Source organism: Streptomyces sp. NBC_00878 (assembly GCF_026341515.1).
Classification (GTDB): domain Bacteria; phylum Actinomycetota; class Actinomycetes; order Streptomycetales; family Streptomycetaceae; genus Streptomyces.
Window position 1 is genome coordinate 5,105,608 of record NZ_JAPEOK010000001.1, and the last position, 111,597, is coordinate 5,217,204.

General features: G+C 70.0%; 111 protein-coding genes, 7 tRNA genes, 1 other RNA gene and 4 pseudogenes (2 of these 123 cut by a window edge). 59 read left to right on the forward strand and 64 right to left on the reverse strand.

Annotated features, from left to right (window positions below):
* The 6 genes from OHA11_RS21745 to OHA11_RS21770 all read right to left on the reverse strand — a co-directional run.
* Positions 1–699, reverse strand: the 5' portion of a protein-coding gene (locus tag OHA11_RS21745; RefSeq protein ID WP_266507352.1) for an ABC transporter permease. 426 nt of this gene lie to the left of the window's left edge; the window shows 699 of its 1,125 coding nt (coding positions 1–699); it begins with the start codon at positions 697–699; the stop codon falls past the left edge of the window.
* Between the two features lie 287 nt (positions 700–986).
* Positions 987–1,679, reverse strand: a complete 693-nt coding sequence (locus tag OHA11_RS21750) for an ABC transporter ATP-binding protein (RefSeq protein WP_266507353.1) — start codon at positions 1,677–1,679, stop codon at positions 987–989.
* Positions 1,680–1,744: 65 nt separating this feature from the next.
* On the reverse strand, positions 1,745–3,034 hold the full coding sequence (locus OHA11_RS21755) for a peptidoglycan-binding protein (RefSeq protein WP_266507354.1): 1,290 nt from the start codon (positions 3,032–3,034) through the stop codon (positions 1,745–1,747).
* Positions 3,027–3,293, reverse strand: coding sequence for a hypothetical protein (locus OHA11_RS21760; protein ID WP_266498812.1), 267 nt, complete (start codon positions 3,291–3,293; stop codon positions 3,027–3,029). Before OHA11_RS21760 ends, OHA11_RS21755 begins: the two co-directional genes overlap by 8 nt.
* Positions 3,280–3,933 (reverse strand): hypothetical protein, encoded by a 654-nt coding sequence (locus OHA11_RS21765; protein ID WP_266498815.1) that lies wholly within the window; start codon positions 3,931–3,933, stop codon positions 3,280–3,282. Before OHA11_RS21765 ends, OHA11_RS21760 begins: the two co-directional genes overlap by 14 nt.
* Before the next feature lie 275 nt (positions 3,934–4,208).
* Positions 4,209–4,835, reverse strand: coding sequence for a hypothetical protein (locus OHA11_RS21770; protein ID WP_266498817.1), 627 nt, complete (start codon positions 4,833–4,835; stop codon positions 4,209–4,211).
* Between the two features lie 192 nt (positions 4,836–5,027).
* Between OHA11_RS21770 and OHA11_RS21775 the strand changes: the two genes are divergently transcribed.
* The 7 genes from OHA11_RS21775 (at position 5,028) to OHA11_RS21805 (ending at position 13,018) form a co-directional block, all read left to right on the forward strand.
* Positions 5,028–5,759, forward strand: coding sequence for a response regulator transcription factor (locus tag OHA11_RS21775; protein ID WP_266498818.1), 732 nt, complete (start codon positions 5,028–5,030; stop codon positions 5,757–5,759).
* Positions 5,749–7,635, forward strand: coding sequence for a HAMP domain-containing sensor histidine kinase (locus OHA11_RS21780; RefSeq protein ID WP_323186607.1), 1,887 nt, complete (start codon positions 5,749–5,751; stop codon positions 7,633–7,635). Before OHA11_RS21775 ends, OHA11_RS21780 begins: the two co-directional genes overlap by 11 nt.
* Before the next feature lie 274 nt (positions 7,636–7,909).
* Positions 7,910–7,984 (forward strand) — tRNA-Asp (locus OHA11_RS21785).
* Positions 7,985–8,007: 23 nt separating this feature from the next.
* Positions 8,008–8,081, forward strand: a tRNA-Phe gene (locus OHA11_RS21790).
* A 210-nt stretch (positions 8,082–8,291) separates the two neighbouring features.
* Positions 8,292–12,296, forward strand: a complete 4,005-nt coding sequence (gene hrpA / locus OHA11_RS21795) for an ATP-dependent RNA helicase HrpA (protein ID WP_266498819.1) — start codon at positions 8,292–8,294, stop codon at positions 12,294–12,296.
* Between the two features lie 93 nt (positions 12,297–12,389).
* Positions 12,390–12,464, forward strand: a tRNA-Asp gene (locus tag OHA11_RS21800).
* A 362-nt stretch (positions 12,465–12,826) separates the two neighbouring features.
* On the forward strand, positions 12,827–13,018 hold the full coding sequence (locus OHA11_RS21805; RefSeq protein WP_266498820.1) for a DUF6274 family protein: 192 nt from the start codon (positions 12,827–12,829) through the stop codon (positions 13,016–13,018).
* A 539-nt stretch (positions 13,019–13,557) separates the two neighbouring features.
* Here the strand turns inward: OHA11_RS21805 and bldC are convergent.
* Positions 13,558–13,764 carry a developmental transcriptional regulator BldC gene (gene bldC, locus OHA11_RS21810; RefSeq protein WP_003949541.1) on the reverse strand — a complete coding sequence of 69 codons (207 nt, stop codon included), beginning with the start codon at positions 13,762–13,764 and terminating at the stop codon, positions 13,558–13,560.
* A 641-nt stretch (positions 13,765–14,405) separates the two neighbouring features.
* Positions 14,406–15,272 carry a hypothetical protein gene (locus OHA11_RS21815; RefSeq protein ID WP_266498821.1) on the reverse strand — a complete coding sequence of 289 codons (867 nt, stop codon included), beginning with the start codon at positions 15,270–15,272 and terminating at the stop codon, positions 14,406–14,408.
* A 233-nt stretch (positions 15,273–15,505) separates the two neighbouring features.
* On the opposite strand from OHA11_RS21815, the gene OHA11_RS21820 reads away from it, so the two are divergent.
* Entirely contained in the window at positions 15,506–16,603 is a 1,098-nt protein-coding gene (locus OHA11_RS21820) for a Glu/Leu/Phe/Val dehydrogenase dimerization domain-containing protein (protein ID WP_266498823.1), read from the forward strand.
* Positions 16,604–16,905: 302 nt separating this feature from the next.
* The gene (locus tag OHA11_RS21825) at positions 16,906–17,157 is read left to right on the forward strand and encodes a DUF3073 domain-containing protein (RefSeq protein ID WP_055613827.1); all 252 of its coding nucleotides are present in this window, start codon (positions 16,906–16,908) and stop codon (positions 17,155–17,157) included.
* Between the two features lie 196 nt (positions 17,158–17,353).
* On the opposite strand, the gene purM is transcribed toward OHA11_RS21825, so the two are convergent.
* The 7 genes from purM to purS form a co-directional block, all read right to left on the reverse strand.
* Complete coding sequence (purM, locus tag OHA11_RS21830) at positions 17,354–18,436, reverse strand: phosphoribosylformylglycinamidine cyclo-ligase (protein ID WP_266498825.1); 1,083 nt, start codon at positions 18,434–18,436, stop codon at positions 17,354–17,356.
* 45 nt (positions 18,437–18,481) lie between these two features.
* Positions 18,482–20,011, reverse strand: a complete 1,530-nt coding sequence (gene purF, locus OHA11_RS21835; protein ID WP_266498826.1) for an amidophosphoribosyltransferase — start codon at positions 20,009–20,011, stop codon at positions 18,482–18,484.
* A gap of 72 nt (positions 20,012–20,083) precedes the next feature.
* Positions 20,084–20,986, reverse strand: coding sequence for an META domain-containing protein (locus OHA11_RS21840; RefSeq protein ID WP_266498827.1), 903 nt, complete (start codon positions 20,984–20,986; stop codon positions 20,084–20,086).
* A 107-nt stretch (positions 20,987–21,093) separates the two neighbouring features.
* A complete protein-coding gene (locus tag OHA11_RS21845) occupies positions 21,094–21,891 on the reverse strand; it encodes a maleylpyruvate isomerase family mycothiol-dependent enzyme (protein WP_266498828.1) in 798 nt (265 codons plus the stop codon).
* A 561-nt stretch (positions 21,892–22,452) separates the two neighbouring features.
* Entirely contained in the window at positions 22,453–24,711 is a 2,259-nt protein-coding gene (purL, locus tag OHA11_RS21850; protein ID WP_266498829.1) for a phosphoribosylformylglycinamidine synthase subunit PurL, read from the reverse strand.
* A complete protein-coding gene (gene purQ, locus OHA11_RS21855) occupies positions 24,708–25,412 on the reverse strand; it encodes a phosphoribosylformylglycinamidine synthase subunit PurQ (protein WP_266498830.1) in 705 nt (234 codons plus the stop codon). Before purQ ends, purL begins: the two co-directional genes overlap by 4 nt.
* Complete coding sequence (gene purS, locus OHA11_RS21860; RefSeq protein WP_055613836.1) at positions 25,409–25,672, reverse strand: phosphoribosylformylglycinamidine synthase subunit PurS; 264 nt, start codon at positions 25,670–25,672, stop codon at positions 25,409–25,411. Before purS ends, purQ begins: the two co-directional genes overlap by 4 nt.
* Positions 25,673–26,042: 370 nt before the next feature.
* Here purS and OHA11_RS21865 point away from each other — a divergent pair, with 370 nt between their 5' ends.
* From OHA11_RS21865 to OHA11_RS21900, 8 genes are all read left to right on the forward strand, one after another.
* On the forward strand, positions 26,043–26,360 hold the full coding sequence (locus tag OHA11_RS21865; protein WP_266498832.1) for an Lsr2 family protein: 318 nt from the start codon (positions 26,043–26,045) through the stop codon (positions 26,358–26,360).
* Between the two features lie 256 nt (positions 26,361–26,616).
* A tRNA-Gly gene (locus OHA11_RS21870) sits at positions 26,617–26,688 on the forward strand.
* An 81-nt stretch (positions 26,689–26,769) separates the two neighbouring features.
* A tRNA-Gly gene (locus tag OHA11_RS21875) sits at positions 26,770–26,845 on the forward strand.
* Positions 26,846–27,064: 219 nt separating this feature from the next.
* Positions 27,065–28,039 carry an ABC transporter ATP-binding protein gene (locus tag OHA11_RS21880; protein ID WP_266498834.1) on the forward strand — a complete coding sequence of 325 codons (975 nt, stop codon included), beginning with the start codon at positions 27,065–27,067 and terminating at the stop codon, positions 28,037–28,039.
* On the forward strand, positions 28,036–28,842 hold the full coding sequence (locus tag OHA11_RS21885; protein ID WP_266498835.1) for an ABC transporter permease: 807 nt from the start codon (positions 28,036–28,038) through the stop codon (positions 28,840–28,842). The genes OHA11_RS21880 and OHA11_RS21885 overlap by 4 nt, the downstream gene beginning before the upstream one ends.
* Before the next feature lie 47 nt (positions 28,843–28,889).
* Positions 28,890–30,191, forward strand: coding sequence for a sensor histidine kinase (locus OHA11_RS21890; RefSeq protein WP_266498836.1), 1,302 nt, complete (start codon positions 28,890–28,892; stop codon positions 30,189–30,191).
* The gene (locus tag OHA11_RS21895; protein WP_266498837.1) at positions 30,188–30,808 is read left to right on the forward strand and encodes a response regulator transcription factor; all 621 of its coding nucleotides are present in this window, start codon (positions 30,188–30,190) and stop codon (positions 30,806–30,808) included. Before OHA11_RS21890 ends, OHA11_RS21895 begins: the two co-directional genes overlap by 4 nt.
* A gap of 23 nt (positions 30,809–30,831) precedes the next feature.
* Positions 30,832–30,904 (forward strand) — tRNA-Gly (locus OHA11_RS21900).
* A 60-nt stretch (positions 30,905–30,964) separates the two neighbouring features.
* Here the strand turns inward: OHA11_RS21900 and OHA11_RS21905 are convergent.
* From OHA11_RS21905 to ffs, 6 genes are all read right to left on the reverse strand, one after another.
* Positions 30,965–31,864 (reverse strand): phosphoribosylaminoimidazolesuccinocarboxamide synthase, encoded by a 900-nt coding sequence (locus tag OHA11_RS21905; protein ID WP_266498838.1) that lies wholly within the window; start codon positions 31,862–31,864, stop codon positions 30,965–30,967.
* 148 nt (positions 31,865–32,012) lie between these two features.
* Positions 32,013–33,545 (reverse strand): N,N-dimethylformamidase beta subunit family domain-containing protein, encoded by a 1,533-nt coding sequence (locus OHA11_RS21910; RefSeq protein ID WP_266498839.1) that lies wholly within the window; start codon positions 33,543–33,545, stop codon positions 32,013–32,015.
* 523 nt (positions 33,546–34,068) lie between these two features.
* Positions 34,069–35,919, reverse strand: a complete 1,851-nt coding sequence (locus OHA11_RS21915; RefSeq protein ID WP_266507356.1) for a hypothetical protein — start codon at positions 35,917–35,919, stop codon at positions 34,069–34,071.
* A gap of 336 nt (positions 35,920–36,255) precedes the next feature.
* Positions 36,256–37,515 (reverse strand): phosphoribosylamine--glycine ligase, encoded by a 1,260-nt coding sequence (gene purD, locus OHA11_RS21920; RefSeq protein ID WP_266498842.1) that lies wholly within the window; start codon positions 37,513–37,515, stop codon positions 36,256–36,258.
* 442 nt (positions 37,516–37,957) lie between these two features.
* Positions 37,958–40,420 (reverse strand): DNA polymerase III subunit gamma and tau, encoded by a 2,463-nt coding sequence (locus tag OHA11_RS21925; protein WP_266498844.1) that lies wholly within the window; start codon positions 40,418–40,420, stop codon positions 37,958–37,960.
* Between the two features lie 222 nt (positions 40,421–40,642).
* Positions 40,643–40,741: signal recognition particle sRNA small type (ffs, locus tag OHA11_RS21930), an RNA gene on the reverse strand.
* A gap of 71 nt (positions 40,742–40,812) precedes the next feature.
* Here ffs and OHA11_RS21935 point away from each other — a divergent pair.
* Positions 40,813–40,900 (forward strand) — tRNA-Ser (locus OHA11_RS21935).
* A gap of 62 nt (positions 40,901–40,962) precedes the next feature.
* Here the strand turns inward: OHA11_RS21935 and OHA11_RS21940 are convergent.
* The 14 genes from OHA11_RS21940 to OHA11_RS22005 all read right to left on the reverse strand — a co-directional run bounded on the left by OHA11_RS21940 (position 40,963) and on the right by OHA11_RS22005 (position 51,536).
* Positions 40,963–42,246: a site-specific integrase gene (locus tag OHA11_RS21940; protein WP_266498845.1), complete on the reverse strand. Its 1,284-nt coding sequence runs from the start codon at positions 42,244–42,246 to the stop codon at positions 40,963–40,965.
* An 84-nt stretch (positions 42,247–42,330) separates the two neighbouring features.
* Positions 42,331–42,558 (reverse strand): excisionase family DNA-binding protein, encoded by a 228-nt coding sequence (locus OHA11_RS21945; RefSeq protein ID WP_266498849.1) that lies wholly within the window; start codon positions 42,556–42,558, stop codon positions 42,331–42,333.
* 330 nt (positions 42,559–42,888) lie between these two features.
* Entirely contained in the window at positions 42,889–44,436 is a 1,548-nt protein-coding gene (locus tag OHA11_RS21950) for a YfjI family protein (protein WP_266507357.1), read from the reverse strand.
* Positions 44,437–44,447: 11 nt separating this feature from the next.
* The gene (locus tag OHA11_RS21955; protein ID WP_266498851.1) at positions 44,448–44,771 is read right to left on the reverse strand and encodes a hypothetical protein; all 324 of its coding nucleotides are present in this window, start codon (positions 44,769–44,771) and stop codon (positions 44,448–44,450) included.
* The gene (locus tag OHA11_RS21960; RefSeq protein WP_266498853.1) at positions 44,768–45,685 is read right to left on the reverse strand and encodes a DNA primase; all 918 of its coding nucleotides are present in this window, start codon (positions 45,683–45,685) and stop codon (positions 44,768–44,770) included. The genes OHA11_RS21955 and OHA11_RS21960 overlap by 4 nt, the downstream gene beginning before the upstream one ends.
* Positions 45,686–45,776: 91 nt before the next feature.
* Positions 45,777–46,235, reverse strand: coding sequence for a hypothetical protein (locus OHA11_RS21965; protein ID WP_266498854.1), 459 nt, complete (start codon positions 46,233–46,235; stop codon positions 45,777–45,779).
* A 16-nt stretch (positions 46,236–46,251) separates the two neighbouring features.
* Positions 46,252–46,446, reverse strand: coding sequence for a hypothetical protein (locus tag OHA11_RS21970; RefSeq protein ID WP_266498856.1), 195 nt, complete (start codon positions 46,444–46,446; stop codon positions 46,252–46,254).
* 14 nt (positions 46,447–46,460) lie between these two features.
* Complete coding sequence (locus tag OHA11_RS21975) at positions 46,461–46,712, reverse strand: hypothetical protein (protein WP_266498858.1); 252 nt, start codon at positions 46,710–46,712, stop codon at positions 46,461–46,463.
* Between the two features lie 26 nt (positions 46,713–46,738).
* Positions 46,739–46,990 carry a hypothetical protein gene (locus tag OHA11_RS21980; RefSeq protein ID WP_266498859.1) on the reverse strand — a complete coding sequence of 84 codons (252 nt, stop codon included), beginning with the start codon at positions 46,988–46,990 and terminating at the stop codon, positions 46,739–46,741.
* A gap of 141 nt (positions 46,991–47,131) precedes the next feature.
* Positions 47,132–49,366 carry a cell division protein FtsK gene (locus OHA11_RS21985; protein WP_266498860.1) on the reverse strand — a complete coding sequence of 745 codons (2,235 nt, stop codon included), beginning with the start codon at positions 49,364–49,366 and terminating at the stop codon, positions 47,132–47,134.
* 79 nt (positions 49,367–49,445) lie between these two features.
* Positions 49,446–49,829 (reverse strand): RRQRL motif-containing zinc-binding protein, encoded by a 384-nt coding sequence (locus tag OHA11_RS21990; protein WP_266498861.1) that lies wholly within the window; start codon positions 49,827–49,829, stop codon positions 49,446–49,448.
* Positions 49,826–50,965, reverse strand: coding sequence for a conjugal transfer protein (locus OHA11_RS21995; protein WP_266498863.1), 1,140 nt, complete (start codon positions 50,963–50,965; stop codon positions 49,826–49,828). Before OHA11_RS21995 ends, OHA11_RS21990 begins: the two co-directional genes overlap by 4 nt.
* Positions 50,962–51,249 (reverse strand): DUF6303 family protein, encoded by a 288-nt coding sequence (locus OHA11_RS22000; RefSeq protein WP_266498864.1) that lies wholly within the window; start codon positions 51,247–51,249, stop codon positions 50,962–50,964. The genes OHA11_RS21995 and OHA11_RS22000 overlap by 4 nt, the downstream gene beginning before the upstream one ends.
* Entirely contained in the window at positions 51,246–51,536 is a 291-nt protein-coding gene (locus OHA11_RS22005; protein WP_266507358.1) for a hypothetical protein, read from the reverse strand. Before OHA11_RS22005 ends, OHA11_RS22000 begins: the two co-directional genes overlap by 4 nt.
* 515 nt (positions 51,537–52,051) lie before the next feature.
* On the opposite strand from OHA11_RS22005, the gene OHA11_RS22010 reads away from it, so the two are divergent.
* Both OHA11_RS22010 and OHA11_RS22015 read left to right on the forward strand, forming a co-directional pair.
* The gene (locus OHA11_RS22010; protein WP_266498865.1) at positions 52,052–52,819 is read left to right on the forward strand and encodes a helix-turn-helix domain-containing protein; all 768 of its coding nucleotides are present in this window, start codon (positions 52,052–52,054) and stop codon (positions 52,817–52,819) included.
* Positions 52,819–53,292, forward strand: a complete 474-nt coding sequence (locus tag OHA11_RS22015; protein WP_266498867.1) for an NUDIX domain-containing protein — start codon at positions 52,819–52,821, stop codon at positions 53,290–53,292. The genes OHA11_RS22010 and OHA11_RS22015 overlap by 1 nt, the downstream gene beginning before the upstream one ends.
* Here OHA11_RS22015 and OHA11_RS22020 read toward each other — a convergent pair.
* From OHA11_RS22020 to OHA11_RS22040, 5 genes are all read right to left on the reverse strand, one after another.
* On the reverse strand, positions 53,280–53,849 hold the full coding sequence (locus tag OHA11_RS22020; RefSeq protein ID WP_266498869.1) for an HD domain-containing protein: 570 nt from the start codon (positions 53,847–53,849) through the stop codon (positions 53,280–53,282). The genes OHA11_RS22015 and OHA11_RS22020 overlap by 13 nt on opposite strands.
* Before the next feature lie 11 nt (positions 53,850–53,860).
* Complete coding sequence (locus tag OHA11_RS22025; RefSeq protein ID WP_266498872.1) at positions 53,861–54,307, reverse strand: GntR family transcriptional regulator; 447 nt, start codon at positions 54,305–54,307, stop codon at positions 53,861–53,863.
* A gap of 261 nt (positions 54,308–54,568) precedes the next feature.
* Positions 54,569–55,813, reverse strand: coding sequence for a PIN-like domain-containing protein (locus tag OHA11_RS22030; RefSeq protein WP_266498874.1), 1,245 nt, complete (start codon positions 55,811–55,813; stop codon positions 54,569–54,571).
* Positions 55,814–56,196: 383 nt separating this feature from the next.
* Positions 56,197–57,465, reverse strand: coding sequence for an MFS transporter (locus tag OHA11_RS22035; protein WP_266498876.1), 1,269 nt, complete (start codon positions 57,463–57,465; stop codon positions 56,197–56,199).
* Positions 57,462–58,820 carry a rhodanese-like domain-containing protein gene (locus tag OHA11_RS22040; RefSeq protein WP_266498878.1) on the reverse strand — a complete coding sequence of 453 codons (1,359 nt, stop codon included), beginning with the start codon at positions 58,818–58,820 and terminating at the stop codon, positions 57,462–57,464. Before OHA11_RS22040 ends, OHA11_RS22035 begins: the two co-directional genes overlap by 4 nt.
* An 86-nt stretch (positions 58,821–58,906) precedes the next feature.
* Here OHA11_RS22040 and OHA11_RS22045 point away from each other — a divergent pair, with 86 nt between their 5' ends.
* The 5 genes from OHA11_RS22045 to OHA11_RS22065 all read left to right on the forward strand — a co-directional run bounded on the left by OHA11_RS22045 (position 58,907) and on the right by OHA11_RS22065 (position 61,241).
* Positions 58,907–59,575 carry a metalloregulator ArsR/SmtB family transcription factor gene (locus OHA11_RS22045; protein WP_266498880.1) on the forward strand — a complete coding sequence of 223 codons (669 nt, stop codon included), beginning with the start codon at positions 58,907–58,909 and terminating at the stop codon, positions 59,573–59,575.
* On the forward strand, positions 59,572–59,877 hold the full coding sequence (locus OHA11_RS22050; protein WP_266507359.1) for an aminotransferase class V-fold PLP-dependent enzyme: 306 nt from the start codon (positions 59,572–59,574) through the stop codon (positions 59,875–59,877). Before OHA11_RS22045 ends, OHA11_RS22050 begins: the two co-directional genes overlap by 4 nt.
* Positions 59,847–60,737 (forward strand): cysteine desulfurase family protein, encoded by an 891-nt coding sequence (locus tag OHA11_RS22055; RefSeq protein WP_266507360.1) that lies wholly within the window; start codon positions 59,847–59,849, stop codon positions 60,735–60,737. The genes OHA11_RS22050 and OHA11_RS22055 overlap by 31 nt, the downstream gene beginning before the upstream one ends.
* Before the next feature lie 64 nt (positions 60,738–60,801).
* The gene (locus OHA11_RS22060) at positions 60,802–60,939 is read left to right on the forward strand and encodes a hypothetical protein (RefSeq protein ID WP_266498881.1); all 138 of its coding nucleotides are present in this window, start codon (positions 60,802–60,804) and stop codon (positions 60,937–60,939) included.
* Positions 60,936–61,241, forward strand: coding sequence for a sulfurtransferase TusA family protein (locus OHA11_RS22065; RefSeq protein ID WP_266498884.1), 306 nt, complete (start codon positions 60,936–60,938; stop codon positions 61,239–61,241). Before OHA11_RS22060 ends, OHA11_RS22065 begins: the two co-directional genes overlap by 4 nt.
* An 84-nt stretch (positions 61,242–61,325) precedes the next feature.
* Here OHA11_RS22065 and OHA11_RS22070 read toward each other — a convergent pair whose 3' ends face one another.
* Complete coding sequence (locus OHA11_RS22070) at positions 61,326–61,766, reverse strand: MarR family winged helix-turn-helix transcriptional regulator (RefSeq protein ID WP_266498886.1); 441 nt, start codon at positions 61,764–61,766, stop codon at positions 61,326–61,328.
* Positions 61,767–61,850: 84 nt separating this feature from the next.
* Here OHA11_RS22070 and OHA11_RS22075 point away from each other — a divergent pair, with 84 nt between their 5' ends.
* Positions 61,851–62,534 (forward strand): class I SAM-dependent methyltransferase, encoded by a 684-nt coding sequence (locus OHA11_RS22075; protein WP_266498889.1) that lies wholly within the window; start codon positions 61,851–61,853, stop codon positions 62,532–62,534.
* 228 nt (positions 62,535–62,762) lie between these two features.
* Positions 62,763–63,404 carry a hypothetical protein gene (locus tag OHA11_RS22080; protein ID WP_266498892.1) on the forward strand — a complete coding sequence of 214 codons (642 nt, stop codon included), beginning with the start codon at positions 62,763–62,765 and terminating at the stop codon, positions 63,402–63,404.
* Here OHA11_RS22080 and OHA11_RS22085 read toward each other — a convergent pair.
* Both OHA11_RS22085 and OHA11_RS22090 read right to left on the reverse strand, forming a co-directional pair.
* Complete coding sequence (locus tag OHA11_RS22085; RefSeq protein WP_266498893.1) at positions 63,343–64,779, reverse strand: cell wall metabolism sensor histidine kinase WalK; 1,437 nt, start codon at positions 64,777–64,779, stop codon at positions 63,343–63,345. The two genes, OHA11_RS22080 and OHA11_RS22085, sit on opposite strands and share 62 nt — an antisense overlap.
* A complete protein-coding gene (locus OHA11_RS22090) occupies positions 64,769–65,464 on the reverse strand; it encodes a response regulator transcription factor (RefSeq protein WP_266498896.1) in 696 nt (231 codons plus the stop codon). The genes OHA11_RS22085 and OHA11_RS22090 overlap by 11 nt, the downstream gene beginning before the upstream one ends.
* Before the next feature lie 188 nt (positions 65,465–65,652).
* On the opposite strand from OHA11_RS22090, the gene OHA11_RS22095 reads away from it, so the two are divergent.
* From OHA11_RS22095 to OHA11_RS22125, 7 genes are all read left to right on the forward strand, one after another.
* Positions 65,653–66,339: a DUF2202 domain-containing protein gene (locus OHA11_RS22095; protein ID WP_266498897.1), complete on the forward strand. Its 687-nt coding sequence runs from the start codon at positions 65,653–65,655 to the stop codon at positions 66,337–66,339.
* Positions 66,340–66,464: 125 nt separating this feature from the next.
* Positions 66,465–66,791, forward strand: coding sequence for a rhodanese-like domain-containing protein (locus OHA11_RS22100; RefSeq protein WP_266498899.1), 327 nt, complete (start codon positions 66,465–66,467; stop codon positions 66,789–66,791).
* 86 nt (positions 66,792–66,877) lie between these two features.
* The gene (locus OHA11_RS22105; protein ID WP_266498902.1) at positions 66,878–68,092 is read left to right on the forward strand and encodes an FAD/NAD(P)-binding oxidoreductase; all 1,215 of its coding nucleotides are present in this window, start codon (positions 66,878–66,880) and stop codon (positions 68,090–68,092) included.
* A gap of 124 nt (positions 68,093–68,216) precedes the next feature.
* Positions 68,217–69,602, forward strand: coding sequence for a rhodanese-like domain-containing protein (locus tag OHA11_RS22110; protein WP_266498904.1), 1,386 nt, complete (start codon positions 68,217–68,219; stop codon positions 69,600–69,602).
* 118 nt (positions 69,603–69,720) lie between these two features.
* Complete coding sequence (locus OHA11_RS22115; RefSeq protein ID WP_266498905.1) at positions 69,721–70,314, forward strand: rhodanese-like domain-containing protein; 594 nt, start codon at positions 69,721–69,723, stop codon at positions 70,312–70,314.
* A complete protein-coding gene (locus OHA11_RS22120; protein ID WP_266498907.1) occupies positions 70,311–71,195 on the forward strand; it encodes a sulfite exporter TauE/SafE family protein in 885 nt (294 codons plus the stop codon). Before OHA11_RS22115 ends, OHA11_RS22120 begins: the two co-directional genes overlap by 4 nt.
* Positions 71,196–71,254: 59 nt before the next feature.
* On the forward strand, positions 71,255–71,518 hold the full coding sequence (locus OHA11_RS22125) for a metal-sensitive transcriptional regulator (protein ID WP_266498916.1): 264 nt from the start codon (positions 71,255–71,257) through the stop codon (positions 71,516–71,518).
* A 318-nt stretch (positions 71,519–71,836) separates the two neighbouring features.
* Here the strand turns inward: OHA11_RS22125 and OHA11_RS22130 are convergent.
* A pseudogene (locus tag OHA11_RS22130) lies at positions 71,837–72,202 on the reverse strand (TSUP family transporter); the annotation flags it as partial.
* Between the two features lie 318 nt (positions 72,203–72,520).
* Here OHA11_RS22130 and OHA11_RS22135 point away from each other — a divergent pair.
* On the forward strand, positions 72,521–72,790 hold the full coding sequence (locus OHA11_RS22135) for a metal-sensitive transcriptional regulator (protein WP_323186609.1): 270 nt from the start codon (positions 72,521–72,523) through the stop codon (positions 72,788–72,790).
* A 192-nt stretch (positions 72,791–72,982) separates the two neighbouring features.
* Entirely contained in the window at positions 72,983–73,234 is a 252-nt protein-coding gene (locus tag OHA11_RS22140; protein WP_266498922.1) for a hypothetical protein, read from the forward strand.
* A 20-nt stretch (positions 73,235–73,254) separates the two neighbouring features.
* On the opposite strand, the pseudogene OHA11_RS22145 reads toward OHA11_RS22140, so the two are convergent.
* The 5 genes and pseudogenes from OHA11_RS22145 to OHA11_RS22165 form a co-directional block, all read right to left on the reverse strand.
* Positions 73,255–73,935: pseudogene (locus tag OHA11_RS22145) on the reverse strand (PIG-L family deacetylase).
* On the reverse strand, positions 73,932–74,405 hold the full coding sequence (locus tag OHA11_RS22150) for a DsrE/DsrF/DrsH-like family protein (RefSeq protein ID WP_266498925.1): 474 nt from the start codon (positions 74,403–74,405) through the stop codon (positions 73,932–73,934). The pseudogene OHA11_RS22145 and the gene OHA11_RS22150 overlap by 4 nt, the downstream one beginning before the upstream one ends.
* 37 nt (positions 74,406–74,442) lie before the next feature.
* Positions 74,443–74,760: a TusE/DsrC/DsvC family sulfur relay protein gene (locus OHA11_RS22155; protein ID WP_266498926.1), complete on the reverse strand. Its 318-nt coding sequence runs from the start codon at positions 74,758–74,760 to the stop codon at positions 74,443–74,445.
* Positions 74,761–74,797: 37 nt separating this feature from the next.
* Positions 74,798–76,075, reverse strand: coding sequence for an NAD(P)/FAD-dependent oxidoreductase (locus OHA11_RS22160; RefSeq protein ID WP_266498927.1), 1,278 nt, complete (start codon positions 76,073–76,075; stop codon positions 74,798–74,800).
* 53 nt (positions 76,076–76,128) lie between these two features.
* On the reverse strand, positions 76,129–76,800 hold the full coding sequence (locus tag OHA11_RS22165; protein WP_266498929.1) for a peroxiredoxin: 672 nt from the start codon (positions 76,798–76,800) through the stop codon (positions 76,129–76,131).
* 172 nt (positions 76,801–76,972) lie between these two features.
* On the opposite strand from OHA11_RS22165, the gene OHA11_RS22170 reads away from it, so the two are divergent.
* Positions 76,973–77,425: an OsmC family protein gene (locus tag OHA11_RS22170; protein WP_266498930.1), complete on the forward strand. Its 453-nt coding sequence runs from the start codon at positions 76,973–76,975 to the stop codon at positions 77,423–77,425.
* 2 nt (positions 77,426–77,427) lie between these two features.
* Complete coding sequence (locus OHA11_RS22175; protein ID WP_266498932.1) at positions 77,428–78,138, forward strand: hypothetical protein; 711 nt, start codon at positions 77,428–77,430, stop codon at positions 78,136–78,138.
* Here OHA11_RS22175 and OHA11_RS22180 read toward each other — a convergent pair.
* From OHA11_RS22180 to OHA11_RS22190, 3 genes are all read right to left on the reverse strand, one after another.
* Positions 78,051–78,452 (reverse strand): DNA-binding protein, encoded by a 402-nt coding sequence (locus OHA11_RS22180; RefSeq protein WP_266498933.1) that lies wholly within the window; start codon positions 78,450–78,452, stop codon positions 78,051–78,053. The two genes, OHA11_RS22175 and OHA11_RS22180, sit on opposite strands and share 88 nt — an antisense overlap.
* Positions 78,449–78,697: a hypothetical protein gene (locus OHA11_RS22185; RefSeq protein WP_266498935.1), complete on the reverse strand. Its 249-nt coding sequence runs from the start codon at positions 78,695–78,697 to the stop codon at positions 78,449–78,451. The genes OHA11_RS22180 and OHA11_RS22185 overlap by 4 nt, the downstream gene beginning before the upstream one ends.
* A gap of 129 nt (positions 78,698–78,826) precedes the next feature.
* Positions 78,827–79,138: a calcium-binding protein gene (locus OHA11_RS22190; RefSeq protein ID WP_266498936.1), complete on the reverse strand. Its 312-nt coding sequence runs from the start codon at positions 79,136–79,138 to the stop codon at positions 78,827–78,829.
* A gap of 264 nt (positions 79,139–79,402) precedes the next feature.
* Between OHA11_RS22190 and OHA11_RS22195 the strand changes: the two genes are divergently transcribed.
* Together OHA11_RS22195 and OHA11_RS22200 are read left to right on the forward strand one after the other, a co-directional pair.
* Complete coding sequence (locus tag OHA11_RS22195; protein ID WP_266507362.1) at positions 79,403–82,249, forward strand: DEAD/DEAH box helicase; 2,847 nt, start codon at positions 79,403–79,405, stop codon at positions 82,247–82,249.
* The gene (locus OHA11_RS22200) at positions 82,246–83,481 is read left to right on the forward strand and encodes an SWIM zinc finger family protein (protein WP_266498937.1); all 1,236 of its coding nucleotides are present in this window, start codon (positions 82,246–82,248) and stop codon (positions 83,479–83,481) included. The genes OHA11_RS22195 and OHA11_RS22200 overlap by 4 nt, the downstream gene beginning before the upstream one ends.
* Positions 83,482–83,802: 321 nt before the next feature.
* Here the strand turns inward: OHA11_RS22200 and OHA11_RS22205 are convergent.
* Positions 83,803–83,973 (reverse strand): annotated as a pseudogene (locus OHA11_RS22205) (site-specific integrase); the annotation flags it as partial.
* Between the two features lie 182 nt (positions 83,974–84,155).
* On the opposite strand from OHA11_RS22205, the gene OHA11_RS22210 reads away from it, so the two are divergent.
* Positions 84,156–84,956 (forward strand): FkbM family methyltransferase, encoded by an 801-nt coding sequence (locus OHA11_RS22210; RefSeq protein ID WP_266498942.1) that lies wholly within the window; start codon positions 84,156–84,158, stop codon positions 84,954–84,956.
* Between the two features lie 301 nt (positions 84,957–85,257).
* Here the strand turns inward: OHA11_RS22210 and OHA11_RS22215 are convergent, their stop codons facing one another.
* The 4 genes from OHA11_RS22215 to OHA11_RS22230 form a co-directional block, all read right to left on the reverse strand.
* Positions 85,258–85,632, reverse strand: coding sequence for an SH3 domain-containing protein (locus tag OHA11_RS22215; protein WP_266498949.1), 375 nt, complete (start codon positions 85,630–85,632; stop codon positions 85,258–85,260).
* Between the two features lie 180 nt (positions 85,633–85,812).
* The gene (locus OHA11_RS22220) at positions 85,813–86,718 is read right to left on the reverse strand and encodes a septum formation family protein (RefSeq protein ID WP_266498950.1); all 906 of its coding nucleotides are present in this window, start codon (positions 86,716–86,718) and stop codon (positions 85,813–85,815) included.
* Positions 86,719–87,683: 965 nt separating this feature from the next.
* Entirely contained in the window at positions 87,684–88,985 is a 1,302-nt protein-coding gene (locus OHA11_RS22225) for a HAMP domain-containing sensor histidine kinase (protein WP_323186774.1), read from the reverse strand.
* A gap of 463 nt (positions 88,986–89,448) precedes the next feature.
* On the reverse strand, positions 89,449–90,171 hold the full coding sequence (locus tag OHA11_RS22230; RefSeq protein WP_266498952.1) for a response regulator transcription factor: 723 nt from the start codon (positions 90,169–90,171) through the stop codon (positions 89,449–89,451).
* A gap of 187 nt (positions 90,172–90,358) precedes the next feature.
* On the opposite strand from OHA11_RS22230, the gene OHA11_RS22235 reads away from it, so the two are divergent.
* From OHA11_RS22235 to OHA11_RS22265, 7 genes are all read left to right on the forward strand, one after another.
* Positions 90,359–90,484: a hypothetical protein gene (locus tag OHA11_RS22235; protein ID WP_266498954.1), complete on the forward strand. Its 126-nt coding sequence runs from the start codon at positions 90,359–90,361 to the stop codon at positions 90,482–90,484.
* Positions 90,481–91,842, forward strand: coding sequence for a peptidoglycan-binding protein (locus OHA11_RS22240; protein WP_266498957.1), 1,362 nt, complete (start codon positions 90,481–90,483; stop codon positions 91,840–91,842). The genes OHA11_RS22235 and OHA11_RS22240 overlap by 4 nt, the downstream gene beginning before the upstream one ends.
* Entirely contained in the window at positions 91,839–92,621 is a 783-nt protein-coding gene (locus OHA11_RS22245) for an ABC transporter ATP-binding protein (RefSeq protein WP_266498958.1), read from the forward strand. The genes OHA11_RS22240 and OHA11_RS22245 overlap by 4 nt, the downstream gene beginning before the upstream one ends.
* The gene (locus OHA11_RS22250; protein WP_266498960.1) at positions 92,618–93,898 is read left to right on the forward strand and encodes an ABC transporter permease; all 1,281 of its coding nucleotides are present in this window, start codon (positions 92,618–92,620) and stop codon (positions 93,896–93,898) included. Before OHA11_RS22245 ends, OHA11_RS22250 begins: the two co-directional genes overlap by 4 nt.
* Positions 93,899–93,961: 63 nt before the next feature.
* Positions 93,962–94,552 (forward strand): hypothetical protein, encoded by a 591-nt coding sequence (locus tag OHA11_RS22255; RefSeq protein ID WP_266498962.1) that lies wholly within the window; start codon positions 93,962–93,964, stop codon positions 94,550–94,552.
* Between the two features lie 178 nt (positions 94,553–94,730).
* Complete coding sequence (locus OHA11_RS22260) at positions 94,731–95,639, forward strand: phosphorothioated DNA-binding restriction endonuclease (protein WP_266498964.1); 909 nt, start codon at positions 94,731–94,733, stop codon at positions 95,637–95,639.
* A gap of 116 nt (positions 95,640–95,755) precedes the next feature.
* A complete protein-coding gene (locus tag OHA11_RS22265; RefSeq protein WP_266498965.1) occupies positions 95,756–97,273 on the forward strand; it encodes a DUF2079 domain-containing protein in 1,518 nt (505 codons plus the stop codon).
* A gap of 74 nt (positions 97,274–97,347) precedes the next feature.
* Here the strand turns inward: OHA11_RS22265 and OHA11_RS22270 are convergent, their stop codons facing one another.
* From OHA11_RS22270 to OHA11_RS22280, 3 genes are all read right to left on the reverse strand, one after another.
* A complete protein-coding gene (locus OHA11_RS22270; protein WP_266498966.1) occupies positions 97,348–99,378 on the reverse strand; it encodes a copper resistance CopC/CopD family protein in 2,031 nt (676 codons plus the stop codon).
* Between the two features lie 179 nt (positions 99,379–99,557).
* Positions 99,558–100,448 carry an SDR family NAD(P)-dependent oxidoreductase gene (locus tag OHA11_RS22275; RefSeq protein WP_266498967.1) on the reverse strand — a complete coding sequence of 297 codons (891 nt, stop codon included), beginning with the start codon at positions 100,446–100,448 and terminating at the stop codon, positions 99,558–99,560.
* Positions 100,445–100,924: a cupin domain-containing protein gene (locus OHA11_RS22280; protein ID WP_266507364.1), complete on the reverse strand. Its 480-nt coding sequence runs from the start codon at positions 100,922–100,924 to the stop codon at positions 100,445–100,447. Before OHA11_RS22280 ends, OHA11_RS22275 begins: the two co-directional genes overlap by 4 nt.
* Positions 100,925–101,012: 88 nt before the next feature.
* On the opposite strand from OHA11_RS22280, the pseudogene OHA11_RS22285 reads away from it, so the two are divergent.
* From OHA11_RS22285 to OHA11_RS22295, 3 genes and pseudogenes are all read left to right on the forward strand, one after another.
* Positions 101,013–101,270: pseudogene (locus OHA11_RS22285) on the forward strand (SIP domain-containing protein); the annotation flags it as partial.
* A 7-nt stretch (positions 101,271–101,277) separates the two neighbouring features.
* Positions 101,278–101,889 (forward strand): HhH-GPD-type base excision DNA repair protein, encoded by a 612-nt coding sequence (locus OHA11_RS22290; protein ID WP_266498968.1) that lies wholly within the window; start codon positions 101,278–101,280, stop codon positions 101,887–101,889.
* 132 nt (positions 101,890–102,021) lie between these two features.
* On the forward strand, positions 102,022–102,720 hold the full coding sequence (locus tag OHA11_RS22295; protein ID WP_266498970.1) for an HdeD family acid-resistance protein: 699 nt from the start codon (positions 102,022–102,024) through the stop codon (positions 102,718–102,720).
* A gap of 15 nt (positions 102,721–102,735) precedes the next feature.
* Here the strand turns inward: OHA11_RS22295 and OHA11_RS22300 are convergent, their stop codons facing one another.
* Together OHA11_RS22300 and OHA11_RS22305 are read right to left on the reverse strand one after the other, a co-directional pair.
* Positions 102,736–103,185: an SRPBCC family protein gene (locus tag OHA11_RS22300; protein WP_266498971.1), complete on the reverse strand. Its 450-nt coding sequence runs from the start codon at positions 103,183–103,185 to the stop codon at positions 102,736–102,738.
* 77 nt (positions 103,186–103,262) lie between these two features.
* The gene (locus OHA11_RS22305; RefSeq protein WP_266498973.1) at positions 103,263–104,279 is read right to left on the reverse strand and encodes an aldo/keto reductase; all 1,017 of its coding nucleotides are present in this window, start codon (positions 104,277–104,279) and stop codon (positions 103,263–103,265) included.
* A gap of 163 nt (positions 104,280–104,442) precedes the next feature.
* Between OHA11_RS22305 and OHA11_RS22310 the strand changes: the two genes are divergently transcribed.
* The 3 genes from OHA11_RS22310 to OHA11_RS22320 all read left to right on the forward strand — a co-directional run bounded on the left by OHA11_RS22310 (position 104,443) and on the right by OHA11_RS22320 (position 106,220).
* A complete protein-coding gene (locus OHA11_RS22310; RefSeq protein WP_266498974.1) occupies positions 104,443–105,417 on the forward strand; it encodes a LysR substrate-binding domain-containing protein in 975 nt (324 codons plus the stop codon).
* 225 nt (positions 105,418–105,642) lie between these two features.
* Entirely contained in the window at positions 105,643–106,014 is a 372-nt protein-coding gene (locus OHA11_RS22315; protein WP_266498976.1) for a hypothetical protein, read from the forward strand.
* 56 nt (positions 106,015–106,070) lie between these two features.
* Positions 106,071–106,220, forward strand: coding sequence for a hypothetical protein (locus OHA11_RS22320; RefSeq protein WP_266498977.1), 150 nt, complete (start codon positions 106,071–106,073; stop codon positions 106,218–106,220).
* Between the two features lie 99 nt (positions 106,221–106,319).
* Here the strand turns inward: OHA11_RS22320 and OHA11_RS22325 are convergent, their stop codons facing one another.
* Positions 106,320–107,942: a helicase HerA-like domain-containing protein gene (locus OHA11_RS22325; RefSeq protein ID WP_266498978.1), complete on the reverse strand. Its 1,623-nt coding sequence runs from the start codon at positions 107,940–107,942 to the stop codon at positions 106,320–106,322.
* 173 nt (positions 107,943–108,115) lie between these two features.
* Here OHA11_RS22325 and OHA11_RS22330 point away from each other — a divergent pair, with 173 nt between their 5' ends.
* Both OHA11_RS22330 and OHA11_RS22335 read left to right on the forward strand, forming a co-directional pair.
* A complete protein-coding gene (locus OHA11_RS22330; RefSeq protein ID WP_003999914.1) occupies positions 108,116–108,412 on the forward strand; it encodes a type II toxin-antitoxin system VapB family antitoxin in 297 nt (98 codons plus the stop codon).
* Positions 108,413–108,681: 269 nt separating this feature from the next.
* On the forward strand, positions 108,682–109,323 hold the full coding sequence (locus OHA11_RS22335) for a LytR C-terminal domain-containing protein (RefSeq protein ID WP_266498980.1): 642 nt from the start codon (positions 108,682–108,684) through the stop codon (positions 109,321–109,323).
* Positions 109,324–109,456: 133 nt separating this feature from the next.
* Here OHA11_RS22335 and upp read toward each other — a convergent pair whose 3' ends face one another.
* Entirely contained in the window at positions 109,457–110,092 is a 636-nt protein-coding gene (gene upp, locus OHA11_RS22340; protein WP_266498983.1) for a uracil phosphoribosyltransferase, read from the reverse strand.
* Positions 110,093–110,255: 163 nt separating this feature from the next.
* Between upp and OHA11_RS22345 the strand changes: the two genes are divergently transcribed.
* The 3 genes from OHA11_RS22345 to tadA form a co-directional block, all read left to right on the forward strand.
* Positions 110,256–110,465: a hypothetical protein gene (locus OHA11_RS22345; protein WP_266498984.1), complete on the forward strand. Its 210-nt coding sequence runs from the start codon at positions 110,256–110,258 to the stop codon at positions 110,463–110,465.
* A gap of 347 nt (positions 110,466–110,812) precedes the next feature.
* Positions 110,813–111,367: a hypothetical protein gene (locus tag OHA11_RS22350; RefSeq protein WP_266507366.1), complete on the forward strand. Its 555-nt coding sequence runs from the start codon at positions 110,813–110,815 to the stop codon at positions 111,365–111,367.
* A 56-nt stretch (positions 111,368–111,423) separates the two neighbouring features.
* Positions 111,424–111,597: the 5' end (the start) of a tRNA adenosine(34) deaminase TadA gene (gene tadA, locus OHA11_RS22355; protein WP_266498986.1), read on the forward strand. It continues 258 nt past the right edge of the window; 174 of the gene's 432 nt are visible here — the first part of the coding sequence; its start codon is at positions 111,424–111,426; its stop codon lies beyond the right edge, outside the window.

Consider the following 111,597-nt stretch of genomic DNA (forward strand, 5'->3'; position numbering starts at 1 on the left):
GCGGCTGATGCTGACCAGGCCGGGCAGTTGGGGGTAGACGGTCGCGGGGAGGACGGACCGCACGTCCTCGATGGCGTTTTCCCTGGCTTTGACGTAGACCACGGTGGGATGGCCGTCGAAGCCCAGGTACGTGCGTGCGGCGTCCCAGCCGACCAGGACGGACTGTTCGAGGTCGGAGGTGAGCGGCATCGGATCCAGGATGCCGATCACGGTGAACCAGCGGTTGTCGATGTAGACCTGGGGAGCGGTACCGCCCGGACGGATCGTGCCGAAGCCGAGCCAGGCGGCGGCCTGATGGCCCAGGACGACAGTGGGGAAGCGCGCGGTCGAGGCACTGAGGAAACGGCCGGAGGCGACACTGCCGTTGATCGAGGCCAGCAGGTTGTTCTGGGCCGCGAGCACACTGATACCGGCGCTGGCGTTGGGATCCGACCTGTCCGTGCGCTGAACGGTGGTGTGGGTGTTGGCGATGGCGCTCGCCCGGGTCACCGGCCCGATACGGCGGGCCATGGCCGCCGCGTCGGGGGGCAGCAGTACGGGCGGGTCCTGGTTGGGCTGCGGCTGCGCCTTGAGCATGTTGGTGCCGAGCGCGGTCAGCTCGGCGAGCACCGCCTTCTGACTGGACGCCGGAATCCCGGTCACCACGATCATGGTGGCGATGCCGATCGAGATACCCAGGGCAGACAGTGCCGCGCGCATCTTACGGATCCGTACGCCGATCCAGCCCAGCCGCAGGATGTCGCCCGGGGAGAGCCGGACCGAAGCCGTGAGCTGGCCGGCGGCCGCCCCGGTGGCCGCCACGGCGGTGCCCCGTCGGCGGGTGCCCCGGCGGCGGGTGCCCCGGCGGCGGGTGCCCCGGCGGCAAATGCCGCGCCTGTCACCTTTGCGGTACCTGCCGGGAGCTTCGGGGATTTCATGGACTTCGGGGACTTCGAGGGTGTCGGTCTTATCGTCCCCTCGGTACGCGGGGGTGGGGCGGGCGTCGTTCATGTTCGCGTCCTCGGGTGGGCGTCGGCCACGATCCGGCCGTCGCGGATCTCCACCCGGCGGGGCAACCGGGCCGCGATGTCGCGGTCGTGGGTGATGATGGCGATGGTGGTTCCCTCTTGGTTGAGCTTCACCAGCAGCTCCAGTACCGCCCGCCCGTTGACGGTGTCCAGGGCGCCGGTGGGCTCGTCCGCCAGGACGAGGGCCGGGCTGTTGACCAGTGCGCGGGCGATCGCGACGCGTTGGCGTTCACCGCCGGACAGCTGGTGCGGGGCGTGGCCGGTGCGGTGGGCCAGGCCGACCCGGGCGAGGGCCTCGCGGGCCAGCGGCAGCCGACGGCGGCGGGGTACCCCGGCGTACAGCAGCCCGGTGGCGACGTTCTCGGCGGCGCTGAGCCCCTCGGTGAGGTGGAACTGCTGGAAGACGAACCCCAGCCAACGGCCCCTGAGCACCGACAGCCGCCGGTCGGACAGCCCCGCGACGTCCTGGCCCGCGACCTCGACGGTGCCGCTGGAGGGCAGATCCAGGGTGCCCATGATGTTCAGCAGCGTCGACTTGCCCGAACCCGACGGCCCGAGGATGGCCAGCAGTTCCCCCTGCCCGATCGTCAGCGACACATCGTCCAGGGCGGTCACTCCGCCCGGGTAGGACTTGGTCGCCCGCTCCACCCGCAGCACCGGCCCGCCCGGCAGGGACGGCGACGGGAGCGGAAGCGTCGACGGGACCAAGGACGGGAGCGGGGGCGAGGACGGGCCGTTCACGAGGCGGTCTCCACCCGCAGGCCGGGCGTGACACCGGTGCCGCTGACCTCGACCATGCCGTCGGCGAACAGACCGGTCTTCACCTCCAGCAGAGTGCCGTTCGGACGCTGCACCGCGTAGCCTCCCCCGCGCAGCGCCACCAGCGCCGTGACCGGGACCGCCAGCACCCCGCGACGGGTCGCCGTCGCGAAACGGACCTGCACCGGGGCGGAGTCCAGCTTCGCCACGTCGCCGGGACGCACCGGCGTGACGGTGACGTTCAGCTTCGGCGGTTCCTCGTTACCGGTCGGCTGCTCCGCGGTCTCCTGCACGGTCTGGCTGATCGCTGTGACGGTGGCCGGGATCTCCTTGGCGTCGGGCAGCTCGACCGTCACCCGGGCACCCGAGGTGATTCCCCCCACGTCCGTGGCGTTCACCGAGACCGTGATCGCCTTGCCGGTCGAGGTCACCGACATCAGCGGCTCCGCGACCGGGTCGCCCAGCCGCGCCTGGACCGCGTTGACCCGGACCCGCCCGGGCAGCACCACGATCTGCTCGGCGCCGAGGGTCCCGGTCGCCTTCATTCCGACGTACCTCTGCCAGCGCTTCACGGCCGCGGCCAGCGTCGGCGTGTACACAGAGCCCGCCGAGGAGGACGGCACGGCACCGACGTCGTAGCCCAGCGCCCGCAGATTGTCCGCGACGACGGTCACATCCCGTCCCCGGGGCCCGTTCACAGACCGCCGCTGCCCACCGTCATCAGTCGGCACGGCCGCCTTGTCAGGAACGGCAGGACTGCCCGAGGCGGCAGGACTGCCCGAGGCGGCCGAGTCGGCAGGAGCGGTCCGGTCGGCACCAGCCTTCGAGTCGGCAGGGCCGGCAGGGTCGGCAGAACCAGTCGGGCCGGTCGGACCGGTCGAGGCCGGCACCCGCAACGTACGGAACATCGGGGTGTCCCCGTAGAACACCACCACCGGCTGGTCGTCCGCCCGGTACAGCACATGCCCACGGGCCACGGTGGTGCCCACGGCGGGCAGTTTGGTGACCACTGCCTCCGCCGTTCCCTTCACCGGCGTCTGTACGCCGAAACCCAGCGTGCCCTGCAGTGTCTGGCTGTCCGACAGATCGGTCTTGGTCACCGTCGTGGTACTCACCCTGACCTTCGCGGCCTTGTCCACGGCCGGCTTCGACGTATGCCCGCCGAACACCAACACCCCGGACAGCGCACCCGTGGCGGTCAGGGCCGCCACGACGGCCGCGATCCACTTACGGTTCCTGCCCCGGGGGGCATCCTCGGCGCTACCCATCGTTGTCACCGTGAGTTTTCTCCTTGCAGTTCTTCTCGATCAGCATCATTTCGGTGGCGCTCATGTCGGACCCGCCGGTATAGGTCCAACCCCCGCCGGAGGCGGCCCGCACCGTGATGCCACGGTCGGCCAGACACGCCCGCCACGCCTTCGCGCCGTCGTCGCCGTCGTCTCCGTCACGGCCGCTGCCGGACCCGCAGGCACCGAGGCTGACCGCGCAGGCCAGCGCGACCAGCGCGGCGCCGCTACTTCTTGCCACCGAAGGCCGCCAGCTCGCAGTCGCGTACGATCTTGGGCTGCTGGTCGTCGGGGACACCTGAGCCCGAATCGTCGTCGTAGGTCCAGGTGAGCCCGTTTCTGCCGGCGCTGTTGTCCTCGGTGAGATGCACCCGCATCCCGTGATCCCGAAGACACTTCACGTTGGCAACCCAGTCGTCCCGGTAGTGCGGGTTCCGCTCCGGATCCAGTTCCGGTGCCCCGAGCGGCAGTTTGTTCCTGCACGCCTTCGCCGCCGACTGCGGTATCGGATCGGCCACGCCCGGCCGCCAGCCGGGCTTCTTGGGTCCCTCCCGTTCGACGGGCTTGGTGTAGTGGGCACCGTGCTTGACCAGGCACGCGTTCCACGCGTAAATCAGCACCTGACGCTCCTGGTCGGTCATGTCCAGCCGCATCTGAGGGCGGCCCGAGGACGTCTCGGCCTCATCCGAACCGCCGCCACCCTTCGACGCCGACGCCGACGCGGAAGGAGCCCCGGAACTCGGCAGCGAGGCCACCTCCTTCGTGCCGGATGCCGTCTCGTCTCCACCACTGCCGCCGCACGCGGTGAGTACCAGCAGACAGACCACTGGCGCGGCCCGGGCGGCAGAGACTCCCCAGGAGATGGTGCGATGTGCTGACATATCGGGTCCTCGAATCGTCGATGGTCGCTGATCGGCCGACCGCCGGGCATGGCTTTCCACGCGACGACGTACGTGACGGCGTATGGGTGGCCTATGCAGTGGCGTACGTGACTGCCTGCGCGATGGCCTGGTTACGGAGGTGCCGGTGAGGTCAGTGGCCGACGGCGGCGCCGGGCGAGGCCATGTCGGGGGAGGCCGTGTCGGGTGCTACCACCGGACCAGCGCCCGGATCACCCGGTGACTTGATCGCCGCGGCACCGCCCGTGCCCGCGCTGTCATTTCCCCTTGAACGCTTCCAGCTCACACGCCTTGGCGATCTGCTCGTCGCCGTCGCCCACCGTCTTCTCCGAGCCGTCGTAGTTCCAACTGAGGCCATTGGCGTGCACGCTGGTGTCGGCCACGAGGCGCACGTGCATGCCGCGCTTTTTCATGCACCGCAGCTGGGCGAGCATGTCGTCCCGGTACTTCGGATTCCTGGAGGGGTCCAGTTCGGGCGGCCCGAGCGGCAGCCTGCCCGTGCACGCGTTCTTCGCCGACTGGGGCACCGGATCTTCCACGCTTCGCAGAGGCCCCTTGGGGCCTGTCTTCGACCAGTTCTCCAGGGTCGCCTTCGACCACCGGGCCCCGTGCCGCGCCAGGCACTCGTTCCAGGCGTTGATGAGCGCCTTCCGCCTGGCCGGGGTGTCGTCGAGACGCATCTGGGGGCGATTCGCCCGATCCGCGTCGGCGTTCCTGCCGCCGGCGTTCGTGGCGCTCTCGCCACCTGCGTCCGTACCGCTCGTGCCGCCTGTGGCGGGGGCCGAAGCGTTGTGCGTCGGGATCGAGGCGACCTGCGGCTTCGCCGCATCGCCACCGCCGCACGCGGTGAGCGTGAGGAGGGCGGCGGCCGCCAAGGCGGCCAATGCCGCTCCACGTACCCCACGCACCCCACGTACAGCCGGACCTGACGTCCGGCGTGTGGAAGAAGTCATGGCGCGGACACTAGGAAAGGAATGTCGGAAAACTATCGGGAAGTTGTGGGGAAGCTGCTCCTTCGGCCTCAGAGGACTCCGCGCACGGTACGGCGAGGCTCGGGACTGCTTAGTCTCGTCGTCATGTGCGCACACATACTGGTGGCGGAGGACGACGTACTGCAGGCCGCCCTGGTCCGCCGTTGTCTCGAAAGCGAGAACCACCGCGTCGTGATCGTCACGGACGGCAGAGCCGCGATCGAGGCGGCCCGCCAGGATCCGCCCGACCTTCTCGTCCTCGACGTGATGATGCCCAGGATCGACGGCCTCGACGTGTGCCGCGTACTGCGCGCCGAGTCCGATCTGCCGATGCTGATGCTGACGGCCCGTGCCGCCGAGGACGATCTGCTGCTCGGCCTCGACCTGGGCGCGGACGACTACATGACCAAGCCGTTCAGCCCTCCCGAGCTGATGGCACGCGTCCGCACGCTGCTGCGCAGGGCGGGCAGGACGGCCACCCCGCCCGATCCGGTCCTGAGGGTCGGTGCGCTCGCGGTCGATCCGGAACGGCACGAGGTCACCGTCGACGGCCTCCTCGTCGACTGCACGCCCGGAGAGTTCCAGCTGCTCGCCCTGCTGGCCGCCGAGCCGGGAAGGGTGTTCTCCCGCCAGCAGATCATCAGCCGTCAGTACGGCATCGACGGGAGCCTCACCGCCCGCGCGGTGGACGGGCACGTGATGAACCTGCGCCGGAAGATCGAGCCTGTCCCACGCCGCCCGGTCAGGCTGATCACGGTGTACGGCGTCGGATACAAACTCGTGAACGGCGAGGCCGCCGCGCGCAGGCAGGACAGGGACGGGTCACGTGAAGAGTGACGTGCCCCTGCGCAGCAGTCTTCTGCTGAAGCTGATGGCACTGTCCATGCTGGTCACGGCATGCTCGATCATCGCCACCGCCTGGCTGACGGTCCACAGCACGGCCGTCGCCATCCGGCAGGAACAGGGGCAGGTGCTCGACGGCGAGCACAAGATCTACGACACCCTGCTCGGATACGCCGCGACCCATCACGACTGGCGCGGCGCCGGTCCTCTGGTCAAGCGCCTGGCCGAGCAGAACGGGCAGCGCATCACCCTCACCGACACCAGCCGCAGACCCCTTGTCGACTCGGCTCCCGCCGCCGAGGCCAAGGAACAACCGCTGCCCGCCGAGGCGTCCACGACCGTCGACCCGCTCGCCGTCGACAAGGTCCCGGGCACCGGCAGGACCGCGAAGGCAGCGGCGGACGTTCCCTGCACATCAGCAGAATCGGCTGAACCGGGCCTCGGGTGCAGGACCGCCAACGGCTCGCCGCCAGCGCCGGCAACCGGCTCCATCGATCCTCGCGCCGTCGGCCCGTTCCTCCTGAAACGGGACGAGCGAAGGATTCAGAACATACGGGTGGCCAAAGCCGCCAACTGCCTGCGCGAGGAAGGGTGGAACGTGGGCATCACGGAACGCCCCACCGGCCGGTCGGTCATCGAGATCCCGGCGCCCGAGATACCCCTGCCGGACATGTGCGGCGTCAAGATGGTGGACCTGCCGCTGCCGACCGAGGCAGACGCGCTCAAGCAACTCGACAAGCTGGTGGCTGCCTGCCTGACCCGTCAGGGCGCGCCCGCCGTCTCGATGAACCTCGACATGTCCTGGTCCCAGAAGACCAAGAAGGTCGGGCCCGCGAACTACCAGACGGTCTCCTCCTGCGTGGACACCGGCCGCAAGGAGCAGCTCCTGCCCTACGTGACCGTTCCCGCGCTGCTGTTCCTCGGCCGTCCCGCACAGACCACGTCGACGTTCCTCGACCTGTCGCCCACCAACCGCGCCCGGATCGCCGGCGTCACGGCCCTGGTGCTGCTGGTCACCACCCTGTTCACCGCCGTGGCCGGCCTCAGGATGGTCAGACCGCTGCGGGCGCTGGTGACGGCCACGCGCCGGATGACGGCCGGAGATCTGTCGACCCGCGTCAGGATCGGGGCCAACGACGAGATCGGCAGCGTGGCCACGGCGTTCAACGCGATGTCCGAACAGCGCGAGCGGTCGGAGAAGTTGCGCAGGTCGATGGTGAGTGACGTCGCTCACGAGCTGCGTACGCCCCTGAGCAACATCCGCGGCTGGCTGGAAGCGGCCGAGCACGGTATCGCGGTGCCCGACCAGGCACTGCTGTCGGCCCTGGTGGGCGAGGCGGTCGTGCTCCAGCACATCATCGACGATCTGCGGGACCTGTCCGCGGCCGACGCCGGCGAGCTGCGTCTCATGAGGGAACGCGTGGACATCGCCGACCTGCTCGACCAGGTCGCCACCGCGCACCAGGGGAACGCGAAGGAGGCGGGCCTTCGCCTGGAGACCCGGTGCGTGGACTACCCGGAGGCGGTGGCCGACCCGGTGCGGCTGCGACAGGCCATCGGCAATCTCGTGTCCAACGCGGTCCGGTACTCGCGGCCCGGCGGGCACGTCACCCTGTCGGCCCGTACCGAGGACGGGCAGGTGGTCGTCGAGGTGGCCGACACCGGGGACGGCATCGCGCCGGAGGACGTGCCCCGGCTGTTCGACCGCTTCTGGCGGGCCGAGGGATCACGCAGCCGGCAGACCGGCGGCAGCGGACTCGGCCTGTCCATCGTCCGCAAGCTGGCCGAGGCGCACGGCGGAACGGCGACGGCCAGGAGCACCCTGGGCGTCGGCTCCGTCTTCACCCTGCGCATTCCCGTCGAACCGTGACGTGCGAACCCCCTGCCCAGGGGGCTGCGGGCCGCTCGTCGGGTGCGCTGAGCACGCCCCGTGGTCTGATACGCTTTTCCAGCGACATCGGCCCGCAAGAAAGCCTCAAACCGGCCACTGGGAACCACCAGTCCGGCGGCGGCGAGGCAGTCCGACTGTCGCAGTGAGCGTCAGCTCACGACGGGATGAAGACTTCGCGGGACGTTCTGCGACGATAAGAATCCCGTTGGGAGCACGCAATCCCGTGTGCAAGACTGTTCGCACACAACAGCTTGGTCCTGTGGAGCAGTTTGGAGTGCTCGCCACCCTGTCAAGGTGGAGGCCGCGGGTTCAAATCCCGTCAGGACCGCTGAGATTCCTCGCGAATCTCGCGGCTGGGTAGCTCAGTTGGTACGAGCGACCGCCTGAAAAGCGGTAGGTCGCCGGTTCGACCCCGGCCCCAGCCACAGCACAGGCCCCGATCCCCGGATCGGGGCCTTGTTGTATGCCACGCACGCCCCGGCCGTACGCCGCGTCGCCCGGCGCCGTATGCCGTTTCGTTCGCCGCTTCGCATGCCACGTTGCCCGTCGCGGTGTGCACCGCGGTGCACACCGCGTTGCACACCGCGCAAAAGCGTTCGCCCCTCGTTTCTCCGAGGTGAGATCCTGGGGAGCGTATGTCTACGCATCCTGCCCCCGCCCTCGGCGATCTCGCCCCCCGTCTGGCCGAGCTGTCACTGCGCGACGCGCACCGGCTCGGGCGCAGGCTCGAAGGCGCGCGCCGGATCCGCAAGCCCGAGGCCCGGGCCGCCGTCACCGCCGAGATCGAGGCGGAGGTCACCAAGGCCGCGATCCGCATGGCCGAGCGGCGCACCCGTGTGCCCGCGATCACCTACCCCGAGCAGCTCCCGGTCAGCCAGAAGAAGGACGACATCGCGGCGGCCATCCGTGATCACCAGGTCGTCATCGTCGCCGGCGAGACCGGTTCCGGTAAGACGACCCAGATCCCCAAGATCTGTATGGAACTCGGCCGTGGCGTCCGCGGCATGATCGGCCACACCCAGCCCCGCCGTATCGCCGCCCGGACCGTCGCCGAGCGCGTCGCGGACGAGCTCGACGTCCCGCTCGGCGAGGCCGTCGGCTGGAAGGTGCGCTTCACCGACCAGGTGAACCCGGACGGCACCTTCGTGAAGCTGATGACGGACGGCATCCTGCTGGCCGAGATCCAGACGGACCGCGAACTGCTCGCGTACGACACGATCATCATCGACGAGGCCCACGAGCGGTCCCTGAACATCGACTTCCTGCTGGGCTACCTCGCCCAGCTGCTGCCCAAGCGGCCGGACCTCAAGGTCGTCATCACTTCCGCGACCATCGATCCCGAACGCTTCTCCCGCCACTTCGGGGACGCCCCGATCGTCGAGGTCAGCGGCCGTACGTACCCCGTCGAGGTCCGCTACCGCCCGCTCCTCGAAGAGGAGGGCGACGACTCCGACCGCGACCAGATCACCGCGATCTGCGACGCCGTCGAGGAGCTCCAGGGCGAGGGCAAGGGCGACATCCTGGTCTTCCTCTCGGGCGAGCGCGAGATCCGCGACACGGCGGACGCGCTGACGAAGAAGAACTACCGCTTCACGGAGGTCCTCCCCCTCTACGCGCGCCTCTCGCACGCCGAGCAGCACCGCGCCTTCCAGCCGCACACCGGCCGCAGGATCGTTCTCGCGACCAACGTCGCCGAGACCTCCCTCACCGTCCCGGGCATCAAGTACGTGATCGACCCGGGCACGGCCCGTATCTCCAGATACAGCCACCGTACGAAGGTCCAGCGGCTCCCGATCGAGCCGGTCTCGCAGGCCAGCGCCAACCAGCGCAAGGGCCGCTGCGGCCGGACCAGCGACGGCATCTGCGTCCGCCTCTACTCCGAGGACGACTTCCTCGCCCGCCCGGAGTTCACCGACGCCGAGATCCTCCGTACGAACCTGGCGTCCGTCATCCTCCAGATGACCGCGGCCGGTCTCGGCGACATCGAGAAGTTCCCGTTCATCGACCCGCCGGACCACCGCAACATCCGCGACGGCGTCCAACTCCTCCAGGAACTGGGCGCGTTGGACCCGGCCCAGAAGGACGTACGCAAGCGGCTCACGGACAGCGGCCGCAAGCTCGCCCAGCTGCCCGTGGACCCGCGCCTGGCCCGGATGGTCCTGGAGGCCGACAAGAACGGCTGCGTACGCGAGGTCATGGTGATCGCGGCCGCGCTGTCCATCCAGGACCCGCGCGAGCGCCCGGCGGAAAAACAGGCGCAGGCGGACCAGCAGCACGCCCGCTTCAAGGACGAGACGTCCGACTTCCTCGCGTATCTCAACCTCTGGCGGTACGTGCGCGAGCAGCAGAAGGAGCGCGGCTCGTCGTCCTTCCGCCGCATGTGCAAGCAGGAGTACCTGAACTTCCTGCGGATCCGCGAGTGGCAGGACATCTACACGCAGCTGCGGACCGTCGCCAAGCAGATGGGCATCCATCCGGAGGAGCCTCCGGCGGGTACTGCCGCCCCCGAGCAGCAGGTCCATCTCTCCCTGCTCGCCGGCCTGCTCTCCCACATCGGCATGAAGGACGTGAAGGAGGCAGGGGGCGAGGGCGGGAGGAACACCGGGAAGAACGAGTATCTGGGCGCGCGCAACGCCAAGTTCGCGATCTTCCCCGGCTCGGCCCTCTTCAAGAAGCCCCCGCGCTTCGTGATGTCCGCCGAGCTCGTCGAGACCTCCCGCCTCTGGGCCCGGGTCAACGCGAAGATCGAGCCCGAGTGGGTCGAACCGCTCGCGGAACACCTGCTGAAGCGCACGTACAGCGAACCGCACTGGGAGAAGGACCAGGCCGCGGTGATGGCGTACGAGAAGGTCACGTTGTACGGCGTGCCGATCGTCGCCCAGCGGAAGGTCAACTACGGGCGGATCGATCCGGAGGCCAGCCGCGAGCTTTTCATTCGCAACGCCCTGGTCGAGGGCGACTGGCGTACGCACCACAAGTTCTTCGCGGACAACCGCAAACTCCTCACCGAGGTCGAGGAGTTGGAGCACCGCGCCCGGCGCCGCGACATTCTCGTGGACGACGAGACGCTGTTCGACTTCTACGACCAGCGGGTGCCCGAGCACGTCGTGTCGGGCGCGCACTTCGACTCCTGGTGGAAGCACAAGCGCCACGAAGAGCCAGAACTGCTCGACTTCGAGCGGTCGATGCTCATCAACGAACGGGCCGGGGATGTCAGCAAGGACGACTATCCGGACACGTGGCGCCAGGGCCCGCTGAAGTTCCGGGTGACCTATCAATTCGAGCCAGGTGCGGACGCGGACGGCGTGACCGTCCACGTCCCGCTCCAGGTGCTGAACCAGGTCACGGACGAGGGCTTCGACTGGCAGATCCCGGGGCTGCGGGACCAGGTCGTGACGGAGCTGATCCGTTCCCTCCCGAAGCCGATCCGGCGGAACTACGTCCCCGCCCCCGACTTCGCGCAACGGTTCCTGGACCGGGCGGTGCCCCTCCAAGAGCCGCTGTCCACGACGATGGCGCGCGAGCTGAAGCGCATGGTCGGGGTGGAGCTGACGGCCGACGACTTCGACTGGTCCCGGATCCCCGACCACCTGAAGATCACGTTCCGGATCGTCGACGAGCGGCGGCGCAAGCTGGCCGAGGACAAGGACCTGGAGGCCCTGAAGCTGCGCCTGCGGCCGAAGGCGCGCCAGGCCATCTCGCAGGCCGCGGCGGCCACGGCCGAGCGGCAGGGCGGCGAGTCCCTGGAACGCAAGGGCCTCACGGACTGGTCCATCGGCTCCCTCACCCGCGTCTTCGAGACGCGTCGGGCCGGCCAGCCGGTGAAGGCGTATCCGGCCCTGGTCGACGACGGAGCGACGGCGACCGGACCGACGACGGCCACCGTGTCCGTACGCCTCTTCGACACCGAGGCCGAGCAGCAGCAGGCCATGTGGAAGGGCACGCGGCGGCTCATCCTGCTGGGCATCCCGGTGAACCCGGCGAAGTTCGCCTCGGACAAGCTCACGAACGCGCACAAGCTGGCCCTGTCCGCGAACCCGCACGGCTCGGTCCAGGCCCTCTTCGACGACTGCGCGACGGCCGCCGCCGACAAGCTGATCGCCGACTTCGGCGGCCCGGCCTGGGACGAGGAGTCGTACCGCAAGCTGTACGAGAAGGTGCGCGCGGAGATCGTCGACACCACGGTCCGTACGGTCGACCAGGTCCAGCAGGTCCTGGCGGCCTGGCAGGCCTGTGAGCGCCGCCTGAAGGGCGTACGGAGTCCGGTGCTGCTCGCGAACCTCACGGACGTACGCAAGCAGCTGGACGCCCTCGTGAAGCCCGGCTTCGTGACGGAGACGGGTCTGCGGCGGCTGCCGGACCTGATGCGCTACCTGGTGGCCGCGGACCGCCGGCTCCAGCAGATGCCGACGAACGTCCAGCGGGACACCAGCCGCATGGAGAAGGTCCACGAGATGCAGGACGAGTACGCCTGGCTCCTGGAGCAGATGCCGCAGGGGCGTCCCGTCCCGTCCTCGGTCCTGGACATCCGCTGGATGATCGAGGAGCTGCGCGTCAGCTACTTCGCGCACGCTCTGGGCACGGCGTACCCCGTCTCCGACAAGCGCATCGTGAAGGCCATCGACGCCGCTGTCCCGTAACGGCGCCCGCACAGTGGGTGAGTTCGCTCCCGGGGCTCACCCTCCTGTACAGTTTCGTCTCGCAGCGCAACGCAAGATCGCACTGCGAAACATGGTCCTGTGGAGCAGCTTGGAGTGCTCGCCACCCTGTCAAGGTGGAGGCCGCGGGTTCAAATCCCGTCAGGACCGCATCAGATGAGTGGGCCCGCATCCGAATCCGGATGCGGGCCCACTGTCGTTGCTGCGACGACCGGGGCGCAGCTCCGTCGCCAGGGGCGCGGGGCGGTGACACTATGCGGCTCCGCCGCGATGGGGGTCCCCCCGCTCGAGCGAAGCCGAGAGTGGGGGAGCGACAAGCCCCCACCGGCGTGCAGCCGCGCACGGCACCGCAAGCCCTTCCCCTTGGGCGCACCCCCAAGAAACGCCCCGCATCCGGCAACAGAGCGCCACACCAGCCCCACAGGCCCCGCGGAGCGCATCCTGGGCTTGACGCCGTCACATTCCGCCAGTACCTAGAAATCAGGGTCCACGACACCCCACCGGAGGTGACCATGGCGGCGTCCGTTCGGCATGAGACGCGAGCCCTGCTCCGCGCCCACCTGTCGGCCGCCTCCGAGTACCGCCATCGGACGAGGCACTGCCCCATCTGCCACCGACTCCTCCGGCTGGCCTCCGAGAGCGCTCCCTTCGACCAGGAGAGCCTCGAAAACCCTCACGAGGACGAGAGTCCCTCCCCGGCGTGAGCGGACCGCACGACGCGCCCCGCACCCCAACTGCCCCTCGGACGACGCGAGATGCGCGCCGCCTCCTTTAGCGCAGGTACGCCGCCCACAACAAGGACCATGACGTGTGACGGGTGTCACCGCATAAGTTTTCAAACTCGCGGAACTTAGCCCCCACCTACAACTGGTCAATTTAATATGTGCAATTGCACCCCGCTTCGGGGCCACGCACAGCTGATCCGACAGGTCCCCCCAGACTGCGGCCAGGCCGCTCACAGACCGGCCCCGCACTCTGTGCGCGCGCCATGACCAGCGCGTCATCGGCGCATCAGCAGCCCATGACCAGGTGCCATCGGGCACCGCCCGGCACCCCCGGCGCACAAAAAGATCGCGCTGGACCCGGCGGAGTCCAGCGCGATCTACGACGCACCCTTGTTGCTGTTTGGTTGTTGCTCGGGCGTGGACCCCGTTGGGGCGGGATCCGCGTCGCTTGGAGCTTGGGTTCGGGCAGTCCGGCAAGTTGGGGGAACTACCGAAATGCCCTGCTATGCAGTTGTTGTTCAGGCTTCGCTGCGCTGCTGCGGGATGCCCGCGAGCAGGGCGCGGACCTCCGCTTCGCGGTAACGGCGATGGCCGCCGAGCGTGCGAATCGAAGTGAGCTTGCCGGCCTTCGCCCACCGCGTGACCGTCTTAGGGTCCACGCGGAACATCGTGGCGACCTCAGCCGGGGTCAGCAGCGGCTCGGCATCAGGGGTGCGAGCGGTCATGAGCGGCCTCCTCGGGAGAACCGAACCTTCTCGGTTCATTCCTCTAAATTCTGCACCTTGACCCGCGTTGCCCGAAATGGCGGATGCGGGTCGAGTCGGTTATAGGACGAACGGCTTGTCCTCGGCACTACAACTACACCATCTGTCCAACCGCGTCGGCCAAACCGATGGAATTGCCCTCCCAGGTGTCCATCGGCGACGGAAGCCAATGGACCATGCCATAGCGGACAGTCACGCCGCTGTGACGATCAGTCACAGGGCGATCAGGAGCCATCAGACCCCCCATAGCGCACAATGCCGAGATTCCACCCATAGGCGGGCAGAAGGAGCCCTCCCCGGACTCCTTGTCCTATTTTGGCACGAGGAGGGGCGTTAGGCGCAAGGTCCGCGTAAGTGCCGTCCGTCACGCTTACCCCGTAAGACCCGGATAGGGACTTACGTCCTGTCAGATGCCGTGACGCATAGAAACCATCGGCCCCACAGGTGCCCTGCCGCCCCGCCGTCCGAACCATCGGCGCCGGTATGCGAACTCAGTATGCCGACCCCTCGAACAACCTGTCGGCCGACCCCTCGAACGGTTCGCCGGCCGGCCTGTCGGCTTCTCGACCCTCCGGCGCTCCGGCGCTCCGGCTCCCCGGCCCTCAGTTCGCCGAGCGGCGGTCCCGGACCGAGCGCCACCGCTCCACGAGCCGACCGTACGCCTCCCCGGCCGCGGGCCCGTCTCCGGTACGCAGCGCCTCGATGCCCGCCGCGACGTCCGCCGCCGAATGGTCGCCGTCGAGCTCCCCGGCGGGCAGGACGTGCACCAGGCCGCCGTAGTCGAGCTCCACCAGCGAGCGCGGATGGAACTCCTCCAGCCACCGCCCCACGTCCACCAGACCGTCGATGAGCGGCCCCTCGTCGAGGGCGTCCCGCAGCGTCCGCAGGCCCCGCGCCACCCGCCGCCGGGCCTGCACCATCGGCGTCCGGTAGCGCAGGACGGGCGGGTCCTCCGCCGCCCCCGGGGCGCCCCCTGAGCCGGTTCCCTTGTCGTACTCGCGCTCCTCGTCCGACACCAGGACGAACCAGTTCAGCGGGACCTGCCAGGTCGACGTGCGGATCCACGGCCGGGCGTCGGGATTGCGGGTCAGCCAGCGCTCGTAGTCCTGGGTCGCCTGATGGCGTACGACCGCCGGGAGCACCGCCTCCAGGACCGGCGCCGGCAGCTCCTCGGCCAGGTCGCCCAGGGCCTGCCAGCCACGCAGCCGGGTCCGCCAGGGGCACACGCACAGCACGCCGTCCACGTCCGCGACGAACGCGTCGCCGCTCTCCTGCACCGGCACCGGGACCGGCGGGATGGGCAGCAAGTCGGCCAGCGACCGGCGCAGTTCATCCTGGTAGGAGGGCCGGTCGGGCCGGCGCGCATAGCGGGCCCAGTGGCCGCGCTCCGGCTCCGGAAAAGCCGCCAGCGGTTCGTACACGCGCAGATAGGACGCGTACGGGACGATCAACGAGGACACCTTGGGCACGCTTGCTCCCTCCCCCGCCGACCCGACGGAAAACCCGCGAAACCCGCTCACAGGAGTGCGGGAAACCACAGCAAATCGTCCCACGCCCCATCGTGACCGTACTCCGCGAGAGGGTGATCCTGACCACTGCGCGGATGGCGGTCGCATCCAGGCTCTAATCTCATGCCACACAGACCTCCGCCACCCGTACGGAGGCCGCCCCAACCGCCGCTTCTTCACTGGGAGTCACCACCGTGACCGACGTAACCGGCGCGCCTGCTGATGTACTGCACACCCTGTTCCACTCGGATCAGGGCGGCCATGAGCAAGTCGTGCTCTGCCAGGACCGAGCCAGTGGCCTCAAGGCCGTCATCGCCATCCACTCGACCGCCCTGGGCCCCGCCCTCGGCGGCACGCGCTTCTACCCGTACGCGAGCGAGGCGGAGGCCGTCGCCGACGCGCTGAACCTCGCCCGCGGGATGTCGTACAAGAACGCCATGGCCGGGCTCGACCACGGCGGCGGCAAAGCGGTGATCATCGGTGATCCCGAGCGGATCAAGACAGAGGCGCTGCTCCTCGCGTACGGCCGGTTCGTGGCCTCGCTCGGCGGCCGGTACGTCACCGCCTGTGACGTCGGTACGTACGTGGCCGACATGGACGTCGTGGCGCGCGAGTGCCGCTGGACGACCGGGCGCTCCCCCGAGAACGGCGGCGCGGGCGACTCGTCCGTCCTGACGGCCTTCGGCGTCTTCCAGGGCATGCGGGCCTCCGCCCAGCACCTGTGGGGCGACCCGTCGCTGCGCGGCCGCAGGGTCGGCGTCGCGGGCGTGGGCAAGGTCGGACACCACCTCGTGGAGCATCTGCTGGAGGACGGCGCCGAGGTCGTGATCACGGACGTACGGGCGGAGTCCGTACGGCGAATTCTGGACAGGCACCCGTCCGGCGGCGTGACGGCCGTCGCGGACACAGACGCGCTCATCCGGGTCGAGGGACTGGACATCTACGCCCCCTGCGCGCTGGGCGGCGCCCTGAGCGACGACTCCGTACCGGTGCTCACCGCGAAGATCGTCTGCGGCGCGGCCAACAACCAGCTGGCGCACACGGGCGTCGAGAAGGACCTCGCCGACCGCGGGATCCTCTACGCGCCGGACTACGTGGTGAACGCCGGCGGGGTCATCCAGGTCGCCGACGAACTCCACGGATTCGACTTCGAGCGGTGCAAAGCGAAAGCCGCGAAGATCTTCGACACCACGCTGGCCATATTCGCACGTGCGAAGGAGGACGGGATTCCGCCGGCCGCTGCGGCCGACCGGATCGCCGAGCACCGCATGGCGGAAGCACGCCGTCCGTAGGGTCCGGGAGACCTGTCCCGGGCGTCTGGCGGGTACCCGTCGGCGGGTGTTGGAGAGAACTCTCACGTTCGTCGGCGGGTCGTTCGCCAAGAAGAGGTTAAAATCGCGGTTGACCAGCGAGGACAGGGCACCTCGCGGGTTCTGGGCACAGGCGCGTCCTGCGGGCGACGTACCGTATGGGCGCGGGCTCAGGTACCGTGGAAGCCCTACGGACCGGTCTCTCCACGGAGAGCCCGTTCCAGATCATGAACGCGTGTCAAGACTCTGGGGCCGTCGAGCCCCGTATCCGAGGGGGTCGAGCCATGGGGCGCGGCCGGGCAAAGGCCAAGCAGACGAAGGTCGCCCGCCAGCTGAAGTACAGCAGCGGCGGGACTGACCTCTCGCGTCTGGCCAATGAGCTGGGCGCTTCGACTTCGCAACAGCCGCCGAATGGCGAGCCGTTCGAGGACGACGACGAGGAAGACGACCCGTACGCCCAGTACGCGGATCTCTACAACGACGACGAGGACGAGGACGACGAGTCCGGTCCCACGTCGCAACGCCGCGGCGCTTGACGCTCCAGTTGAGCTTGTCGTTCTAGCTGCGCTTCACCCGGTCCGGAGGGGTTACCGCCGGACCGGGTTTTGTGCGTGGGCGCTCCGCTGGGTTAGCGGGGTAACTACGGCGCGTTGTGATCTGCGGGTGATCGTGGGCTGGTCGCGCAGTTCCCCGCGCCCCTAAAGGGGCGCCTCTCCAGCCCAGGCGTGTTGATCAGATCGCGTAGTCGTTGATCAGGGCCGCGCCCGTCTCGTGGTTGCCGCGGTCGGCGATCTCGCCTGCTACCCAGGCCTCCACGCCTCGGTCGGCGAGTGTGGCGAGGGCCACATCCGTCGACTCCTCGGGGACGATCGCGATCATGCCGACGCCCATGTTGAGGGTCTTTTCCAGCTCCAGGCGGTCTACCTGGCCGGTGGTGCCGACGAGGTCGAAGACCGGGGCCGGGGTCCAGGTGGCGCGGTCGACGATCGCGTGGAGGCCGTCCGGGATCACGCGGGCCAGGTTGGCCGCGAGACCGCCGCCCGTGATGTGCGAGAAGGCGTGTACGTCGGTCGTGCGGGTCAGCGCCAGACAGTCCAGCGAGTAGATCTTGGTGGGCTCCAGGAGCTCCTCGCCGAGCGTGCGGCCGAACTCCGCGACATGCTGGTCGAGCTTCAGCTTGGCGCGGTCGAAGAGGACGTGCCGGACGAGTGAGTACCCGTTCGAGTGAAGCCCGGAGGCCGCCATGGCGATCACCGTGTCACCCGTACGGATACGATCCGCGCCCAGGAGGCGGTCCGCCTCCACGACGCCCGTACCGGCGCCCGCGACGTCGAAGTCGTCCGGGCCCAGGAGTCCCGGGTGTTCGGCCGTCTCGCCGCCCACCAGGGCGCAGCCGGCGAGGACGCAGCCCTCGGCGATGCCCTTCACGATGGCGGCCACGCGCTCGGGGTGGACCTTGCCGACGCAGATGTAGTCGGTCATGAAGAGCGGTTCGGCGCCGCACACCACGATGTCGTCCATGACCATCGCGACCAGGTCGTGGCCGATGGTGTCGTACACGCCGAGCCGGCGGGCGAGGTCGACCTTCGTGCCCACGCCGTCCGTGGCGGAGGCGAGCAGCGGTCGCTCGTACCGCTTGAGGGCGGAGGCGTCGAAGAGGCCGGCGAAGCCGCCGAGGCCGCCGAGGACCTCGGGGCGCTGCGTCTTCTTCACCCACTCCTTCATGAGCTCTACGGCGCGGTCGCCCGCCTCGATGTCGACACCTGCTGTTTTGTAGGACGCCGTTGCGTAGCTGGCACCAGTTGTCTCAGACATGACGGTGAGAACTTTCGTGTCGTACAGCGGTGTTGCTGCGAGGGCTTACGGGCGACGGATCGCGTCGGTCGCGGCGGTTGCCGCCGGGCCTGCCGCCAGCTCGGTCTCCAGGAGCTGCTTGCCGAGCAGTTCGGGGTCCGGAAGGTCCATCGGGTACTCGCCGTCGAAGCAGGCGCGGCAGAGGTTCGGCTTGTCGATGGTCGTGGCCTCGATCATGCCGTCGATGGAGATGTACGAGAGGGAGTCGGCGCCGAGCGAGGTGCCGATCTCGTCGATGGTCATGCCGTTGGCGATCAGCTCGGCGCGGGTGGCGAAATCTATGCCGAAGAAGCAGGGCCACTTCACGGGGGGCGAGGAGATCCGGATGTGGACCTCCGCCGCGCCCGCTTCCCGGAGCATGCGGACCAGCGCGCGCTGCGTGTTGCCGCGCACGATCGAGTCGTCGACGACGACCAGGCGCTTGCCCTTGATGACTTCCTTGAGCGGGTTCAGCTTGAGGCGGATGCCCAGTTGACGGATGGTCTGGGACGGCTGGATGAAGGTCCGGCCGACGTACGCGTTCTTCACCAGACCGGCGCCGAACGGGATGCCGGACGCCTCCGCGTAACCGATCGCGGCCGGTGTGCCGGACTCCGGGGTCGCTATGACCAGATCGGCGTCGGCGGGGGCTTCCTTGGCGAGGCGGCGGCCCATCTCGACCCGGGAGAGGTATACGTTCCGGCCGGCGATGTCCGTGTCCGGGCGGGCCAGATACACGTACTCGAAGACACAGCCCTTGGGCTTCGCTTCCGCGAATCGGGACGTACGGAGGCCGTTCTCGTCGATGGCGACGAACTCGCCCGGCTCGATCTCGCGGACGTAGGCGGCGCCGCAGATGTCGAGGGCGGCGGACTCGGAGGCGACGACCCAGCCGCGCTCAAGCCGGCCGAGGACCAGCGGGCGGATGCCCTGCGGGTCGCGGGCCGCGTACAGCGTGTGCTCGTCCATGAAGACGAGAGAGAAGGCGCCCTTGACCTGCGGGAGGACCTTCCCGGAGGCCTCTTCTATGGTCAGCGGCTTGCCGTCGTCGTCGACCTGCGCGGCCAGCAGGGCCGTGAGCAGGTCGGTGTCGTTGGTCGCCGCCACGCGCGGGGAGCGGCCGTCCGGCTGCTTGGGCAGGTCGGCGACCATCTCGGCGAGCTGCGCCGTGTTGACCAGGTTGCCGTTGTGGCCGAGTGCGATGGATCCGTGCGCGGTGGCACGGAAGGTGGGCTGGGCGTTCTCCCAGGTGGAGGCGCCGGTGGTCGAGTAGCGGGCGTGACCGACCGCGATATGACCGAGGAGCGAACCGAGGGAGGCCTCGTCGAAGACCTGGGACACGAGGCCCATGTCCTTGAAGACGAGGATCTGGGAGCCGTTGCTGACCGCGATTCCCGCGGATTCCTGGCCTCGATGCTGGAGGGCGTAGAGCCCGAAGTAAGTGAGCTTGGCGACCTCTTCACCGGGAGCCCAGACTCCGAAGACGCCGCAAGCGTCCTGGGGTCCTTTCTCGCCGGGGAGCAGATCATGACTGAGTCGACCGTCACCACGTGGCACGCCACCGAGTGTAGGCGAGATCGACCACTGGTCCGAATTGGGGAATGCCGGGAATGCGTTGCCCCTAATGGATCACTTGGCGGCGACCGCTTCGACGCCGGTGCCGTTTTCGCTGGTCAGAGTGAGCGTGCTGCCCTTCAGCTGGTATTTCACGGTCCCGCCGAAGAGCTTCAGGAGGGTCTTCTCGGTGTCCATGAGTGAGGGGGAGCACATCATCCGAGTGGTGCCCGGCGTGCCCAGAGTGATAGTGCCGTCGCCTACCGTCGCCTTCGCGGTCACCTTGTTGCAGCCGAGCTTGCCGCTCACCGTGCCCTTCTCGTCGAAGGTGAGGTGGACCTGCCCCTCGGCCTCGGAGACCAGGGCCACCGCCGAATCGCCCTTCGCGGCGTCCTTCGTCATCCCGGTGACGTTCCACTTGGTGCCGTAGAGCTCGGCGGGCTCGGCCGGCTTCTCGGCGGTGAGGTCCACGGTGGTTCCGTTCTCCATGGTGAGCGTCAGCTTGTCGTCGTTGAGCTCGGCCTTGGCCGTACTGCTGGAGATCACGCCGCCGAGCTGCGACTCGAAGTCCATCGTGCCCTTGGTCGTACAGGCCATCTCGGTCTTGACGGTGTTGTTGCCGATCGTGATCGTGTCGCCCTTGATCTCGGCGGTGGCCGCGAAGTGGTTGCAGCCGTAGTTGCCGCCCATCTTGCCGTCCTTGCCGAACTCGATGTGGGCACCGGCCGGGGCGAGCCGTGTCTTGCCGTCGACGGTCACGCTCTGCACGTTCCACTGTTTGCCGATGATCTCGGTGGCCGTCCGGGTACTGACGGACCCGGCACCGGAACCGGAACCGGAACGGGAATCGGATGTGCCGCTGCCGCTCTCCGTCCCGCAGGCGGCCGTGGCGAGGAGCCCGGTGACGGTCAGGGCGCTGAGGCCGACCCGGGTACTGACGGCGCCGAGGGCGCTGAGGTTGAGACGCTGCGTGTGCATGCCGCTTTGACGGGGCGGGTGGGGTGCTTGGTTCCCTCGCCGGATAACGGCCGCGCAACGCCCGACCGCTGGGGCGGGCGCCGGGGTCAACGCGTGTTGGCGCCGGGTCAGCGCATAAGAGGAAGCAGCACGCCGAGGTCGGCGCGCTCCCCGCTCGCGCTGACCTTCGCGTCGTCGAGTGCCGCCTTCCACTCCACCCGCCCGGTCGCGAGCCTGATCCACGTCAGCGGGTCGGTCTCGACGACGTTCGGCGGGGTGCCGCGGGTGTGCCGCGGACCCGCCACGCACTGCACGACCGCGTACGGCGGTACGCGCACCTCGGTGGAGGCGCCGGGGGCCTTCGCGGCGAGCGCGTCGGCGAGGAGGCGGGTGCAGGCGGCGAGGGCCTGGCGGTCGTACGGGACGTCGAGCCCCGGGACGGCAGCGTTCAGGTCGTCGGTGTGGACAACGAGCTCCACCGTGCGGGTGACGAGATAGTCGGCGAGGGTCATCACTCCCACGCGCGTGACGAGCAGCCGTCCGTCCCGGGCGCCTGGGAGGCGTTCGCCGAACCGGGCCAGGGTGCGCTCGTACAGCGCGTCGAGGTCCGGTTCGGCGGCGGCGAGCGCGTGCACGTCGTCGTCGACCTCGCCCGCGCGCGGGGCCGTGGCGAACGGCCAGTCGAGCAGCGCGAGCCGGGGCCCGGCGGGCTCGTCCTTGTCCAGCCCCCGGCTCACCGCCTCCACCGCCATCGCGAGATGCCCGGCCAACTCCCGCACGGTCCAGTCCCCGAGCCGCGTCGCCCCGGCGAGCTGCTCGGGGGTCAACTCGCGCACCGCCGCCCGCACGTTCTCGAACTGGGCGAGTACCGCCGCGCGGGTCTTCGCCGGGTCGTAGGTACGGGCGCGCTTCTTGGCCGGGGGCATGGTGGGAAGCGTACGTCGGGGGTTACCGGGTTTTCAGCGTCAGTGAGACCGAACTCATGGCCCCTGGAGGCGAGTCGTGAGAGAACTGCTTCACCGACTCCTCCTCGGGCCCCGGCGAGCGGCCCGCCCCTCCACGTGGCACGAGACACCCCCGGCCCCCTCGTACGCCCCTACCTCGTCGCTCACGAACTCTTCCACGGGCTGGAGGTCACGTGAGCGGACGGACCAGGCCGACAGCCACGCTCGTCCCCGTACGCTTCGTGCACGGCGCCACCGGCCCCGGGTGGGCCGAGTACGCCTGCCGGAGCTGCGCCCCCCGGCCAGAGAGCCAGAGTCCAGCCCGCCCTTGCCCGACCGTGACCATCTCCCCGCTGGCCGCCCCCGACGTGCGGAGACGATTGGCAGATTCGGGACACCGTCGACCGGGAAAAGGGCTGGTCACGGGCTGCCAGAGCTGTCCCAAATCTTCCAGTCACCCCCTGGACGGGCGGGGGCCGAGACGACGAAGTCCCCCGCCCGGGACGGGCGGGGGACATCGGTCGGGTCGGGGCGGCCTGCCCGTCAGGCCAGGAGTGCCGGGATCGTGAGTTCGTGTGCCGTGCGCAGGTCCGTCAGGGGGAAGGTGAACTCGCCCTGGACCTCCACCGTGTCGCCGTCCACGACGCCGATGCGGGTGGCGGGGAGGCCGCGTGCCCCGCACATGTCGTTGAAGCGGAGTTCCTCGGAGCGCGGGATCGCCACGATCGCGCGGCCCGCGGACTCGGAGAAGAGGAAGGTGAAGGCGTCGAGCCCGTCCGGTACGACGAGGCGCGCGCCCTTGTCGCCGAGCAGGGCCGACTCGACCACGGCCTGGATCAGACCGCCGTCGGACAGATCGTGCGCGGAGTCGATCATTCCGTCGCGGGAGGCGGAGATCAGGATCTCGGCCAGGAGGCGCTCGCGCTCCAGGTCCACGGCCGGCGGCAGGCCGCCGAGGTGGTCGTGGATGACCTGCGACCAGGCCGAACCGCCGAACTCCTCGCGGGTGTCACCGAGGAGGTAGATCAGCTGCCCCTCCTCCCGGAAGGCGACCGGGGTGCGACGGGCCACGTCGTCGATGACGCCCAGGACCGCGACGACCGGGGTGGGGTGGATGGCCACCTCGCCCGTCTGGTTGTAGAGCGAGACGTTGCCGCCGGTCACCGGGGTGCCCAACTGCTGGCAGGCGTCGGCCAGTCCGCGGATGGCCTCCGCGAACTGCCACATGACGGCCGGGTCCTCGGGCGAACCGAAGTTCAGGCAGTCGGAGACGGCGAGCGGCTTGGCGCCGGTCGTCGCCACGTTCCGGTACGCCTCCGCCAGGGCCAACTGGGCGCCGTGGTACGGGTCCAGCTTGGTGTAGCGGCCGTTGCCGTCCGTGGCGATCGCGACGCCGAGGCCGGACTCCTCGTCGATGCGGATCATGCCCGAGTCCTCGGGCTGGGCCAGGACCGTGTTGCCCTGCACGAAGTGGTCGTACTGGCTGGTGATCCAGGACTTGGAGGCCTGGTTCGGGGAGGAGACCAGCCTGCGGACCTGGTCCTTCAGCTCCTCCGAAGTCGCCGGCCTGGCCAGCTTGTTGGCGTCGTCCGCCTGGAGGGCGTCCTGCCAGGACGGACGGGCGTACGGGCGCTGATAGACCGGGCCGTCGTGCGCCACGGTCCGGGGGTCCACGTCTACGATCTTGCCGCCGTGCCAGAAGATCTCCAGGCGGTCGCCGTCCGTCACCTCACCGATCACCGTGGCGATGACGTCCCACTTGTCGCAGATCTCCAGGAAGCGGTCGACCTTCTCCGGCTCGACGACCGCGCACATCCGCTCCTGCGACTCGCTCATGAGGATTTCCTCGGGCGAGAGCGTCGAGTCGCGCAGCGGTACGTCGTCCAGCGTCACGCGCATGCCGCCCGAGCCGTTCGACGCCAGCTCGGATGTGGCGCACGACAGGCCCGCCGCCCCCAGGTCCTGGATGCCGACGACCAGCTTCTCGGCGAAGGCTTCGAGCGTGCACTCGATGAGCAGCTTCTCCTGGAAGGGGTCGCCGACCTGGACCGCGGGGCGCTTCGACGGCTTCGCGTCGTCGAAGGTCTCACTCGCCAGGATCGAGGCGCCGCCGATGCCGTCGCCGCCCGTGCGGGCCCCGTACAGGATGACCTTGTTGCCCGAACCGGACGCCCTCGCGAGGTGGATGTCCTCGTGCCGCATGACGCCGATGGCACCGGCGTTCACGAGCGGGTTGCCCTGGTAGCAGGCGTCGAAGACGACCTCGCCGCCGATGTTCGGCAGGCCCAGGCAGTTGCCGTAGCCGCCGATGCCCGCGACGACACCCGGGAGTACGCGCTTGGTGTCCGGGTGGTCCGCCGCACCGAAACGGAGGGGGTCCACGACCGCGACCGGGCGCGCGCCCATCGCGATGATGTCGCGCACGATGCCGCCGACTCCCGTGGCCGCGCCCTGGTAGGGCTCGACGTAGGAGGGGTGGTTGTGCGACTCGACCTTGAAGGTGACCGCGTAGCCCTGGCCGACGTCCACCACGCCCGCGTTCTCACCGATGCCGACGAGGAGGGCGTCCGAGTGGGGGGCCTTCTCGCCGAACTGGCGCAGGTGGACCTTGGAGGACTTGTAGGAGCAGTGCTCGGACCACATGACCGAGTACATGGCGAGCTCTGCACCGGTGGGCCGGCGGCCGAGGATCTCCACGACCCGCTCGTACTCGTCCTTCTTCAGGCCCAGTTCGGCCCAGGGCAGCTCGACGTCGGGGGTCTCGGCCGCGTGCTCGACCGTGTCCAGAGGAGTCCGGCTCATGCGTTGACCAGCTTCTTGAGGATCGAGGTGAAGAAGGGGAGGCCGTCCGTGCGGCCGGACCCGACGAGGGGCTCCACCGCGTGCTCGGGGTGCGGCATGAGGCCGACAACGTTCCCGGCCTCGTTGGTGATGCCCGCGATGTCCCGGAGCGAGCCGTTCGGGTTGCCGTATCCGTCGGCGGTTTCGCCGCTCACGACGTACCGGAACGCGACGCGGCCCTCCGCCTCCAGCATGTCGAGGGTGCGCTCGTCGGCGACGTACCGCCCATCCATGTTCTTCAGCGGGATGTGGATCTCCTGGCCGGACTCGTAGTCGGCGGTCCAGGCCGTTTCCGCGTTCTCCACCCGCAGTTTCTGGTCACGACAGATGAAGTGCAGGTGATCGTTACCGAGCATCCCGCCCGGGAGGAGATGGGCCTCGGTGAGGATCTGAAAGCCGTTGCAGATGCCAAGTACCGGCATTCCCGACTTCGCCTGCTCAATCACGGTTTCCATCACCGGTGAGAAGCGCGAGATCGCTCCCGCACGCAGATAGTCGCCGTACGAGAAACCGCCGGGCAGCACCACGGCGTCGACCTGCTTGAGGTCCTTGTCCTTGTGCCAGAGAGCGACGGGTTCGGCACCGGCGATCTTGATCGCGCGCTGGGTGTCCCGGTCGTCGAGACTTCCTGGGAAAGTGACGACGCCAATACGAGCGGTCACTTTCCGGCCTCCGCGACTTCCTCGACCTTGACGGTGAAGTCCTCGATCACGGTGTTGGCGAGGAAGGATTCCGCAAGTTCATGGATGCGGGCGAGGGCGGCTTCGTCCACCGGTCCGTCCACTTCCAGTTCGAATCGCTTTCCCTGACGAACGTCGGCGATGCCTTCGAAACCGAGACGCGGCAGTGCACGCTGCACCGCCTGGCCCTGGGGGTCGAGGATCTCCGGCTTGAGCATGACGTCGACTACGACGCGTGCCACTGGCACTCCCGGTGTGTGGTGCTGAGCAGGTTCCTTCAGACTACCCGCACAAAAATTCTACGCGGGTAGATTCGTAGGAATCTACGTGACGGCCATCACGATTCCGCATCAAGAAGCTATCTATGGCCTATCGGAGGGCTACCTTCACGAAAAATCCTGGGGAAGATCCGGATCGAGGCGCCGTCTCCTATTGCCTTGAGACACGCCAAGAGATTTAGTCGAGCTTCACATTGGATTGCCGGGCACTGTACAAAGGAATTGGCAAAAGCCGATACTTTGACCAATCGCCCATAAATGCAGCCGGACAGTCGGCATCTCCGCACGCCATCGCGCGTCGCAGGAGAGGTGCCGCACGAAGGGACCGATATTCGTGGCGCAGCGTGTCGTAGTCACTCTCTTCGACGACATCGACGGCTCGGAAGCGGCGGAAACGATCGCCTTCGGTCTGGATGGCAAGTCGTACGAGATCGACCTGAATCAAGCCAATGCAAAGAAACTGCGTCAGGCTCTGGAGCCGTACCTGGAGGCCGGCCGCAAGCGGTCGCGGTCCGGCAAGGCGTACCGGCAGACGGCGGTCGCGCCTGATCCGGCGGCCGTTCGGGCCTGGGCGCAGTCCCACCGGATGGAGGTGCCTGCGCGGGGGCGGATCCCCAAGCGGGTCTATGAGGCGTTCACCGCCGCGCAGTAAGTGAGCCGGGACTCTGTTGGGTGGGGTGTGGCTTCCGCGGGGCCGTTGTCGGGTGCCGGTTCGTTTGGGCTGGTCGCGCCCACGCGGCGGAGCCGCACATGTCACAGCCCCGCGCCCCTGAGGGGCCCGGTTCCCGGGCCCTCAACCGGACGCCATCCGGCCCTGGGAGCAGCCGACTTGCGCAGCACCCCCGCTGATCAGCTAGAGTCTGGAGCACGCCGAGGGGCAAGGTCGAAAGGTCCGGCCCCGGAGTCACGCGGGTGTAGTTCAGTAGCAGAACATCCCCCTTCCAGGGGGAAGGCGCAGTGTGCAATTCCTGTCACCCGCTCTGCATCGCCGGTCTGGTCCAGACTTCTGGATCAGGTAGGCTGGTGCCCGCACCGATCGGTGAGAGCCGGTCGGAGGCAATGCGGACGTAGCTCAGTTGGTAGAGCGCAACCTTGCCAAGGTTGAGGTCGCCAGTTCGAACCTGGTCGTCCGCTCCAGCGAGTAGTAGTGAGAGAGGCCCTGGTCATCGCGACCGGGGTCTTTCTCGTATGCGTATCCGTATACGTCCGTATGCGTCCGTATGCGTATGCGTAGGTGTGCCGCCCCCGCCGGGCCGTCCGAACGTGTTCCGCTCGCCGGGGCCCTCTGACATTTGTCATGTGCAGTGGTGACAGCGTGCACTGCTCCGGGCCCTCCACCGCGGGGACGCTGGAGGCATGAAGACGAACGAACACGTGATTGAGGTCAACGATCTACGACGCGTGTACGGGGGACAGTTCGAGGCGGTCCGGGGGGTGTCCTTCGACGTCGGCCGCGGGGAGCTGTTCGCGCTGCTCGGGACGAACGGCGCGGGCAAGACCTCCACCGTCGAACTGCTGGAGGGCCTCGCGCCGCCGGCCGGCGGACGGGTGCGCGTCCTCGGCCACGACCCGTACACCGAACGCGCCGCCGTGCGCCCACGCATCGGCGTCATGCTCCAGGAAGGCGGCTTCTCGTCCGAGCTGACGGTCGCGGAGACCGTACGGATGTGGGCGGGCTGCACGAGCGGGGCGCGGCCGGAGAGCGAGGCGCTGTCCATGGTCGGCATGGCGCGCCGGGCCGATGTGCGGGTGAAGCAGTTGTCCGGGGGCGAGAAACGGCGCCTGGACCTGGCATGCGCGACCCTCGGACGGCCCGAGGTGCTCTTCCTGGACGAGCCGACGACCGGACTCGACGTCGAAGGGCGCCAGGAGACCTGGGAGTTGGTGCGCCAACTGCGCGAGACGGGCACGACCGTGGTGCTGACCACGCACTACCTGGAGGAGGCGGAAGGGCTCGCCGACCGGCTCGCGATCCTGCACGCGGGGCGCATCGCGGTCGCCGGGACCCCGGCCGAGGTGACCGCCACCCAGCCGTCCCGGATCTCCTTCGAGCTGCCCGCCGGCTACTTCCCCGGCGACCTGCCGCCGCTCGCCTCGCTCGGGATCACCGACCACGAGCTCGACGGACGGCTGCTCCGGCTGCGTACGCACGAGTTGCAGCGGGCCGCCACCGGGCTCCTGACGTGGGCCGAGCGGGCCGGGGTCGAGCTGCGGAGGCTCGATGTGCGGTCGGGGTCGCTGGAGGAGGCGTTCCTGCGGATCGCCCGCGAGGTGTCGCTGTCGTCGGAGCAGGTTGCGGAGCAGATTTCGGAGAAGGAGGGCGTGGCATGAGCGCGGAGACTGTGACCAAGGCCGCACCCGTGGGGGCGACGGTGACCGCGGCGGGGCGGATGACGGCTCTCGCGCGGGCCGAGCTGACGCTGCTCGGACGCACCAGGGCCACGTTCTTCGCAGCCCTGTTCGTGCCGCTGATCATGCCGCTCAGCCTTCGTTCGGCGGTCGACGGGATGGATCTGAAGGGGGCGGGGCTCTCGGTCGGCTCGGTCATCCTGCCCTCCGCCATCGGCTTCTCCCTGCTCTTCGCCGTCTACAGTTCGCTGGTGAGCGTGTATGCCGCCCGGCGCGAGGAACTCGTGCTCAAGCGGCTGCGTACCGGGGAGCTGCGGGACAGGGAGATCCTGGCGGGTGCCGCTCTGCCATCGGTCCTCATCGGTCTGGTGCAGTGCGTGGTGCTGACGGTCGCCTGCATGGCGCTCCTCGACGTGGGGGCGCCCGAGGCACCCCATCTCGCCCTGCTGGGGCTCCTGTTGGGGCTCGCGATGTGGCCGGCGCTGGCCGCGGTCGTCGCCAGTTTCAGCCGGAGCGTGGAGGGCGCCCAGGTCGCCGCGATGCCGTTGCTGCTCGTGTCGATGATGGGCTCCGGCACCTTCATACCGTTCGAGCTCATGCCCGACCGGATCGCCACCGTCTGCGAACTGCTGCCGCTGTCCCCGGTGATCACGCTCATACGCGGCGGCTGGACCGGGGACCTCTCCGGCTACGAGGCCCTGGGTGCCATCGCCACGGCGGTGGCCTGGACCGTCATCGCGGTGTTTGCTGTACGGCGGTGGTTCCGCTGGGAACCGCGGCGCTGAGACGGCCGCGCGGCACGACCGGAAGACGGAGAAAGACGGAGGCGGATATGCGCAGGCCGGGGGTCTGGTGGCGGGCGAAGAGCACGCCGGCCAAGGTCGAGACGTACACGCGTTGGTCCTTCTACACCTTCCCGGTGGTCGAGGTGGCCGCGATCGGGCTGCCGACCTTCGCGGAGCTGGGGATGCCGCTCGCCCTCTGGCTGTTCCTGCCGCTGTGCGGGCACGCGCTGGTGGGCGTGCGCCTCGCCGCCCGGTCGCTCGACTGGGTGGGGGGCAGCCGCGCGCAGCCCGTACGTCTGGTCTGGGTACTCGGCGCCGTCACCGCGCTGCTCGGGATCACCGCGCTCGCCGTCCAGCAGCACGGTCCGGTCGGCGCGGACGCCGAGGGCGCGGCAGGCGGGTTCTTCATCGTGGTGCTGACCTTCGGCGTCGGCAACATGGCCCTCGGGATGCGCAGCCGACGGCGCGTACTGGCGCTCGTGTGCGGCTGCACCGCGAGTACCGCGGCCGTGTCGGTCGCGCTCGGGATGCGGCCGTCAAGCGCGCTGGGCATGGCGGCCGCGGTGCTGATCGCCGGCGGATTCATCGCCTTCACCTCCGTCTTCTCGGTGTGGCTGCTGAAAGCCGTGCTCGAACTCGACGCGGCCCGCGAGACCCGTACCCGCCTCGCCGTCGCCGAGGAGCGGCTGCGGTTCGGCCGCGATCTGCACGACGTGATGGGGCGCAACCTCGCGGTGATCGCCCTGAAGAGCGAGCTCGCCGTCCAGCTCGCGCGACGTGAACGGCCCGAGGCCGTGGACCAGATGATCGAGGTGCAGCGGATCGCCCACGAGTCGCAGAAGGAGGTCCGCGCGGTCGTACGCGGCTATCGCGAGGCCGACCTCGGCGCCGAACTCTCCGGCGCGCAGGGCGTGTTGACCGCGGCCGGGTTCGACTGCACGGTGACCGGCTCCCCCGCGGGCCTGCCCTCGGCGGTGCAGTCCGCGCTGGGCTGGGTCGTACGGGAGGCGACCACGAACGTGCTGCGGCACGGGGACGCGGGGTACTGCCGTGTGTCACTGCGGGTGGAGGGGACCCGCGTGGTCCTGACCGTGGAGAACGACGGAGTGGAGAGGGACAGGGTGCCGGTCACGCCCACCAGCAAGGGGTCCGGCCTCGCCGGGCTGCGGGAGCGGTTGTCGGCGGTGGACGGAACGCTGGAGGCGGGGCCGGTCGACGGTGACCGGTTCCGGGTGGTGGCCGAGGTTCCACTGCCTCCGGCGGCCACCGCCTCATCGTCCTCGTCACCGCCACTGTCCTCTTTCCCGTCTCCCGCCCCGCGCCCCGTGAACGAAGAGGTCGCCCCATGACACCCGTACGACCCATCCGGCTGCTGCTCGCCGACGACGAGCACCTCATCCGGGGGGCGCTCGTCGCGCTGCTGGGTCTCGAGGAGGACCTGCTCATCGTGGCGGAGGCGGCCGGCGGGCCCGAGGCGCTGGCGATGGCCAGGGCCCACGAACCCGACGTGGCGGTACTGGATCTGCAGATGCCCGGGGCGGACGGTGTGAGGGTGGCCACATCGCTGCGGGCCGAACTGCCCGCGTGCCGGGTGCTGATCGTGACGAGCCATGGGCGGCCGGGGCATCTGAAGCGGGCGCTTGCGGCGGGTGTGCGCGGATTCGTCCCGAAGACTGTCAGCGCGCAGCGGCTCGCGGAGATCATCCGTACCGTCCATGCCGGAAACCGTTACGTCGACCCGGAGTTGGCCGCCGACGCGATCTCCGCCGGGGACTCGCCGCTGACCGCGCGCGAGGCGGAGGTGCTGGAGCTGGCCGCCGACGGGGCGCCCGTCGCGGAGATCGCGGAGCGGGCCGCACTGTCGCAGGGGACGGTACGGAACTATCTGTCGTCGGCCGTCTCCAAGCTCGGGGTCGAGAACCGTCACTCGGCGGTGCGTCTCGCGCGGGAGCGAGGTTGGGTATAGTTGCTCTCGCGCCACGGCGCAGTGCGGACGTAGCTCAGTTGGTAGAGCGCAACCTTGCCAAGGTTGAGGTCGCCAGTTCGAACCTGGTCGTCCGCTCAGCACGAGAAAGCCCCCGGTCATCGCGACCGGGGGCTTCTTCATGCTCAGCGTGGGCGCTCAGCTCCAGGTGGTGCCCGTCAGGCGGTCGTACGCCTCCACGTACTTGGCGCGGGTCGCGTCCACGACCTGCTGGGGCAGGGCGGGCGGCGGGCGCTCGCTCTTGCGGTCCCAGCCGGACTCGGCGGAGGTCAGCCAGTCGCGGACGAACTGTTTGTCGAACGATGGCTGCGGGCGGCCCGGCTCCCACTGGTCGGCGGGCCAGAAACGGGAGGAGTCCGGGGTGAGCACCTCGTCGGCGACGACGAGCGTCTCGCCGTCGAAGCCGAACTCGAACTTCGTGTCCGCGAGGATGATCCCGCGCTCGCGCGCGATGTCCCGGCCCCGGCCGTAGACGGCGAGCGTCGCCTGGCGCAGCTGGGCCGCGGTGTCCGCGCCGACCTGGCGGGCGACCTCCTCGTACGAGACGTTCTCGTCGTGCTCGCCGACGGCGGCCTTGGTGGCCGGGGTGAAGATCGCGGCGGGCAGCTCCGAGCCGTCGGACAGGCCCTCGGGGAGGGCGAGACCGCAGACGGTACGGGTCTGGTTGTACTCGGCGAGACCGGAGCCGGTGAGGTAGCCGCGGGCCACGCACTCGACCGGGGCCATGCGGAGCGACGTGCAGACCATGGTGCGGCCCGCCCAGTCGGCGGGGGCGCCGGGCGGGAGTTCGGTGCCGAGGACGTGGTTCGGCAGCAGGTCGGCGATCTGGTCGAACCACCAGAGCGAGAGCTGCGTCAGGACACGGCCCTTGTCGGGGATCTCCGTGGGCAGCACCCAGTCGAACGCGGAGATGCGGTCGCTGGCGACCATCACGAGGTCGCCCGCCTCGTTCTGGTACAGGTCGCGCACCTTGCCGGTGTGCAGATGCACCAGACCCGGCACCTCGACGGGCTCGGGCTTTTCTACGAATCCGGACACGGTTCCTCCCCGTCTTTCTGGCCAACTGGGTCGATTCTCCCGTACGGGAGGGACAGGGTCGGCCAGGGGCCGGGGGTGAAGGTCTTCCGCGAGCTCTCCACGGGCTCAGTTCTGAAGGTTTTCCACGGGCTCTACGGGCCCAACGGGCTCAGTCGCGTTTGCAGATGCGGTCCAGGAGGTTGGCCGTGGCGCGCTGGACGCGGGTGTCGACGTGGCCCGGGCGGTCCAGGGCAGGGGACCAGGCGAAGGTGCCGGACGCGAAGACGAGGGCACCGGACGGGGCGCGGTACACGGACGTCTCCTGGTGGCGGATGGCTCCCTCCGTGTCCCGGTACGGGGAGTGGGAGAGGAGCATGCGGCCCTGGTGCTCGGGGAGCGCGACGCGCGGGAAGTAGCGGTCGGCCTCACCGGCGACCATGCCTTCCAGTTCGTCGCCCTCGTGGGCGCCGGTCGCCTCCCACAGCCAGTGGTCGGCGTTGCGGACGACCAGGGGGTGGGCCTCGGGGACCCGCCCCGCGTACTGGACGCCCAGGATCTCCTGCTCGGGGCGGTCGACCTCGCGCCACAGTACGGGCTTGCCGGGGCCCCGGCGTTTGCGGCAGGTGAGCAGGCGGTCGGGGACGCCGGACGGGGACGGGCCCAACTCCGCCTGCCAGTACATGGTGTTGGCGGAGAGGAAGACGAGGGACGTGCCGTGCTCACGGGCGATCTCCACGGTCCGGCGCATGGTCGTCGACCAGTACTCGTCGTGGCCCGGGAAGACCAGACCGCGGTAGCGGGTGGGATCGACGCGGCCGGCGTGCAGGTCGCGGGCGTCTGCGTACGCGAGGTCGTAGCCGTAGCGCTCGGCCCAGCGGATGAAGTCGTAGGCGTGGCCCACGTGGAGGGGGAGGCCCGCGCCCGCGAACGGCCGGTCGAACGACACCGTCGTGGCGGCGTCGGCCTCGCCGAGCAGCCGGCCGTGCTCGTCCCACGCGTGGTACAGGCTCGCGCCCGTGCGCCCGTCCTCCGGATAGAGGTTGTACGCCTGCCAGGTGATGTCCGGGAGGAGGAGCAGCAGGTCGGCGGGGTGGTTGTCGCGGACCGTGAACGGGATGTGGGAGCGGTAGCCGTCGTCGGTGGTGAGCACGGCCACGTACGCGCCGACGCTCCAGTAGCTCGGGATCTGCAGCCGCCAGGAGAGCCACCAGTGGTGGCAGGAGACCGTACGGTCCGCGGCGAGCGGGGGCGGCTGCACGATGCCGGCGAGCCGCGGGCTGGTGGTGATCTTGCTGGCGCCGTCGCCTCCGTAGTGGCCGATGCGGTAGATGTCCACGCTGAAGCGCTGCGGCGGGTCGACCGTGATGTGGAAGTCGATGGCGTCGCCGGGGGCGGCCGCGCCGGTGGAGGCGAAGCCCTTGATCTGCCGGCGGACGTCGTCCGCCGTGCGGGGGTCGCCGGCGGTCTGGCGCGGGGTGGGGAGGTGCGGGCCGGTGGTTCGGTGGGGGTCGCGGTAGCGGTTGCCGGGGGAGGTCGCGCCGGGGGGTGGGGCGTGGTCCACGTACCACGGGACGACGTGGCCGGTGTCGTCGAAGTAGTGCTCGCTGCCGCGCAGCCACGGAACGGGGCCCTGTCCGAAGGGGTCGGTGACGGCATGCGCCAGCGCTCCCGACTCCCACCGGCGAATCTGCTCCGACCCCATACCGCGTCCCCTCCCTCGTGCCCCCGTCAGCCCGTGCAAGCCCCTGCCATGTCACCGACCGGCCCCCCAGCACATCACATTCAGCACGCGCACGGTCACTGTTCGTCGCGAATTGGCGACAGGTGCCTCCGGCGGTTGGGCGGGGGAGGTTGAAGGGGGCTTGGGTTGGGGGGGTGCGTGCGGGTTGTTCGTGGCTGGTCGCGCCCACGCGGCGGAGCCGCATATGTCACAGCCCCGCGCCCCTGGGAGGCGGCTGCGCCGCGCCTCCCAGCGAGCCCGGCCTCCCGGCCAAGCCAGCACGCGCCTCCCAGCCGGTCCGCATCACGGAGTCCGTCCGTGGCTTCCAGCCCGTCGTGGGGGTCCCCCGCTCTAGCGAAGCCGAGAGCGGGGGAGTTTGAGGACGAGGCCGTTCAGGCTGGCAGCGGGGGTCTGGGGGCGGCAGCCCCCAGAAAGGGATGGGAATGGGTAGGGGCCGACGGGGGCGAAAGCGGGTTGGCCGTCGGCCGAGGCCGCGGCCGCGGCCTCAGACCAGCCGGACCGGTTTCTCCGGGCGTATGCCCAGGTGGAGGAGCCACGTTCGGAGAGGACCCGCGTCGCCCTCCTCGATCAGGCTCAGGACCCGCGGCCCCAGATCCACGGACCGCTCACCGTTGATGAGCAGCGACGGCCCGTCGAGCCAGTCGAGCCCCGGCGCAGCCCCAGCCGTGTCCATCGCCGCACAACAGACCATCGCCGTGACATGGTCGGCCAGCAGCTCCCGCCCCGTCCGAGGCGGTTGCAGCGGAAAGAGCGGCAACGAGCCGTCGTCCCAGAGAGCCATGTCGGGACCGACCTGCCCGGCGGCCCCGGAGGGTGCGGCAGGCTCGGCCGACACCGCGGCCTCCTCCCGCGCCACCTCCGCACTCAGCCCCGCCGCGAGCGCCGAACTCCGCTCGTTCTCCGGCCCGCCGTCTTCTTCCTCGTACGCCGATTCCGCGTACGCCGACGCCTCACGCCTCTCCACGACCACCGGGTCATCAGGAACCCCAAGGTCACCAGAATCCCCAGAGTCACCCGGACCCCCCGCGCTGAGGTGATCCATCACCCGCGCCAAGGTCGGTCCCTCCGGATCCGAGGCCCCGGCCCCGGCGCCCGGGGAAGAACCCCCGGCCCGCGAGGACCGGCTCACGCCGAGTGCGTCCAGCACTCGATGCAACCGCGCCGCATCCGTACGCCACTTCCGGTCGACGACCTCGTCCGGATACTCGTCCCAGTCGACCGGAGCCCAGTCGGGCCCGGTCTCGGAGGGCCCGCCGTGGAAGAGGCGCGCGGCCAGCAGGGACGCCGCCTCGTCGATCGCACCGGGCTCCTCAAGAAGGTCGCAGGCAGGTCGCTCGCCGAGCCGGGAGGCGAAGCCCTCGGCCAGGCGGTCACGCCGCGAGAGCTCGGTGAGCGCCGCGACCACGCCCGCGTCGAGCCGGGACGGCCAGCGCCCCATCCGCCAGGCGGGCAGCGCGACCCGCGTCAGCAGCCGGTCCCAGCCCGCGTACGCCAGGCCCACCTGCTCCTGGGCGACGATCCGCAGACCGTAATCCACAGCCTGTGCACGCTCCGCCGCCGCGGCGGCGACACCCCGCTCCATCTCGGCGGCATGCCCGCGACAACTGCGCAGCAGAAGCCGCGCCACCCAGCCGACTCCGCCGAGCACGGTCCGGGACAGCGGCCCGCGGGGCGCCGAGGTCACGGCCACCGCCGCGTCGAGCCCCCGGACGAAACGCCGCGCCGCGGCTATGTCCGGGTGCGCCGACGGTCCCGTCCCGGCGACGACCGGCGCGAGGACGGCGCGCAGTTCGCCGACTCGCATCCACCACAGGAAGGGCGAGCCGATGACGAGGACGGGCGCGGCCGGCGTACGACGGTGGGCCGAGGGCAGGCCCCGTACGCCCGGTACGCCCGCTATCTCGTCGCGGGACTCCGGTTTGGGCGGGCCGTGGGCGGGGTGGGTGCGGTCCTCCAGCCAGCTGTCGCAGTCCGGGGTGAGCGCTATCGCGGAGGGCGCGGGCACTTCGAGGCGGTCGGCCAGGTCCCGCACCATGCGGTAGAGATCGGGCGCCGATTCCTCGGCGATCGTGACCGTGGGGCTCACGGCGGGCCGGGAGCGGGCGACGACCAGCGCGATGCCCGCCGCGGAGAGGAGCACGAACAGGGCGAACCCGGTCACGATCCAGCGCGTGACGGCCCAGCCAGGGCCGTCGATGTGGCCCGTCGACCCGCCGACGAGCAGCACGACGGCGACGGCCGCGGGCAGCAGTGCGACGGCCAGCGCCCGGCTGCGGACCCGCAGCACGGCGAGAGCCCGTGAGCGCGCGGCCTGCGCGCCCACCTCCACACCCATACCGGACACGACCGGTGTCACCCCCTACTGCCCGCCCGGCGCGTGCATACCCAGCCACCGCCGACGAACGTCCATGGCGTTGCTCACTCCCCCACTGTGGCACCCACGACTGACATCGCAATGCCGGTGGGCCAAGTGCCGGAACGCTTGCGCCGCACCCTAGTTGGGGCCCCGGCCCTCGTCAGCCGGATGGGGCATCGGTCACTCGATGGAATGGCTTTGGGTAGAGGTGGCTGACGAATGGGCCCCGGATCCAGTGCTGGATCCGGGGCCCATTCGTCAGCCAGAGTGGCCGCGTGTCGAACGTCGACGCAGGTGGACAGGCGTAACCATCGGTTACGTCTGTACCGCCCCCGCCACCTTCGCCGCGATGTCCGTACGGTACTGGGAGCCGTCGAGGCGGATTCGGTTGACCGCCTCGTACGCACGCGCGCGGGCCTCGGTGAGGTCCTTGCCGCCGGCCGTGACGGAGAGCACCCGGCCGCCCGCGCTCACGATCGCGTCGCCGTCGCGCTTGGTGCCCGCGTGCAGGACGTACGCGTGCGGGGCGTCCTGTGCCACCACGTCGTCGAGGCCCTCGATGGGGTCGCCGGTGCGCGGGGTGCCGGGGTAGTTGTACGAGGCGATGACCACGGTGACGGCCGCGTCGTCGCTCCAGCGGAGGGGTTCGAGGTCGGCGAGGGTGCCGTTCGCCGCCGCGAGGAGCACGCCGGAGAGAGGGGTCTTCAGGCGGTCTAGGACGACCTGGGTCTCGGGGTCGCCGAAGCGGGCGTTGAACTCGATGACCCGTACGCCGCGCGAGGTGATCGCGAGGCCCGCGTAGAGGAGCCCGGAGAAGGGGAGGCCGCGGCGGTGCATCTCGTCGACGGTCGGCTGCAGAACGGTCTGCATGACCTCCTCGACCAGCTTCGGGTCGGCCCACGGGAGGGGCGAGTACGCACCCATGCCGCCGGTGTTCGGACCCTCGTCGCCGTCGAGCGCCCGCTTGAAGTCCTGGGCGGGCTGCAGCGGGACGACCGTCTCACCGTCGGTGATCGCGAAGAGGGAGACCTCGGGTCCGTCGAGGAACTCCTCGATGACCACGCGCTCGCAGGCGTTGGCGTGCGCGCGGGCCACGTCGAGGTCGGCGGTCACGACGACGCCCTTGCCGGCCGCGAGACCGTCGTCCTTCACGACGTACGGGGCTCCGAAGGCGTCGAGCGCCTCGTCGACCTCGTCGGGGTTCGTACAGACGTACGAGCGGGCGGTGGGTACGCCCGCGCCCGCCATGACGTCCTTGGCGAAGGCCTTGGAGCCCTCCAGCTGGGCGGCGTCCTTCGAGGGGCCGAACACCGGGATGCCCGCCTCGCGTACGGCGTCGGCGACCCCGGCCACGAGGGGGGCCTCCGGGCCGACGACCACCAGCTCGGCGCCGAGCTCCGTGGCGAGCGCGGCCACGGCCTTGCCGTCGAGGGCGTCGACCTGGTGCAGCTCGGCCACCTCGGCGATTCCCGCGTTGCCTGGGGCACAGTGCAGCGCGGTGACGTCGGGGTCGAGGGAGAGGGAACGACACAGGGCGTGTTCGCGGGCACCGCCGCCGATTACTAGGACCTTCACGGGGGTCAGCCTAGCTGGAGGGGCCTTGGCGCTGAGGCGGCGCGGGGGGCATGGGTGGGGGGCATGGGCGGGTTTGTGGGGATGGGTTCGTGGGCGTGCGGGGCGGGCGCGGGCGGGCAGGGCGTGGTGTGGGGGCGAAGGCGGGTCGGGGTGCGGAGGCCGGGGGCGGGGGCGGGACGTGATGGGGGTGCGGGTCGTGATGGGTGGCGGGAGCGGAGGGGGGTGGGGGCAGGTCGTGGTGCGTGGCCTGGTGCGGGTCGTGGCGGGTGGCGAGGGGGGCGGGTCGTGGTGGGTGGCGAGGGGGGCGGGTCGTGGTGGGTGGCGAGGGGGGCGGGTCGTGGTGGGCTGGTCGCGCCCGCGCGGCGGAGCCGCATATGGCGCAGTCCTGCGCCCCTTGCGCCCGCCTATGCCCGCCGGTCCCCCCTGCGCCCGCCAGGGCCGCTCACTCGTTGGAGAACTCCTCCATCACCGTCGCTCCCAGTTCCCTCACGATCAGTTCGTGGCCCGACAGGGCCGACTCGTCGAGGTCCGGATCGTCGTCCTCCGGGGTGTCGTCCTCGGGAGATACGGGGGGCGGTTCCGGAGCGGAGGGGCGGGAGGCGGGTGAGGGTCCCGGAGCGCCCGCGGATGCGGAAGCGGGTGCATGTGTGGACGTCGCCTGCCCCTGGGGCCCCGTGGCGGCGGGCCGGGAGGCGGCCTGAGCGGAGGGCTGCTGCGGGGTGGCGGGGTGGGATGCGGCCGGGGTCGCGGTGCCTCCCGACCCGTATCCGCCTCCGTACCCACCACCTTGTCCCTGTCCTCCGCCATATCCACCACCTTGGCCTCCGCCTTGCCCACCGCCATAACCGGGCCCGGGCGCGGGCGGTGCTGCCGAACCCCCGGACGGGTCGACGACCGACTCGACCTTCCACTGCACGTTGAACTGCTCGGCCAGCGCCTGCTTGAGCACTTCCTCGCTGCCGCTGCTCGCGAAGTTGTCCCGCGCTCCCGCGTTGACGAAGCCGAGCTGGAGGGTGGTGCCGTCGAAGCCGACCACCTGCGCGTTCTGACTGAGCAGGATCCAGGTGAAGCGGCGTCGGTTCTTCACCGCCTCAAGGATGTTCGGCCACAGCATGCGGGGGTCGGGGCCGCCGCTCGGGGGAGCGGCGGGTGCGGCGTGCGCCGGAGGGGCGGAGGTGTACGTCGATGCCGGGGCCTGGGCCTGAGACGGGGGCTGAGCCTGGGCCGGAGGGGGACCGGACGCCGGCGTGGGCGGCTGTCCCCCGCCCGCGGGTGCTGCGGTCGGCCACCCACCGGGGCGCCGACCACTGCCCGCGGCGGTCGCGGCGGGCCAGGCACCGGGAGCACCGCCGGCCGCGGGAGCCGAGGGCGGCATCTGGGCGGGCGGCTGTTCCGGGGCGGGCGCGGGCGGACCGGGAGTAGCGGGAGGGGGCGGAGCCTGCGCAGGCGTGCCCCCCGTCGGGGCGTGGCCCGACTCGGGACCCGTATCGCCGCCGGGGCCTCCGGCCCCCCGTACAGCAGCGCGAGCCGCGGCGGCCCCGCCCCCCGGCGGAACAGAGGGCCCGGACGAAACGGGTGGAGCGGAGGGACCAGGCGGCCCGGATGGGCCGGGCGGCCCAGGAGCAACCGTGCCCCCGCCGCCCTGCATGCCCTGCCCCCCTCCGGGCATCCGCATCCCGGCATGCGCGTCGGGCCCGGGTACGTACCCCATGGGGGGCGCGCCGGCCGGCCCCGACGCCGTGAAGTTCACCCCGCGCTCGATCCGGTCGAGCCGGGCCATGACGGACCGCTCGTCGCCGTACGCCGCGGGCAGCAGCACGCGCGCGCAGATCAGTTCGAGCTGGAGGCGGGGCGAGGTGGCCCCGCGCATCTCCGTGAGTCCTTCGTTGACGAGGTCGGCGGCCCGGCTGAGCTCGGCGGCGCCGAACACTCCGGCCTGGGCCGTCATCCGCTCCACGACATCGGTGGGAGCGTCGATGAGCCCCTTCTCCCCCGCGTCCGGCACGGCCGCCAGGATGACCAGATCCCGCAACCGCTCCAGCAGGTCGGCGACGAACCGCCGAGGATCGTTTCCGCCCTCGATGACCCGGTCGACGACCTCGAAGGCGGCGGCGCCGTCCCCCGCGGCGAAGGCCTCGACCACGGAATCGAGAAGCGACCCGTCCGTATAACCGAGCAGCGAGGTGGCCATGGCGTACGTGACGCCGTCGTCCCCGGCGCCCGCCAGCAACTGGTCCATGACGGACATGGAGTCACGCACGGACCCGGCCCCGGCGCGCACGACCAGCGGAAGCACCCCGTCCTCGACGGGGCTGCCCTCGCGCCCGCACACCTCGCTCAGGTACTCCCGCAGAGTCCCCGGTGGCACGAGCCGGAACGGATAGTGATGCGTACGCGACCGAATGGTCCCGATGACCTTCTCGGGTTCGGTGGTGGCGAAGATGAACTTGAGGTGCTCGGGCGGCTCCTCGACGACCTTCAGCAGCGCGTTGAACCCCGCCGACGTGACCATGTGGGCCTCGTCGATGATGTAGATCTTGTACCGGCTGCCGGCGGGCCCGAAGAAGGCCTTCTCTCGCAGGTCACGGGCGTCGTCCACACCGCCGTGGGAGGCGGCGTCGATCTCGATGACGTCGATGGAACCGGGCCCGTTGCGCGCGAGGTCGCGGCAGGACTGGCACTCCCCGCACGGCGTCGGGGTGGGCCCCTGCTCGCAGTTCAGACACCGCGCCAGGATCCGCGCACTGGTCGTCTTCCCGCACCCACGCGGCCCGCTGAACAGGTACGCGTGATTGACCCGGTTGTTCCGCAGCGCCTGCTGCAACGGGTCGGTGACATGCTCCTGCCCGATGACCTCGGCGAACGACTCCGGGCGATAACGGCGGTACAGCGCGAGAGACGACACGCATACGAGGTTATAGGCGCCCACTGACAACGGGGACCGTCCACCGGGCTCCACCGACGCCACGGGCCCACAGGTCTTCCCCGAAGGCGCCCGGAAAGGGGTGCGGCAAGGGGTCCACAGCAAGGCGTCCTGTAAGAGGCCCGTTCCCCTCTGCCCATCGCCCGCCACCAGTCGCCGACGGCACCGCCGCCGACCACCATCTACCGCCGCCCGAACCCCGCAAACGCAAGCGCCCCTCACGCACCCGCCAGAGCCAACCTACCCTTGCTGCCTTCCGGCCCTGGGGGAGTTCAGTCAGATAGCGCCACGTGAGGGGCTCCGCACAGGGTACCCGATCTGAGCGGGGGGAACGAGTTCGCGAGCACTCCTCAACGTCTTGTATTGTTTGCGGCGGAGGATTCGCCTAGTGGCCTAGGGCGCACGCTTGGAAAGCGTGTTGGGGGCAACCCCTCACGAGTTCGAATCTCGTATCCTCCGCCAGTGCCTCACCGGGCACGATGTCGAAGGGCCCCACCGCTTGCGGTGGGGCCCTTCGACGGTTCTCAGCCCTCGTTGTCCTGGTTTTTGTCCACAGCGGGTGTCTCCGGGGTTCCCCAGATGGCTTCGGCGATCTTCCGGGCAACGTCCTTGAGCATGGCGTCCGGCACGTGGAGGTACCGGGCTCGCATGCTTGCGGAGGTGCCCGGCTCCCACCCCATGATCTGATCAATGACCCGGGCCGGGACACCGAGCAGCATGAGCACAGTGGCGGCCGTGTGCCGGGCGTCGTGCAGCCGAGCGTTCCGAACCCTCGCGTCTTCCAGCAGTCGCTTCCAGTCGTGGTAGTCCGTGTTCGGGCTCAGCGGGCCACCCAGGGGCTTGGTGAACACGTAGTCCGACTCGATCCACAGGTTGCCGGCCGCCTTGCGCTCGCGCGCTTGCGTCTCGGCATGTGCACGGAGCATGGCGACCAGCGGGCCGGGCAGGGGCACGGCGCGTCGGCCCGCTCGGGACTTGGTGTTCTTGGTCTCGCGCCGGACCTGCACCTTGTCCCGGCAGTACCCCGCCTTCCGGCCGCACGGTGAGGCTTCCGGGCACCCGTGCTCGTATCTGGGACGCAGACGGTTCCGACGCAGCTTCAGGTACTCGTTGTCCAGGTCGACGTCAGACCAGCGCAGTCCGAGTGTCTCGCCCTGCCGCAGTCCGAGCGCCAGTGCCAGCATCCAACGGGCGCTGTTCCGGCGCTTGTTGGCTTCCAGCAACAGGCACTGAACCTCTTCCACGGAGTAGGGCTCAACCTCTGATTCGTCCTCTTCCATCCGCGGCGGCTTCGCCAGCGCGGCGGCGTTCTTCGCCGCGTAGCCGCGCCGTACCGCCTCCCCCAGGGCGGTGCGGGCCGTGCGGTGAGCCTGGTGAGCGGTACCGGCCTTGCGCGCCCCTTTCGCCTGCATACGGCGATACAGACTCTCCAGGTGCTCGGGCTGCAACCGGTCAAGGCGGTGCTTGCCGACACCGGGCACGAGGTGAACGCGAACGGCGACCTCGTAGCCGTCGTAGGTGTTCTCGCTGACGGTCGGCTTCGCAATGTTCTCAACCCAGTGCTGAAGCCACTTCTCAACCGTCCAAGCCTTGCCCGGCTGTTGCGCCGAACCCGCGTCGCGCTGCTTCTCCAGCTTCTTGACTTCCCCGACCAGGTCCTCGCGCGTCTTGCGCGTCAGGTGCCGGCGGTACGGCTCCCCGTTGTCCTTGTAGCCCATCGGGACGCGGGCGTGCCAACGGCCGTCTTTCCCGAGGTAGATCGCGGATTCGCCGTTGGCGCGGCGGGTGCCCTTCTTCTTCTCTGCCACAGGCAGGCTCCTGTTTCTTGGTGTCGGGATGGGGACCGGGGCGGCGGGCTGTCCTGTCCGGGAGTGCTGCCGCCCCGGGCGTGGTCAAGCGGCTCGTTTGGCTGCGCGTCGGCGGGCGAGGTATTCGGCGGGTGCGTCTGCGGGGACGCGACGGAGACGGCCGATGTCGATGGACTCCAGTTCTCCAGCGCGGATGAGCGCGAAGCATGTGGTGCGGCCGATGCGGAGGCGGCGGGCGGCTTCTTCGACGGTGAGGAGAACGAGGGTCGTGTCGTCGGCGGCGGGGGCCGTGAGGGTGCTGTGTTCGTCCAAGGCTCGCTCCTGTGGGGGCTGAGTTCATGGGCAGGTGCCGCCGCACAAACCGCAAAATCCGCAGAAAAGCCGGGAGTAGGCGTTGACCTGCGGTGATGCGGAGTGCGGGTGGTGACGGGGAGTGCTCCGCAGAAATCCGCGATATTCCGCAAAAATCAGGGCCGGCCCCGGTGGTGGGGTGGTGCTCGGTTTTTTGCGGAATATCGCGGGATTGTGCGGCGGGCCTCCGGCCGGGATGGGGCGGGGGTCCCGTCGCAGGTCAGCGGGGTGTCCCGGCTTTTCTGCGGATTTTGCGGTTTGTGCGGGAGGGGTTGAGGGCGCGGCCGGGGATTACCGGCCGCCGTGGCGTAGGGCGGGGTGGGCCAACAGGCGGGGCGCCGGGGGCCGTCCGCGCTTGCCGGTGCGCTCGGGTTGGTAGGACCGTACGTATCCGTGGTCTTCCAGCAGCGCGAGGGCCGGTTCCAGGTCGGCGACGTTGGGGAACTCGCTGCGGGACACGGTGCTGAAGACGTCCCGCCGTTTGACGTCCGTCCATCCCTTGTCCCGCAGTACTTCCAGAACGCTGCGGGCACGGGACACGACCGGATCGGCACCCATGGCGTCGAAGACGGCGAGGGCGTGGGCGGTGTAGTACTCCCCCAGCTCAATGGCCGCGTGCACGGTGGCCTCGGTCACCGGGTGGGCGTAGCCGTTGCCGCCGTGTTCGGCGAGGTGCAGCAACGCGGCCATGCGGGCGGTCGCTCCGACCAATTTCCCGGCCCAGTCGGTGATGTGGCCCAGCTTCCCGCCGCGTGCCTTGAGCCACGGTTCGACGCGTTCCTGATAGGCGATCAGGGCCACGTCCGCCTCGGGGGTGAGCTGGATGACGGCCGGGTCGGTCCAGTCCGCGAGGGACAGGGTGAGTTCGATGACCCGGGCGGTATAGGTGGCGGCCGTCTGTTCGGGGACCGGGTCGGTGATGACCTTCCGCTCACCGACCGTCGACACCGGCAGTGAGTACAGGAAGCGTCCCAATAGGCCGCGCCCCTTACCGCCCTTGATCTTCCCCATGTCCACGAGCACATCGGGTTGAACGGCCAAACCCATGGTCAGGGCGGGGGCGTCGACGTACTCGCGGCGGGTCTGCCGGTTCACCCGCAGGCGTCCCCCGGCATGGCCTTTGAGGAAGACCTCCATGTTGGGACTGCCTGAGTAGCGGCCGGCGATGATGTCGAAGATGCCGCCCTCATCGCTCATCACCGACAGCCGGCCGCCCTGTTCCGCGATGAGCGAAGTGACCGTCTCGGGTGTGCAGTCGTCCGCCAACAGGAGCGGTTCGGCCGGCACGGTGAGCGTGTCGGCGGTCTGCGCGAGGCCGACGGCGGTGGCCACCATGTCATCCCGCTTGTCGCCGTCAGCGGACGCGGCCTTGGCGGTTGCCTTGTCGGCCGCTTCCTTGGCCAGCCTCGCCGTCAGCTCCGCTTCCACGATCATGGGCTTCATAGCCGCCTGAAGCTGTTTCTCCGCCTCGTACAAGGGGTCGGTGAGCAGTCCGAAGACGGCGGTCTTGCGGTTGCCGGGCGGGAGCGCGACCACGGTGAAGAGGTTGGTGGGCTCACGCCAGTTGCCGCGCACGTGGACGACCGACCGGCCGCCGGCCGCCGTGGCGAGCACGGCGAGGGCGATGGACCCGGCGAGGTCGACCGGGGTCTGTGTCTCTTCCGCGACGGCCGCCACGAACTCCCCCAACCAGGCAGGGAGGACGTGGGCAGGGAACGCGGGCCGATCGCGACGGCCGGTGAGGGGAATGGGGTCCTCCCACACGTCCGGTGCCGCGTCATCCTCGCCGGGCGGGTCTTCCAGGGTGGGCAGTCCGGCCCACAGGTCGGGGCTGTCCACAGGCTGTGGAGTCATGAGACGGCCCTCCCTTCGGCGGTGGTGGTGTGGGGGCAGATGCCGACGATGACGCGGGCGGTCAGCCTGATGACGGCGGCACGGCCCCGGGCGCGTTCGTGGTGTCCACAGGCGCAGATCCAGTCCGCGACGGGTACGCCCTCGCACTGGATCTGAAGACCCGGGGTGATGCCGGTGACGGTGACCGTCTGCCGGTCAGAACCAACGGCAGAAAGGACGCCCTTACGGGCGGCGACCTTCGGTTCGCCCAAGGTCGGCCGTTGCGGGCCCTGTACGGCGCCCTGAGGGTTGTTCGCGGGGGTTCGGGATGCTTTGTTCATGCCGCGCGCTCCGCAGCCGCCTCAAGGCCGTTGGCGACCGCGCGGCGGGCGTAGGACTCCGGGACGCCCACCAAGACGGCGGCGGCCACGATCTCCTCACCGATCGCCGCGAGGCCGCACGGTCCGGGACACGCGGCGTGCTGAGCGGCGAGGAACCGTGCGACGCCGAACGCCTGTGAGCCGGCGCCGGATTCAGTGCGCGCCCGTACGAGGGCGAGGCCGCGTTCAAGGCCGGTACGGACGTAGCGCTCGGTGTGGCGGCACCCGGTGGCCACGCTCCGGTCCCAGGTGGCGCGCTCGGGGACAGAAGAGACCACCTCCCCCGGGGCGCGGGTGGTCTCTTCCTTCACCAGCAGGGCGCGCACGGCCGCCGGCAGATCGACCATGCGACCGGCGCCGGGTCCGAGCCAACGGGCGTACTGCATGAGCGACTTGATATCCACGCCCGGCCGGACCGCGTTGGACGACTGCATGACGCCCCGATAGATCCAGTGCTCGCCCCGCGTCGTCGGCACGATCCGCGTGGCGGGCAAGGTCTCACGGGCCCATACGACGGCCGTCACACTGTCGAGGTCCACCACGGTCACCCCAGCCCCACCAGGGTGGTAGGCGACGGACACGGCCTGTCGCCATGCCAGGGCCCATCCAGGCGAGGTGAGTACAGCCGGGTCGATGGTGGCCGCAGCCCACGCGTGGCAGGGGGCGAGGCACTGGCAGGGGCCCGCGTTCTTCATGTTCGGACGGCCGCCGCATGCGCCGTCCGCGCACCGGTGGCAGTTCCCGAACGGCACCTTGCCTGCCCGCAGGGGCAGCGGCGGCACACCGGCCGCCGCAAGGTCCAGCGCGGTGCGCAGGTTACTCCCGTCCGGGTGATCCGCAGCGCTGGGGCGCCCGGTCTTGCAGTCAGGTGTCATCCTTGAGGTCTCCTGTTCTGCTACGTCGGGATACGGAGACCGAGGGCGGCGGGCTGTCCTTGTCCGGGAGTGCCGCCGCCCTCGGGCGTAGCTAGTTGAAGTGGTTGCGCTTGAAGACGGCCTTGCGGATGTGGAACGTGTTGCCGCCGCCGGAGCCGTGGCCGAAGATCTGCACGGCGATCCAGCCGCCGAAGATGACGGCGGCGAGGGTGATGAGCTGGGTGATGAACGCGGTCAGGGCGGCGATGAACGCGGTCAACAGGAACAGCCCGCCGCACACCGCGCCGAACCCGATCCCTCCGAGCGCGATGTTCACCGCCGTGCGCGAGACGGCCGGCTTGGCCACGACCGGTTCGGGCTTGGTGGGCTCCATGGCGTAGCCGGTGACGACGCGGCCGTCCGGCAGGACGATGCTCGCCACGGCCGGGATCGTGCCGGGCTGCACGGGCACGAGCGGCATCGTGTGCGTGGGCGCGAGGGGGGCGGGGCGGTGGACTTCAACGGCCGTGTGGTTCCCGGCCGAACGGCGGTACGCGGTCGGTTCGTTCACGTCCTGATCTCCCTGTCTATCGGCCGGTGTCGGCGAGGGCGCCGGTCACGGCGGTCACGAGCTGGTTGACGGTGTCGCTCGCGTCGGTGGCGGCGAGGTAGAAGCCGAAGAGCGCGGCGATGACGGCCGCGCCGGCGCCGAGCGCCTTGAAGCGCAGCAGCACGGCGAGTGCGGCGGCGAGCAGCAGTACGAGCGGGATGGTGATGACCATGGGTCCTCCGGGAATCAGCGGTGGGTACAGGTGGGGTAGGCGGAGCCGTGGAAGCAGTGCTTGTAGTCGTCCCGGGTGACGCGGAAGGCGTGGGGGCGGCCGTCGGTGGTGACGGTGAGCCGGTAGTGCCAGCCGCCGGACTTGAAGTACGCGGCGCTGCGGTCGGTGACGGTGCCGGTCGGGCCGGGGGCGTAGTTGGGGCTGCACGCGCTCAGAGCCAGGACGGTCCCGACGGACACGAGGGCGGTTGCCAGGGCCTTGCGCATGGCGGGTTGCTCCTTCGGCAGGGCGGTCAGCGGGTGCCGGCGCGGTAGGTGCGCGCGGCGCGGTTGTAGATCCAGCGGCCGATGCGTATGCGCTTGCCGGTCGCGTGGCAGCGGCGGCAGTCACGGCCGCGCCTGAGGCGTCCCTTGCGGTCGGTCTTGAAGTCGTGGCCCATGCCGCGGCACTTGCGGCAGTCACCGAACGGGCTCAGCCAGCACTTACCGCCGTAACCGAGCGTGACGGTGAGTAGGCAGGCGATAGCGAGGAGGGGAAGGCTCATCAGAGGGCCTCTCAGGCGGGTTTTGAGGGTTTCCGCAGGTGGGCCGCTACTTGCTAGCGACCTGATCAGGTGCCGTTTTGGTCGCTAGCAGGGTCGCTTGCGCAAGCGACGGGCGATGCTTGCGCAAGCGACCCCAGAGAGCTATCCGGCATCCCGCTTCTCGTTGCGCTGAGTAATCGCGGTGGCGAGGTCCTCGCGCTTGATCCCACGCTTGTTGACGGTCTTGCCGTCGATGCGGCGGCTGATCTGTTCCGTGGCCACGCCGTACGGCTTGAGCGCTGCGGTGAGCGCTTCCGCCTTCGGCTTGGCGTCCAGCTCGGCCCACGGCCCGTAGGTCTCGGGACGCAGGTCGGCGAGGCGATCGACGATGGTCTCCGACCACACCTTGACCTCACCCTTGCCGAGCACCTGCGCGACGTCGTCCAGGACCGTCGCGGACACCTCGGGTGCCGGTGCCTCGCCGGCCGCGTCGCCGGACAGCGTGCCCTCAGCCTCCCGCAGCGCGGCAGCCCTGGTGAGGATGCGCTCCGCGTCGCGGCCGTCGGCGAGGTACGTACGAACGATCCCGGCATCGTCGGACATGCCCTTGAGCAGGCCAACTCCCTTGTGGGACTTGAGCAGCTTGGACGCGTCCAACCCTTCCGAGTACGAGCCCGCACCAAGGATCGTGTCCGACACCTGATAGGCGCCCACCCGCAGCGCGAACCGCGCCTGATGCTGGTCGCGCAGCTCAGAGGGGCACGCTTTGTCGTCTGGCTTCTGCGTGGACGTCATCACGGACACGCCGACCGCCGGGGCGACCCGGGCGAGGTAGACCAGCAGAGACAGGATCTCCTTGCCGTGCTCGGGGTGCTGCAAGTACTCCTGCACCTCGTCCACGACGAACAGGGTCAGGGGCATGTTCAGCTTCGGATCCCGGCTGATCTCCGGGGTGAGCTTGCCCTCCGGGCAGATGTGCAGCGGCAGTTCCGAGAGCCGGTGGTAACGGTCCTCGACATCCGCCTTCAACTCCCGCAGCGAGGTGAGCAGGTGTCCCACCGGGTCGATGCCGTTCTTCGGGACGATGCCGAACCCGATCCGGTGCGCGACCAGCGCGAACTTGCGCCAGTCCGGCGACGCCTTCCCATCGAACACGTACAGGCGCACGTACGGGTCCAACGCCGCGGCGAGCGCGATCGTCCGCGCAGAGAACGTCTTTCCCTGCCGAGGGACGGCACCGACCAGCAGCGACAGCCACAGCATCGTGGCCATGACCGCGTTGCCGCGCTCGTCGACACCCCACGGGAACGGCTTCCAGAAGTCCACCCGAGTCGCTCCCAGCAGCGGGGACTTGCCGGAGGGGACGGCGAGCGGGTCGCGGTCGGCGATCCAGTACGACACCCGCCGGTTGCTCGTCTCGTCCTTGTCGAGGAAGAGCTGAGTCGGGGCGATGTCCATCCCCGACGCGAGACGGCCGTGCGCCTTGAGCGCGTCGTCCCATGTCCTGCCGAACGGCAGATCCACGATCACACGCCAGCCGTCGCCGTCGCGGCCGATCGGCCGCGGGAACGCGATGGACTGGTCTTTGCTGGTCAGTCCGGCTGCCTCGTGGGCGCGGATCACGATGTCCGAGGACAACCGCCGCTTGCGGAACGTCACCTTCGCCAGATCGATCAGCGGACGGTCCGCCGGCGCCCCCACCGCCCCGAGCGTCGTCGTCAACGTCGCCACCGCCAGCAGCAACAGCCACGACGGCGCCATGACGAACAGCGTCAGCGCGGCGGCGAGGCCGACGAATCCGGCGAGACTCGCGACGATGCCCCGTAGCCGCACGCGGTCGTTGCGCTGCCGAGAGAGCTTCAGGTACTCGGCCGCATCCTCGTTGGCCACAGAGGCCAGGCGCAGGCCCTTGCCCTCCGCGTCGAACACCCACCGGCCGATCGCGGTCGACCAGCGCCACGCACCGCGCGGCGAGTACCAAAGGATCTTGGGGGTGTAGATGCAGGGCAGGCGCACGGCGTGGTAGCCGATCACAGTCGAGTAGTGGCGCACGGCCCACTTGCGCACGGCCGTGCGCTGGTCGGGGAGCTTGACCCAGTCCGGCAGTACCGGCAGGCGGGTCTTGTCCTTGGCCTCCATCCACTCCGCGACGGAGGGCGGGTAGACCTCGCGCGGCGGGTCGACCGGAGCGCCCTCGGAGAGCCCTTCCGCCTCGGGGTCGTCGGTGTCGGGGAGTTCGGCCTCCCACTCGCCCGGCTTCACGTCGCCCTCGGCAGGTGCCTCGGGGGCGGGGGGCGGGGTGGTGTTCTTCTTGAGCGGGAACGGCAGCACGTCGGCCGTCCGCTCGTCGGTGCCCTCCGGCTCGTTGGGGGGCGGGAACACGGGGTTCTCGGTCACGATGTACGTACTCCTTCGGGAGTCGAAGGGTCCGGCCGGCTTGCTGTAGGAGGCGGACGGCCGGACCCGGTTCGGGTGGTCATGCAACGCACTGTTCTTCGGGATAAGCGCAGGTCACGCACATGCCGAGCGTCGGCGGAATGACGTATCCGGCATCCCGCCCGCACTCGGGGCAACGGCGACGGGCGCGCATCATCGCTGCGTGCGCGCGCCACCGGCCGGGCGTCATCGGCCGCACCGGACGGGCGAGTTCGACCCGGTACAGGTAGGCGGCTAGGGGTTGGCGCCGGCGACGTGGCCGGAGTAGCTGTGCCGCGATGTCCTGGCCACCCGGTCGCAGTCCACGGATGCGGAGTTGGCGGCGGGTGGCCAAGTCGTCGGGAGCACAGCGCCACGGGTAGGTGGGGATGCCGAAGCGCTCGCCGTCCGGGTCGAAGCAGTCGGCGAGGGTCAGCCGCTTCACGCGGCCTTGCCGCCGTCGGCGGCACGTTCGGCGAGGATCGTGTCCCGCAGCATCCGCGCGTTCGCGGGCGAGGTGTGGATCTCGCGGCGGATGCCCTCCGCCGTGATCCGGCTGTCCGGCCAATCGGCGGTCGCGGTGCGTGCCTCAGTGAGCAACTGATCTGCCGTGCGCTTGGGTCGGGGCGAGCGGGCCACGGCGGGAACCTTGCCGGTCGCCCGACGGGATCGGGGGGATTCGACCCCCACGGCCCGCCGACCGGCCGATCCAGCCGGCGCCCGGTCGGGCTTCACCGGGGCGACCGGCGAGGCGATCGCCGGGACCGGCTTGACGGGAAGCGTCGGCTTCACGAAGTCGACCGCCACCGGATCGGGCACCGGGAATCGAGTCAGCACCACCGACGGCGCCGGGGTCGATTCCCGCAGCTCAGCCATAGACCGATTCCTCATGGTCTCGGTAGATTCCTCCGCATTCACGGCCAGGGCGGGGACCGGGTCGGTGCCGCCGAACATCGACGCGAGCGCGGCATCCGCACCGGCGGTCACCCGGTCGCGTTGGACGTCCAGCAGCCTTGATCCGAGCGTCGTGTCCCCGACTCCGACTTTGCGGGCCAGACGCCACGACGCCCGATCCGACCGCTTCCTGACCCGGTCGACCGGGTGATGCACGGCGCGCGCCCGGTGGTAGGCGAGGGCCTGGACGATGTCGGCGGTGCGCCGCTCGTTCTCCGCGTCCCGGCCGTCGGTGTGGACGACGATCCGCCGCGCGAGGAACGCCATGCCCTCCGCCGACACCGACATGCCCATTGGGGTCAGGGCGTAGACGACGGTCCGGCCCGCGTCGGGTGCGGCCATCGCGCCCATGACGGCGGCGGCGGCCGGCAACGCCCACAGCCCGATCCGCACAACACGCGGTGAGGACTGCCCCAGCATGGTCAGGCCCAGCAACACCAGGGCGAGAACAGCCGTGGCTCCCTCACCGGCACCGAGGGCCCCGAGCGCGGTTCCCTTGCCGTAGGCGTGCCCGATGTTGCTGTAGGTGCCGATACCGCCGACCACACCCGTGGCCAGCATCGGCACGAACGCGGCCGACAGCACACCGATCTGAACCTTCGTCAGCGGCTTGCGGATCTCACTCACGCTGCTCCTCCCGTCCACTCACGCACTCGCAGGCCAGCGATCAGCTCGACCGGCGCGCCGAAACCCGCCTGGTCCTCGCTCCACTTCCACTCAGCACCCTCAACCGGCTCGAACCCGAGCTGGGCGAGCGCCGACAGCCGGGCCGCGAGCGAGGAAGCGTCCGTGACAGCGAAGTCGTGTTCGGGCCACGGGTCTGTCGTGCCCAGCACCCCCACGAACACCCGCCACCGGCCTGTCATGGACGACACCGACAGCACCGCCTGATACGAACGGGTCTCGCTCATGCCGCTTCCCCCGCCCCCGGCCGGAAGGCGCGAACGGAGCGCAGGAACGGCACCGTGTGGGTCAGCGCGTCGGCATACAGGGCGTCCCAACCGGCGATCTCGTCACCGGCCTCCGCCTCCTGCCGCAGGTCGGCGAGGATGTCATGGGCCGCGTCCTCACGGGCAGCCCGCTCGTCGTCCGTCTCGAACTCCAGCGGGCCCCGGAACAGGTCGACGTCGATACCGAGCGCCAGTTCCGCGAACTCGATGTCGCCGTGCGCTTCCTGGCCGGCGACGAAAGTGCGCATACGCATAGTGGATCTCTCCTTGATACGTCGGGATAGGGAGATCCGGCGCGGCGGGCTGTCCTGTCCGGGAGTGCCGCCGCGTCCGGAAATGAGGGCCAACACCGCACGTCACGGCGGGCCAAGTGACCCCGGGCGGAAGTCGATTCCGCGCCCTCACGGCTGGATACCGGGGCCCGACGGTCATCACCCGGCCGCCACGGGGACGGGGTCAAGCCCCGTCAAGCTCACAACACTCTGTTGAGTTCTCAAGGAACCGGCGCTGCCTTCGTACTCACCCCCTCGGGCTTTCCTCCGGACGCTTCATGAGGAACATGTATTACGTGTTCCTCATCATGCAGAGAAGGGTTCGCCCCGTCAAGCCCTTCGGCTGTTGGAGTTCGGCGAGCCCCTCGCCTCGATGTACCTACAGATTGGCCTCGTCAGCGGCGACGCTCGACTTCGCGCCTGTACGGCCTAAGTCGTTCTTAGCTAGCGTGAAGTCGAACCAAGTCGTCCCAGCAAGGCGGAGGTTGGATGTGGCGAACGAACGACTGCGCGGCGCGATAGTGGACTTGGGCTTGACGCTCGATGAGGTCGCCCAGCGGCTCGGGGTCGCGTCCAAGACGGTCGAACGCTGGATCAACGAACCTGAGCGCAAGCCATACCGCCGCTTCCAGTACGCGACAGCCTCGCTGTTGAAGTGCGAAGTGTCGTACTTGTGGCCGGACGAACGCACATCAGCCGAGGTCACGGCCTCGGGCAACGCGGAGTTGGTCAGGCTCTATCCACACCGGTCCGTCGTGATGCAAACCCTCTGGACGAACCTCTACTCCAAGGCGACGCGACAGTTTGACCTGCTGGTGTACTCCGGGTTCTGGCTCACGGAGGACGCATCGTTCCACCGCATCGTGAAAGAGAAGTCGGCCGACGGAGTGCCCATCCGCTTCATGCTGGGAGAGCCCATGTCGCCGGCCGTTGCCATGCGGGGCGAGGACGAAGGGATCGGCGCTGCGATGGCAGGCAAGATTCGAAACGCCCTCGTCAACTACGGCCCGCTCTTCGGCCTGCCCGGTGTCGAGTTCCGCTTGCACGGCACCACGCTCTACAACTCGATCTACCGGGCCGATGACGAGATGTTGGCGAACGGCCACCTCTACGGGGTCGGCGCCTACATGGCCCCCGTGCTCCACCTTCAACGGGTCCCGGGCGGTGAACTCTTCGACGCCTACGCTGAGAGTGTTGAGAAGGTGTGGGAGTCGGCCCGTCCGATCTCCTCACCCGCCGATTGGGAAGGCACGCGCTGATGAGCCGGATCGACTACTTCCGCGACCCGAACGCCCCTAAGGCCAACTCAGTGGTCCCCTCGGTGACGGCGCTGGTCCGGGACGATGCGGGACGCCTGTTGCTGATCCACAAGACGGACAACGACCTCTGGGCCCTGCCCGGTGGTGGCCACGACATCGGCGAACGCATCGCTGACACGGTCGTTCGCGAGGTCCGGGAAGAGACCGGCATCGACGTTGAGGTCGACGACATCGTGGGGCTCTACACCGACCCTCAGCACGTGTTGGCGTACGACGACGGCGAGGTCCGGCAACAGTTCTCCATCTGCTTCCGGGCCCATCCGGTCGGCGGTTCGCTGCGCACAAGTAGCGAGTCGAAAGAGGTCCGCTGGATCGATCCGGCGGACCTTGACGGACTGGACATCCACCCATCGATGATGCTGCGTATCCGGCACGGTCTCGATCACACGCGGCGAGGGCCCTACATCGGCTGACCGTCACCGGAGACTTCGGCCATCCGCTCCCCGACGCGCTTCGACGCTGCATGGATCTCAGGGGCCGCGCGCTGGATAAACCGCCCGACGATCGTGTCCGCGCCGTATCGCTGCACGATCTCGTCCAGCCGCTCAGCCGCCGTCGTCTGTGTCCCGTCCGGCGTCGTCGTCATGTCGCAGTACAGCAAGGCGTCTACTAGGTCGGGACGCTCTAGGTCGAACTCGCTCTCAAGTTCCTGACGGAGTCCGCGTTCCTCTGCTTCCAGCAAGGCACAGGAGTGATGGGCCACGAGACGAACAACCCGCTCGTCCGCGCCTTCCTGATCCCTGAGGAACCGCGCGCCGTCCAATGGATGGAAGCCGGTGGCAGCAATGGCCGGCGAGTAGCCGATGTCATGCAGTACGGCCGCCGCCTCCAACAGCTCCGCGTCGTCCCCCAGGATCGGGCTCAGGGAGCGAGCGCGCTTGGCGACCCCTAGTGAGTGCTCCCACCGGCGCGGGAGCGGTTCGGAGAGCAGCGATTCGGAGAGCGTGTACGCCCACTCAGTCAGTCCCATGGCGGCCAAGACTACGGCCGGGCATCGGGAGGTGGGAGAGCCCGCACGGTCCGCCCCTTGCCATGCACGGTGGCAAGCAGGCCGTTTCCTTCCATCTGTGCCAGAACGCGGCGCACGGCGGTCCGAGACGCGTCGAACCGCTCGCACAGCTTCGCTTCGGACGGATACGTATCCCCCGCCGAGAGTGAGTCCTCAATGATCACGTCCGTCATGCGCTCCGCGAGCGACCGACGGTCACCCCCTCGGACCACGCGCCACCCGATCCCGGGGGCAGACTCGACAATCCCGTCAGCTTCGAGAACCTTGAGCGCACGACGGATCGTGTTCCTGGAGACGCTGTGCGAGTCCATCAGGTCGGCTTCCGAGGGCAAGGTGTCCCTGCCACTCTCCACCTGAATCTCGCTTCGCAGCGTCTCGGCAATGATCAGGTAGGTTCCGCGCGGACTGGCTTCCGGCACCTCAGCTCCTCTCGCATCGCTCCATTGCTCCATTGCTCCATTGCTCCATTGCTCACTGCTAAGGATCGCATGCCCGCGCCACACGCGGACCGGGGCCCAACGATAGCCACCGGGATCTGGGGCATGCCCAGAGAAAACCACTCAGGTCACCGGGAGGTGCCTATTTCTTCCTTTCTCGCTTGAATGTCACGAGGTGCAGGGCGCGAAGGGCGGCCCTCTGGGGGCACTACTAGGAATAGCCGGAGCTCGCCCCTATCCGAACTATATTTCCAGTTCCACGATATGCAAATAGTGCCGAAGAGCAGCGTTTTCTTGCTCAACTCTAGCCAGAGTACTCACCGCTGCCTCATATTCGGTTGACTTTCGCCTCAGATAATCCTCGGCGGTTGCCGCTTCAGCGAGAGCACTTCCACGCTCAGCATCCGAAGCCCTCATGGAATCGAATCGCTCTCGCGCCTCGGCCGCCCTCCGATTTGCCTGCCTAGTCTCGCTATTGAGTTCGCCGACCGCATGCTGAATCTCAATCATGCTTTGCTCGCTGGCCACAAGGGCGTCCCGCCGCTTCAGGATCTCGCTCTTCAAGCGGCGTCGTTCAATCGCGCCAAGCCTGTCCTTAGCCTGATCAATTGTGTCCTGACTGACTCGCACCTTGAGCACATCGGCAGCGCGAGACAGAAAGATCGCCAAGGGCAGGTGATGATATTTCACTTCGGCAGAGTCTTGCATCTCTTGTACCAGCTCGGGGCGGGGGCCGATGGAAAATCCACACTGCTCTCTCACCCAGTCCTCTTTCACGTCCGTAGAAATGAATAGGACATCCCTTTTGACTACCTTCGCATACTCAATCATTTCCCACCAAATAAAATAGTCCCCCGCCCCCTCCTCCCCCTTCTTTTGCACATCCTTGTAGCCTGGAGGAATCCCCTGCTTCCCTCGATTAAGCGCCTTTTCAATCAATCCCTTGCGCTCACCAACGGATACACCCACCCCAACCTTCCCATCAAACAGAACGGCAAGGTGCTCCAGAATCGGATCACCGGAAAGCAGATCCGACGGCTTCAGATCGTACTCCTCAACCTCTCGCTTGATAGAGTCGACAATCCCCGAGATTGAATTGTTTAGCGGCTCCAGATAATCGGTCGCCCTTCCGTCCGCCAGCGAGTGAAGTTTAAAGAAGTCGCGCAATGCAGATCTCAGAACGTCGGCAGCCTCGGAGACCTTGTCAGACTTACCTCTGAGTGAATTTAAGTGCGAATCTACCGTGGAGAGCCGATTCTTATGAAACTCATCCGCCACTTGCCTCGGAATCCATACTCTGTCTGCGATCCTTTGCAGCACTTGCAGATACTCGTTTCGCGCAGACGGCTTCATCCGGTAGAGATTGAGGATTGCGTTGGTATCTAGCACAACAGTGCTATTCCCGATTGCCTCATCCGCAAATTTTTGAGGTTTTCTCCAGAACTCCTCGTAGCCTTGCGTGAACGAAGCGGACTTTGGTTCAGACATTTTTCCTCCATCGCAGAAAATCTATGCTATCGCCGTGGGCATGGAAGCGTGAGCCTTCTCGTACGAACCGGCTGCGCGTACGTTCGCGTCGTCCCTCGCGACTTAGTTGAGGTCCCGGCGCTGAGCCGCTCGTTGTCCTGGTCTTTGTCCAGTGCGCTGACAGCCGCCACCGTTCACCGTTGTACGCGCACCCCGCCCGACCTGCCGCGCGAACCCCCGCGAACGTCCCTGGACGGTCATGCGGACAGTTGGAAAGCGTGTTGGGGGCAACCCCTCACGAGTTCGAATCTCGTATCCTCCGCCAGTGCCTCACCGGGCACGATGTCGAAGGGCCCCACCGTGAACGGTGGGGCCCTTCGACATGCGTGGTCTCAGTTTTGGTCTCAGTTGCCCGCCGGACCGGGCCGCGGGTGGGTTTCGTACATGCGGACGGCGACGATCAGGCCGGAGGCTGCCGTGAGGGCGGCTACGGCCCAGATGGCGGTGGTGAGTCCGTAGGCGTCGGCCAGGATGCCGGCGAGCAGGGCGCCGACTGCGAAGCCGCCGTCGCGCCACAGGCGGTAGACGCCGACTGCGCGGGCACGCCAGGCGGGGTGAGCGACGTCTCCTACGACAGCGAGGAGGGTCGGGTAGACCAGCGCGGTGCCGATGCCGAGCAGGATCTGGGCGGTGGCCCACACGGCGAAGGTGGTCCCTTCAGCGACGAGGGCGATAGCGGCGGCCTGCAGCAGCATGCCCGCGGTGATGAGGTGTTTGCGGCCGATGTGGTCGGACCACCAGCCGGTGAGCATCTGGCCCGCGCCCCATACTGCGGGGTAGAGGGCGGCGAGGACGCCGATCTGGGCGATGGACAGGCCGTGGGCGGCGAAGAGCAGGGGGAAGATGCCCCAGGCGAGGGCGTCGTTGAGGTTGTTGACCAGGCCGGCCTGGCTGGCGGCGGACAGGGCCTTGTCGCTCAGGCTGGTAAGGCGAGCGATCTGGCCGGTGGTCAATTCGGCTTCCGATCCCGGTTGCTGGGGGTGCTGGGCGGCCTCGGCCCGGGCGTGCTCGCGGGTCTCACGGACGGCGAAGGTGGACAGGCCCAGCGCCAGGACGACATAGGCGGCGCCGAGGAGGAACGGCTCCGGCCGCAGCCCGGCGTGTTCGGCGATGGCGCCGGTGGCCATGGCGGTGGCGGCGACGGCTCCGTAGCCGGCGGCCTCGTTGAAGCCCATGGCCAGGCCGCGGCGCTGGGGGCCGGCGAGGTCGATCTTCATGATGACGGTGGTGGACCAGGTCAGGCCCTGGTTCATGCCGAGCAGGACGTTGGCGGCGATGATCCAGGCCCAGGTCGGACCCCAGGCCAGCATGACGGGCACGGGCAGGGCGATCAGCCAGCCGGCGATCAGGACCGGCTTGCGGCCGTAGCGGTCCGACCATGTGCCTGCGAAGAAGTTGGTGATGGCCTTGGTGGTGCCGAAGGCCAGGATGTAGGTGAGGGCGGCGGTGTAGGCGGACAGGTGGAAGACGTCGTCGGCGAGCAGCGGCAGCACGGTGCGTTCCTGGCCGAGCATGCCGCCGACCAGGGCGTTGACCGCGACGAGCAGGCTGAACTGGGCGAGGTTGGCGCGCAGCCCGAGCCGTACGCCGCCGGGGGTGGCAGTGGCTGTCACGCGCCTGTCTCCAGCGTGCGGCCGGTGGCCTTGGCCCAGTCGCCCGGTCCGCCGTCCAGGACGGCGAGGTCGTCGTGTCCGGCACGCGCGAGGAGGCTGGCGGCGGTCATCGCGCGCTCGCCGTGCCCGCAGGCGACCACGGCCCCGGCTGGTGCTTCGTCGCTACGGGCGGTCAGTTCGGCAAGTTCGATGCCGACGGCGCCGGGGATGTGTCCCGTTGCGTGCTCGGCCTGCTGCCGGATGTCGAGGACCGGGCGGTCGGCGATGCGGTCGGCGGTGAGCAGATCGATGGTCTGCTGCTCTCCGCCGTCCGCCTGCCAGGCGTCCCAGTCCAGGTGTCCGGCCAGCCGCTCGTATCCGATCTTCAGTGCCTGCCAGGTGAGTTCAGCGAGGTCCTGGCCCGGCGCGGTGACGAAGACCATCGGGGTGGCGTCGGGCAGCAGCCAGCCGAGCCAGGTGGCGAACTGGTCGCGCAGCGGGATGGAGATCGCGCCAGGGATGTGGCCATGGGCGAAGTCCGCGACAGGGCGTACGTCGATGATCTGGGCGCCTTCGCCCAGCAGTTGGCGCGTCTCGGCCGCTGTGAGGGCGGCGAGCGTGGGGGCGGTGCCGAGGACCGCGGGCCCGCGCCGGTTGATCTCGCCCAGGCGGTCGAAGTACGCCGGGTAGGATCCGAGGCTGCCCAGCAGCTGCCGTACGAAGGTGTCCTCGTCCGGTGCGGTAAGCAGGGCGTTGGCCCGCCGCTGGGCGCCGATGGTGGTCGTGCGCTCGGCGCCGGGCGGGGCGGAGCAGAAGGAGCCGGCGCCGTGGGTGGGCCACACGGCGGTCGTGTCCGGCAGCTGGGTCAGGCGCCGTAGTGAGTGGTACTGGGCGCGGGCGAGTTCGTCCGCGCGGTCGGCGCCGAGCAGGTCGGTGCGGGCGGCGGAGCCGACGATGAGGGATCCGCCGGTGAAGACGCCCAGCTCGCGGGTGCCGTCCAGGAGGAGGAAGGACAGGTGCTCGTCAGTGTGTCCGGGGGTGGCCAAAGCCCGCAGGGTCAGCCCGCCCAGGTCGGTCTCGTCGCCGTCGGCGAGCGCGGTGTGCGGAAAGTCGCGGTGTCCGGCGGTGGAGGCCAGGACGGTCGCGCCGTCGTCGGCTGCGAGTTGGAGCGCACCGGTGAGGAAGTCGGCATGCAGGTGGGTGTCGGCGGCGTAAGCCACGCTCAGCCCGCGCCGCCCGGCGGCAGTGCGCAGGGCGCGTAGATCCCGGCTCGCGTCCACTGCCAGGGCGTGCCCTTCGCCCAGGTCGACGAGGTAGGCGCTGTTGCCAAGACCCTCGTCGACCAGCGGTATCAGGTGATCGTCGGCGAAGCCCATCAGGTCCTCCTGGTGTCACGGTAGGTGCTGGATGGTCATAGCGCCCACCTGCAGATACAATATTCCATGGATTTATGGAGGATGCCATGGGAGACCCCGCGCGCAAGTCGGCGCTGTACGACGCCTTCGCCCGCACCGGTAAGGCGCTGAGCAGTGGCAAGCGTCTGGAACTGCTCGATCTGCTGGCCCAGGGCGAGCGCACCGTCGACGCCCTCGCCAAGGCGGCCGGGCTGAACCTGACCACCGCCTCGGCCCACCTGCAGACCCTCAAGCAGGCCGGGCTCGTGGCCACCCGCCGTGAGGGTGTGCGCATCCACTACCGGCTGGCCGGAGACGACGTCGCCGCTCTCTACGCCCTGTTGCGCCGGGTCGCCCAGACCCATCAGGCAGGTGTCGAGGCCGCCCGTACTGCCTACCTCGGGGAGGACCGGTCGGAGGGTGTCGGGCGCGAGGAGTTGCTGGCCCGAGCGCAGGCGGGCGAGGTCGTCGTCCTGGACGTGCGGCCTGCCGAGGAGTACGCCGCCGGGCACATTCCCGGCGCGCTCTCCATCCCGGTCGAGGAACTCGCCGACCGTATCGCCGAGTTGCCCGCCGATACCGAGGTCGTCGCCTACTGCCGTGGCGAGTACTGCGTCCTGGCCCACGACGCCGTACGGCTGCTCGCCTCCCGCGGGCGGCGGGCCGTGCGGCTGTCCGACGGCATGCTGGAGTGGCGCCTCGCCGACCTGCCGGTGGCCACCGGAGAAGCCGCGTGATCCCCGCGCACTCCGCGCTGCAGGGCGGGCCGGTCTACCTGGACTACAACGCCACCACTCCGGTGGACCCGAGGGTGTTCGACGCGATGCTGCCTCACCTGGGGCATCACTTCGGCAACCCGTCCAGCAGCCATTCCTACGGCGACCAGCCCCGCCACGCGCTCGATCAGGCACGCGCGCAGGTCGCGGCCCTGATCGGGGCCCGGCCCGACGAGATCGCCTCACCGGCTCCGGCTCCGAGGCCGACAACCTCGCCCTACGCGGCGCCGTACTGTCCGCCAGGACCGACCGCCCCCATGTGATCACCCAGGTCACCGAGCACCCGGCCATCCTGGAGACCTGCCGCTCCCTGGAACGCCACCACGGCACCGAGGTGACGTACCTGCCCGTCGGCGGCGACGACGGCCTGGTCGACCCGGCGGCGCTCGCCGCCGCCCTCACCGAACGCACCGTCCTGGTCTCGCTCATGGCTGCGAACAACGAGACCGGCGCTCTCCAGCCCATCTTCGAACTGGCCCGCATCACCCGCGCCCACGGGGCGCTCTTCCACTGCGACGCCGCCCAGGCCGCCGGGAAAATCCCCTTGGGCGTACAGGAGTGGGGCGTCGACCTGCTGACGGTCGTCGGCCACAAGATGTACGCGCCGAAGGGCATCGCCGCCCTGTACGTCCGCCAGGGCGTCGCCCTCGAACCGCTCGTCCACGGCGGAGGGCAGGAAAGGGGCCTGCGCGCCGGCACCGAGAACGTCGCGTTCGCCATCGCGCTGGGCACGGCCGCCGAACTCGCCGCCACCGAACTGGCCGACGGGACACCGGGCCGTATCGCGGGACTCCGGGACAGCCTGCACCGGCGCCTGGCCGATGCCCTGCCCGGCCGCGTCCACCTCAACGGGCCCGACACGGGACGCCTGCCCAACACGCTGAACGTCAGCATCGACGGCACGCTCGGGCACGAACTCCTCGCCGCCGCACCCGGCCTCGCGGCCTCCACCGGCTCGGCCTGCCACAGCGGCACCCACACCCCCTCCCCCGTCCTGACCGCCATGGGCCTCGACGCGGACCGCGCGCTCGGGGCTCTGCGGCTGTCCCTGGGCCGCCGGAGCACGCCCGAGGACATCGAGACGGCGGCAACCGCGCTGCTCAAGGCGGCTGCCGCGCTGTGAGAACGGGGCCATCGGCCCCTACGTGAGAGCGACGACCGTGAGAGCGACGACGAGCAGGAGAGGTATGACCGACACCACCGCTCAGGGGATGTCCACCCGCAGTGTGCACGCCGGCGAGAGCCGCGATCCCGAGGGAGCGATCCACACCCCGCTGTACACGCACTCGACGTTCGCGTTCGACACCACCGCGAGCAGCCGATGAACAGCCCCTCCACCTCTACCGCCGCCGCCATCACGGTCGACGGCACCGGCCTGCTCTGCGTCACTCTCCTACTGAAGCTGCGCGCCCACATCGCCGACGCCGAGCCCAGCTCGATCGTCCACGTCATCGCCACAGACCCGGCCGCCCCGCTCGACCTGCCCGCCTGGTGCCACAGGACAGGCCACACCTATCTCGGGCCCGTCCCCGACTCCGACCGGGATGTGTACGCGCTCCGTCCGACGGCCGGCGCCCTGCCCACCCGGCCCGACGCCCCGTGGCACTCCGACGGCCGACAGGACTGAGAACAGGACGTGGTGCCGCACTGCCCCAGCCAGGTCACGCAGTGCCTAGCCAGTCACCTCCGTTGACGACGACATCCGGCACGCTCACCCCATCGCCCGCAACCGCTCGATCACGACCTCCAGCCCGCCCTGGAACGCCTCCAGTTGCGCGGCTGGCATGTCGCCGAACAGCTCGGCGGCCATGGAGTCGCGGCCGCCCCGCAGGGTCGCCGTGACCGTACGGCCCTTCACGGTCAGGGACACCAGGGTCGCGCGCCGGTCGGTCGGGTGTGCCTCGCGGACCACCAGCCCGTCAGCCTGCAGTGCGTCCAGCAGCCCGGTGACATTGCGCGGGGTGACCCCCAGCCGCGCGGCCAGCGCCCGCTGGGTCATCGGCCCGTCGTGCAGCAGAGCCCACAGCAGCCCCGCCCGGGCCGTCGTCAGCCCACGCTCGGCGACGCCGCGCGCCATCATCGCGCCGAGCACCTCGGCGAGCTCGAAGAGCCGGTTCAGCGAGACGCTGGCGGAAGCGGTCCCCTCGGGCATATCGTGAAGTGACTTCACTATGTAGTACCTCCGCAAAACATCGTAGCCCCAAGGCACTGCTGTCGAGCAGGACGGTGACCAGCCATGGCCCAACAGATCGCTACACCCACCAGGCGCCATCCGGTATTCGCCCGCTTCTACGCGAAGGTCGCCGGCCCCGCCCTGGACAAGGCCGGCATCACGGAACACCGCACCCGTCTGCTGTCCGGCCTGTCCGGCCTGGCCGGCGAGGTCGTCGAGATCGGCGCGGGCAACGGGCTGAACTTCGCCCACTACCCGGCGGAGGTAAAGCGGGTGCTGGCCGTCGAGCCCGAGCCGCGCCTGCGCGCCCTGGCCGAGGAGAGCGCCCGCACGACGTCGGTCCAGATGGATGTGATCGACGGGATCGCCGAGCAACTGCCGGTCCCGAACGGCTCGTTCGACGCCGCGGTCGTCTGCCTCACTCTGTGCTCGGTGGCCGACCCGCACGCCGCCCTCGCCGAACTCCACCGCCTCCTGCGGCCCGGCGGACAGCTCCGCTTCTTCGAGCACGTACGCGCCGACTCACCCGCGATGCGCCGCGTGCAGCGCGTCGTGGACGCCACCGTCTGGCCCTTGCTGATGGGCGGCTGCCACACCGGCCGCGACACCCAGGCGGCCATCACCGCCGCCGGGTTCACGCTCACCTCGCTGGAGAAGTTCGCCTCCCCCGAGACCCGCGCCCCCTCCCCGGCGGCCACCCACATCCTCGGCACCGCCGAGCGCCCCCGGCCCGGCGGCACCTCGTGACCACCCCTGAGAACGAGACGGCGCCGACGCGTGTCGACGATCGCGTTTTCCCCAGCTCGGGTGGTTTGAGCACTTCGTTATTCCTCATCCTGAATTCTCCTAATTGGCCATGGGTACGGCGGAGTTCGGGATCGAGGGACCTGGTCATCGCGGAGTTCGCGTGAGCGGCCCTCGGCCTGTGGGTGGGAAGGCCGATGGGCAGCCCCGATGGCGAGGAGAACGTTCGTCGTGGTCGATGTCACCGAGATCTACGTCCACTGGTACGCGGGCCGCTCGAAGAGCGCGCTGGCCGCGTCGCTGGGCGTGGACCGCAAAACGGTCAGAAAGTATCTGGCGCCGGCGGAGGCGGCCGGAATCACGCCGGGCGGCCCTCCGATGAGTGAGGCCGACTGGGCCGGACTGTTCAAGGGCTGGTTCCCGGAACTGGCCAACTCCCGCCTGAGGCAGATCACTTGGGCGGACATCGACCAGCACCGTGACTACATCGAGAGCCTGCTGGGGACGGTGACGGTCACCACGATCCACCAGCGGCTGCGGGACGAGCACAAGCTTCAGGTGTCGATCTCCGCGTTCCGCCGCTGGGTCCACGCCACGCTGCCCGACGAAGTGAAGAGGTCGCAGGTCACCGTCCTGCGCGAGGACATCGAGCCAGGCGAGGAAGCGCAGATCGACTACGGCTTCCTGGGCCAGTGGATCAACCCGCGCACCGGCAAACGGCACCGGATCTGGGCCTTAGTGATGGTGCTGCCGTGCTCGCGGCACATGTTCGTCCGCCCCGTCCGCCATCAGGTGACCCTTGATGCCAGGATCAAAGGTGCGCCAGCCGGTCACCGGACGACCGGGCGGCGCCGTCGCGCGGCAGCCGGATGACGATCCGTGTCCCTGCGGCGGGTTCGGAGAGGGCCGTGACGGTGCCGCCGTGCGCGGTGATCAGTTCTTTCACCACGGCGAGGCCGATGCCGCTGCCGCCGCTGCGGTTCCGGGCGGCGCTGCCGCGCCAGAGCCGGTCGAAGACGTGCGGGAGTTCGTCGGCGGGAATGCCGGGGCCGTCGTCGGTGACCTGCACGAGTACCGCGTCGCCTTCGGCGGACGCGGTGACGGTGACGGTGTCGCCGGGGCGGCAGTAGCGGGCCGCGTTGCTCAGCAGGTTGCCCAGGGCCTGGTGGATGCGGTCGGCGTCGGCTCGGACGGGCAGCGCCTCGGTTGCGATGCGGGTGCGGACGGTGAGTCCGGCGGCACGCAGTTCGGCCTCCCGGTCGGTCACGGCATGGCGTACGAGGTGGGCGAGTTCGACCGGAACCGTGTTCAGGGACAGCCGGGCCGATTCGGCCTCGGACAGTTCGGCCAGGTCACCGACGACGCGGCCCAGGCGCAGGGTCTGGTCGTGGAGTGCGGCCAGGCGTGCCGGTGAGGGGGTGGCGTATCCGTCGCGCAGTTCCTCGAGGCCGGCCTGCAGCGCGGCCAGCGGGGTGCGCAGCTCGTGGGCGACGTCGGCCGAGAGGCGGCGGCGGGCCTGCTCGGTGTGGGTGACGTCGTCGGCCATGGTGTCGAAGGCGCGGGAGAGGTCACCCAGTTCGCCGGGCGCGTCCACCCGGGCGCGAGCGGTGTGGTCACCGGCGGCGAGTGCGCGGGCGGTGCGGGCGACCCGTACGACCGGGTCGGTGAGGCGGCGGGTCACGTACCAGCTCACGGCCAGGGCCAGTGCCAGGGCGGCCAGCGCCGCGCCGCCGACCCAGCCCCAGGCGATGTTCCGACCTGCCGTTCCGGATCCGTGGGGGAAGCGCAGTTGGACGGAGCCCACGGTGCTGCCGCCGGACACGACGTCGGCGCTTGCGCTGCGGCCGGAGGCAGCGGCGCCACCGTGTCCCATACCGTGCCCCGAACCGGGCATCTCCGCGTCGAGTTCCGTGCCGTCCGAGGAAGCGGCCGTGGACAGGATCACCCCGTCGTCGGCGTCCCACAGGGTGAGCACCGCGCCGGCCCCGTCCGCGATCGTACGGGTGGGCCCGAGATCTGCCGCGCTCCAGCCGCCCGCCCTGCGGTAGGCGGCCCCGGCCGCGGCGGCCGTGCGATCGGCGATGCGCTGGCGGTCGGCCTGCTGCGCCGTGCTGATGCCCCGGTCGGTGCCGACCAGGGCTGCCGCCGTCAGGAGGGCCACCGAGGACAGGGCGACCACGGCGAAGGCCGCGAACAGGCGCCTGCCCAGCGGCCCGAGTCCCAGGCGACGTCCTGATTCACTGGTCACGGGTCAGCCCCAGCCGGTAGCCGACACCGAGCACCGTTTCGACGACGCCGGAGCCGTCGGACCCCAGCTTGTGCCGCAGGTTCTTCACGTGCGAGTCGATGGTGCGCTCGTAGCCGGTGAACTCATAGCCCTGGACCCGGTTGACCAGTTCGTAGCGCGAGTACACCCGTCCCGGCACCGAGGCGAGCGCGGTGAGCAGACCCCATTCGGTGGGCGTCAGATCCACCACCGAGCCGTCCCATGCCGCCTCATGCCGTACCTCGTCGATCCGCAGCCGGCCTCCGCCGTAGGCCGCCGGAGCTCCCGGGGCTCCGGACGCCGCCCCGGCCCGGTGCAGCACCGCCTGAACGCGCAGCACCACCTCGGTGGGGCTGAACGGTTTGGTCACGTAGTCGTCGGCGCCCAGCCGCAGCCCGTGGATCCGGTCCTCGACCGCGCTGCGCGCCGTGAGCACCACGACCGGGATCCCGCCACGGGCGTGCGCCTCCCGCAGCACCTCTTCGCCGTCCACGTCCGGCAGACCGAGGTCCAGGACCGCGAGGTCCACCGACCCGTCGCCGAGCAGCCGGATCGCCTCAGCGCCCGAGCCGGTCGTCACCACCGCGTACCCCGCCCGCTCCATGTAGCGGCGCAGCAGTTCGCGTATCTCCTTCTCGTCCTCGACGACGAGCACGGTGGTGGCCATGCACCCAGGTGTACGGGCCGCGGACCCCCTCTGCCAGGGCCGAACAGCCCCCGTGGACACGTCCAGTGGGCTCCATACCGCCTCCACACCACCGCCACGCCGTCTGCGACGCCCGGCGGGACGGTGAAAGCGCATCAAAGAAGAGCAGTCAGCGCAAGAACCGGAGAACAGACCCGAGAAGGTGCGTCATGAAGCGCAACACCAAACTCGCCACCGCGATCGCCGCGGCAGCGGCCGTCGTGACCGGCGGCATCCTCATCGCCGGTCCGGCCACCGCCGGCGCGGCTGGAGAGCAGACGCCGTCCGCGCGGTCCACCACGCAGAGCTCGATGATGAACGGTCAGCAGCACACCCACCGCCACGGCGACGGGACGGGAGTCGGGGACGGCAACGGCCCCTGCTCACTCACCGGTACCGCCACCACGGCACCCAGCGGCACCCTGAGCGCGGCTCAGAAGACCACGCTCGCCCGCATGGCCGAGGAGGAGAAGCTCGCCCACGACCTCTACACCGTGTTCGCCGCCCGGTACGACGCCCGGGTCTTCGACCGGATCGCTGCCGCCGAGACCCATCACCTCGATGCGGTCCGCACACTCCTCGACCGCTACGACGTGACCGACCCCACCACGGGCAAGGCGACGGGCGACTTCGCCGACACCACCGTCCAGGCCACGTACGACCGGCTGCTGAAGCAGGGCACCGCAAACGTGGACGGCGCCCTCAAGGCCGGCCTCACGTTCGAGACCGACGACATCGCCGCCCTCACGAAGGCGCAGTCCGGGCTCGACGCCCCGGACGTCGAGCAGATGTACGCCAACCTGCTCGCCGCCTCCCGGATGCACCAGGCCGCCTTCGAATCGTGGCTGGTCCGGTGATCCCTCCCGATCGGTGTCCTTACCCGGGAGGCAAATACCCCAGGGGGTATTTGACAGCGCTTCGACGGGCACTCTACCCTCACTGTCATTGATACCCCCTAGGGTATTTTGAGGAGGTTCCGAACATGGCTCGCGAAGTGGATCTGGAAGCGTTCGCCGCGGCTCTGGCAGCCGGCGGGGTCGTCGTGGACGTCCGGGAGCCGGGCGAATACCTGGCCGGCCATGTACCGGGCGCACGGCTGATGCCGCTCAGCGTGCTGGCGGGCCGGATCGGTGAACTGCCCGTCGGCCGGCCGGTGTACGTGATCTGCGCCAGCGGCAACCGCAGCCTGACCGCCGCCGACCGCATGAGCGGGTTCGGCATCGACGCGTACTCCGTGGCGGGCGGCACCAGCGGCTGGGCCCGAACCGGGCGCCCGCTGGTGACCGGACCCCACGCCACCGCGGCCTGACCGGGCACGCCCCCTTTGGCCGCCCCTGGCCCCGGCCCGGTTCATCGGGCACCGCATCCGCACCCACATCCGATGGGAGTCCTCCCTTGGCCTCCATACCCTCACCCCCCACCCACCACCACGTCGTCATCGTCGGCGGCGGCAGCGCCGGGATCAGCGTCGCGGCCCGGCTGCGCCGCGCCGGTGTCACCGACATCGCCCTGATCGAACCGTCCGACACCCACTGGTACCAGCCGCTGTGGACCCTGGTCGGCGGCGGCCAGGCCCCGCTGCGCGCCACCCGCCGCCCCGAGGCGTCCGTCGTCCCCGACGGAGTGCACTGGATCCGGCAAGCAGCCCGGGCCGTCGACCCGGACCTGCGGACCATCACCCTCGGCGACGGGCGCAGGCTCGGCTACGACTCCCTCGTCATGGCGCCCGGCCTGCAACTCGACTGGAACGGAGTGCCCGGCCTCGCCGAGGCCATCGGCCATGACCGTGTCACCAGCAACTACGCACCCGAGTACGCCCCGCGCACCTGGGACCTGATCCGCGGCATGCGCTCGGGCACGGCGGTCTTCACCCACCCGGCCACCCCGCTCAAGTGTGGCGGCGCTCCGCAGAAGATCGCCTACCTGGCCGCCGACCACTGGCGCAGGCAGAAGGTCCTGGACCGCATCCGGATCGTACTCGTGATCCCCGACCCGGCCCTGTTCAAGGTGCCGGCCTGGTCCGAGGTACTGGAGAAGGTCGCCGCCCGGTACAGCACAGAGGTGCGACTGCGCTCGGAGATGACCGCCATCGACGGCGACGCCCGCGAACTGACCGTCACCGATCACGCCACCGGAACCAAGGAAACCCTCGCCTACGATCTCCTGCACGCCGTGCCGCCGCAGAGCGCCCCGGACTGGGTCAAGACCGGCCCGCTCGCCGACCCCGCGAGCCCGCAGGGATTCATCGCGGCCGACAGGCACGCCCTCCAACACCCCCGCCACCCCGAGGTCTTCGCTCTCGGCGACGTGGCGAACCTGCCGACTTCCAAGACCGGCGCGGCCGTCCGCAAGCAGGCCCCGGTGGTCGCCGCCAACCTGCTCGCCGTCATGAAGGGCGCCGAGCCCACCAGCCGCTACGACGGCTACACCTCCTGCCCTCTGGTGACCGCCCGCGACAAGATGCTGCTCGCCGAGTTCGACTACGACCTGAAGCCCACCCCGAGCTTCCCGCTCATCGACACCTTCAAGGAACGCCGCGACATGTGGCTGTTCAAGCGGTACGGGCTGCCACCGCTCTACTGGCACGGCATGCTCACCGGCCGCCTCTGACCGACCGGCCCGGGCCTCCCCCGACCCGGGCCGGTCATCTCACCGCCCCGCACAAGGGCCAACCCTGACCATTTAAATACCCCCCGGGGTATTAAGTCTCATCGATCCGCTACGGAGGTCATCCGTGTTCTTCGCCCAGCACTACCTCGACTGCCTCTCCCAGGCGTCCTACCTGATCGCCGACGAGTCCACCGGCAAGGCCGTCGTCGTCGACCCGCGCCGCGACGTCTCGGAGTACCTCGCCGACGCCGAGGCCCATGGCTTCACCATCGAAGCCGTCATCAACACCCACTTCCACGCCGACTTCCTCGCCGGCCACCTCGAACTCGCCGCCCGCACCGGCGCCTGGATCGGCTACGGACACCGCGCCGAGACGGAGTACCCGATCCGCAAGCTCACCGACGGCGAGCGCATCAGCCTCGGCGACGTCACCCTGGAGATACTGGAAACCCCCGGCCACACCCCGGAGTCCATCAGCGTCCTGGTCTACGAGCACGCGGCCGACGCGGTCCCGTACGGCGTGCTGACCGGCGACGCGCTGTTCATCGGCGACGTCGGCCGCCCCGACCTGCTCGCCTCCCTCGGCGCCACCGCCGACGAACTCGGCCACATGCTCTACGACAGCATCCAGCACAAACTCATGGCCCTGCCCGACCCGGTCCGCGTCTTCCCGGCCCACGGCGCCGGATCCTCCTGCGGCAAGAACCTCTCCACCGAACGCCAGTCGACCATCGGACAGCAGCGCACCACCAACTACGCCTGCGCGCCCATGAGCGAGCAGGAGTTCGTCGCCCTCGTCACCGCCGGACAGCCCTCCGCGCCCGGCTACTTCGTCTACGACGCCATCCTCAACCGCAAGGACCACGGCCTGTTCGACGCTGCCGCCACCCAACAGCCGCTGTCCGCCGCCGAGTTCCTCAGCCGTCGGGCCGCCGGCGCGCTGGTACTGGACGCCCGCGACCCGCAGGAGTTCGCCGCCGGCCATCTGCGCGGCTCCGTGAACGTGCCCGCCGACGGGCGGTTCGCCGAGCAGGCCGGAACGGTCGTCGCCCCCGACCAGGAGGTCGTCGTCATCGCACCGCAGGACCGTGAGGAGGAGATCGTCACCCGGCTCGCCCGGATCGGATTCGACAAGGTCGGCGGTTACCTGCGCGAGCCCGAGGGCGCCTTCCCGGACATGGCCGAGGAGATGCGGCAGGCAAGCCGCCTGACCGCCCACCAGCTCCGCCGGGCGCTCGACAGCGAGCAGCCCCCGCTCGTCCTCGACGTCCGCAACACCGCCGAACGCGAGGAAGGCTTCATCGAGGGGTCCGCGCACGTCCCGCTCGCCGAACTCCCCCGCCGTCTCGACGAGATCCCCGTCGGCCGGCCCCTGGTCGTGCACTGCGCGGGCGGCCACCGCTCCTCCATCGCGGCCAGCCTGCTCCGCCACAACGGCCTCGACGACGTCTCCGACCTCCTCGGGGGTTACGGCGCCTGGCTCGCCGAGACCGCGACAGCCGACGCCTGATCCCTCGCTCGGTCCCGCCGGGCGGCGGCCATCTCCATGGCCACCGCCGCCCGGCGCCCCACCCGCATTTCCCTGTCCTCTGTTCCGGCGGCTCCGTCCGCCCCCTGAAGGAGATTCCGTGACCGCCGACGCCACCAGCCCCCGTCCCACCCCGCGGCTCGACCCGGCCGCCCTGCACGAGATCACCGAGAGCGGCGCCGGGCCCCGGCTCCTCGACGTACGCACCCCCGGTGAGTTCCGCACCGCCCACATACCCGGCTCCTACAACGTCCCCCTAGACACCCTGCGGGAACACCGCGCCGAACTCCTGCGCCACCTGGACGAGGACGTCGTCCTGATCTGCCGCTCCGGCGGGCGCGCCGCCCAGGCCGAGCAGGCCCTGGCCGAGGCCGGGCTGCCCAACCTGCGCGTCCTCGACGGCGGCGTCCTCGCCTGGGAGGCGGCCGGTGGTCCGCTCAACCGCGGCCCGGCCCGCTGGGACCTGGAACGCCAGGTACGGCTGGTCGCGGGAAGCATCGTCCTGTTGTCCGGGCTGGCGGCCCTCCTCGTGCCCGGCCTCTACCTCATCGGCACCGCCGTCGGCGCGGGGCTGACCGTCGCCGCGCTCACCAACACCTGCGCCATGGGCATGCTGCTGTCCAAGCTCCCCTACAACCGCGGCCCCCGCACCGACCTGCAGTCCGTCATCAACGCGCTGGGGGCCCGCTCATGATCGCCGTCATCGTCGCAGCGTCCCTGCTGATCGGCGTCAGCCTCGGCATCCTGGGCGGCGGCGGATCCATCCTCACCGTGCCCATCCTGATCTACCTGGCCGGCATGGAGGCCAAGCAGGCCATCGCCACCTCCCTGTTCGTCGTCGGCGTCACCAGCGCCGCCGGAGTCGTCTCGCACGCCCGCGCCGGACGCGTCCGGTGGCGCACCGGGCTGCTGTTCGGCCTGGTCGGCATGGCCGGAGCGTACGGAGGAGGGCGGCTGGCGGAGTTCATCTCCGGCACGGTCCTGCTGATCACCTTCGGCCTGATGATGGTCGCGACGGCGATCGCCATGATCCGCGGCCGCAAGCAGGCGCCCAGGAAGGTCCACCACGAACTCCCCGTCGGGCACGTCCTGCTGGACGGGATCGTCGTGGGCCTGGTCACCGGACTGGTCGGCGCAGGCGGAGGCTTCCTCGTCGTGCCCGCCCTCGCACTGCTCGGCGGGCTCCCGATGAGCGTCGCCGTCGGCACCTCGCTCCTGGTGATCTCCATGAAGTCCTTCGCCGGGCTGGCCGGCTACCTCTCCAGCGTCCACATCGACTGGGGGCTCGCGACACTCGTCACCGCGGCCGCCGTCGTCGGCGGACTCGTCGGCGGCCGTCTCGCGGGACGCATCCCGCAGGACGCGCTGCGCAAGGCGTTCGGCTGGTTCGTGGTCACCATGGGCGTCTTCGTCCTGGGCCAGCAGGTCAGCCCCGAGATCCGCGGCACCGTGCTGACGCACCCGGCCACCTGGGCCCTCGCAACGACCACCGCGGCTCTCCTGCTCGGCCGGTACCTGCACAACCGCTCCCGGCGGGCACCCGACCCGGCAGCGAGTGTGCCCACCAGGCCATAGTCTTCATATACCCCTATGGGTATATTCAAAGGGGATGGCCGACTCCGAGGAGGCGTCCGGTGAATGCAGAAGCGACGACCGACATACTCAACCGTCTCCATCGCGCACAGGGCCAGCTGGCCGGAGTCATCGCCATGATCGAATCCGGACGCGACCGCAAAGACGTCGTCACCCAGCTCGCGGCGGTCTCCCGGGCACTCGACCGGGCCGGGTTCAAGATCGTGGCCAGTGGCATGCGGCAGTGCCTGGCCGAGCAGCCGGACGGCGAAGCCCCGCCGATGACCGAAGCCGAACTGGAGAGACTGTTCCTGGCTCTGGCCTGAACCGCATCTCGGCAGTCGAGCGTCCTGGACTCCTGTGCAGTTGTGACGCCGGGCGGCCGGCAGCACTTGGGGCACCCCGGCAACCGTCCGGTGAAGCAGACGGGCCGCTGCGCGACGGCGAGGCCGAGGCCCGCACAATCCGGCCGCAGCCCCCGGCAGCAAGGGCGTGCGGTGCGGCCCCGCTCGAACGTGAGGCGGACCACCCTCGGGCCCGGGCCCCGGCCCTCCGCCGCACACCCGGCCCACGGCTCCGCCGCCGCCCGGGCCAAAGCCCGTGAATCCATGCGCCCCGCCGATATGGACCGGACGCCCAATGACTCACCGGAGCGCGTCGGCGAGCATGAAGACCGCGACGGCCGGCAGCAGTACGGCGGAGATGCGTTGCAGGCGCCGGGCGGGGACCTTGGCGGCGATGCGCTTGCCGTCCCAGGCTCCGAGGATCGCCGCTCCGAGGAAGGGGCCGACGAGCGCCCAGTCCAGTACACCGGCCGAGGGCAGCCGGGCCGCCAGCGCGGCCAGCGCGTTCACGGCGATGACCAGCAGGCTGGTGCCGACCGCCTGCGGCATGGCGAAGCCGAGCACGGTGACCAGGGCGGGGACGGCGAGGAAGCCACCCCCGACGCCGAGTAGCCCGGTCACCCCGCCCAGCCCCGCTCCGGCAAGGGCGGCCCGGCCGGGCCGCACCGTGTGGCCCTCTCCCGCCTCGGCAGCGGCGGGACCCTGCTGCTGGTCGGCATGACGCCTCGAACCGCGAGCACGGCTTCGGCGGGCCGCAAGACCCCCGCGTCCTGTACACCGCGGCGCAGGTCGCCGCCGAATGGCGGCCCTACGCCCGGATCCCGCGCGCCGAGACGGTCGCGCGACCGGTCGACGGTCCGGAAGGTCCGCGCACCGCCATCGACTCACTGGTGCGCGCCGAACGCCGCTGACGAGCGACTATCCCGGTCCATATACCCCCACGGGTACTATGGGAGCGATCGACCGGCCACGAGGAGGCTCCCGGTGAAGGTGGAAGAGGAAGCGATGGGCGCGGTGCTCAACCGGCTGCGCCGCGCGCAGGGGCAGCTGGCCGGGGTCATCGCCATGATCGAGGCAGGCCGCGACTGCAAGGACGTGGTCACCCAGCTCGCGGCGGTCTCCCGCGCCCTGGACCGGGCTGGGTTCAAGATCGTGGCCAGCGGTATGCGGCAGTGCCTCGCCGAACAGGAGGACGGATCCGCCCCGCCGATGACCGAGGCGGAACTGGAGAAGCTGTTCCTGGCGCTGGCCTGAGACCGAGTCAACGGCGTGGAGCGCCCGCCGCCTCCCGGAAACGCGGGGCGGCGGGCGCCCCGCGTTTCCGGGAACATTCCGAGCCTGCGCGACGCTGCCCCTAATACCCCACCGGGTATCCAGGGAGAGGACGTGGGCAGGATGGCGGAGTCAGAGCACATGCAGCTTGGTCCGGCTGGCGAGGCGCCACTGGTGACCTCCTGCAGCCGGCGGATCGACGTGAAGTTCCTGCGACTGGCCGCCGCCACGGACCGGCCGATCAGCCGGGTCGCGCTCGATGTGGGCCCCGTCCGCAGCGGCGAACCGGGAACCTGGGCCTCGCTGACCATGGGCGAGGCACTCGACCTGGCCCGTCGGCTCATGGCGCAAGTCTGCGTCGCCGAAGCAGAGTCAGCACCGGTCGATGCGCCTGCGTCCACGCCGCCTCGTGCTCCCTCCGCCTGACAACGAGCCGTTCCCCAAGGTCACAGCAAGCGACGCAGGTACTCGCTCTCCCCCAGGAGTTCGAGGCGACGCCACAGCACTGGGTTGTCGGTCGACTGGCTTGCGTGACAGGCGATGGCGCGGTGCTGCCGGGCCCGCGGGACCGACCTGGTCTCATGGCATTCACCCGGCTCACGTCCCTCGAACGAGGCTCCGAACTCCCTGTTCATGGTCTCCGCGACCGCCCTCGGCAGGGTCCAGCCGAGGACCTGGATTCCCCTTTCACGGGCGGCGGCAAGAGCCGCCTCGGTGGCCCGCCGGTGATCACGGTGTCCGGTGACGCCGGTGGTGTCGAACACCAGCAGATGACTGGGGCGCCGTTCGGTGACGAGACGGCCGACCCGCGCGGCGAGCCTGCTCAGCGGGACGGAGGCAAGATCGCCGTCCGGATATGCGGCCAGCTCCACGCGTTCCACGCCCAGTTACCGTGCGGCGCAAGCCAGTTCGTCCGCCCGCAGCGTGCGCAGGTCGCCGGGGCCGGCGTGCAGCGTGGACGCCTCGCCGTGGGTGAAGCAGAGCACCGTGGCGGGCACGCCGTGAGCGGACAGCAGTGCCAGGAGGCCGCCGAGGACGAACGACTCGTCGTCGGGGTGGGCGACCACCGCCAGCACACGGCGCAGGTCGTCGGGCAGTCCCGCGCCGCCGGGCCGGGGGCCGGTCATGTGTAGATGATCTGGCCGCCGGCCGCGTGCTCGTAGAACTCGCCGACCGTGATGATGCCCTGGACCTGCTCGATGAGGTCGTCCTTGTCGAGTTCGAAGAGGTCCACGGACGCCTTGCAGGCGTAGATGCCGGCGCCGGTGTCGGAGATCATCTCGATGAACTCGGGGATCGGCGGGATGTCGAGCTTCTCCATCTTGCGTTCCATGTACCGGGTGATCAGGTCCGGGACGCCGGGCAGTCCACCCAGAAGGGTGGGCAGGTGCAGGCCGGGGTTGCCGACGGTGGCGAGTTTGATGTGGTCGTACTGCTTCTTCGTAATGGCGTCGAGGCCGAAGAAGGTGAAGAACAGGTCGGCCTCGATGCCTTCGGCGCGGGCGCCGTTGGCCATGATCAGGGCCGGGTAGATCCCTTCCAGGGACCCCTTGGAAACGATGATCGAGACCTTCTCGATGGTGGCGCTGGCGGTCATGTCGGACGCTCCTTCGGGTGGCGGTCGGCGGGTGGGGTCAGATGCAGCCGCGGGGCTTGGGGATTCCGGCGATCCTGGCGGCGGTCTTCGCCGGGCCCTTCGGGAAGAGCTGGTAGAGCTCCTTGACGCTCACGCCGGAGGTCTTGCCGAGGATCCGCACGGTGGGGCCGGTGCCCTTGGCGGCGTATTCGGCGCGCATGAAGTGGATGACCGTCCAGTGGCGGTCGGTCAGCGTCTCGATGTCCTGTTCGCGGGCGATCTGCTCGGCCATCGGCTCGGTCCACTGGCCGGGGTCGGTGAAGAAGCCTTCGTCGTCGACGGTCACGGACGTGTCGGCGTAGGTGGCGGTGGTCATGGCGGTCTGTCTCCGTTCAGGCGGGGTGTGGGTCTCGTCAGGCGGGGGTATGGGTCTTGCCGTGCTCGGGCATCGCCGAACCGATGCCGGGCAGTTCCCGGCCGGGCAGCAGGCTGTGCCAGTACAGCCACTCGAAGGCGAGCTTGCCGAGGTGGTTGGCGCGCGACTCCTTCAGCAGCGGCAGCCCCAGCGCGCCCGGGAAGTGACCGGGCAGCGGCTCGGTGTCGTAATTGAAGTCGATGAGCAGCGCCTTGTGGAAGCCGGTCTCGATGAAGCAGTTGGTGTGCCCGTCGAAGGAGGCGTCCAGCGGCTTCCCGGCCAGGAAGCGGCCGATGTTGTGCGCGAGCACCTCGCCCTCGAAGTGGGCCACCGAGCCGGCCTTGGACGCCGGCAGACCCGCCGCGTCACCGATGGCGAACACCTCGGGGTGGTCCGGGTGTTGCAGCGTGTGCCGGTCCACGGGGACGAACCCGAGCTCGTCACCCAGGCCCGGCGAGCGTTCAACGTACTCGGCGCCGCCGTGCAGCGGTACGACCACGGCCAGGTCGAACGGCACCTCACGCTCGTCGTACGACACCAGCCTGCCACCGGTGCCGTCGACCTCACCGAGCGCGAACTCGGTGACCAGCTCGATGCCCTTCTCCTTCAGCAGGCCGCCCAGCGCCTTCGCGGCGACCGGCTTGGTGAAGGCGCCGTCCAGCGGGGTGACGTAGGTCAGCTCGACGCGGTCGCGGATACCCCGGCGCTGGAAGTACCAGTCCGCGAGGAAGGCGAACTCCAGGGGCGCGACCGGGCACTTGATCGGCAGGTCCACCACGTCGATCACGACGCGGCCGCCCTCGAAGCGCTCCAGCGCCTGATGGAGGGCGACCGCGCCGGGCAGGTCGTAGAAGGTGTGGACCTTCTCGCCCCAGCCCGGCCCGGTCAGGCCCTCGGTCTCCTCCCGCAGCAGGCTCGCGCCGGTGGCCACCACCAGTACGTCGTAGCCCAGCGAGGTGCCGTCGGTGAAGTGCACCTGCTCGGCGGTCAGGTCCACCCGGTCGATCTCGGCGCTCCGGTAGGCGATCCCGTTCAGGAGCTGCCGCGGGCGCGGGCGGACCAGGGCGTGAGGTTCGGCCAGGCCGAAGGGAACGAACAGCAGTCCGGGCTGGTAAACGTGGTCGTCGTTCTGGTCGACCACGGTGATCCGGCACTCGCGCTCGTCGTACGTCCGCCGCAGCCGGTTGGCCGTCAGCGTGCCGGCGGTGCCGCTTCCGAGAATCACGATGCTCTTGTCCATGCCCCCACTCTCGGCGGCGGGGTGAGGCATCGTCATGGGCCGTTGGTCCCGGAAGGGGTACCCGTGGGGGTATACCTTCGACCCCGGGCTCAGCCGGGAGTGCCGGGCTTCGTCGCGAGATACCAGTCGGCGAGCTTGACGGTCTCGTCCGCGAGCCTGGCGTCGAGTTCGGCCTGGGTCTTCGGGGCGCCGAGGACGACGTCGTCGTCGGGGCGCCAGTTGGCCGGGCAGGAGACGCCGTCGCGGTCGGAGATCTGCAGGGCGTCCACGAGCCGCAGGATCTCGGGGATCATCCGCCCGGCGTTCATCGGGTAGTAGAGCACCGCCCGTACGGTCTGCTCCGGGTCGATGAGGAAGACGGCGCGGACGGCGGCGGTGCCGGAGGTGTTCGGGTGGAGCATGCCGTAGGCGCGCGCGACCCGGGTGTCGAGGTCGGCGATGATCGGGAACGGGATGCGTACGCCGAGCTTCTCCTGAATGGACCGGGTCCAGGCCAGGTGGCTGTGGACGGAGTCCACGGAGTTGCCCAGCAGGGCCACGTTCCGGGCGGTGAACTCGTCGGCGAGTTCGGTGAAGGCGATGAACTCGGTGGTGCACACCGGGGTGAAGTCGGCCGGGTGACTGAAGAGCACCAGCCAGCGCCCGGTGTAGTCGGTCAGGCTGACCGGGCCGTGGGTGGACTCGGCCTCGAAGTCCGGCGCCTTGTCGCCGATGAGGGGAGGCCGGGTGGGAGTGATGGTCGGCTGTTCGGCAACGGTCATGGGGCACTCTCCTCGAAGGTGAACTCGAATACCCCCTAGGGTATTTCGGTCCATGAGGTTCGCCCCAGGGCCGAACGGCCCTCTCTCCGATCCCCTCGGCCTCTCGCGAAGACGCACCGGGCGCGGTGCACTGGATACCGGAGCGACTGATCGGACCCGAGGAGACGCGGCCATGACCCACACCGCACCTGACACCGCCGCCCCCGCCCGTCCGCCGGTAGCGGATGTGCACCGGCTGGAGGTCGCCCATGTCGACGGGGACGTGTACGCCGTCGAGGTACGCGGCCACCGGCTGCTGGTCGACCAGCCCGAGGACGCCGGCGGGCAGGACACCGCCCCCACGCCCACCGAGCTGTTCGCCGCGTCCCTGGCTTCCTGTGTCGCCTTCTACGCCGGCCGTTACCTGCACCGTCACGGCCTGGACCGCACCGGGCTGCGGGTGCGGACCGAGTTCACGATGTCCACCGACCGCCCGGCCAGGATCGACACGGTCCACGTGAGGGTCCTGCCGCCTCCCGGCCTGCCCGAGCAGCGCCGCGCCGCTCTCCTCGCCGTCGCCTCGCACTGCACCGTCCACAACACCCTGCACCAGCCGCCGGAGATCGTCATCAGGCTGGAGCCCTGACGATGTCCGCCCGTCCGGTGACCGGCCAGGCGCCGCCCGCGCTTCCCCTCCTGGAACGCATCCGCCAGGGGATCATCGGCGACGACGAGGTGATGGACGGCCCCTACGGGCCCCGGCGCGTCGTCTACGCCGACTACACGGCCTCGGGACGCTCGCTGGACTTCGTCGAGGACTTCGTCCGCGACCACGTCCTGCCGCGCTACGCCAACACCCACACCGAGAGCTCCAGTACCGGACTGCAGACCACCCGGCTGCGGGAGGACGCCCGCCGGATCATCGGCGACGCGGTCGGCGGCACCGTCTCCTTCGTCGGCCCGCTCGGCCACCGCTATCTGGACGACCCGGTCGCCCGCGAGGAGGGCGGCACCCCGGCCATCGTGGAGTCCATCCGCGCCGGTCTGGTCGTCGCCCTCAAACAGGCCGTCGGCACCGACACCATCCAGACCGCGGAGGAACGCCACTGGCGCCATGCCCTGCGCAGCTGGGACCGCAACCCCGCCATCGAGATCCTCGGCAACCACGAAGCCCGCCGACTGTCGATCGTCTCATCACGGGTTGGCATGCGGCGACTCTGGTCTCGGCGGATCCACGCGGATCTGTCCATGGTCCCGGGACGATGTCGCGGTCATAGCCCGATCATCCGGACCTTGCTGCCGCACAGCCGGGTCATGTCATCGACATCCGACGTGAGGATGGCGACCGGGCCAGGCTGACGCAAGGCCGCTTCCGCGACGGTGGCGTCGATCGCGTACTTGTGTCCGTGCAGACCGGCGCCCTTGAGCAATTGGGCCGCCGCCTTGGCCGCTGCCTCCGTGATCGCCTCCACCTTGACCCGGGAGAGCGCCCATTGCAGTCGGGGCAGGTTCACCCTGGCGTGGCTCACCTCCACGATGGTGTTGGCGCTGACGACAAGGTCCGCTCCCATGTCGTGGAACACCTGGAACATCGCCAGAATTTTCCGGTCCTGCGCCACCCAGGCCGACAGCCCCTCACTGTCCAGGACGACGGTCTCAATGTGCCCGCTCACACGGCGCTCGCGCCGCCGGCGGCCGACGTCGTACCGAAGATCCGCGCCCGCGCCTCGGCCAGCTCTTCCTCACTGAAGGCCCCATGCTCGTCCGTGTGGCTGCGCAGGTCGGCCCCCAGGAGCTGGTGCCGGATCTGCCTGGCGACCGCTTCGGCCACGTAGCCGGAGATGTTGTCCGTGATCTTCTTCAGCTCCGCCACCTGCTCAGTGGGGAGTGTCACCGTGATGCGTGTGGTGTCAGCCATAGCCGCAAGCATACTGCGGTATGCGCGCTACGTGCTGTCCGTTTCCTCGCAGTCGGTCCGGTCAACGGCAGTCGGGGCGGCTGTCCGATCGAGCTGGGGCTCAGCTGGGCAGTTCTACGACGCGCCAGTTCAGCGGGCCCAGTAGCGGTATGCCTCGATCCACTGCCAGCCCTCGGGGGCGGGTTCCGGCAGCGGCAGATCCAGAATTCCGATGTCCTGTCGGACCGACCCCCGGGCGCAGCGTGCGACCACGCGTCCGTCCTCGGCCAGATCGACACCGACCACGCTCACCTCGACGCCGAGAACAGTCGTGGTGAACGGCATGGCAAGACTTTCCTCGATCATCGTGAAGAAGCCGGTGAGCTGCTCATCCTCGCCGTAGGCGTCGACGGTGGCCTCTTCGATCAACGCCTCCAGCGCGGCTGGGGTCCAGGTGCTCATGGCCTCACCGTAGCGCTGCACCGTACGGTTGAGGACCGGTGTGTTCAGCAGCGGCGTATCCGTCGCGGCGCCGTCGCCGGCAGTCAAGCCAAGGCTCGCGGTTGCCAGCGTGTGACGTTGCCTGGTGGGGTTCGGTAGTGCGCGGCCCAGGGGAGGGCCCGGCAAGCGACAGGGCGGAAGAGAGTGGCACGAGTCGTCGTACGAGAGCCGAGTACGGGCGCGAGGAGCGCGCCGCCGCTGGCCCGGCAGGAAACATCCGCCTTCGTGAGGGAGCTGCTCGGCGCCGGCTGGGCGGCGGTGTTCCTGCCCGGTGAGCCCGCCCGCCTTGGACGGCTGCTGCTGTGGAAGCCGACCGGGGCAGCAGCCGGAGACAGTACGGCACCCACCGGCCTCGAGACCGAGGCGGTGGACCTGGTCCTGCCGCACGGCCGCTCGGTCAGGCGGCGCAGGGTCGAGGGTTACGCGCTGCCTGTCGCCGTCGCTGTCTCCGCCCTGGCCAATGCGGAGCCGACGCATCCCTCCGGCGCCGCCTGGCAGGCCGCCACTCGCTTCGCGCTGCGGCTGCTCGCCGACGGCCGCCTGCACCCGGCCATCACCCCCGCCGGTTACGACACCTGGCAGGTGGGTCCCTGCACCGCCGCCCAGCGCCAGACGCTGGACGCCCTGGCCGCCGCCTTCCCGCCACACGCCCACTGCCTGCCCGAGCCAGGTCCTGCGCCGGTGCGCATCGCCGAACCGGCTGCGCTGGTACGCCAGTTCTGCGACGCGGTCGCCGACGATCTGGTCCGTACACCGGCCGCGCCGCTCGCCATGGGAGCGCTGCCGTACGCCTGGCGCGAGGCCCGTGCCGTGCCCACCTTGCGTGAATGGGCCGAGGAAACCCAGGCGGCGCTCACCGCCGAGGTCAGTGTCTCCCTGCGCGTCGACGTACCCGAAGGACGCCGACGGCAGTTCCGGGCCGTCCTGCAACTGCACACCGCGGCGGACCCGGCGCTCGTCATCGAAGCCGCACAGCTGTGGAGCGAGCCGGCCGAAGTGGAGCGGCTGCTCGGCCCGCGGGCCGAGACCGAGACCCTGCTCGCCCTGCGCCGCGGCGCCCGCGCCTGGCCCCCGCTGCGGAGGCTGCTCGACGATGCCGCTCCCGATCAGCTCCGGTTGACCGACGACGAAGCCTTCGAACTCCTGGGGGACGCCACGGACGCGCTGCGCGCGGCCGGTGTCGACGTGCACTGGCCGCGCGACCTGGTCAAGGCGCTCACCGCGACCGCGGAGATCGGGCAGCGCACCGCCCCCGGTTCCACCGCGGGCGGCCTGCTGGACACCGAGGCCCTCCTCGACTTCCGCTGGCAGGTCTCCCTGGGTGGCGAGCCGCTCACCGAGGCCGAGATGGATGCCCTCGCAGAGTCACGCCGTCCCCTCGTCCGGCTTCGCGACCAGTGGGTGGTCGCCGACCCGAAGCTGGTGGCCCGCGCCAAGCGCCGCCGGATGGAACCGCTCACCCCCATGGAGGCGTTGAGCGCCGCGCTGACCGGCGAGGCCGAGCGAAGCGAGATGGGGGTCCCCCCGGCCGGAGGCTGGGGGAGGGACGGTGACCGGGTCCCCTGTGCGGCGGTCGGTGCGCTCGGCGACTTGGTCGCTCGTATCCGCGACCCCGAGTCCCGCACCCCCGTGCCCCAGCCCGCCGCGCTCAAGGCCACGTTGCGCGAGTACCAGAAGCGGGGCCTGGCCTGGCTGGCCGAGATGTGCTCACTCGGCCTCGGCGGCTGCCTCGCCGACGACATGGGTCTGGGCAAGACCATCACCCTGCTCGCGCTGCACCTGCACCGCCAGACCGACCCCGCCACCGCCGGCCCCACGCTCGTCGTCTGCCCCACCTCTCTGCTCGGCAACTGGCAGCGCGAGGCCGCCAGGTTCGCCCCTTCCATCCCCGTGCGCCGCTACCACGGCGGCGACCGCCACCTGAAGGACCTCGCCGATGACGAGATCGTCCTGGTCACCTACGGCGTCCTGCGCCGCGACCGGGAGACCCTCACCGAGCACGACTGGTCGCTGATCGCCGCCGACGAGGCACAGCACGTCAAGAACCCCTACGCCGTCACCGCCCGTGAGCTGCGTGCCCTGCCCGCCCGCGCCCGCGTCGCCCTCACCGGCACCCCCGTGGAGAACAACCTCTCCGAACTGTGGGCGCTCCTCGACTGGACCACCCCCGGGCTCCTCGGCTCACTCACCGCCTTCCGTGACCGGCATGCCCGCGCCATCGAGGCGGGCGAGGATCCCGAGGCGGCCGAGCGCCTGTCCCGTCTCGTACGTCCCTTCCTGTTGCGCCGCAAGAAGTCCGACCCCGGCATCGCACCGGAACTGCCGCCCAAGACCGAGACCGACCACGTCGTCCCGCTGACGGCCGAGCAGACCAGCCTGTACGAGGCACAGGTCCGCGAGACCATGGCGAAGATCGCGGAGTCGGAGGGCATCGCCCGGCGCGGTCTGGTACTCAAGCTGCTCACCGCGCTGAAGCAGATCTGCAACCACCCCGCCCAGTATTTGAGAGAGCACAGCCTGCGCCAGTCCACTCCCCTGCGGGGCCGCTCCGGCAAGCTCGACCTGCTCGACGAACTTCTCGACACCATCACCGCGGAAGGCGAATCCGTGCTGGTCTTCACGCAGTACAAACAGATGGCGGCTCTGCTGGAGAAGCATCTCGCCGAGCGCGGCGTCCCCACTCTCTTCCTGCACGGCGGCACCCCCGTCGCGCGGCGTGAGGAGATGGTGGACCGCTTCCAGCGCGGTGAAGTGCCGGTGTTCCTGCTGTCGTTGAAGGCGGCGGGCACCGGACTCAACCTCACCCGCGCCACTCACGTCGTGCACTACGACCGCTGGTGGAACCCGGCCGTCGAGGAGCAGGCCACCGACCGCGCCTACCGCATCGGCCAGGACAAACCCGTCCAGGTACACAAGCTCCTCGCGGAGGGAACCGTGGAGGACAAGGTGGCGAAGCTACTCGAAGCCAAGCGCGCCCTCGCCGACGCCGTCGTCAGCTCCGGCGAGGCAGCCCTGACCGAACTGTCCGACGCCGACCTCGCCGAACTCGTCGCCCTGGGAAGGCAGTCATGAGCCCCGCTGTCCCCGGCCCGCGCCGTGCGCCCGCCCGCGGCAAGCGAGCCTTCGCCGCGACATGGTGGGGCCAGGCATGGGTGGCCGCCCTGGAGGACTCCACCCTGGACGCCGGACGGCTCTCGCGCGGACGCACCTACGCCCGCAAAGGCATGGTCGGCCCGGTCACCGTCGCTCCGGGCAAGGTCACCGCCGCTGTCCAGGGCAGCCGCCCGCGCCCGTACCGCTCCTCAGTCCACCTGCCCGTCCTCACCGACCCTCAGTGGGACACCCTGCTCGACACGATCGCGGCCCGCGCCGGACATCTCGCAGCACTTCTCGACGACGAGATGCCCGCCGAACTCGTGGACGACGCCCGGCACGCAGGCGTCCCACTGCTCCCACTGCCCACCGAGCTCGATCCGGAGTGTTCCTGCCCCGACTGGGGATACCCCTGCAAGCACGCCGCCGCGCTCTGCTACGCCATCGCCGCCACCATCGACACCGACCCGTTCGTGCTCTTCGCGCTGCGCGGCCGCGGTCGCGAGGAGGTCTTCGCCCAGCTACGCGTACGCCGTACGGCAGCACAGGAGACCGCAGCCCAACCGGCACCTGCCGGCATCCCGGCCGCCGCCGCGTACGCCCACTGGGCCGAAGAGCCCCCCGCACTGCCCGAACTCCCGGAACCCGCTGCCCACACCACAGCACTGCCCGTCGCCCCGCCACCCGGCACCGGCCTGGCCGCCGCGGACCTGGAACGCCTCATGGCCGACGCCACCGCGCGCGCCGCCCGGCTCCTCGCGGGCGACACCGCCGACCTGCACCTGACCCAGCACCAGGACGCCGTCCGCATCGCCGCGAGCAACCCCGGACCCGAGTGGTTCCACCACCTGATCCAGAACACCGGCACCAAACCCACTGTCTTCGCACGCCTCACCCGCGCCTGGCGCCACGGCGGCCCCACGGGAATCACCGTCGCCGAACAGCCCTACGCCCCCGACCCGACGGTGATGAAGACCGCCCGCACCGCCCTGGACACGGCCCTCGCCGAGATGACCGACTCCCCCACACACCTCAGAGCCTGGCGCAACCGCCTCACCCTCACCCACCACGGCATCCAGCTGCGTCTGGGCCCCGACGCCCGCTGGTACCCCTACCTCCAGGACGACGACGGCGAATGGTGGCCCGCGGCACCAGCCGACAGCGACCCGGTCACCGCGCTCACCGCGGCCTGGTCGCAGAACGGGGAGTAAAGAGGCGATTCCCTGCCGAGCAGGAACCACGAGCAGAAGCTGGACACATTCACGCTGCTCCCATTTCCATGGTTGCAGTTCTGGTTGCATTCACCGGCGTACAGAACCGTTCAGAACCCTCGCCGGGACCAGCTGCACCGCAGGTCAGGACGTTGCCGTACGCCCCAGAACCCCCGGACGAACATTTGGAAAGCGTGTTGGGGGCAACCCCTCACGAGTTCGAATCTCGTATCCTCCGCCAGTGCCTGCAGGACAACGAGGTCTGAAGACAACGTCGAAGGGCCCCACCTCGCGGTGGGGCCCTTCGACATCGTGCCCGGTGACATCCTTGACCATGGCGTCCGGCACGTGGAGGTACCGCGCCCGCATGCTCACGGACGTGCCCGGCTCCCATCCCATCATCTGATCGATGACGCGGGCCGGGACTCCGAGCAGCATGAGCACGGTGGCGGCTGTGTACCGAGCGTCGTGCAGCCGAGCGTTCCGGACCCCCGGACGACGGCAGACAGTGACGCGCGAGTACGACCGTAGTCATTGGACAGTGACCTCGCTCGCCAGCACCTTCGCCACCGTTATGAGAATGGGCCGATGTCACACCCTGTGGATCTGGGACGCGGCCGAAGCGAAGGGTGCGGGCTGGATTGTTGGCTCCAGCCCTGATACATCACTTTGTCATGACCATGAGTGCGATCGAACTGCACAGCATAAATCGTTGGGAGGCGTCCTTCCTCCGCGAGGAGGTGGACGGCTACTTCACCCACGGCATCAAGTGCACGCCGGGCGCGACGGTACTCGACGTGGGCGCCAACATCGGTGTGTTCTCGGCCGCCGTCTATGAGCGGCTGGACGGGGACGTGCGGATCTACGCCTTCGAGCCGATGCCGCCACTCCACGCCACACTCGAACGCAATGCTCGCGAGTTCTTCAACGGACGTCTGACCGCGCTCCCTTACGGCCTGGCGTCCCGTGACGACGAGCTCGATTTCAGCTACGTTCCGGCCGCCACGATCTTCTCGTCCTCCTCGCGGGATCAGGGGAACATCGAGGATGAGCGGCGCCGGGTCACCGCCAGCGTTGTCGAAATGATCCGCCAGGGCGGCCTGGGACCGGTCCTGCGCCGCGTACCCGCCTCCATCCTCACTCTTCTCATCAGCCGCAAGCTGCGGGTGCTGCGGCGACTTGAGACGCACCGGGTGAAGGTCAGGCCCCTGTCATCGGTGCTCGACGAGCAGGGCATCGACCACATCGACCTGCTCAAGGTCGATGTGGAAGGCGCCGAACTCGAGGTACTCAAAGGCATCGAGGAACGGCATTGGCCGCTGGTCCGCCAGGCCGTCGTCGAGGTGGAGGGCTGGCAGCAGAACCGCGACACAGTCTGCGAGGTCCTCCTCACACACGGCTTCACAGTCAGCACCGAGCAGGACTCGGTGCAGCGGGCCGGCGACATCGGCATGGTGTTCGCGATCAGGCCCTGACCACGCGCAGCACCCGGCACTCAAGGCGGTAAGGGACCGTGGAATCGATCCATTACCGGGCGATCCAGTGGTGCCGGCTCACCGCACGACGTGCGACCCCGACTGACGCATGTCCTGCTCCGCACCGCGGATGACGCGATCAAGGTGACCATCTCCGAGTTCCCCGACATCGCCGTCAGCCCCGACTATCCGGACTCCGACGGCACCGTGATCTCGCAGTCGACCTGTCCACGTCCGGCGTTCGCTCACGCTGTTTGGAACCGCAACCACCACACCGCGGCCGGTCGGCAGGTCGGCAGGATCAGGCGCCCAGCGCCACGCATTCCGACGCGACCCAGCCGTCGCGGCCGTTGATTCGCACGGTCTTCCAGTCATTGGAAGTTCCGCCGCAAGCCGTGTAGGTCTGGCCGTTCACGTCGGCCTCCCCAAGGCTTCCGCAGGGCAGGCGGCCCCCGGCAGCGATGGTCCCCACGACCGAGTAGCTGGTACCGGCTCCACCCCGTACGTTCAGGGTCGTTCCGGACCGGTTGTAGGCATAGCAGCTGACCGCCGTCACGGAAGCCTTCTGGGCGACCTCGACCTGGGTCGCGGGTGCGGCGTCGGCAGGGCCGATCATGGCACCCATCGCGCCGAGAGCAGCTACGGCGACAGCTGTGGCCTTCAGAGACAGACGCATGACTTCCCATCTTTCACCTGGCTAGATCGCCTCATCCAAGCCCGGCGGCACCGCTACAGAAAGATCATTTCTGGTCATGGTCATGGTCATGGTCGCGGCCGTGGCCGCCGTAGCCATGGCCGCTTCAGCCGTGGCCGTGGACGGCTGCCCCACCGTCTCCATCGCCACCGCTCCAGAACGTCATGGTTCGCCCCTCTGCATGACGTCCCCGTCCTGGCGAATTGCCGTGCAGACCACGATGTGCGTGCCGGAGCTCCAAGCGCCCTGGCCCACCCAGGAGGCGGCCTTGTACAACTTCGGGTCGTAGGCGTAGGCCTTGGGCGGTACGTTCTTCGCGCAGGCCTCGTTGGCCTGGTTCCGCGCCTGGGCCAGGGTCGTATCCGGGCTCATCCGAAAGAAATCGAGCACCTGCTCGTCGTGCGGGCCGTTGCACGAGACCAGCTTGACGCTCTCGGCGGAGACCCCGTCGAGGCAGTCCCCCTTCTGCATGGTGGCCGTGTCGGTGAACACCATGCCCAGCCTGCGGTAGTCCCCGAGCGGGCCGTACAACACTTCGCCACGTGCGCCCAGCAGCAGACAGGCCGTACGCCGTCCGGCAGCCTCGAAGCCCTTCCAGGTCGGGACAACGGCGTACGAGCGTACGTCCGCGAGCTTGGCGCGGGTTCCCTCAGTCCGTTGCTCACACCGCTTGGGGCCCGTCAGTTGCGCCTCCGCGGCGGTTCCGGCCTCGACCATCGCCATCACCTGCCCGGACGTCTGGCCGCTGAGGCACTGCACGACCTCGAGTCCGAGTTCGCTCGTGAAGGAGGTGCCCTCCCAGTTGGCGTGGACGCAGTCGCCGGCCTTGAGCGGCTCGGTGAGAGTGGCGACCTCCCCGTACGGTGTCCCGTCGCCCGATCGCTGGTGCGGCACGGCGAACCAGACACCGCCAAGCGTCAGGGCCACTCCGAGCGCCGCCGCCACAACGCCCCGCCACATGGCAGTCCATTCGAGGGGGAGTTCGGGCCGGGCGGGTGCGCGGCCCAGGGTCTCAGCGCCGCTGCACGGCCGCGGCTCCGAGATCTCGGCATATGGCCGCCGAAGCATTTCGGGAACCAAAGGCGGCTCTTGATACTCGCGATAGTCGTGATACTCGTGTTCTTCGAGCGCCTCATGTGGGGAGGTGGCCCAGTCGATTCCGACTGCGGGCTTTCCCTCTGGAAGTGGCCGCGCCGCCGCTTTGAACGAGTCTTCACTCGGCAGGGCAAAAGGGCGGTTCAAGTCCACGCCCAACAGGCCCGCCGCTACACGGCGATGCAAAGGAAATTTATCGAACTGCCTTGCTGGGACGGGAAGATGGACTTCGCCTTCGGGCACACCGAGGAGATTCATCAGTACTCGTCGCCGCAGGTTCGTCTTCACTGGCCGCCTCCGGGACCAGTCGTTTCGAGGGCGGTTCCTTGCGCGGGGGAGTTGCCGGTTTCGGGGGCGGGCATCGTTGGGCCGGTGACAAGCCGCGCGACTTGAGGGGAAGCACCCAGCTGAGCCAGCATCGCTGGGGCGCAGACGCCCAGTGCCACCGCCGCGTAGGCTCCGCTGATCTGTCCACTGGTTCCGAAGAGCAATGCCGCGCCGGCTCCGATGGCAGAGCGTAGGACGGCAAGGCATGTGTGGGCGGCTGCGTCCAAGTAAAGCCGCAGAGTCGGGGGCTTTGCGCGGCGTCGGCCACTTGGAGTGCGGCGTGCCGCTTGCCATTCCGTGCATCTGCGGAACACGGCGAGCATTTCGACACTCAGGCCTCCCGCAGCACCGAACATGGCAAATTGCCACCAACTCATCATGACCCCCGCTACTGACAGGTGCTCAGATGCCCCGCTATCTGGTCGCCGTACAGCATCCCTACTCGGTCGGCGGATCGAGCGCCAGCCCTAAACGGCCACCGGCCCCAAATGGCCGCCAGCCCTAAACGGCGGCCAGCCCTGAGCGGCCGCCAGCCCTGAGCGGCTCGGAGACCGCAGCTGTGGAATCGCCCGAATGAAATGGCCGGGGTCCACCAGGATCCCCGTCCGACGTCACCGTTGTGGCAGTCGGACCGTGAACACCGAGCCGAGGCCCGGGGCGCTTGCCGCCGAGACCGTTCCGTCGTGCGCCTCCGTCAGTTTGCGGGCGATGGCCAGGCCGAGGCCGCTTCCGCCGGTCTGCCGGTTGCGGGACTTGTCGGCCCGCCAGAAACGGTCGAAGACATGGTCCAGGTCCGCCGGATCGATTCCGGTCCCGGAGTCGGCGACCTCCACGACCAGGTCGTCGCCCTCCATGCGGGACCGCAGAACGACGGAGCCACCGTCCGGCGTGTGCCTGACCGCGTTGGACACGAGGTTGCCGATCACCTGGCGCAGCCGCACCCGGTCGGCACGCACTTCAAGTTTCTCGACGGCCTCGATCGTCAGGCCTACGCCGGCCAGGTCGGCGGTACCGCGGTGGGCCGCCGTCACCTGTTCGAGCAGCTCAGCGACGTGCAGCGGTTCACAGTGCAGCACGAGCCTCCCGGCATCGGCGGCCGCGAGATCGCGCAGGTCGTCGATGACGTGCTGCAGCAGTACCGCCTCGTCCAGGAGGAGCGCCAGCAGTTCCGGGTTCGCCGGGGTGAGGCCGTCCTGGGCCGCCTCCAGCCAGCTGCGGATGTTGGTCAGCGGGGTGCGCAGCTCGTGCGCCACGTCGTTGACCATCGACTTGCGCAGCTGTTCGAGCTCCTGTCTGCGTTCGGCGAGGTCGTTGAACGCCGCGGAGAGAAGGCCGATCTCGTCGTTCGCCGTCACCGGGACCCGTACGGCCTCGTCGGCGGGGCGCTGGGCCGCCCGGATCAGGGCGCGCAGCGGACGGACCAGCCGTCTGCCCACGAGCGTGGTCACGGTGGCGGCGACGGCGAGGACCAGAGCCGCGGCCCCGACGATCCGCAGGGTGCTCCCCGTGGACAGCCGCAGACCCGACGCCTCCGGAGCGCTGCGGTCACCGACGAACAGCAGCGCAGGGGGCGAGACGTAGGACCGGAGCTGCTGGCGCCGGGCGTCGTTGACGCACTCCTGGGCCGCGCGCTCCGAGTTCTCGGGACCGGTTCCGTGGGAGAACCAGGAAAAGTCCGCGTAGACGTCGAGCTCCGCTCTGCCCTGCTGCCTCATGCACTTCGTGGCGAGGTCGCTCACCTGCTCCACCGCCAGCGACTCCGACCGCAGGGGTATCGCCAGAGTGGAGGGATCGCATGACTTGTCCCCCCTGTGGTCGGTGACGAGGCGGGCCGGCAGGACTTTGGGGCGCCCGCTGGGCAGCTTGGTGATCTTGGCGTCGATTCCCTTCCCGCGCAGGCACCGGACGATCATGTCGGCCGTCCGCCGCAGTTCCTCCCGGTCCTTCGCCTCCAGGAGGTACGGGCCCACGGCGCGCGGATCGATCGGGCCGGCGTCGGACAGGACAGGGTCGAGCCGCAGCGGGTCGACCTGCGCGGTCGGCCGGTACGGAAGCCGGACGGCCTTTCCGTCTCTGTCCGAACCGGAACCGGCGATGCGGGTGCGTGCCTGGGTGGTCACCGTAACGGGCCTGCCGGTGCGTTTCGCGAGGGCGGCGACGAGTTCCTGCACTCCGCCCCAGTCGGAGTGTGTCGCCGCGTAGCCGATCAGGGCGTCGTAGACCCGGGTGTCGTCCTCCAGGGACTGCCCCTGTTGCGTGCGGATCGCCCGCGTCGTGGTCGTGACGGCGAGCCAGGTCGTGGCGGCCACCGCGCAGACGGCGACCAGCAGCGAGGCGGTGAGCAGGCGGGTGAACAGGCTGCCGCGCAGCGGGACCCTAGCGCGGGCCACGCGGGTCCTCCACGGCGGCGGGCCCCGGGGTCAGCTTGTAGCCGACCCCGTGGACGGTGACCAGGTACACGGGACGGCGCGGGTCGGGCTCCAGCTTCTTGCGCAGATTCATCACGTACATGTCGATCGTGCGTTCGGTCGGGGCGGTGTCCCAGCCACGGGTGCGTTCGAGAAGCTGCCCGCGGGTGAAGACCCGGCCGGGCTCCGCGGCCATGGTCGCCAGGACCGTGAACTCCCCGCGGGTACAGGTGACCTCGCGGCCGGAACCGTCCAGCACCTCGTGCCGGAGAGGGTCCACCGTGAGGGGCCCCACCCGCAGTACGCCGTCGTCCGCGGGCGCCACGCGCTCCACCCGCCGCAGCAGCGTACGGATCCTGGCCATGAGTTCACGTGGGCTGTAGGGCTTGGTCATGTAGTCGTCGGCGCCGAGGTCGAGGCCGAGCAACAGGTCGTTCTCGTCGGACCTCGCGGTCAGCATCAACACCGGTACGGCCGACTCCCCGCGCAGGATCCGGCACACGTCGAGGCCGTCGACCTTCGGCAGCATCACGTCCAGCACCAGCAGGTCGGGGCGCAGCCGCCGTGCGGCGTCGATCGCCGCCCGTCCGTCGTGCACGACCGTCGCGCCGTACCCCTCCGACTCCAGGTACATACGCAGTACCCGCGCCTGTCTGACGTCGTCCTCGGCGACCAGGATCTGTGCGCTCATGGCGGCGACTATAGGTCGGGCGTCCGGTCGTGCCCGCCACGCTGACAATCCCGATACATCTTCCTGAAGCCGCTCTGATCGCGGTCCGGCATCGTCGGCTCCGTTCGCAAGGGAGGCCCTCGGCTTCCTCCGGCTGCCAGGACGCGTCCTGCTTCCGGCAACCCGTATCGATCCGGAGTCATCACCCATGATCCGAGTCACCCAGCACGCCGCCGCGGCACGCGCCGTGCCGACTCATGCCCAGCGCGCCGTTCAGGGTCCCGTACACCTCGTCGTCGACCTGCCCCACCCCGCCTCGGAGTCCCGCCGGTGACCGGCGGCGAGCCGGAGCCCGTGTCCACCACGGCCGACGCGGCCCCGCGGGGGCGCCGACGGCGCGCCCGGATCGCACTTGCCGTGGGCGCGGTGGTGCTGGTGGGAGCGGGCGTCGCCATGTCGGTTCCATGGAACTCCGGAGCCGGTACAGCGCGTTCCACGTCCGAACCGGCCGCGCGGACGGTCAAGGTGGTCCGTACCGACCTGACCGACCGGCAGTCCCTCGACGGCACACTCGGCTACGGGACCCCGCGGCCGGTCAAGGGGGCCGGCGAAGGCACGGTGACGTGGCTGGCGCCGAGCGGCAGCACGGTCTCCCGCGGCAAGCCGCTGTACCGCGTCGACGACCTGCCCGTACCGGTCTTCTACGGCACCGTCCCGCTGTACCGGCGGCTGGAGACCCCGAACACGGTGGGACGCGACGTCCGCGTGATCGCCGACAACCTGCGGGCCCTGGGCTACGACATCGGCAGTCAGCCCACGCCGGGGCAGAGGGTCACCGTCACGACTCCGGCGTCCGGCACGGAAGGACAATCGTCATCCGATTCAGCCGGTTCATCTGGTTCGTCCGCGTCCGGCTCCGCGTCGCCGTCCGCCGCATCGAAGTCGAATTCGGAAGCGAATTCGGAAGCGGACCCGAAATCGGAATCGGCTACGGAGACGGCGAGGCCGGGTGGGAAGGACCCCGCCGATCCGGCTTCCACGATCAGCCGGGTACAAGTGGTGCACTCCGGTGACGGTGTGCTCACGGATTCCCTGATGAGGGCGGTCAAGCGCTGGCAGACCGCTCGCGGTATCCCGGCCACGGGTGTACTGGAGGCCGGTGACGTGGCGGTGCTCCGCGGAGCCGTCCGTGTGGAAGGCGCCGACGTCCAGCCCGGCGACCCCGCCGACGGGACCCTGATGCGGGTCACCCCCACCACCAAGGCAGTGACACTCGAGGTGGACGCCCCCCAGGTGGGCACCGTCAAGCGCGGGGACGCGGTGACCGTACGGCTCCCGGACGACGCCAAGGCCGCGGGCAAGGTGGCCGCCATCGGCACCGCGGCCAGGGCCGCGGAGGGTCAGGACGCCACCGGGGCGCTGAAGGTGACGGTCACGGTCACCTTCACGAACCCCGCGAAGGCGAAGAAGTTCAACTCCGCGCCGGTCGAGGTCGACTTCGGCTCCGAGACCCGTACCGGAGTGCTCGCGGTCCCGGTCACCGCCCTGCTCGCGCTGCGCGAAGGCGGTTACGGGCTGCGGCTGGCCGACGGTCGGCTGGTACCCGTGGAGACCGGACTGTACGCCGGGGGGATGGTGGAGGTCAGCGGCGCCGGTATCGCCGAAGGAGCTCGGGTGGTGACCGCGTCGTGACGGCGGTGTTGTCGGTCCAGGACGTGACGGTCGAGTATCCCGGCGGGGTCATGGCACTCGCCGGCGTGTCCATGGAGATCCAGGAGGGGGAATTCCTGGCGATCGTCGGACCGTCCGGCTCGGGCAAGTCGACTCTGCTGAACGTCATGGGAACCCTCGATCAGCCGAGCAGCGGCGCCATCGTCATCGCCGGTCACGACGTGACCACCATGCCCGACCGGAAACTGTCCGCACTGCGTGGGCGCTGGCTCGGTTTCGTCTTCCAGCAGTTCCACCTGTCCGAGGGCCTGACCGCCACCGAAAACGTGTCCACCGGGCTGCTCTACGCCGGAGTGGCGAAGAGACACCGCGGGCCCCTCGCCCTGGCGGCGCTGGAACGGGTCGGTCTGGCCCACCGCGCCGGCCACCGGCCGCACCAGCTCTCCGGCGGCGAACGGCAGCGGGTGGCCATCGCAAGAGCCCTCGTCCACGAACCCGCGCTGGTACTCGCGGACGAGCCGACCGGCGCGCTGGACACCGCGAACGGGCTCGCGGTGCTCGAACTGCTCACCCGGCTCAACAAGGAGGGGACCACCATCGCGCTCATCACCCACGATCGCGACATCGCGGCGCGGCTGCCCCGGCAGGTGGAGATGCAGGACGGGCGCATCGTCGCCGACAGGGTCGCGGCCGACCGGGTCATGTCCGACCGGGTCACGTCCGATCAGATCGCGGACGAACGGATGGCGGACGAACGGATGGCAGCGGACACGATCGCGACCGAAGGGGTAGTGCGGTGAGGGCGGGCTCCCGGCTTCGGTCCACGGTCCTACGGGAGTCCACGACCCCGCAGGCCCGGACGACGCCCCCGTGGCTCCGCCCGGTACGGCTCTCACCGGCCGACCTGCTGCGCCTCGGCCTGGTCGGTATCCGATCACGGCGGATGCGAGCGGCGCTGTCGGCCATCGGCATCTCCATCGGTATCGCCACCATGATCGTGGTCACCGGTATCCCGGCCTCCAGCCAGCGGGCGCTCAACGCGGAACTGACCGCGCTGGGCACCGACCGGCTCCAGGCGGTCGCGGACGCCAACGCGAGCGGCGGGGAGGGGCCGGTCTCGTTCCCGGCCGAGTCGGTGTCGATGGTGGACCGTATCGGCGCCGTCGAAGCCGTGGCCGCAGTGGCCAACACCCATGCGACGGTGCGGCGTTCGGACCGGCTCGGACCGCTCGACGCCTCGGGCCTGACGGTACTGGCCGCCCGGAAGGACTTGCTCGACGTGATCAACGCGAAGGTCCGCTCGGGCCAGTACTTCACCGCGGCCACCGAACGGTTTCCGAGCGTCGTCCTCGGCGCGGTCGCCGCGGCCCGCCTGGGCTTTCCCGACCTGCGCCCCGGCGAACCGCCGCCCCTCGTGCTGATCGGAGACCAGTGGTTCGGCGTGATCGGGATTCTGCGCACCGTACCGCTGGCTCCGGACATCGATCGGTCGGTGCTGGTCGGCTGGCAGGCCGCGCACAGCAAGCTCGGCTTCGACGGCAGGCCGACGCAGTTGTTCATCCAGGCGGACGAGCCGGCGGTCGAGGACGTACGCGCGGTGCTTCCCGCCACCGTCAACCCGCAGTCCCCGAGCGTTGTCCTGGTCAGCCGGCCGTCGGACGCGCTGGCTGCCAAGCGCTCCGCCGAGGCCACGTTCTCCGGGCTGTTCGTCGGCCTGGCCGGCCTCGCCCTGCTGGTCGGCGGCATCGGAGTCGCCAACACCATGGTGATCTCCGTACTCGAACGCCGCCGCGAGATCGGACTGCGCCGTGCCCTGGGCGCCAACCGGGGCCAGATCCGAGGCCAGTTCCTCACCGAATCGATCGCTCTGTCTTGTTTGGGCGGCATCGCCGGTATCGGCGTCGGCGTGCTGGCGACCATGGGCTACGCGGCCTACAAGGACTGGCCGCCGGTGATCCCGCTGCAAGCGGTGACCGGAGGATTCTGCGGCGCGGTACTCATCGGCGTCATGGCCGGCGTGTACCCGGCCGTCCGCGCTTCCCGCCTGTCCCCGACGGCGGCACTGACCACCACCTGAAGACATACCTGAACACGGAAACCCTGACAAATTCCCCTACACCCACAGGAGATGACCACTGTGATGCGTACATTCACTGGGTCCCGCCCGGCACATTTCGGCCGCTGCCTCACCACGGTCACCGCGCTGGCCTCGTTGGCTCTGATCACGGCCTGCAGCGGCGAATCCGGGTCGGCCAAGTCCGCCGAGGACAAGGGCGTCGCGAGCGTGACCGAACCCAGCGGCAAGTCGTCGCAGGCACCGGCGCAGGCGGAACGGCCCCTCATTCGCCCCGACACCACGGAAGAGGAGGAAACGCGGCTGGGCCAGCTGTACCAGGAATGTCAGGCTCAGCACGGCCTGGCGAAGTACATGATCAAGAACGAGGACGGCACCTGGAAGGGGTATAAGGGCGGGAACGACGAGCTGTGGGAGAAGGCCAAGAAAGCCTGCGCGTCGAAGGAGCCGGAAACCCTTCCCCAGCGGGCCGCCAGGGAGGATCCCGAGTTCCAGGACAAGAACGAGAAGTGGCTCAAGTGCATGCGGTCCCACGGCCTCAAGGTCTCGGCCGCGGCTGACAACCCCGGCATGATCGCCTTCGACGACGGCCTTCCCCCGGACAGCCAGATGAAGTGGATCAAAAAGTGCGAGGCCGACGCGTTCGTCGCGAAATAGCCGGCCACACGCCGTCACACCGGGTACGCACCCGCTTGGGTGCGTACCCGCTTGGGTGCGTACCCGCTTGGGTGCGTACCCGGTGTGACGCTCGGGGTCCCACAGGCCGACTCCGAGCCGGGTGGGCGCTCGGCGCTGGAGCGGGGACCGTTGCGAGGCGCTACTACGATGACCGGTCATGGACTGGCTTGAGCGCGCCGCGAAGTTGAGGCAGTGGAACAGGAACGGGACCCGCGCTCCGCACAAGCCGCTGTTGTTCCTGTACGCGCTCGGCCGGTTTCAGCAGGATGCCGACGGCGAGCTGCGATACAGCGCCGTGGAGGAGGATCTGAAGCAGCTGCTGGCCGAGTTCGGTCCGCCGAACAAGACCTCGCCCGCCTACCCGTTCCACCATCTGGTGAGCGACGGGGTCTGGGAGGTACGCACCGATCACGGGCCGGGCAGCCCGGGAAGCGGGGTGCGGGAGCTGCGCGCGGCCGGGGCCGGCGGACGGCTCGCGCCCGAACTGCGGACAGCGCTGCGGCGCGAGCCCTCGCTGCTCGGCCGGTTGGCACGGGTCCTGCTCGACCTGAACTTCCCGCCCTCGCTCCACGGCGAACTGTGCGAAGCCGTCGGCCTCGGGCTGGAGCCCGCCGAGACCGAACAGCTCTCGGCCGTACGGCAATCGCGGGACCCGCGGATGCGGGAGCGGGTACTGACCGCCTACGAGTACCGGTGCGCCTTCTGCGGTTACGACGGCAGGATCGGCGCGGTGCCGGTCGGGCTGGAGGCCGCGCACGTGCGCTGGTGGGCGTTCGACGGCCCGGACGACGTCGACAACGGCCTGTGCCTGTGCTCGCTGCACCACAGGCTCTTCGACAAGGGAGTCCTCGGCATCGGCAAGAGTCACCGCATCCTGGTCTCGCAGGGCTTCGTCGGCCACAGCCGTGCCGCCCGCGAGTACGTCGTCGCGCTCGCCGACCGCCCGCTCATCGGACCTCAACCCGGTGCCGACCCCGTCGCGCAGGCTCACCGCACCTGGCACACCAGCCAGGTCTTCCACGGCAGCCCACGACCCGCCTCGGCCCCTGACCGCGGAAGCCGCTGAAAGGACCGCCCGTGACCAAGGCTCTCCCCGGCCCGCCACAGGACACCCGCACCGCGCAGACGTCACCGGCACCAGCACCAGCACCAGCACCAGCACCAGCACCAGCATCGGCATCGATGCCAGAACCCATACCCGGACCCGGACCCGCACCCGCACCCGCACCCGTACCCGCACCGATACCCTCGCGGACCGGACCCCCGTCGGCGTCCGCGTCCCCCTCCCCGCCCCCCTCCCCGTCCGCGACACCCGAGCCGGTCCCGCCCTCCCCGCGTGACCGGCGCCCCCGCCCTCCCGGCCGATTCGACCCGTATCTCCTCGCGGTCACCCTCTTCACCGCCTACACGGCTGTTTCCGTCGCCCGCTACCGCTACCTGGCCACCCGTTCCTGGGATCTCGGCATCTTCGAGCAGGCCGTCCGCGCGTACGCGCACCTCCAGGCGCCCGTCGTCGATCTGAAGGGGCCGGGAACCAACATCCTGGGCGATCACTTCAGCCCGGTCATCGCTCTCCTCGCCCCCGTCTACCGGGTCTTCCCCTCTCCCCTCACGCTGCTCGTCGCGCAGGCCGCGCTGTTCGCGCTGTCGGCCGTGCCGGTGACCCGGGCGGCCGCCGGGCTCCTGGGCCGCGGACGCGGACTCGCGCTCGGTATCGCGTACGGCCTGTCCTGGGGCATCCAGCGTGCCGTCGACTTCGACTTCCACGAGATCTGCTTCGCCGTGCCCCTGATCGCCTTCAGCCTGGAGGCACTCCTGGCCCGGCGGTGGCGCCGGGCGCTGCTGTGGGCGTTACCGCTGGTGCTGGTCAAGGAGGACCTCGGTGCGACAGTGGCGGCCATCGCCCTCGTCGTCGCCGTGCGATGCCGCCGCACCTCCCGGCGCACGATCCCGTACGCCCTCGTCGTGGCGGCCGCGGGCATCGCCGCCACGCTGGTCACCCTCGTCCTCGTCGTCCCGGCCTTCAACACGACCGGCGGCTACGACTACTGGAACAAGGTCGACGGCGGCTTCTCGCTCTTCGACGGTACAGGTACCAAACTCCGCACCCTCGCCTGGCTGTTGCTGCCGACCAGCGGGCTACTGGCCCTGCGCTCCCCGCTGTTCGCCGTCGCCCTGCCCACGCTCGGGTGGCGGTTCTTCTCCTCCGAGGACCATTACTGGGGGACCGACTGGCACTACAGCGCGGTGCTGATGCCCGTCGTCACACTCGCCCTCGCCGACGCTCTCACCGGCGCCCGGTACAGCCCGCGCCCCTGGCTGCGTTCGTACGCGCACCACCTGCCCGCGGCCGTCGCCGCGGCGGCGCTCTCGCTCACGACCACGCTCCCGATGTCCGTGCTGGCCGAGCCCGCCGCCTACCGCAAGCCCGCGCGGGTCGCCGCGGTCGAACGCCTCCTGAACCGGATCCCGGACGGCGCGACCGTCGAGGCCGACATCCGCCCCATCAGCCGCCTCACCTCCCGCTGCCGCGTCCTGTGGGTCGGCAACACCCGCGGAATCACCCCCGACTACATCGCCCTGCGGAACCCCCGCGACCGGATCCGCGACGTCGAGGACCGCGCCCGCCGGTACCACCCCCACGCCAGCTACTCGCTCGCCGGCGCCGTCAAGGGGTACGTCGTCCTCAAGCGGGACTGACCCGGCCAACTCGGCCACTCGGTCAACTCGACCAGCCCAGCCGGCCCGGCCGAGCCGACCAGCACCGGGGCCCGTCAGCGGAGGATCTTGACCCGCCGGGTCTCCGACACCTGGTCGATGTCCGACGTGCGGATCGTGACCTTCATCGTCCAGGTGCCCGGGATGGGGAGGTTGAGGGACGAAGTGCCCCAGTAGCCGCCCTTGTTGGTGAGGCCGGCGTCGATGGGGCCGATCTTCTGGGCAGCGAGGGTGAAGGAGAGGCGGATCTCGGGGACGGTGGCGATGCCTCCGTCGGGGCCGATGATGACCGCCTCGACGGTGTTCTCGCCGACGCGGCCCGGTTCCAGGACGATCTGGACCTTGCCGTGGCCGCCCGGGGTGCCGACGTCGAAGGGGATCAGGGTCGTCGACGCGGCCCGCTGACCGACCGCCGCGGACTCCTCGGCCGCCGCCGTCTCGATCTCGGCGCGCCCCGGCTGGGTACCGGTGAGAACCGTCGTGACGACCAACACGACCACGCCCACGACGACTTCGGCCAGGACCGAGCGGCGCAGGGAGTTCCGGCGACGGCCGGCGCCGCCGGGTCCCAGGGCCGGTTCGGGCTCGTCGCCGCCGTCGGCGGTGGCCGAAGTGGACTCCCCGGCGTCCGAACCCAGGCCGTCTGCCCCAGACCCAGACCCGGACCCAGACCCGGACCCGGACCCGGAGCCGGAATCCGCGCCCCCACCCGCTCCCGCCCCCGCACTCGCACTCGCACTCGCACTCGCACTCGCACTCGCACCCACCGTCTCCAGCACCGGAACCCGCACCGGCTCCTCCGCGTCCGTCAGCCGGCTCGTCCAGCGGCGCGAGAAACCCGCCGCCGCCAGCAGGACGACCACCGCGCACACCTTGGCGACCAGGATCCGGCCGTACGACGTGTCGAACACCGCGTCCCACGAGCCGAGCCCCCGCCAGGACTGGTAGACGCCGGTCAGCACCAGAACGCAGACAGAGGCGAACGCGAGCCGGGAGAAACGGGCCACGGAGACCGCCGAAAGCGGGGCCTCCGAGCGGTGGAGCGTGGTGAGGAGCGCCGCGAGTCCGCCCAGCCAGACCGCCATCGCCAGCAGGTGCAGTACGGAGGAGGTCATCGCCACGGGGACCTGAATCCCGGCGGACGCGTGCTCGGCGGCGGCCCAGGTGCCCGCCAGTCCGACGGCGAGGAGCCCGCCGACCGCGAGAACGACCGCCTTCGGCCGCTGCCGCTCTGCCGCCAGGCCCTCCTTCTCCGGTGCTCCACGCATGCCCCGAACCCGTAGGACCCGCACCCGTAGGACCCGCACCCGTAGGACCCGCACCCGTAGGACCCGTACGAGGAAGACCGCCGCCCCCGCCAGCAGCGCGAGCCGCGCCAACAGGGCCCAACCCGGCCTGCTGGTCAGCGTGTTCTCGATGAGTTCGGGGTCGAAGAGGGTCGAGGGGCCGGTGCCGCGCTCGTACGGGCCGCGTACCAGGAGGAGTGCGGCCGTGGAGACGACGAGGACCCACCAGCCGGCCCGGACGAGTCCGCGCAGCGGCTCGGCGGAGGGCGGACGGCAGACCAGGACGAAGGTGGCCGCGCCGATGAGCAGGGCGACGGCGGCGTACGCGGCGTAGCGGGCGATGTCGTAGAACGCGCCCGAGGCGGGGTTCACGGCCGGTTCGACGGAGACGGCCGCCATGGTCTCGGACGGTTTGCCGATGGAGAAGGTGAAGGCGCCTGAGATGGGGTGGCTGTCCGCCGAGACCACCCGCCAGGCCACGGTGTACGTGCCGTCGGCCAGGCCGCCGTCGAGCGGCACCCGGACGCTGTCGGAACTGCCGGACACGTGCTTCGTGTCACCCGCGTTCACCCGGCGGTTCTCCGGGCTGAGGACGCGCAACGAGTCGTCGGTGATGCCGACCGCCTCGGTGAAGGTCATGGTGACCTGCTTCGGCGCGGACTTGAGGACGGTTCCCTCGCCCGGGTTCGTGTCACGCACGGCCGAGTGGGCGGACACCGGGCCCGCGCCGCCGAGCAGGAACAGCGCGCCCAGCAGGGCGACGAGGGCCACTGCCCGGTGTATGCGGCGCACTCGGCCCACGTGGCCTCTCCCTACGGCTCGTCCTGACTGCCCGTCCTGCATGTCCTGCTCGCACCGCACGTTCATGTACGCGCGTCTGCATACGCGGTTGCATACGCGTCTGCGTCTGTCGCTGCGGCCTCAGTGGGAGTACGGATGTACGCGGCACCTTGTTCACGGTGCCGCGCGGCACCGTGCCCTCACCACGTCGGCCGCGCCGACACCCCGCCGTCCACGACCAGGTCGTGCCCGGTGATCCAGGAGGCCATCGGCGAGGCGAGGAACACACAGGCGTCGGCCACGTCCTCGGGCCGCCCCAGCCTTCCGGTGGGAACCGCCTGTCGCCAGCGCCGTACGCCGTCGGGCCATGCCTCCGCGAGACCCTCGCGGTCGATCAGCCCCGGGGAGACGGTGTTCACCCGGATTCCGTAGGGACCGTACTCCAGGGCCGCCGAGCGCGCGTGCATGACGACGGCGGCCTTGGACGCGGAGTAGTGGGCGTGGAGCGGCGCGGGGTGGGTGGCCTCGATGGACGCGATGTGCGTGATGCTGCCCACAGGCCCGCCGGGCGAGCCCCTCCGGTCATTCCCATCCCTCTCATCCCTCTCATCGCTCTCATCCCTCTCATCGCTCTGCTCACTCAGATCGTTCGGGGCGCTCTGCTCGCTGCCGTCGCGCATCACCTCCGCCGCCACCTGCGTGCACGCGAACACGCTCGACACATTGGCGTCGACCACCGCCCGCCAGTCCGCCGCCGTCATCCCGGGCAGCTCCTGGACGGGCTGTACGCCCGCGTTGTTGACCAGGGCCGTCAGGCGGCCGCCACCCCAGTCGGCCGCCTCGCGCACCAGGCGGTGGCACTCGTCCTCGACGGTCAGGTCGGCCCGCAGGGCGACCGCGCGACCCCCCAACTCGGCGATGGCGTCGACGACTTCACGCGCCGCCTCCGGATGCGTACGGAAGTGGACGGCCACCGCCGCCCCCGCCGCCGCGAACCGCAGGGCGATCCCCCGCCCGATACCGCCCGAGGCGCCGGTGACCAGGGCCACCTGTCCGACCAGGAGCCCACCGGCGGACGGGCCGCCGCTCACGGGCGGCTCAGCGCGGCGATCCGCGCGGCCTGAACCGGGTAGCGGGCGGTGAGTTCAGCCGCGTCCCCGTGCTCGTATCCCTCGTACGTGAACCCGGGCGCCATCGTGCACCCGAAGAACGACCAGCCGGAGGTGGCGGCGACCCGCGCGCCCATCCAGGTGCGTGCGGGCACGGTGTACTGGAGGTGCTGGCCGCCGAGGACGTCGGGGCCGAGCAGGACCGTACGGGACGTGCCGTCGGGGGACAGGAGCAGCATCTCCAGCGGATCCCCCAGGTAGAAGTGCCAGGTCTCGTCGGCGGGGAGCCGGTGCAGTGCGGAGAAGTCACCGGGTTCCGCGGTCAGAAGGACCACTATCGCGGACCCCTCGGGGCGGCCGTCGGGCCGTTCGGGACCCGCCCAGGTACGGCGGAAGAGTCCACCCTCCTGGGGAATGGGCTCCAGTTGGTAATGGGCGACAAGGGCTTCGGGAGTGATGTCATGGACCACCTCCCGACCATGCCCCAAAGGGAGTTGTCGATGCACCAACCGGCTCCCGACGCGCGGAAACCAGGTGGACGCCGATGTCGCCCGGCTCGACAAGGGCGCACACCTCGTGGCCCAGGTGAAGGCGGCCGTGCCGGAACTTCTCAAGGCCGCGCCCGACCCGTACGTCTGGATCGCCTGCGACACGGCGACGACCCGGTCGCTCGCGGCCTGCTTCCGCAAGGAGCCGGCGCTGCCGAAGCAGCGGGTGAACGCGCTGGGGTACTGGCGCGCGGCCCGAGCGCTCGCTCGGCACCCAATCGCGATGACGCGCGGCCCGGACACTCACTTGCGATGATCGGGGCATGGACGCCACGCTTCACCTGGCCCAGCAGCCCGAGGCCGACGAACTGCTCGGCCGCAGCCCGCTCGCCGCGCTCGTCGGCATGCTGCTCGACCAGCAGGTTCCGATGGAGTGGGCCTTCGCGGGCCCGTACACGATCGCGCAGCGGCTCGCCGCCGACGATCTCGACGCGCACGAGATCGCGCAGTACGAACCGGAGGCCTTCGCCGCCCTGCTCTCGCAAAAGCCCGCCGTGCACCGCTATCCGGGCTCGATGGCGAAGCGGATCCAGCAGCTGTGCCAGTACCTCGTCGAGCACTACGACGGGGACGCGGCGAAGGTCTGGGAGGGCGTGGAGACGGGCGAGGAGCTGCTGCGGCGCCTCAAGGAGCTGCCCGGCTTCGGCACGCAGAAGGCGCAGATCTTCCTCGCCCTGCTGGGCAAGCAGCTCGGCGCCCGCCCGAACGGCTGGCGCGAGGCGGCCGGTGCGTACGGGGAGGAGCAGTCCTTCCGCTCGGTCGCCGACATCACGGGGCCGGAGTCGCTCGCGAAGGTGCGGGCGCACAAGCAGGAGATGAAGGCGGCGGCGAAGGCGGCGAAGACCGCGAAGACGCCGAAGGCCTCCGGCAGGTGAAGGCTTCCTAGCCAAAGCCTCCAGCCAGCCAGCCAGCCGGCCCGTGCCGTGACTGGCCTACGGCCGGCCGGTCCGTCAGTCGGTCAGCCGTCCCAAGTGGCGGGGTGTCGGCCGCCGGTCCGAGCATGGGGCATGGCCGAGGTACCGAGCGGAGGCCCCTGGGGGCCGGAATACGACGACCGGCGCGTCCACGCGTCCCGCGACCCGCACAGGGCGGAACGGCCCGGCAGACCCGGCGGACCGGGGGGAATCGGCGGCCCCGGCGGACCCGAGCATCCCCTCTTCCTCCTCACGCGTACCGCCTGGCAGGCCGTACTGGCCGCCGGGATCGCGACACTGACTCTCGGGATCATGATCCTGGTGTGGCCCGAGGCGACGCTGCTCGCGGCGGGGGTGCTCTTCGGGCTCTACCTGCTCTTCAGCGGCATCCTCCAACTGGTCTCCGCCTTCGGTACGCACGCGGCGACCTCCCTTCGGGTCATGGCCTTCATCAGCGGCGCCCTGTCGATCCTGCTCGGACTGTTCTGCTTCCGCGGGGAGATGCAGTCGATCCTGCTGCTCGCGCTGTGGATCGGCATCGGCTGGCTGTTCCGGGGCGTGACGCAGACCCTGGCCGCGGTGTCCGACCCGTCCGCTCCCGCCCGCGGCTGGCAGATCCTGCTCGGCGTCCTCAGTTTCCTCGCCGGCGTCGTGCTGATCGTCTCGCCGTTCGAGTCGGTCGCGGTTCTCACCGTGGTCGGCGGCTGCTGGCTCCTCGCGCTCGGCATCACGGAGCTCATCACGGCCCTGCACCTGCGTAAACGGGCCCGGTACGCGCCGCGGGCGCTGTGAGGAACCCGTTCCGTTTCAGACGCTCCCGCTCGCTTTCTCGCTCGCTGTCCCGCTCACTGTCTTCAGGAGCGCGGCGAGGCCGTCGGCGTAGATGCCGTGGAAGAGCTCCTCGGCGTCGGTGTCGCTAACGCCGACCGGGATGAACGTGCCGGACCATTCGACGCGCGAGGCGTCGGGGCGGCCGGGGACGGCGTGCACGCGGAGCGTGGAGAGGTAGCCGGTCACCGGGAACAGCGCCTGTTCGATGGCGTAGGAGTAGCTGCGCGCCTCGTGGTCGAAGGCCTGGAGGCGTTCGACGATGATGCCGCCGTCCTGGTTGGTCAGGCGGCGTACGCGACCGCCTTCGCTCAACTCGCTCTCGGGGATGTAGGGGAGCCAGTCGGGCAGGGATCCGAACCCGCCGATGAGCCGCCAGACGCGGTCGGGGCTCCGCGGGATGTCGAGGGATGCGGTGGTCTTGGCCATGGTGAGTGCTTCCGAACTTCCGTACTTCCGAACTTCCGGGTTTCCTGCGGTGCGCGGTCTGCGGTGCGCGGTGAGTGTCAGACGGTGGGAGTGGGAGTGGGCGCATCGGCGGCGATGAGCTTCTCGTCGCGCAGGGCGGTCCAGAAGGCGGCCGGGACGCTCTCGGCGAGGGCGGCGACGTCCTCGCCGATCCGGCTGGGCCGGGTGGCGCCGGGTACGACGGCGGCCGTGGCGGGGTGGGCCAGGGCGAACTGCAGGGCGGCCGCCTTGACGCTCACACCGTGCTCGGCGGCGAGTGCCTTGATCCGTCCGACCTTGGCGACGATCTCCGCCGGGGCCTCCTGGTACTCGAAGTGCCGGCCGCCGGCGAGGATGCCCGAGCTGTACGGGCCGCCGACGACCATGTCGACGCCCTGCTCGGCCGCGGCGGGCAGCAGGCGCTGGAGCGACCGGTCGTGGTCGAGGAGGGTGTAGCGGCCGGCCAGAAGAAACGCGTCGGGCCGGGGCTCGTCCAGGTCGAGGGTGAGCTCGATCGGTTCCACCCGGTTGACGCCCAGGCCCCAGGCCTTGATGACACCTTCGTCGCGGAGCCGCTGCAGGACGCGGAAGGCGCCGGTGCGCGCGGTCTCGTACGCGGCCAGCCAGCCGTCGCCGTGGAAGTCCTGGGCGACGTCGTGCACCCAGACGATGTCGAGGCGGTCCGTCCTCAGGCGCTTCAGGCTGTCCTCGATGGAGCGCAGGGTGGCGTCCGCCGTGTAGTCGTCGACCATCTTGTTCGGGCGGCCGTGCTCGAACAGTCCGCCCTTCTCGCCCAGGTCCCGGGCCGCGGGGTCCTCCAGCTCGTCGAGGATGACCCGGCCGACCTTGGTGCTGAGTACGAACTCGTCGCGCGGCCGGTCGGCCAGCACCTCGCCCAGGCGGATCTCGGACAGCCCGGCTCCGTAGAACGGGGCGGTGTCGAAGTAGCGGACGCCCTGGTCCCAGGCGGCCTCGACAGTGGCCGCGGCCTCCTCGTCCGGGATACCGCGGAACATGTTGCCCAGCGGTGCGGTACCGAAGCCGAGGGTGCCCGGCAGAAGCGGCTTGATGCCCATGAGAAAGATCCTTCCCTCCATGACGTGACGCGGCGTGACGCGGAGTTTCGGGAGGTATCGGGAGACTTTTCCGCTCCGCGGCTCTTGCTCTGCCGAGGTTAGGATCGAGGAATAAGACTGTCCAAGACTTGCTTGGACACACTTGAGTCCTGAGAGGTCTTACGTGCTTGACCTGCGCCAACTCCGATATTTCGTGGCCGTCGCCGAAGAGGAACACGTCGGCCGGGCCGCCGAACGCCTGCACATCTCTCAGTCGCCGCTCAGCCGGCAGATCGCCCAGCTGGAGAAGGTCCTGGGCCTGACCCTGTTCGAGCGCAGCCAGCAACGCATCCGGCTCACCTCCGACGGCCGCGTCTTCCTCAGCGAGGCCACGGCCCTGCTGCGGCACGCGGACCGGCTGGAGAACCTGGGCCGCCGCCTAGGCCGGGGCGAAGAGGGCGGCCTGTGCGTGGGGTACGTGGGCGACGCCATGCACACCGGGCTCCTGCCCCGGGCCCTGCGCGCGCTGCACGACGAACGTCCCGGAATCCACGTCGCCCTCTACGACCTGGCCTCGCCCCAGCAGTTCGAGGGACTGCGCCAACGCAGCCTGGACATCGCCCTGGTCCCGGAGGAACCGCCCGAGACGGATCCGGACCTGCGCAGCGCCCTCCTCCTCGAAGACCCGCTGCTCCTGGCCATGCCGAGCGGCCACTCCCTCGCCGACGCGACGGAGATCCGGCCCGCAGACCTGGACACCCAGCCGTGGATCGCCATCGAGAACAGCCAGGACCACGCCTGGCGGGACAATTTCGTCGCGTCCTGCGCCGCTGCCGGGTTCACCCCCGACGTCCGGTTCGAGGCCCCGGAATCCCTCACCGCGCTCGGTCTCGTCGCGTCCGGGCTCGGCATGGCGTTCGTACAGAAGAGCATGCTGCGCGACCACACACCGGGCATCACGGTCCGCGAACTCCCCTGGTTCCAGCGGTCCGTACGCCTGTGGGCGGCCTGGCACCGGATCGACCTCCGCCCGGTCGTCACCTCGTTCCGCACGACGGTCCTGACCGTCGGAGACCGGACCGTCGGAGACCGGACCGTCGGAGACCTGGCCCTCGGAGACCAGCCCCTCGGAGACCAGGAGCGGGAACTCACCCGCTGAACCCGCGAAACCCACGGCGCCTCAACACATCGGCCCGATTCCCACCGACCCAACCCCCGCCGACCCGACTCCCACCGACCCGACTCCCACCGACCCGCACCCGACACTCCGGCCCAACCGCCGGGGCAACAGTCGGCAACCGCCATGGGCCACCGCGTACGCCAACAGAGCGGTTCCGCGGCACAGCCGATGAACCACCCGCCCCTCCCGGGGACATAACCCCTCATGAACCCCGACCGGTTCGTCCCGCGCGCCCCGCGCCGGTGGCACCGTCGGCCCACCTGGCCGCGGTTCCTCGTGATGCTCGCGGCGGTGCTGTGCGCGGTATGCGCGATGACTGCCGTGAGCGGCCACACCGGAACACGCGCCGCTCCGCCGGCCGCCGTCTCCACCGAGTCCGGTCCGGAACACCCCCACGACCTCCTGGACACCGCCCTACGCCCACCCGCCCGCCAGGGCCACCGCCCCCTCGTACCCCAGCGCCCCGCGCGACCCCCCGCACACCCACGCCACCGGCACCCGACGGCACGCGCCCGCCCTGCGCCTCCGTACGCCCCCACCCCGCGCGCCCAGCGCTGCCTGGTCCTCCGCTGCTGACGGTCCCCGCTCCGGACCGTTCCCCTCCCCCTCCCCAGCAGCACGAGAGGACCCTCATGCCGAAGGACCCGTACGCGATCCTGCGCGCCCTCGTACGCGCCGAATCCCTCCGCAACGCCCCGAAGCCGCCCCCGGACCCCCACCAGGTGACTCCGGACCCCGCTCCGGGACAGCAGTCCCCGCCGAAGGACCACAAGCGCGACTGAGCCACCCGGCGGAGGCGGACCCGTTCCGCCTCCGCCCGAGCCGCCTCCGCCCGAGCCGAACCGAACCGGGCCGCGCCGAACAGGGCCCCTCAGCGACAGCTACCGCCTGCGCCGAGCCGTACCGAAGACCGACCGGGTGATCTCGCGGCCGATCTGCGTACCCAAACTCCGGGCCAGTGACTTGAAGACACCACTGCCGACGACCTGCTGGACGACAGAGGCATCCTGGTCATCACCCTTCCGGGCGCGCCCCCGCGACGGACCCGCCTCCGAGGAAGGCGTGGAAGGCGTGGAAGCCTCGGAAGCGGGGGAGGAGGCCCCGGTCCCCCTCGCCGTCAGCTTCTCGTACGCCGACTCCCGGTCGACCGCCTCCGCGTAACTCCCGTACAGCGACGACTCCTTGACCGCCCCGTCCAGGACGGCCGGTTCGACGGGACCCATCAGGGACTCCGGCGCCCTCAGCCGTGTCGCCGCGACCGGCGTCGGCGCGCCCTTCTCGCTGAGGACGGTCACCACGGCCTCGCCGGTGCCCAGCGCGGTGAGGACCTCTTCCAGGTCGTACGGGGAGTTGGGGAAGGTCTTCACCGTGGCTCTGAGGGCCTTCTGGTCGTCGGGAGTGAAGGCTCGCAGCGCGTGCTGCACCCGGTTGCCGAGCTGGGCGAGGACATCCCCCGGCACGTCCTTCGGGGTCTGGGTGACGAAGAAGACACCTACCCCTTTCGAGCGGATCAGCCGGACGGTCTGGGTGATGGCGTCCAGAAAGGCCTTCGACGCGTCGTTGAAGAGCAGGTGCGCCTCGTCGAAGAAGAAGACGAGTTTCGGCTTGTCCGCGTCACCGACCTCCGGGAGGTCGTGGAAGAGGTCCGCGAGCAGCCACATCAGGAAGGTCGAGAAGAGCTGCGGCTTGTCCTGCACGGCGGGCAGTTCCAGGACGGAGACCGTGCCCCGTCCGTCCCCCGCCACACGCAGCAGCTCGCTCGTGTCGAACTCCGGCTCCCCGAAGAACGGACTCATCCCCTGCGCCTCGAACGCGGTCAGCGAGCGCAGGATCACCCCGGCCGTGGCCGAGGAGAGCCCTCCGATGCCCTTGAGCTCGGACTTCCCCTCGTCGGAGGTCAGAAAGGTCACCACGGCCCGCAGATCCAACAGGTCGACCAACTCCAGGCCCTTCTGGTCGGCGTAGTGGAAGATCAGGCCGAGCGACTGCTCCTGGGTCCGGTTGAGCTGGAGCACCTTGGACAGCAGGACCGGCCCGAAGCCGGTGATCGTCGCGCGTACGGGGATGCCGTGGCCCATGCCCCCGAGTGCGTAGAACTCGCAGGGGAACCCGGCCGGCGTCCACTCCTGGTGGACCTCCGCGGCCCGCGCCCGCACCTTGTCGTTCTCCTGTCCCGGTGCCGAGATCCCGGAGACATCGCCCTTCACGTCGGCGAGGAACACCGGCACGCCCTGCGCGGACAGTTGCTCCGCGATGAGCTGCAGCGTCTTCGTCTTGCCCGTACCGGTGGCCCCGGCGACCAGCCCGTGCCGGTTGAGCATCGGCAGCGGGATACGGATCTGTACGTCCGACAGGCACCGCCCGTCCCACAGCAGGGCGCCCAGGTCGAGCGCGGGTCCCGTGAAGGCGTACCCGGAGGCGATTTCGAGGGCCCCCTGGGGAAGTGCGGGAGCACCGCTCACGCTTTCGGGTGCCTTCGCCGACGGCGCTTCGCTGTCAGTCATTTCAGACCCATGTTCCTGGTTTGCCCGCACCTGCCCCAGGTCCACTTCCGAACCGATCTTGAAAGGGTGATCCAGGAGAATTACCGGTTTGCCCATATTTACGGCGTCATTTCCAGCGTCGCACTCCGCCACCATGGCTGCGCCCGGAAGGTCTTGACCGGTAGGCTTTCCGTGTGATCTTCAAGCGCATCGGAAACGGCCGGCCGTACCCCGACCACGGCCGGGAAAGCACCCGGCAGTGGGCGGATGTCGCGCCACGCCCGGTCCGCCTCGATCAGCTGGTGACGACCAAGGGCCAGCTCGACCTGGAAACGCTGCTCGCCGAGGACTCCACGTTCTACGGCGACCTCTTCGCGCACGTAGTGAAGTGGCAGGGCGACCTCTACCTGGAAGACGGCCTCCACCGAGCCGTCCGAGCCGCCCTCCAGCAACGCCAGGTCCTCCACGCCCGAGTCCTGGAACTGGACTAGCGGCAGCCCCGCAAGGGGCGCGGGGAACTGCGCGCTCAGCCACGAACGACCCGCACCGACCGTCCTACGGGTGCACCCACCCACTCAGGGGCGCGGGGCTGTGACATGGTGCGGCTCCGCCGCGCGGGCGCGACAAGCCCCCGCCCACCCGCAGTTTCCATCGGCGCCCCCGCGGAGCACATTCGCACATTGACCCTTTTGGGTTGGACTGAGCCCAGGTCAATGATCATCTAGTAGGCATCGCCGCCAAGGCGCACTACGCTGCGCCCATGAGCATGCTGACTCCCCCTGGCATGGGCGGCCAGTACAAAATCACGGGGGACAAGTACCCACGGATGCGCAGAAGCCGAGGGCGTCGCAAGATCGCGCTCGCGGTCATCGCCTCCGTCGCCGCGCTCGGACTGATCGGCTGGGGAACGCTGCAGCTCATCGACGTCTTCACAGGCGGCGGCGACGAGGCTTCCGCGGCAGGTCCGGCCGCCGACTGCACGGCATCCCCCGCGCCCTCTTCAAGCCCGGCCAGCGCCCTCCCCGAGCCCGGCCAGATCACCGTGAACGTCCTCAACGCCACGCCCCGCTTCGGCCTCGCCAAGGACACCGCCGCCGAGCTGAAGAAACGCGGCTTCAAGATCGGCGAGATCGGGAACGCGACGAAGGCGTACGACAAGAAGGTCAAGGGCATCGGGATAGTCCTCGGTGCCACGTCGGCCTCCGACACCGCGCTCCCCGTACTCGGAACGCAGCTCACCGGCGCCGAGCTGAAGACCGACACCCGCGCGAAGCCGGCCGAGGTCGACCTGATCCTCGGCTCGGCCTTCAAGTCCCTGACAAAGAAAGAGGATGCCGACAAGGCCCTCACCACGCTGACCGAGCCCGCACCAACGCCATCGGCGACGAAGAAGAGCTGCTAGCGGGCTCCAACAACGAGCCCGATTCCGTACGAGCCCGTACAAGCCCGTACGAGGTCCCTTGCACGGGCCGTTGCCGGGGCAGAGCCCGCTGTCCGGCAACGGCCGGGCAGCGGGCGGCCGGGCAGCGGGCGCGCTACTCGGCCGCGCCGTACATCCGGTCCCCCGCGTCGCCCAGGCCCGGGACGATGTAGCCGTGCTCGTTCAGGCGCTCGTCGACCGATGCCGTCACGACCGTGACGGGTGTGCCGGCCAGCTCGCGCTCCATGACCTCGACGCCCTCGGGGGCGGCGAGGAGGACCACGGCGGTCACATCGTCGGCGCCGCGCTTCATGAGCTCCTGGATCGCCGCGACGAGCGTGCCGCCGGTGGCGAGCATCGGGTCGAGGACGTACACCTGGCGGCCGGAGAGGTCCTCCGGCATCCGGGTCGCGTACGTGGACGCCTGGAGCGTCTCCTCGTCGCGGATCATGCCCAGGAAGCCCACCTCGGCGGTCGGCAGCAGGCGCACCATGCCGTCGAGCATGCCGAGGCCGGCCCGCAGGATCGGTACGACGAGGGGGCGCGGGTGGGACAGCTTGACGCCCGTGGTCGGGGACACCGGGGTCACGATGTCGACCTGCTCGGTGCGCACGTCCCGGGTGGCCTCGTAGGCGAGCAGGGTGACCAGCTCGTCGGCGAGCCGCCGGAAGGTCGCGGAATCGGTGCGGAGGTCGCGCAGCGTGGTGAGCTTGTGAGCGACCAGCGGGTGGTCGACGACGTGGAGGCGCATGCCCACAAGGGTATCCGGGCCCTCGTCGCCCACCCCTCCCCGACCACCTACTCCTCCCAGCGGATGCGCCGTCCCTCCGAACGCCGACCGGTATCCAAACCTCGGCTGGCATCAAACCGCCCGTCGGAGGGAAAGTGAGAGGGACCGACTGGGGGTGTTGCCCATGTCCGAACCGGAACAGCGGAACAGGGAGTACCGGGAGGACCGGGAGGACCGGGAGGACCCGGCGAGCGACGCCGAGCGACGCAGGCGCCGCGCCCAGTTCCTGCGGGAACTCACGGAGGCGCGCGAGCTGCGCGACCGGGTGCAGCCCCGGCGGGCGAAGACGGCCCGGCTGCGCCACGCCATGCGCATGCGCACGTTCCGCGGGTAGCCGCGTTCACGCGAAGGCCGCCACCAGGCCACCTGTTGACACCCCGCATCCCCGCCGTACGACGATCCCTCGGACAGGCGCGTACAAAGCGGAGGCCGTGTCGGCGTACGATCCCGCTGTCGGTGGGCGCTGGGCGCCCAGGTGAGGCCATACGGCGGCGTGACGTACGCGACACGTGAACGGGCGCTGAAACGCGACCGGGACACAGCGAGCCGAAGACCTCTCCTGAACGCTCCGTTTCTGCCACGATGCCGAGTGGGCGGGACTCGGAGTTCACAACTCCCCGCTCACAGCCTCCGCCGGGGGGACCCCCAACCGGCACGCCTATGACCAGTGGGAGAGTCACGGTGTACTTCGCCGCACTGCTCGCGCGCACCGAAGACGGGTGGGAAGCGAGCGACACAGAGCTCGACGATGTGGAGACCCTGTCGGATCTGACCGACCTGGCCCGCGAAGCCTCGGTCGACGACGACACGGTGCTCGTCTTCATCGAGCAGGAGGACGCGTGGTTCGGAGTCGTCCGGGTGGACGGCGAGGAGGACCCTCGCATCTACGTCTCGGACGCCGCGGCCGCTGCCCGTAGTTCGTACGGCGAGATCCTGCTCACGGACGAACTGCTCGGAAGGGATCCCGGCGACGACGATGTCGCCGACCTGGACTCCCTCGACCTCGACGGCACGGAGGACGGTGAACCCGAGGACGAAGCCGACGCCGACGATGAGGAAGACGTCGGCGCCACCGCCAAGGGTGAGGCCGTGCCGTCCGGACCCATCGGAGACCGCCAGGTCCTCGCCGACCTCGGCGTGGACGAGAAGGAACTGCTGGCCCTGGACAGCACCGACGCGCTCGGCGAGATCGCCGAGGTGCTCGGCGCGGCGGAGGTCCTGGAGACCGTCCGCTGACTCCCCCGAGCGCCCAGGAGGAACAGGACCCCGTACGCGACCGCTGGCGGGCCGCGATGCGGCTCGCCCTGGACGAGGCCGAACTGGCCGTCCGGGGCGGGGACGTCCCCGTCGGCGCCGTCGTGCTGTCCCCGGACGGCACGACGGTGCTCGCCACCGGGCACAACGAACGTGAGGCGACCGGCGATCCGACCGCCCACGCCGAGGTACTGGCGGTCCGCCGGGCCGCC

What these genes read in the sequence shown, in the direction of transcription:
- OHA11_RS21755 (WP_266507354.1), bottom strand. Translation starts at nt 3,034, where the DNA reads ATGGGTAGCGCCGAGGATGCCCCCCGGGGCAGGAACCGTAAGTGGATC.
- OHA11_RS21765 (WP_266498815.1), bottom strand. Translation starts at nt 3,933, where the DNA reads ATGTCAGCACATCGCACCATCTCCTGGGGAGTCTCTGCCGCCCGGGCC.
- OHA11_RS21775 (WP_266498818.1), top strand. Translation starts at nt 5,028, where the DNA reads ATGTGCGCACACATACTGGTGGCGGAGGACGACGTACTGCAGGCCGCC.
- hrpA (WP_266498819.1), top strand. Translation starts at nt 8,292, where the DNA reads ATGTCTACGCATCCTGCCCCCGCCCTCGGCGATCTCGCCCCCCGTCTG.
- OHA11_RS21805 (WP_266498820.1), top strand. Translation starts at nt 12,827, where the DNA reads ATGGCGGCGTCCGTTCGGCATGAGACGCGAGCCCTGCTCCGCGCCCAC.
- bldC (WP_003949541.1), bottom strand. Translation starts at nt 13,764, where the DNA reads ATGACCGCTCGCACCCCTGATGCCGAGCCGCTGCTGACCCCGGCTGAG.
- OHA11_RS21825 (WP_055613827.1), top strand. Translation starts at nt 16,906, where the DNA reads ATGGGGCGCGGCCGGGCAAAGGCCAAGCAGACGAAGGTCGCCCGCCAG.
- purM (WP_266498825.1), bottom strand. Translation starts at nt 18,436, where the DNA reads ATGTCTGAGACAACTGGTGCCAGCTACGCAACGGCGTCCTACAAAACA.
- OHA11_RS21840 (WP_266498827.1), bottom strand. Translation starts at nt 20,986, where the DNA reads ATGCACACGCAGCGTCTCAACCTCAGCGCCCTCGGCGCCGTCAGTACC.
- OHA11_RS21845 (WP_266498828.1), bottom strand. Translation starts at nt 21,891, where the DNA reads ATGCCCCCGGCCAAGAAGCGCGCCCGTACCTACGACCCGGCGAAGACC.
- purL (WP_266498829.1), bottom strand. Translation starts at nt 24,711, where the DNA reads ATGAGCCGGACTCCTCTGGACACGGTCGAGCACGCGGCCGAGACCCCC.
- OHA11_RS21880 (WP_266498834.1), top strand. Translation starts at nt 27,065, where the DNA reads ATGAAGACGAACGAACACGTGATTGAGGTCAACGATCTACGACGCGTG.
- OHA11_RS21885 (WP_266498835.1), top strand. Translation starts at nt 28,036, where the DNA reads ATGAGCGCGGAGACTGTGACCAAGGCCGCACCCGTGGGGGCGACGGTG.
- OHA11_RS21890 (WP_266498836.1), top strand. Translation starts at nt 28,890, where the DNA reads ATGCGCAGGCCGGGGGTCTGGTGGCGGGCGAAGAGCACGCCGGCCAAG.
- OHA11_RS21895 (WP_266498837.1), top strand. Translation starts at nt 30,188, where the DNA reads ATGACACCCGTACGACCCATCCGGCTGCTGCTCGCCGACGACGAGCAC.
- OHA11_RS21910 (WP_266498839.1), bottom strand. Translation starts at nt 33,545, where the DNA reads ATGGGGTCGGAGCAGATTCGCCGGTGGGAGTCGGGAGCGCTGGCGCAT.
- OHA11_RS21915 (WP_266507356.1), bottom strand. Translation starts at nt 35,919, where the DNA reads ATGGGTGTGGAGGTGGGCGCGCAGGCCGCGCGCTCACGGGCTCTCGCC.
- OHA11_RS21955 (WP_266498851.1), bottom strand. Translation starts at nt 44,771, where the DNA reads ATGAACAAAGCATCCCGAACCCCCGCGAACAACCCTCAGGGCGCCGTA.
- OHA11_RS21960 (WP_266498853.1), bottom strand. Translation starts at nt 45,685, where the DNA reads ATGACACCTGACTGCAAGACCGGGCGCCCCAGCGCTGCGGATCACCCG.
- OHA11_RS21970 (WP_266498856.1), bottom strand. Translation starts at nt 46,446, where the DNA reads ATGGTCATCACCATCCCGCTCGTACTGCTGCTCGCCGCCGCACTCGCC.
- OHA11_RS21975 (WP_266498858.1), bottom strand. Translation starts at nt 46,712, where the DNA reads ATGCGCAAGGCCCTGGCAACCGCCCTCGTGTCCGTCGGGACCGTCCTG.
- OHA11_RS21980 (WP_266498859.1), bottom strand. Translation starts at nt 46,990, where the DNA reads ATGAGCCTTCCCCTCCTCGCTATCGCCTGCCTACTCACCGTCACGCTC.
- OHA11_RS22000 (WP_266498864.1), bottom strand. Translation starts at nt 51,249, where the DNA reads ATGAGCGAGACCCGTTCGTATCAGGCGGTGCTGTCGGTGTCGTCCATG.
- OHA11_RS22005 (WP_266507358.1), bottom strand. Translation starts at nt 51,536, where the DNA reads ATGCGCACTTTCGTCGCCGGCCAGGAAGCGCACGGCGACATCGAGTTC.
- OHA11_RS22015 (WP_266498867.1), top strand. Translation starts at nt 52,819, where the DNA reads ATGAGCCGGATCGACTACTTCCGCGACCCGAACGCCCCTAAGGCCAAC.
- OHA11_RS22020 (WP_266498869.1), bottom strand. Translation starts at nt 53,849, where the DNA reads ATGGGACTGACTGAGTGGGCGTACACGCTCTCCGAATCGCTGCTCTCC.
- OHA11_RS22030 (WP_266498874.1), bottom strand. Translation starts at nt 55,813, where the DNA reads ATGTCTGAACCAAAGTCCGCTTCGTTCACGCAAGGCTACGAGGAGTTC.
- OHA11_RS22040 (WP_266498878.1), bottom strand. Translation starts at nt 58,820, where the DNA reads ATGGGCTTCGCCGACGATCACCTGATACCGCTGGTCGACGAGGGTCTT.
- OHA11_RS22045 (WP_266498880.1), top strand. Translation starts at nt 58,907, where the DNA reads ATGGGAGACCCCGCGCGCAAGTCGGCGCTGTACGACGCCTTCGCCCGC.
- OHA11_RS22060 (WP_266498881.1), top strand. Translation starts at nt 60,802, where the DNA reads ATGACCGACACCACCGCTCAGGGGATGTCCACCCGCAGTGTGCACGCC.
- OHA11_RS22065 (WP_266498884.1), top strand. Translation starts at nt 60,936, where the DNA reads ATGAACAGCCCCTCCACCTCTACCGCCGCCGCCATCACGGTCGACGGC.
- OHA11_RS22070 (WP_266498886.1), bottom strand. Translation starts at nt 61,766, where the DNA reads ATGCCCGAGGGGACCGCTTCCGCCAGCGTCTCGCTGAACCGGCTCTTC.
- OHA11_RS22075 (WP_266498889.1), top strand. Translation starts at nt 61,851, where the DNA reads ATGGCCCAACAGATCGCTACACCCACCAGGCGCCATCCGGTATTCGCC.
- OHA11_RS22090 (WP_266498896.1), bottom strand. Translation starts at nt 65,464, where the DNA reads ATGGCCACCACCGTGCTCGTCGTCGAGGACGAGAAGGAGATACGCGAA.
- OHA11_RS22095 (WP_266498897.1), top strand. Translation starts at nt 65,653, where the DNA reads ATGAAGCGCAACACCAAACTCGCCACCGCGATCGCCGCGGCAGCGGCC.
- OHA11_RS22100 (WP_266498899.1), top strand. Translation starts at nt 66,465, where the DNA reads ATGGCTCGCGAAGTGGATCTGGAAGCGTTCGCCGCGGCTCTGGCAGCC.
- OHA11_RS22120 (WP_266498907.1), top strand. Translation starts at nt 70,311, where the DNA reads ATGATCGCCGTCATCGTCGCAGCGTCCCTGCTGATCGGCGTCAGCCTC.
- OHA11_RS22150 (WP_266498925.1), bottom strand. Translation starts at nt 74,405, where the DNA reads ATGACCGCCAGCGCCACCATCGAGAAGGTCTCGATCATCGTTTCCAAG.
- OHA11_RS22155 (WP_266498926.1), bottom strand. Translation starts at nt 74,760, where the DNA reads ATGACCACCGCCACCTACGCCGACACGTCCGTGACCGTCGACGACGAA.
- OHA11_RS22160 (WP_266498927.1), bottom strand. Translation starts at nt 76,075, where the DNA reads ATGACGATGCCTCACCCCGCCGCCGAGAGTGGGGGCATGGACAAGAGC.
- OHA11_RS22165 (WP_266498929.1), bottom strand. Translation starts at nt 76,800, where the DNA reads ATGACCGTTGCCGAACAGCCGACCATCACTCCCACCCGGCCTCCCCTC.
- OHA11_RS22170 (WP_266498930.1), top strand. Translation starts at nt 76,973, where the DNA reads ATGACCCACACCGCACCTGACACCGCCGCCCCCGCCCGTCCGCCGGTA.
- OHA11_RS22175 (WP_266498932.1), top strand. Translation starts at nt 77,428, where the DNA reads ATGTCCGCCCGTCCGGTGACCGGCCAGGCGCCGCCCGCGCTTCCCCTC.
- OHA11_RS22185 (WP_266498935.1), bottom strand. Translation starts at nt 78,697, where the DNA reads ATGGCTGACACCACACGCATCACGGTGACACTCCCCACTGAGCAGGTG.
- OHA11_RS22190 (WP_266498936.1), bottom strand. Translation starts at nt 79,138, where the DNA reads ATGAGCACCTGGACCCCAGCCGCGCTGGAGGCGTTGATCGAAGAGGCC.
- OHA11_RS22200 (WP_266498937.1), top strand. Translation starts at nt 82,246, where the DNA reads ATGAGCCCCGCTGTCCCCGGCCCGCGCCGTGCGCCCGCCCGCGGCAAG.
- OHA11_RS22210 (WP_266498942.1), top strand. Translation starts at nt 84,156, where the DNA reads ATGACCATGAGTGCGATCGAACTGCACAGCATAAATCGTTGGGAGGCG.
- OHA11_RS22215 (WP_266498949.1), bottom strand. Translation starts at nt 85,632, where the DNA reads ATGCGTCTGTCTCTGAAGGCCACAGCTGTCGCCGTAGCTGCTCTCGGC.
- OHA11_RS22220 (WP_266498950.1), bottom strand. Translation starts at nt 86,718, where the DNA reads ATGCTTCGGCGGCCATATGCCGAGATCTCGGAGCCGCGGCCGTGCAGC.
- OHA11_RS22225 (WP_323186774.1), bottom strand. Translation starts at nt 88,985, where the DNA reads ATGATCGTCCGGTGCCTGCGCGGGAAGGGAATCGACGCCAAGATCACC.
- OHA11_RS22230 (WP_266498952.1), bottom strand. Translation starts at nt 90,171, where the DNA reads ATGAGCGCACAGATCCTGGTCGCCGAGGACGACGTCAGACAGGCGCGG.
- OHA11_RS22235 (WP_266498954.1), top strand. Translation starts at nt 90,359, where the DNA reads ATGATCCGAGTCACCCAGCACGCCGCCGCGGCACGCGCCGTGCCGACT.
- OHA11_RS22255 (WP_266498962.1), top strand. Translation starts at nt 93,962, where the DNA reads ATGCGTACATTCACTGGGTCCCGCCCGGCACATTTCGGCCGCTGCCTC.
- OHA11_RS22260 (WP_266498964.1), top strand. Translation starts at nt 94,731, where the DNA reads ATGGACTGGCTTGAGCGCGCCGCGAAGTTGAGGCAGTGGAACAGGAAC.
- OHA11_RS22265 (WP_266498965.1), top strand. Translation starts at nt 95,756, where the DNA reads ATGCCAGAACCCATACCCGGACCCGGACCCGCACCCGCACCCGCACCC.
- OHA11_RS22290 (WP_266498968.1), top strand. Translation starts at nt 101,278, where the DNA reads ATGGACGCCACGCTTCACCTGGCCCAGCAGCCCGAGGCCGACGAACTG.
- OHA11_RS22295 (WP_266498970.1), top strand. Translation starts at nt 102,022, where the DNA reads ATGGCCGAGGTACCGAGCGGAGGCCCCTGGGGGCCGGAATACGACGAC.
- OHA11_RS22300 (WP_266498971.1), bottom strand. Translation starts at nt 103,185, where the DNA reads ATGGCCAAGACCACCGCATCCCTCGACATCCCGCGGAGCCCCGACCGC.
- OHA11_RS22305 (WP_266498973.1), bottom strand. Translation starts at nt 104,279, where the DNA reads ATGGGCATCAAGCCGCTTCTGCCGGGCACCCTCGGCTTCGGTACCGCA.
- OHA11_RS22315 (WP_266498976.1), top strand. Translation starts at nt 105,643, where the DNA reads ATGAACCCCGACCGGTTCGTCCCGCGCGCCCCGCGCCGGTGGCACCGT.
- OHA11_RS22320 (WP_266498977.1), top strand. Translation starts at nt 106,071, where the DNA reads ATGCCGAAGGACCCGTACGCGATCCTGCGCGCCCTCGTACGCGCCGAA.
- OHA11_RS22325 (WP_266498978.1), bottom strand. Translation starts at nt 107,942, where the DNA reads ATGACTGACAGCGAAGCGCCGTCGGCGAAGGCACCCGAAAGCGTGAGC.
- OHA11_RS22335 (WP_266498980.1), top strand. Translation starts at nt 108,682, where the DNA reads ATGAGCATGCTGACTCCCCCTGGCATGGGCGGCCAGTACAAAATCACG.
- upp (WP_266498983.1), bottom strand. Translation starts at nt 110,092, where the DNA reads ATGCGCCTCCACGTCGTCGACCACCCGCTGGTCGCTCACAAGCTCACC.
- OHA11_RS22345 (WP_266498984.1), top strand. Translation starts at nt 110,256, where the DNA reads ATGTCCGAACCGGAACAGCGGAACAGGGAGTACCGGGAGGACCGGGAG.